We start from the raw sequence: 115,343 nt of genomic DNA on the forward strand, positions 1-115,343 counted from the left end.
GTTTTCGGTTCGGCCGGACGAAACACAGGTGCTGCATGGCTGTCGTCAGCTCGTGTCGTGAGATGTTGGGTTAAGTCCCGCAACGAGCGCAACCCTCACTTTTAGTTGCCATCATTAAGTTGGGCACTCTGAAAGAACTGCCAGTGATAAGCTGGAGGAAGGTGGGGATGACGTCAAGTCCTCATGGCCCTTACGTGTTGGGCTACACACGTGCTACAATGGTATCTACAACAGGAAGCAAGACTGCGAAGTTAAGCAAATCCCTAAAAGATACCTCAGTTCGGATTGCACTCTGCAACTCGAGTGCATGAAGCTGGAATTACTAGTAATCGTGGATCAGCGTGCCACGGTGAATGCGTTCCCGGGTCTTGTACACACCGCCCGTCACACCATGGGAGTTGGTTCTACCTTAAGGCAAGGTTTTAAACCCTTGACCACGGTATAGTCAGCGACTGGGGTGAAGTCGTAACAAGGTAGCCGTAGGGGAACCTGCGGCTGGATTACCTCCTTTCTAAGGATGAATGAAAGTAAAATTTCATTCTAAATAATATACATCGGTAATGTTGACCGTCCTCATTTCTCTTCTTAAAGTAATGTTTCCTTCTTGTAGGGCCGGTAGCTCAGTTGGTTAGAGCACACCCTTGATAAGGGTGGGGTCGAAAGTTCGAGTCTTTCTCGGCCCACCATACTTAACTGGGGGATTAGCTCAGCTGGGAGAGCGCCTGATTTGCATTCAGGAGGTCAGCGGTTCGATCCCGCTATCCTCCACCAGGAAACATTTAGTTATAAAAACTGTAAATAAATTTAATAATTAATATCAATATCTATATCCGAACATTAGTAATGTTATTAGCTAATGTTCAAAATAAAAATTTGATCACAACATAGATAAATTTTTCTGTAAAAAGAATTTTTTTCTGTGCATAAATCAAGCGTTTAAGGGCGTGTAGTGGATGCCTTGGCACTGAAAGCCGATGAAGGACGTGATATACTGCGATAAGTTTCGGGGAGCTGTATGTAAGTTTTGATCCGAAAATTTCCGAATGGGGAAACCCACCACTTTATGTGGTACTTTAAACTGAATACATAGGTTTAAAGAGACAACCTGGAGAACTGAAACATCTAAGTAACCAGAGGAAAAGAAATCAATTGAGATTCCGTTAGTAGTGGCGAGCGAACGCGGACTAGGCCAGTAGTTTTGTTAAAAAAATTTGAATAGTTTGGAAATGCTAACCATAGAGGGTGATAGTCCCGTATGAGTAATGTTTAACAAAATTCTTGAGTAAAGCGGGACACGTGAAATCCTGCTCGAATATAGGGGGACCACCCTCTAAGCCTAAATACTCTTCAGTGACCGATAGTGAACTAGTACCGTGAGGGAAAGGTGAAAAGAACCCCTATTAGGGGAGTGAAATAGAACCTGAAACTGCATGCCTACAATCAGTCGAAGCTCTTTTTAGAGTGACGGCGTACCTTTTGTATAATGGGTCAGTGACTTAATTTATTAAGCAAGCTTAAGCCATCTAGGTGTAGGCGCAGCGAAAGCAAGTCTTAATAGGGCGATTAGTTTAATGAATTAGACCCGAAAACGAATGAGCTTACCATGAGCAGGTTGAAAGTTGGGTAACACCAACCGGAGGACCGAACCAGTTGACGTTGAAAAGTCTTTGGATGACTTGTGGTAAGGGGTGAAAGGCCAACCAAATTCGTAGATAGCTGGTTTTCCGCGAAAACTATTTAGGTAGTGCGTTGAATAAATAGATGTTTAGAGGTAGAGCACTAAATGGGCTAGGGGGAAGAGATTCTTACCAAACCTAATAAAACTCCGAATGCTAGACATTGTTCTTCAACAGACAGACTGTGGGTGCTAAGGTCCATGGTCGAGAGGGAAAGAGCCCAGACCACCAGATAAGGTCCCCAAATTATGATTAAGTGTGAAAGGATGTGGAAATTCCTTAACAGCCGGGAGGTTGGCTTAGAAGCAGCCATCCTTTAAAGATAGCGTAACAGCTCACCGGTCTAATAGAGTTTCTGCGCCGAAGATGTAACGGGGCTAAAATCATATACCGAATCTGTGGGTTTATAAAACTTTCGAGTTTTATAAGCGGTAGCGGAACGTTCTGTAAGCCTGTGAAGGGATACCCGTGAGGGATCCTGGAGGTATCAGAAGTGCGAATGCTGACATAAGTAACGATAAAAGAAGTGAAAAACTTCTTCGCCGAAAATCCAAGGGTTTCTGCGCAAGGTTAATCCGCGCAGAGTTAGTCGGCACCTAAGGCGAGGGCGAAAGCCGTAGTCGATGGAAATAAGGTTAATATTCCTTAACCAGATGGTAGTGACGGATCTTGTAAGTTGTGAGTTCTTAATGGATTGAGCTTGCCGCGAAAAGGTTCCAAGAAATAGCTCCATCATTAGACCGTACCCTAAACCGACACAGGTGGATTAATAGAGTATATTTAGGCGCTTGAGAGAATGATGTTGAAGGAACTCGGCAAAATGCTTCCGTAACTTCGGGATAAGGAAGACCTGTTTTTAGGCAACTAGAGATGGGTGGCACAAGCCAGGGAGAAGCGACTGTTTATCAAAAACACAGGGCTCTGCTAACACGTAAGTGGATGTATAGGGTCTGACGCCTGCCCGGTGCTGGAAGGTTAATGCGGTTGGTGCAAGCTAACTTCTGAAGCCCCAGTAAACGGCGGCCGTAACTATAACGGTCCTAAGGTAGCGAAATTCCTTGTCGGGTAAGTTCCGACCTGCATGAATGGCGTAACGATTTCTCCGCTGTCTCCAACATCAACTCAGTGAAATTGAATTCTCCGTGAAGATGCGGAGTTCGCGTAGTTAGACGGAAAGACCCCGTGCACCTTTACTGCAACTTTACATTGGTATTAGGAAAAACATATTTAGTATAGGAGGGAGACATTGAAGCAAAGGCGTCAGCTTTTGTGGAGTCACCAGTGAAATACCTCTTTTGTTTTTCTTGGTATCTAACTGATTGCCGTCATCCGGCATCAAGACATTGTATGGTGGGTAGTTTGACTGGGGCGGTCGCCTCCCAAATAGTAACGGAGGCGTGCGAAGGTAGGCTCAGAACGGTCAGAAATCGTTCGTAGAGTGCAATGGCATAAGCCTGCCTGACTGTGAGACTGACAAGTCGAGCAGAGACGAAAGTCGGTCATAGTGATCCGGTGGTTCTGAGTGGAAGGGCCATCGCTCAACGGATAAAAGGTACGCCGGGGATAACAGGCTGATACTGCCCAAGAGCTCATATCGACGGCAGTGTTTGGCACCTCGATGTCGGCTCATCACATCCTGGGGCTGGAGCAGGTCCCAAGGGTTTGGCTGTTCGCCAATTAAAGTGGTACGTGAGCTGGGTTCAGAACGTCGTGAGACAGTTCGGTCCCTATCTGCTATGCGTGTAGAAGAATTGAGAGGAGTTGACCCTAGTACGAGAGGACCGGGTTGAACATACCACTGGTGGACCGGTTGTAGCGCCAGCTGCAGTGCCGGGTAGCTAAGTATGGAAGAGATAACTGCTGAAAGCATCTAAGCGGGAAACTCACCTCAAAACTAGTTCTTCCTATAGAGCCGTGGTAGACCACCACGTTGATAGGCTGGATGTGGAAGCGCAGTAATGCGTGCAGCTGACCAGTACTAATAGCTCAATTGGCTTGATTTATGCACTGAAAAAAATTTTATTTCAACTTAGATAAAACATGTAAGAATAAAAATTTATTAAAGCAATTATTGCTACTTACATCAATAAATTGATTATATTAATATTAAAGTTATTATTAAAAAAGTTTTGTAAATTAAATAACTTTTATGAAAAAAGCATTAATAACTGGCATCACAGGACAAGATGGCTCCTACCTTGCGGAATTTTTACTGGCTAAAAATTACGAAGTTCATGGAATTAAGAGACGTGCGTCTTTAATTAATACTGGTAGAATAGATCATTTATATCAAGAGCCTCATGAAATTAATCGAAACTTTATTTTGCATCATGGTGACCTTACAGATTCAACTTCGTTGATTAGAATAATTCAAGAAGTTCAGCCTGATGAAATTTATAATTTAGCAGCACAAAGTCATGTAGCTGTTTCTTTTGAGGAACCAGAGTATACGGCAAACTCTGATGCAATAGGAGCCCTTAGAATTTTAGAGGCTATTCGAATCCTCAAATTAGAAAAAAAAATTAGATATTATCAAGCCTCTACCTCAGAACTTTATGGCTCAACAAAAGAAACTCCACAAAATGAAAATACACCTTTTTATCCCAGAAGCCCCTATAGTGTAGCAAAACTTTATGCGTACTGGATAACTATAAACTATAGAGAAGCTTATGGTATTTATGCTTGTAATGGAATTTTATTTAATCACGAAAGTCCTGTTAGAGGAGAAACATTTGTTACAAGAAAAATTACAAGAGCTTTGGCAAGAATAAAAATAGGAACTCAAAAAATTTTACATCTTGGAAACCTTAATGCATTGAGAGATTGGGGACATGCTAAAGACTATGTTGAAGCCCAGTGGCTAATGCTTCAACAAGAAAATCCCGAAGACTTTGTCATTGCAACAGGCAAGCAATATTCAGTAAAAGATTTTATAAATTTAGCTTCAAAATATTTAGATATGAAAATTGAATGGAATGGAAAAAACTTAAAAGAAGTAGGAACATTTGAAGGAAATGAAATTATAAAAATTGACCCAAGATATTTTAGACCCACAGAGGTCGAAACTTTATTGGGTGATGGTAGTAAGGCTAAAGAAAAATTAAACTGGTCTCCTAAAATATCGTTTGATCAAATGGTTAAAGAAATGGTCGATAATGATTTGCGATTAGCGAAAAATGAAAAACTTATTAATTAAATAAAGTTTAAAAATTTATTAAATAACAATGTCTAAACAAAAAATATTTATAGCAGGCCACAATGGCATGGTTGGTTCTGCTTTAGTTCGATTGCTAAAAGATCAAGATGTTGAGGTAGTCACAAAAGATAAAAAAGAACTTGATTTATTAAACCAGGGCAATGTTGAAAATTTTTTTAAAAATGAAAAAATTGATCAAGTGTACTTAGCAGCTGCAAAAGTTGGTGGCATTCATGCAAATAATACATATCCTGCAGAATTTATTTATCAAAATTTAATGGTTCAAAGCAATGTAATCCATAGCGCTTTTTTAAATGGAGTAAAAAAATTGTTATTTTTAGGATCAAGTTGTATTTATCCAAAAAATATCGATCAACCCATGAAAGAAGAACAATTATTAACTGGTCAATTAGAAAAAACTAATGAACCTTATGCCATTGCAAAAATAGCAGGAATTAAAATGTGTGAAAGTTATAACCGTCAATATGGAAAAAGTCATAACATCGATTATAGATGTATAATGCCAACAAATCTTTATGGTCCAGGCGATAATTATCATCCTGATAATAGCCATGTAATTCCAGGTCTTATTTATCGATTTCATAAGGCAAAAATAAATAATTTAGCGAATGTTATTATATGGGGTTCGGGTAAACCTAAACGAGAGTTTTTATATGTCGACGATATGGTTGAAGCTTCAATTCATTTAATGAATATAGATAAAAAAATATATGATAAACATACCTTACCTATGCTTAACCATATCAATGTTGGAAGCAGTAAAGATTTGACCATAAAGGAACTTGCTGAAACTATAAAAAAAGTTGTAAATTTTAAAGGAAAAATTAAATTTGATCATACTAAACTTGATGGTGTTTCAAGAAAACTTTTAGACAGCCAGCGAATATACAATCTTGGTTTTAAGCCTAAAACAAGTTTGTTAGAGGGATTAGCTAAAACCTATAAAGAATTTATTTGAACAGAATGAAATCATTAAAAAAATTATTGTCTTTACTAAGTTATCAAGAAAAAAAAAATGCAATTTTTTTGCTTTTTATTGTTGTTATAATGGCATTATTGGATATGATTGGAGTAGCTTCCATCTTACCCTTTATAGCAGTTCTCACAAATCCAAGCCTTATTGAGACAAATATTTTTTTAAATTATTTGTTTAAAGCTTCAGATATTTTTGGAGTAAAAAATGATCAACAGTTTATATTTGCATTAGGAGTTCTTGTATTTATATTATTAATTGTTTCACTTACTTTTAAAGCTATTGTTGCTTATATCCAGGTTCAATTTATACAATTGCGAGAATATAGTATTGGTAAACAAATATTTGAAAGATCTTTAAATCAACCTTATAGTTGGTTTTTATCTCGTCACAGTGCTGATTTTGGAAAAACTATTTTATCAGAAGTTCAACAAATAATGAATAACGGTATAAAACCATTTATAGATTTAATTAGCAAGAGTGTGGCAGCAATAGCAATCATAACACTATTAATAATAGTTGATCCAAAACTTGCACTGATTGTCGGTCTAACGCTGACTGTTTCGTATGGACTAGTTTATATTTTTGTTCGAAAATTTCTTAAATATATTGGAGAGAAAAGTTTAAAAAATAATAAGTTAAGATTTAAAGCAGTTAGTGAAGCTTTTGGAGCCATAAAGGAAATAAAAATTGGAGGATTAGAGAATAAATACGTTGTTAATTTCTCAAACTCTGCAAAAATTTTTGCTAAAAGCCAAGCTGCTTCAATTATTACAAGTCAAATTCCTCGTTTCGTTTTAGAGGCTATTGCGTTTGGGGGTATTTTACTTATCATGCTTTATATCATATCTGCGACAGGTAATTTTAATAAAGCTTTACCAGTCATTAGCCTATATGTTTTTGCGGGATATCGCATAATGCCAGCTCTGCAACAAATTTATGGATCTTTTACTAAAATTACTTTTGTGGGACCTTCTCTTGATAAGATATATGACGATCTCAAAAATTTAAGATCTAGAAGCAAATATGAAAATCAATCAGTTATGCCTTTAAGCAAAACAATTGTTTTAAAAGATATTCATTACAATTATCCTCATTCCTCATTGTCAGCTTTAAAAGATATAAATATGAAAATTACAGCAAAAACAATTGTTGGAATAGTTGGCACTACTGGTAGTGGTAAAACTACGATTGCTGATATTATTTTGGGTCTTCTTCAAGCTCAAAAAGGTACTTTAGAGGTTGATGGAAAAATTATAACAGAAGAAAATTTAAGATCTTGGCAGCAATCAATTGGTTATGTTCCGCAACATATCTATTTATCAGATGCTAGTGTTGCTTCTAACATTGCTTTTGGAGTGTTACCAGAAAACATAGATCAAAAAAATATTATTAAAGCTGCTAAAACTGCAAATTTACATAATTTTATTGTTAATGAATTGCCTAAACAATATGAAACTAAAATTGGAGAACGTGGGGTTAGACTGTCAGGTGGACAGCGACAACGTATAGGAATTGCACGTGCTTTATATAGAAATCCAAAAATCCTAATTTTAGATGAGGCAACAAGTGCATTAGATAATGAAACTGAACAAGCAGTAATGGATGCAGTAAATAATCTGGTTGAAGATATAACTATTATAATAATTGCTCATCGTTTAAACACAGTTAAATTTTGTGATACTATTTTTAAACTTGAAAACGGTAAAGTTGTAGAACAAGGAAAATTTAGTGATATAATTAGCATACGTAATAAAGATAATCAGATAATTTAAAAATTAATAATTTATGAAAGCAATTATTCTAGCAGGTGGATATGGAACTCGGTTATCTGAAGAAACAGATCTAAAACCAAAACCGTTGGTAGAGATTGGAGGCAAACCTATTCTTTGGCATATAATGAAAATTTATTCAGCACATGGAATAAATGAGTTCATTATTTGTTGTGGTTACAAAGGTTATTTAATCAAACAATATTTTCAAAATTATTTTTTACATCAATCAAATGTTACTTTTCAATTAAAAGACAATAGATTGGATATTGATAGAAATAATGCTGAGCCTTGGAAAGTTTCTCTGGTTGATACTGGAGAAAAAACTATGACAGGTGGTCGTTTAAAGAGAGTTCGAGATTATGTTAAAGGAGACAAAGCATTTTGTTTTACATATGGTGATGGAGTTAGCGACATTAATATTTCTGATTTAATTAAATTTCATTTAAAACACGGAAAGTTAGCGACAGTTACAGCAACCCGTCCACCTGGACGATATGGTGCTATAAAGTTTGGAATTAACGATTTAGTAGACAGTTTTCAAGAAAAACCAGATGGAGACGGAAGTTGGATTAATGGAGGTTTTTTTGTTTTAAATCCTGATGTTATTGACTATATCAAAGATGATAAAACATCTTGGGAGTCTGACCCTTTGAATATTCTTGCTGAAAAAAACGAATTATGTGCATTTAAACATAATGGATTTTGGCAACCAATGGACACTTTAAGAGAAAAAAAAATACTCAATAATTTATGGGATAATGGTAAAGCTCCATGGAAAAAATGGTAACTTAATGTAACTGAAAATTTTATGAAAAATATTGATATTAAAATAAATAAAAATGTAATGAAAGTATTCATAACTGGCAACATGGGTTACGTTGGTTCAACCTTAACCAAATATTTAAAAAAAACATATCCAGAAATTCAGTTGATTGGATATGATACAGGTTTTTTTGGACACTTATTAACTGGCACTGATTTTATTCCTGAAAAGACAATTACTACTCAATACTTTGGAGATGTCAGAGATATTAGTCAATCAATGCTTAATGGGGTAGATGCGATTGTTCATCTTGCTGGGGTTTCAAATGACCCAATTGGTAAGGAATTTGAGGATGTAACTCAAGATATAAATAGACATGCCAGTATAAGATTAGCAAAATTAGCAATTAAAAATGGTGTAAAAAATTTTGTGTTTGCATCTAGTTGCTCAATGTATGGTCAAGCACAAGGTGCTGCAAAAAAAGAAAGCGACAAAACAAACCCTTTGACTGCCTATGCACACTCAAAGATAGGTACTGAAGAGGATATAAAAAATATAAAACTAGGTGATATGAATTTTACTAGTTTACGATTTGCTACAGCATGTGGATGGTCTGATAGGCTTCGTTTAGATTTAGTTCTTAATGACTTTGTAGCATGTGCAATTTCTTCAGGTAAAATTACAGTTCTAAGTGATGGAACCCCTTGGCGCCCATTAATTGATGTTGAAGATATGTCCAGAGCAATCGCTTGGGCAATAACAAGGAAAAAAAATAATGGAGGACAATATTTAGCAATTAACGCAGGAAAAAGCTCTAGCAATTATCAAGTAAAGGAGATTGCTGAAACCGTTGTTTCAATAATTCCAAAAACAAAAATTTCAATTAATAAAGATGCTTTACCAGATAAAAGATCCTATTCTGTAGATTTTTCAATGTTTGAAAAATTAGCACCAGATTTTCAACCAATTATTTCTCTTGAAAAATCAATTAATCGGTTAAAAGAGGGTTTGTTAAAATTAAATTTTAATGATAAAGAATTTCGTAATTCTTCTTTAATAAGGCTTAATATTTTGCGAAATTACTTAAAAAATAACATGGTAGACAAAAATCTACGCTGGAAAGTTTAAATTTAGTTTTTTAAAAAATATTTATGAAATTTGATTCTACAATCTTAAAAGGTAATTTTTTAATTAATTTAGAAAAGAAAGAGGATGACAGAGGATTTTTTGCTCGGTATTTTTGTGAAAAAGAATTTATGGATCAAGGATTGAATACCAAGTGGGTTCAAATTAATACTTCTGCAAGCAAACAATTAGGAACACTTAGGGGTTTGCACTATCAAAAAGAACCAAGTGCAGAAATTAAATTAGTTAGATGTTTAAAAGGAGCTATATGGGATGTTGTTGTAGACTTACGTAAAGACTCTGAGACATATGGAAAATGGTTTGGTGCAGAACTATCTGATGAAAATCGGACAATGATGTATGTTCCAAAAGGTTTTGCTCATGGTTTTGTTTCTCTTCAGTCAAATACAGAAATATTATATTTAGTATCTGAGTTTTATACACCGAATTTGGAAGGTACTTTGATGTGGAATGATGAAACCGTCGATATTAATTGGCCAATAATACCCAAAATTATTTCAGATAAAGATAAAAATGGTAATATTTTAAATAAAATCTCACCAATAAAATTAAAAGATAATGAGTAATAAATTTTTGATTACTGGTGCTACAGGATTTGTTGGAAGGCAGGTTCTCTCAAAGTTATTGGAAAAAAAAAAGGAAGTACGCATAATTGTTAGAAATGATAAAAAAAGTTTTTTAGATGATATAGATTCTAGAATAGAAATAGTTACAACTAACGATCTATTTGAAGAGAGTGTTGATTGGTGGAATGAGCAATGCAAAAATATTGATACAATTATACACCTTGCTTGGTATTCTGAGCCTGGAAAATATTTATTATCCTCAAAAAATACAGAATGTTTAAAAGGATCATTGAATTTAGCTAAAGGTGCGATTAATTCAGGTGTGAAACGTTTTGTAGGTATTGGCACTTGTTTTGAGTACGATCTTGATGTAGGTCGTTTATCCGTAGATACGCCATTAAAACCATCATCTCCATATGCAGCGGCTAAAGCTGGGTTATACACATTTTTATCTCAATTGCTTTCTACAAAATCCATAGAATTTACTTGGTGTAGACTATTTTATATTTATGGAGAAGGTGAGGATGATAGAAGACTTGTTCCTTATATTCATAAACAGCTTTCGAAAGGTTTGGTAGCGGAATTATCCAGTGGAAAACAAGTTCGAGATTTTTTAAATGTATCAATAGTTGGACAAATAATTACAGAAATAGCTCTAAGTGGAAAACAAGGCCCAATTAATATTTGTTCAGGAGTCCCCATTACAGTTAGGCAATTAGCTGAGCAAATAGCTGATGAGTATGGTCATCGTGATTTACTAAGATTTGGAGCAAGACCAGATAATTTAACCGATCCAATAGTTGTTTTAGGTGTCCCAAATTATTAGATTAAGTAAATTTTCAAAAAAAATTTTTTTACAAAAAAATTTATTGAAATTTACTAATTATATCTTTAATTGAAGCTTTTGTTTTAGATCTAAAACTATTTTGCTCTAGATTTATTATATTTTTAAACTTTTCAAATTTATTTATTTCATTAGAGTAATTATCAAGTGAACTTCTAATTGCCTCGATAGCTGTTTTTTGAAAATTAAAATTGTTAGTATTTATTTTAAAGTTTTCAGGTATTGGAAAATCAATCTCATTTATTCCAGCACCTCTTTTTCCAATTATTATAATATTGTCTAATAATACGGCCTCTCTTGGAATTCTATCTTTTCCAGGAAATCTTCCAAAATCTATATATATTTTTGATATTTTCATTAATTCAATTATCTCATTGTTACTCATATTCTTAAGCGGAATAAATTTATATTTACATTGATCTATAATTTTTTTTGTAAAACGAAACCCCTTTCTTGGATTATAAATTATTATGTTTTGTTTGTTTGAATGTTTGATGTCTACATTAAAATAATCATCTCTTGTATAATCACCAATAAAATAGCTTGAAATTCCTTTCTTCTTTAAAAATAAACTAGAATATTCACTTTGTGACAAGTGATAGCAATTATTTAGCTTATTAACTGAAAGTCTTTTTTTAAAAGTTTTTAAATATCTTAAAATTTTAAAAAAAGGATTATAATCTTTTAAACCAAGATAGTTATCAACTGAAAGCCAGTAAATAACTTTGACACCTTTAGATATCTTATCATAAAAATATTTTATAGCGGTTTCTGGTACAATATGGATTGTTTTTGGGTTATCAAAATAATCAGATTTTTTTACATTATAAATTTTAAACTTTTTAGGTATATCACAACCAGAGTCATTAAAATAACAGACATAAGTCTCAAAATCTTCACTGAGTGCGTCACACAATTGATGTAAGGCTTCACTACCACCAGTAAAAACATTCGACGGTATATGAATTAAAATTTTCATGATATAATATTAATCTTAAATTATACTAACAGTATATTATATTTAATTAAAAAAAAATAAAAATATGAGTAAAATTATTCAGTCTTACAAAGATCCAGATGGATTTGTTTTCTCTTATGAGAATAAAATTTTTAGATGCATAAAATCAAATTCTTATGACGAATATTTAAAAATATTTCAAAGCGATTTTTTTAAGAAACTTCTCTTTGAAAAAAAAATTAATAATTTTAAATTGATTAAAAATAATTTTCATAAAATTTATAAAGATATAAGTGAAAAAGATAAAATAGTTATACATAGAAAAATTGATTTTTATTCAAATCCCTTTGATTGGTCCTTTGACCAACTAAAAGATGCCGCTCAATTTCATCTAGATTTAGAAATTGATTTACTCTCAAATGGTTATTGTCTCAAAGATGCTTCTGCAAAAAATATTATTTTTTATAAAAACAGACCTGTTTTTATAGATATTTTATCTCTTAAAAAATATGAGGATGGAAATTATTGGCTTGGGCAAATGCAATTTTATCAAGAGTTTTTAAACCCCCTTATATTAAAATCATATTTATCTGTAGATTATAACAATTGGTATAAAGAAAATTTTTATGGAATTTTTACGAAAGATTTAAATAGGTTGCTCAATATTTTTCATAAATTTAAACCCTCAATATTTCTACACGTAACATTGCCCTCTTTTTTAAAAAACAAAGCAATATTAAATAAAAAATTAGCCCCCCAAAAAAATTTTTCAAAAGAAAAATATATATACATTCTTAGATCTTTAAAAAAAATTATTAAAAATTTAAGCATAAAAGAAAAACAAAAAGGTGAATGGTCTAGTTACGATGAATTTTTACCCTATGATGAAACAGATTTTATTAACAAGAAAGAAACGATAAGAACTTTTTTACAAAATCCTTTATTTAAAAACATTATTGACCTTGGATGTAATGATGGAACATTTTTATTTTTATCTTCAAATAAGAAAAATCTAATAGGGTGTGATATAGATCACGAATGTATTAATAATTGCTATAAAAAATCTTTAGGAGTTTCGTCAAATAATGTTTTTTTTGTAAAGAATTTAGCTAAAGAAATTATTAATAATAATAAACTTTTTTCAAGAAAATTAGACGCTTGTCTATCTCTAGCTATAGTTCATCATTTAAGAGTTACAGAGAACATACCACTTGAAAAAATTTTAAATTTCATTTTTTCAATTGCAGATGAAGGAATAATTGAGTTTATTGAAAAAAAAGATGAAAAATTTCAATTACTTTTAGATGGGAAAGCAGATGTGTATATTGATTATTCATTAAAAAACTTGATTTCTATTTGTAATCAAAAAAATTTCAAAATTTTATCTATTTTAGAAATAAAACAAAACAAAAGATTTTTAATACATTATAAATTAAATGGTAAAATCTATAATTAAATGATAAGAACAATAATGAAATTACTTCTACTTTTTTTTATTTTTTATCCACAAAATGCTTTTGCGTATATTGATCCAGGTACTGGTGGAATAATTATTCAAGCAATCATAGGTGCTCTTGCAACGATTTCAATATTTTTTTCAAAAATTAAAATTAAAATTAAGGAATTTTTTCTTAAATTTAAAAAAAAAATAAATAATTTGTGGTAAGATTAAATTATTTTAAAGAGTTAATTATAATTTTTGGTTTTGCATTTTTACCTATAATAATCCATCTTAATGGATTTAATTTTGGTCAATATTCAAAACAAGATTTAATTGAAATATTTCTAACTCATTCTTTTATATTAATAATTATATTTACACTTAGTTCTTTTATTTTTTTTTTTACAAAAAAAAAATTAGTTTTTACTAATTTTTTAATAACAAATTTTGTAATTTTCTTTTTTTTATTTTTTTATGAAAATTTAAAGAATAGTAAAGTAACCATAATAAGTAATATCACAAATATCCCATTAGATTATTTTGTATTGCTATTTTTTTTTATTTTATATTTATTTATTTTTTTCTTTTTAAAAAATTTTAAAAGGAAAACTAATAACTTTTTTTTATTTTTTTTGTTGATAAATTTTATTTATGGATTTTATAATTTTAATGTTTTAAGTTATTATAATAAAAATACGAAGCAAAATACTAATTCGTTTAATTTAAACGAAATAATTACTCCAGAAATCTCTAAGTCAGCAAATGTATATATGATAATACTGGATGGAATGATGAATTTAGAAAAAGCTGAAAGCGAAAATATAATTAAATCAAGTAAGCAATTTCATAATAAACTTATAGAAAATGATTATATTTATAATAAATTTTTTAAATCGAATTATAACGCAACTCAGGTCTCTATAAAATCATTACTTTATAGTGATTATATATTAACTGAAAAATCAGAGATATCTTTAGATAGAAAAAAATATTTTCCACATTTTATGAATAATGAAGAAAATAATTTTTATCAAATTGTAAATAATTTAAATCTGAATTTATTTTGGATAGGAAATGAGTGGGGATTTTGTGATCAAAAACAAACTAAATATTTTAATATATGTAAGTATCAATTTAAAGCTAATGCTAACAAACAATTGCATAAATATTTATTAAAAATAAAAAAACTCTATGAGAATCACTTATTTAAAAAATTCTTTGATAATTACTTATCAAAAAATACATCTTTTGTTAGTGCCTATAACTTTTTAAAACGCCCTGATGATTTTAAAAATAGAACTAATTTAACCTTAAAAAAAAATTTTTACTTAATACATGTCATGAAACCACATGATCCATTTAATCTTGATGAAAATTGTAATGAAATTACCAATGAAACAATTTCAGTGAATAATGGACATTTTGATAATACAAAAAAAAACTATTCTCATAATTATTCATGTGTTTTTAATACTTTCATAGATTGGGATAATAGTATTTCCTTAAATAAAGATAAAGATATAGTTATTGTACTTGGTGATCATGGGTGGAGCTTTAAAAATAAAAAAAATAATAATGAATTAAATTTATATATAAACGATCTAGTTAATAATGTTTTTTATGCTCATAAAGTTCCAAAAAGATGTAAGACGATTAAACAACCAAATTCTCATGTGAATGTCATGAGATTTATTTTCAAATGTTTAGAGGCATCTAGCCAAAATTATCTTGATGATATTCAATATTATGTAAAAACAGAAGTAGGAAAGTATTATTCAAGAGCATTTAGGATAAAAAAATAATCTCATCTTATTTAAGTAAACTTAATTGACTATCAGTTTATTAAGATTTTTTTTTAGAAACTCTTTTACCTTAGAAAGAGCAGAACCAACTGCCTGGTCCATATTCAAATATTGATATCTACCTAGCCTACCAATAGGTATAATATTCATTTTTTTAGCCTGCTCCTGATATCTTGAGTTTAATTCGCTAGTTAATTCATTGACAATTGGATAATATCTATGATTTTTGCCTAGCTTAAATTCTTCAGGATACTCAGCAATATATATTGGCTGATTAGTTTGTTTTTTAATAAGTCCGTATTTTGTTATTCTTGTAAAATCAAATTCATTAGGAAAATTGTTTGTTATAGTATTTTCATGTCGATCTAAGTTTAATTCAGGAGATATTTTTTTAAACTTAAGAGACCTATAAGATAACTCACCGTGTTCAAAATCAAAAAATTCATCAATTGGTGAAGACAAAAAAATATAATCATACTTATCATAAATATCTTTTTTTGATATATTTTTATTAAGCATCAAGTTAATATTTTTATGATTAGCAATATTTTTGAGCATATTAAGATAACCGTTTTCGGGAATTCCTTGATATTTGTCAGTAAAGTATCTACTATCATAACTTAAATTAACAGGTACTCGAGCAAGAACAGTTGGATTAATATCTTCAATAGGAATCCCCCATTGCTTTTCTGAGTAGCCCTTGAATATATTTTGGAAAATAAACTTACCTAAAAACTTTATATCAATATCTTCAGCATCTAACATTTTTGCAATGTTAATATTTTGTCCAAATCCATATAAATTAATTAATTTTTCTCGAAAAAATTTTGCTTTTTCGACTCCAAATAAAATTTCAATAGATTCAAAATTGAAAGGTATTGGCACAGATTTTCCCATCACAAAACCTCGTACATGATGAAAATATGGGGCAAATTTTGTAAAACGATTTACAAATTTCCATATCTCCTCTGAATTTGTATGAAATATATGTGGACCGTGAAGATGAACAAGAGTGCCATCAATCGTGTGTTCTAATAGATTTCCACCTATTTGATTTTCTTTTTCAAATATGTCCACACTATAGGAATTTTCTGCTAAAATTCTAGCTGTTGTTAATCCTGAAATACCAGCACCAGTGATACAAATTTTCATATTTCATAAGACATATTTTTTTTTTGGTTTATTGTCTAGAAAAAATAATATTTAATTAAAGAATGTTGCAAATAGCTGATATTTTATAAATTTTTATATAATCTAGGATAGTAAAAAGTGCTCTTAAATAAATTGAAAATATCCATAATCAATATGTCAGTAAAATTATTTACATTAATTTTACCAAAAATAGAAAGAGAAGATTTAATTAAAATTGGAAGACAAAACAATACAATTTGTATTGTTGAGGACGAATATGAAACTACAATTCAAGAGCCAGATCAATTTTTGGCAAAAAGAAGATTTAAAAATTCTTATGGTGTTAAAAAAACTGATTGTTTTTTTGGAATAAAAATTAATGATATAAGATTAATTGGCCCGTTTGGGATTCCTTTTACAAGATACGGGCAGGTTATACTAGAGCCCATTTCTAAAAGATGGCTAAGTAGAGCGCTATTAATCACAGTTCTTCAAATTGGTATACTACGTTTTTTAAAACAATATTTTTTAGCTATATTTCCAAGGTTTGATGAAAAAAAAAATTTTTTAAAAATTGCAGCACATTTAATATGTCGAGGAATGAAAAAAGATATTTTTTCTAAAAAATCTTCTGAGCCAGAACCAGTGTTTGGTCATTGGTTAGGTGAACAAATACCTCAACTTCGAGGAATTGAAGGAATATTTTCAAAATTTAATATATCGTGCCCTTTAATAATAAATCAAAATCCAAAAGAATGGCAAATAGAGTCATTAAAACTTATGGGATATAAAAAAGATGATTTATTTATTTTCAAAAAAGATGGATTAAGAGTAGGTGAAATTATAATTTCTTCGTTAAGAAACTTACATTCCAGAAATATGGAATTTGATCCAAAAGCCAGAAGGTGGGCTAGAAAAAGATTACAATCAAATTTTATCAATTTAGATTTAAATAATCATAATCATAAAAATATATGTTTGTTTCGCCAAAATGAAAAGAATAGAAGAATATCTAATTATGGTTCGGTTAAAGAAAATATTGTTAAAAATCAATATTTTGAAACACCCTTGATAAATCTTAATTTATTAGAAAGTGCAAAAAACTTTTATTTAGCAGAGAATTTCCTTGCCACTTTTGGTAGTGGAATATTACGTTTAATGTTTATTCAACGACCAAAAAAATTGATAGAAATTTTTTCTCTAAATGAAGAGGATAAAGATGTTTTTTTTTTATTGGCTAATGAATTTGATGTAAAATATGAATGCGTCCTGGCCACAACAACATCAAATAAATTTAATTTTTCTAGTAAAGATATAAAAAATAGATATGAGGTTAAAGAACCTAAAAATCCAGAATGGAATGTTTCTATTGATGAGTTGGATAAATGTCTTTCCTAGAATAGTTTTTTTTAAATTTCAAATCTTTATTTTCTTTTAATCCATATCCATTAATACTTTATTTATATTTAATCTTGTGACTATCATTTATTATTTTCCTGATATAACTAATCAACCTATAAAAAATTTAAACTGTAATAAATATTTTTTTAGATATTCGAATTGTTAATCAAAAGTTAAAAAAACAAATTTATAACATCCAAGTAAATTTAATAATTAAACTAAATTAATTTAGTAGTATATTTATATTTATTGATATAAGTTATTCGAAATGAAAAAAAAAAAATTGATTTTGAGGTTGATATTTTAGAATTTATTTTTTTTATATTAAATAGAAGATATCAAATTATTTTAGTTACACTTATTGGCACTTTTATTTTTGTAACTATAAGTTTAACTTTTTTTAAAAGTGAACTTAGAAAACAAGACAAAATAATTGTTAGAAGTCCATCATTTAAAATATATTCTGATTATGATTTTTTAGCTATCTACAAACATAATGATTTAAAATTAGTAAAATTTCATCAGTCTCTACTTGATGATAAAATTACGACACTTCATTTTTTAGAAGATTTTATAAATGATTTAACTAAAAATAAAGAATACAAAAAATTTTTATTTGATAAAAATTTAGATCCCAAAACTTATCGGCCCGAAGTATTTATAACTGCTGGTAAAACTAAATATATCGAAAAACATTCATTTATCATAGATTATCCAATTTATTTTAACGGTAAAAAGTTTTTAATAGATTATTATAACTATGTAAAATTAGAAACCTCAAAAGAAATGGAGAGTATAATTAGACATTACATAGAAAAAACAATTTATGATTTGAATTTTGAATTCGACGTTTTAGATGAAACAATTAAAAAATATCTAAAAAAAGATGATTCCCCAAAAATTGAAAAGCTTTATTATAATGAATATTATAATGCTTTATACTCAATAACAAAAGTTGAACAAAAAATAAAATTAGCTATGGAGTTGCTTGATGAAATTAATAATGAGAAATTTAATTATGACTCTTTTATTTCATCTATAAATTTAAAAAACGATATTCAAATCATAGAAGAAAATAAAATAAATAAAAGAATTTTTTTACTTAAAATGATAGCTTTTGGCCTAATTTTAAGTGTATTAATTTATATTTTTTATATGTTAATTGTGTATTTGATCCAAATTCAAAATTATAAAAGTAATTTATTTAAATAAAAATTGTCTAATTTATACATAAAAAGTAAATACTTTAATTAAGCCTTAAATTACTATAATTAATCATTACATAATAAATTCAAATTAAAAAATCAATAATATGAATTTTTACTCAAAAAAACCAAAATTGCTTGATTGTACTTTACGTGACGGAGGTTATTACAATTCTTGGGACTTTTCACATTCATTAATTAATAAATATTTAAGTGCAATGAGGGCTGCAAAAATTGATATAGTTGAGATTGGTTTTAGGTTTTTAAAAAATGAGGGATTTAAGGGTCCTTGTGCATTTACAACAGATGAGTATATTGAAGATTTAGTTATTCCAGAGTCTCTAACTATTGGTGTTATGATAAATGGCTCTGATCTTTATACCGATTTAGGTTGGAAAGACGCGATTAATAAACTTTTTCCAAGAGATTCAAAAGACTCACCCGTTAGCTTAGTTCGTTTAGCTTGTCACTTTCATGAAATACCCAACGCAATTAATGCATCAAATTTATTAAAAAAAAAAGGATACATAGTAGGCATAAATTTAATGCAGATTGCTGATAAAAGTATTAAGGAATTAGAGAAACTTACTAAAGCAATAAATAAATCTCAAATAGATGTTTTGTATTTTGCAGATAGTATGGGCAGCATGAATAAAGATGATACATCTCGTGTAATTAAATCAATTAAAAAAAACTGGAATGGTAATATAGGAATACACACTCATGACAATATGGGACAAGCTCTTACAAATACACTTCACGCACATTCCATGGGTGTTAATTGGCTAGACTCTACTATAACAGGAATGGGCCGAGGTCCTGGTAATGCAAGAACTGAGGAGCTAGTTATTGAATTAGAATCAATTTATGATACCAAAATAAATTTTGTACCCCTCATGTCTATAATAGAAAATTATTTTGCACCATTAAAAATAAAATTAGGCTGGGGAACAAATCCATATTATTACTTATCAGGAAAATATGGTATTCATCCTACTTACATCCAAGTCATGTTAAGTGATAAACGTTATGATGAAGAAGATATTATTGGAGTAATAAATTATCTTCGTAAAGAGGGAGGTAAAAAATTTGATTTAAACAATCTTGATTTAGCTTCACAGTTTTATTATGGAAAACCTGGAGGTAATTGGGCACCTATTTCAATGATTAATGGTCGCGATGTTTTAATTTTAGGAGCAGGGCAAGGTATAGCTTCACATCGTAAATCACTTGAGAGTTATATAAAACAAAAAAAACCTTTGGTTATTGCTTTAAATGTTAATAACACAATAGACCTAAATTTAATTGATCTAAATATTGCATGCCATCCTGTTAGACTATTGGCAGATGCTGAGACTCACTCAATTTTACCTCAACCTTTAATTACTCCAGCATCAATGCTTCCAGAAAAGTTGAAAAAAGAGCTTGGTAAAAAAAAACTTCTAGATTTTGGAATTAAAATTTCCTCTGATTTATTTGAATTTTTCGACAAAAGCTGTGTAATTCCTAATTCTCTTGTTCTTTCCTATGCATTAGCTGTTTGTGTAAGTGGTAAAATGAAAAGAATTTTATTGGCAGGTTTTGATGGTTATCCGAATGGTGACCCAAGAAATGATGAGGTAGAAAAAATATTACGTGATTTTTCTAAAACTGGATATAAAAATTCACTTATTTCAATTACACCAACTCGTTTTAAAGGTTTATCTAGTCAAAGTTTGTATGCTCTCTAAATATATGCGCTCTTGTATTATAATTCCTGCACGATATTCATCCTCTAGATTTCCCGGCAAGCCATTAGTGCCACTTAACGGAAAATCGATGATTTTATGGGTTGCAGAACTTTCTGCTAGAGCAGTTGGAAAACCAAATGTTTATGTGGCAACTGAAGATAGTCGTATAGCTGATGAAGTTAAAAAAGCTGAATTTCAAGCATTAATTACAAGTAAGGATGCATTGACAGGAACTGATCGACTAGCAGAAGCAGCACAACAAATTGATTATGATATTTATTTAAATGTACAAGGAGATGAACCTTTAGTTGATCCAAAAGATATAATTAAAATCAGAGATACTAAAATATCTCGAATGGATCAAGTAATAAATGGTTTTTGCTGGATTTCGGACTCAGAAGACCCGCACAATCTAAACATCCCTAAAGTTATTACAAATGAAAAAAACGAGCTTATTTATATTTCAAGATTAGCATTACCTGGTTTTAAAGAAAAAAAATTTTCTCCTAATTCATATAAAAAACAAGTTTGCATTTATGCTTTTACGAAAAATGAGTTAGACTTGTTTAGAAAATTCGGTCGCAAAAGTATAATAGAACAATCTGAAGATATTGAAATATTAAGATTTTTAGAATTAGACAAAACTGTATTTATGGTAGAAACCAAACCTGGTAGTCTAGCAATAGATGTTACAGAGGATATTCAAAAAGTTGAAGAGAAATTAAAATGTATAAAATGAAATAAATAATTTAAACATTAATATCAGCTTTGAAAGTGAAAGAGTTATTTTACATAATAGGTTAAAAATAATACTTATAAGTTTTGATTAAACTATAATAATAATTTATAAAGAATTTTTAAAAAAAGAAAATTAACAGTCATTTGAGATTGAATTGAACACAAAAAAAATTAAATTAGCCGTTATAGGCTTAGGATATGTTGGATTGCCTTTAGCAGTAGAATTTGCAAAAAAACGATCAGTCATTGGTTTTGATATAAAATTAGAGAGAATAAAAGAATTAAAGAATGGTATTGATAAAACTTTAGAGCTAGAAAGGAAAGAAATAACACAAGCCAAAAAATTATTTTTAACTAATGACGAAAGGGATTTAAAATCTGCTAATTGCTACATAGTTACCGTTCCCACACCTATAAATAAAAAAAAAAAACCAGATCTAACACCTTTAATTAATGCAAGTAAAATTATTGGAAAAGTATTGAAAAAAAAAGATATTGTTATTTATGAGTCGACTGTTTTTCCAGGATGCACTGAGGATAAATGTGTTCCAATTTTAGAAAGATATTCAAAATTAAGATATAATAAAGATTTTTATTGTGGGTATAGTCCAGAAAGAAACAACCCAGGAGATAAAAAAAATAAAATCTATAATATTAAAAAAATTACCTCAGGATCAAACAAAAATGCTGCATCAATAGTAGATAATTTGTATAGAGAAATAATTAAAGTTGGCACCTACAAATCTCCTAGTATTAAAATAGCAGAAGCAGCAAAAGTGATAGAAAATACTCAACGTGATATAAATATAGCTTTTATGAATGAACTTTCGATCATTTTTGATAAAATGAATATAGATTTTAATGAAGTGCTTAATGCTGCGAAAAGTAAGTGGAATTTTCTTCCTTTTCGTCCAGGTTTGGTTGGAGGTCATTGTATTGGAATTGATCCTTATTACTTAATACATAGAGCACAAACAGTAGGTCAAAACCCTAAGCTTATTTCTAGCGCAAGAAGAATTAATGATAAAATGGGAGATTATATTGCATCAAAATTTCTTAAAAAATTGAATGAAAAGTCTATATTAGTAAAAAATTCCAAAATTTTGATCTTAGGACTCACTTTTAAAGAAAATTGTACTGATTTGAGAAATTCTGGAATTAAAAATGTTATAATCAATTTAATTGCACACAAATGTAAACTGGATCTTTATGATCCGTGGGTTTCAAAAATTGAAGTACAAAAAATCTATGGAGTAAAGCCAGTGAAAAGATTTGTTTTAGGAAAGTACGATGGGATTATAATTGGTGTTGCACACGATTATTTTAAAAAAATGGGAATTAAATATATAAAAAGTTTAGGTAAGAAAAATAGTCTTGTTTTTGATGTTAAGTCTATATTTCCAAAAAATTTATCAGATTTAACATTATAAATATGCTAAATATTATTTAATGAAAATAAATTTTACTTTTTAATTTGTTAAATTTCTAAATGAAAAAAATTAAAATTGGTTTTTTATTGAATAATTTAAATGTTGATTTTTATACCTTAGAATTAATTCGACATGTGAAAAAAAGTAAGTTTTATTTTGATCCAGTAATAATTCATGGTTACAAAAAAAAAAATCTTTTTTTGATAAGATAAAATGGATAAGTAAATTTGGATTAATAAAAAGTATAGACAGAGTAATTATTATTTTAATTTTAAGATTAATAAAATTATTAGAAATTTTTAATACAAAAAAAAAATATCCAAATTATACAAAACAATTTAACCTTAAGACTAAACTAGATTTTAGAGAAATTATTATTGATGGAAAATGGTCAAAAAGTAGACTTTATTTAGAATTCGATAAAAAAGATATCGATATCTTATCTAAAGAAAATTTTGATTGCATTATCAGGTGTGGAAGCGGAATTTTAAAAGGTAAAATTTTAAATTTACCAAAATTTGGAATTATATCTTTTCATCATGGTGACAATAGAGTTAATAGAGGCGGCCCCAGTGGTTTTTGGGAAGTAATTAAAAATGAACCAACCTCTGGTTTTATAATACAAAGATTGACCAATAAGCTCGATGGTGGCGATGTATTATTTAGAGGAAATATAATGACAGCAAGCAATTTTACTTTGAATCATGCGCAATTGTTAGAAAAATCTAATTTTTTTTTTATTAAAGTTCTTGATAAAATTGCTTTAAAAGGCAAATTAGAATTTGAAAAAAAATCAACTAATTATAGCAAAGTTATACTTAAAATTGATAACAGTTTAATTTTAATTAAGTATTTATTTAAAGTTCTTTTTCCAATAATTACAAAAAAATTTATCAAAAAATTTTTCAAAAATACCACTATGGTATGGAGCGTGGCTTATAAAAAAAATATGAAAAATGAAAATATTTTAATAAATTCTAAGCAAATACAAAAATTTAAAGAAATAGCTAATCCAAATAATAGATTTTTAGCCGACCCTTTTATATTTAATTTTGAAAAAAAGGATATTATTTTTGTTGAGGATTATTCATTTAAAAAAAATAAGGGAAGTATTTCAGCAATTGAAATAACAGGAGATAAAGAGAAATTCTTTAATGATATACTTGAAGAAAATTTTCACTTATCTTTTCCATTCATATTTCAAAACAATAATGATGTTTATATGATACCTGAGACTTCAATGATTAATGAGATAAGAATTTATAAATGTGTAAAATTTCCTACTAATTGGAAATTGGAAAAGATTTTGATGAAAAATGTTTCTGCTGCTGACACAATTCTAATAAAAAAAAATTCGACTTGGTATATGCTAACTAATATTTGTAGCTCTAATATAGGTGACCATCAGTCAGAATTACACATTTTTTACTCTGATAATTTTTTATCACAAAATTGGAAACCAATACAACAAGGTAATCCAGTTATATTTGATTCAGATAAAGCAAGAAATGGAGGCATATTTTATATTAATGATAAGTTGTATCGTGTAAACCAAATTCATGGAAAAGCTCAGTATGGAAAGTCTTTTGGTATAAATGAAATAATTAATTTAACTAAAAATAGTTTTATTGAAAAAAGAGTAAAAAATATTAACCCTAATTTTAAAAAAAAAATTATTGGCACACATCATTTCAGCTCTAATTTAGCTTATTCGGTGATTGACTATGCAAAAAAAATATAAATATAAAATGAATTTTAATTATCAATTAGTTCATTCAAAAAAACAAAATTTAATCTTGTTAATTTCTGAATTTTTTTTATTGATATATGAACTAATTGTATGCTTACCATTATCAATAAAGCTAAAATTTAAATTAAAAAATATTAAAGAAAAAAGATTATTTATATTAGGAAATGGTCCCAGCCTTACTAAAGATTTAAATAAAATTAAAAATAATTCTCAAATATTTGCAGTAAATACTTATTTATCAAAAAAATATTTTAAAACTCACAAACCTGATTTTTTATGTTGTATTGACTCTATGTTTTGGGCAAACTATGACAGGTTAAGCTCGACTGTAAAAATACCTGTTAAAAAAACCTTTAAAGAATTAAATAAAGTTGATTGGAAAATGAAAGTCTTTATTCCAAATAGAGCAGAAAAAACATTTAAGTATAGGATTAAAAATAAAAAAATTGAAATAATAGTTATTCCATCTTTATCATATGATTTTGAATGCTCATATTATCTTAAATTATTAAGTTATCTTGAATTACCACCTCCAAAAATCAACGTTGTAGTTACTGCTATATATATTGGAATAATTACTCAAATAAAGAATATTCAACTATTAGGGACCGATATGGATAGGATTTATTCTTTTAAAGTAGATAAATTCACAAATAAAAGTTACATGGATTATGTTCATTTTTCAAAAAAAAAACAAGGAATAATAAAGTTTAAAAATAAATTTAAAGATAGAAAACAAACTTCAATTTATATTAAACTTAAAAGAGAGGCATCAGCTTTTAAATGGTTTGGATATGTTTCAATGTTAAGTAAAAAAAAAAAATTTTTTTAAGAAATAAAAGCTCAAATTCTTTAGTAGACTCTATCGATAGATAAAATGATTATAGTCAATATTGAATGTTAATTTTACTTATGGTAATTTAAATTTTATTCTTTTAAAAACCATTGTAAAAAAATATTAACTGGTAACAATACTTTGATTATTAAAAACTTTTTCTTTGATATTCTTAAAAATCTACTCAGTAGATATGATTTAATTATTGTTAAAAAAAATATTATTGATTTTAACAAGAACTTTAATTTGTCAAAATTAAAGTTGAGTAATCAAAATATTGTTAAAAATTTTAAAATTAGCAATTTAATTACTACAGCAGGTAAGCGATTAGGTTCATTTGAAGACCCATACTATTTTGCTTTAAAAAAATCATTACCAATTAAAAATAAAAAAAGTTTTACTATTTCATTTGTAAAAAAAATAAAATTTATAGTAAAATCACCAAGGACTGCAAGTGAGGCCATAAAGTTAATTAAGTCAAAAAAATTATCGTTATACCCTGAATGGGCTCTTGTTTTACCATGGGAAGATATATCAATTGAAGAAAATTATAACACTTACATGAATATTTTTTTTTCAAAAAGAAAAAAGTTAAAAAAGCTTGGCAAATATATTAGAAAAAAAGAAAGAGACAAAATAATTTACCACAATTTAGCTTGGGAGTCTCATGCAGAACAGTATTATAATTTATATAATAAAATGATTAAAAAAGGATTTAAGAAAATAAATTATATACCTGCATATCTGTTCAGATACAAAAATCAATTTCGTTTTTCACTAGCAGATGATGGAAATCATAGAATTAGAACGGCATATGTACTCGGATTTAAAAGCATACCTTTAAAAATATTAAAAATTGTTGATTTAGAAAATCTAAATAATTGGTTAAATGTAAAGAATGGACTCTATACTCGAAAAGAGGCAAAAAAAATTTTTATTAATTATTTTAACTACAAAGGTAGTGGTTCGTATGTTTAATTCTTTAATAAGTTTTATTAACGAAAAATTTATTATTTTTTTAAGATCTGTTTTAGGAAAATTCGGTATTATTATAGGTTTTTCTTCTGATGGTGAAGATAGTATTTTGCACAAGTGGCTTGGTGAAATTAAGGATGGATTTTATATTGATATGGGATCTTATAAACCTCTTTATTTGTCAAACACATATGGATTTTATTTGAAAGGCTGGAGTGGCATATGTATAGACCCAACACCAGGATTAGAATTTAAATATTCATTACTAAGATCAAGAGATTTGTTCATAAATTTAGCTGTACATAACGATGATAGGTTAGAAAATATCTCATTTTTTACGTATAAAAAAAATCCAGACTTAAATACTTTTTCCAAAGAAAGAGTTGATATTCAAAAAAAATTGTATGGCAAATATCCTACAGATATTATTAAAGTTGACCGTTTAAAGATTCAAAACTTAAAAAAACTAATTAAAAATAAAAAAATACATTATTTAAACGTTGATATTGAAGGAGAAGATTTTCATGCAATTCAATCAATATTGAACGAAAAAATTTACCCATGGTGCATTAGTATAGAGGAATTGGGATACTCATTAGAAAATTTAGACAAAAGTAAAGTAAAAAAATATTTAAGTAAAAAAGGCTATATTTTAGTCTCAAGAACATTCTATACGTCAATTTATTTAAGGAAAAGTATTCTTAAAAAATTACCTTCTAAGTATGTTAAAGAAATCAAACACGCTAAAAATATATGAAAGTAATTCATCTGAGTACCTCAGATAGTGGTGGGGCAGGTCGAGCAGCTTTAAGAATTCACAATTCTTTACTTAAAAACAATATAGACTCAGAAATGTGGGTTAATATTTCTAATTCTAATGAAAAAAATATAAAATCTCCAAAAGGAAAATTTAGAAAAACGTTAGCTTTTTCAAGACGCTATGCTGGAAAATTATTTAAATTAATTTATAATACAAAAAATCCAATTCTACACTCTCCAGCCATTCTTTCTTCGTCATGGGTAAAAAAAATTAATAATAGTAACGCTAATATTGTAAATTTACATTGGGTGCAACATGAGATGTTGTCAATTGCAGATATTTCAAAAATTAAAAAACCTTTAGTATGGACTTTGCATGATATGTGGGCTTTTTGTGGAGCTGAACATGTTTCATGGGATAATAGATGGCAGGATGGATATTTGAAAAATAATAGACCATCTCATGAAAAAGGTTTTGATATTAATAGATGGAGCTGGAGAAGAAAGGTACAATATTGGAAAAACTCATTTCAAATAATAACTCCAAGTAATTGGTTAACCGAATGCGTAAAAAAAAGTAAATTAATGAGTGATTGGCCATCTTCAACAATACCAAATTCTATAAATTTAGATTTTTGGTGCACTAAAAATAAAGTTTTAGCAAGAAATGAATTAAATTTATCAAAAAATGACATAGCTATAGCTTTTGGTACATCAAGAGCAAGTCAAGAATATCACAAGGGTTTTGATTTATTTTATCAAGCTTTAAAAAAAATTAAATTACAAAAGAAAATAAATTTAAAATTGATTGTATTTGGAGATACAAAAGTAGGTAAAAATATATTGGGTTTTCCAACTAAATTTTTAGGATATCTGAATGATTTTGAATTAAAAAATTTATATAATGCAGTAGATGCTGTAGTTGTGCCTTCAAGACAAGAGTCGTTTGGACAAATTGCATGTGAAGCTAGTGCTTGCGAAACACCTGTAATTGCCTTTGACACAAGTGGATTGAGAGATATAATTCAACATCTTGAAACAGGTTATCTTGCAAAAAAATTTGATACAGATGACTTAGCTGATGGAATAGAATGGGTTTTAAAAAATAAAGATATTAAAAATTTTGGTAAAAAAGCAAGACAGCATATAAAGAATAATTTTGAAAGTAGCATAGTTGTAAAAAAGTATTTAGATATTTATGAAAGTTATTTATTAACCAGATATAAAATATAAAATTCTTTAAGATGATAAATGTTATTATTCCAGTCTATAATAGAATTAACTCCACACTTGAATGTATAAGTTCTTTGAAGAAGCAAGATTGTGTGAATGACTTAAAATTATTTGTTATTAACGATGGATCTACTGATGATACAAATAATATAATTAATAAAAATTATCCAGACATAAATATATATAATGGATCGGGATCTCTATTTTGGGGAGGTGGCGTAAATTTTGGAATTTCAAAAGTTTTACAAATTTGCACTAAAGGAGATTGGATATTATTAGTAAATAATGATGTGGTGTTAAAATCTGATGCAATATCGAAACTTGTTAATGAGTCGAATAAATATAACCGGAAATGCATATCAGGAGCCATATCTGTTTCGAATGAAGATAAAGAAACAGTTGTAAAATCTGGTTCAATAGTTAAAAGTTGGTTTTTTAATGTTACGTCTCACAAATTTATTAATAAAAATATAAGAAATATTAAAAATATAATACCTGTTGAAGTAGATTTTTTGACAGGTAGATGTTTGCTTCATCCTGTCGAATTATTTGAGTTAGCTGGAAATTATGACTCAAAAAATTTTTTGCATTATGGTGCAGATGATGAATTTTCTATGAGAATTAAAAAATATGGATATTCATCAATACTTTGTCCATCAAGCATTGTTTATTTGAAAGAAAATCAACCAATTAAATTTAAAAAAGAATCTTATTATAGAAAATTATTATTTTATCTTTTTGATATAAAATCTAGCGCTAATATAATTAATAAATTTAATTTAACTTTAAAAGTAGTACCTTTATATGCAAAAGTAACTTTTTTTCTTGTTGGTGTATTAAAATCTTTAATAATTTGTTTAAAAAAAAATGTCTAATAAAAAATTTTTTTTGTCAAGATCTCTAATTATTATATTTTTAATTTCTTTCATACTAGCTTTTTTAAAAGGTAGCGGTTTATACGGATTTGGTAATGATTTTTATGTTATTTATCACGAAAGTAATTTAAACTTTGGAAGTTTATTTAATAGATTAGGGTGGATTATATCAACATTTACAATAAATAATTTTCATTTAGGGGTACATTTAACTTCATTTATTTTGGCCATAAGTTTTGGGTTTTTAATGAGGTCAATTTTTATATTACAAAAATTAGACAACTTATATTTTTTTATTTTTATATTTATTGTTGGATTTCATACTTGGCCAATTATTATGTCAACCTCAAATGCTATGAGACAAGGGCTTTGCATGTCTATGATTTTTTTAGGTATTGCATTTTATTTAGATAAAAAAATATTTTTTTCCTTTATTTTCTTTTTTATATCATTATTCATGCATAAAAGTGGCCCTTTTATATTTGTTATCTTTATTTTTTCTCATTTCGTTAGGCTTTTTATGATGAGTCAAAAAAAATATAATAATTTATTTTTTATTTTTTTTGGTATTCTAATTTTTTTAGTATGTTTATTTTTAATATATAAATTTGAAGATGGCGGAAGAAATAGTAGAATTATTTTTAAAGATTATAGATTTCATTTTTTAACATTAGGTTTTTTATATATTGTAATATTTCACTATAAAAACTTTTTTTTCAAACAGAATATGATGAATTTGTTTGTTTATTACTATTTTTTTGGCACTTTAGCTGTGATTGTATCAACTTTAAACTATGAATACGAAAGATTACAAATGATGATTTTGATACCATTAATTTTTTCTTATGGTTTACTTTTTAATATAAGATCATCTTATATTTATTATGTTGTTACATTCTCAATTTTGTTAACACTAACTATTTATAATGGAATGTATGAGTCATTTTATTAATAAATATTGATCTTAAAAAAGCATGATTATTTTTATTATCAAAATATTTTATGGCATTTATTAAATTATGGTTTTTAATCGTTTAATTCTTTTAACTCCATATCACGGTACAAGAGAAGTTTTAGAAAAAACTATAGAGTCTGTTATTTCACAGCTAGACAAAAAAGATATATGGATAATAGTGTTAGATAATCAAAATTTTAGTAAACTTATAAATAAAAAAAAATATGATCAATTAATTTTTTTAAAAAATTCTGGTCTAAGAGGTGCTGGGAATTGCAGAAATCTAGGATTGGATTATATTGCTGAAAATTTAGATGGAAATTTTTTACTTTTACCTTTTGATGGTGATGATATTATTGAGGATAACGGAGTTAATTTAATCAAACAAACAATGATTAATTCTAGTCATGATGTAATTTCATTTGCACACAAAAAATTATGGCCAAATGGAACTAGTAGAGTCATTGGTTATGATGGGGTTTTTAATATTAAAGATCTATTAAAAAGATACCTTACTCCTTGTGGATCAACGGTAGTCAAAATAAATGACCCAAAAATTCTTAAATCTTTTAGATTTGGATCCCGTTTTAGAGTAAATGATGCATTATTTTTTTATCAAGTTGTAAAATATTTTGGGAAATTTAAATGTTCACCTAAAGTTGTCTTAAATTATAAAGTAGGTAATACAAAATCATTGTCCGGAAAAAAATTATTTATGATTTATTATAAATATTTGTCTTTACGAGATTTTGGATTAAGTAGCTATCAAACTATTTATTATACTTTATGTCATATAATTAATGGTATTAGAAGATATTATTTCAAACAATCTATTTAGCAAAAGAACAATTAATATAAATTATCTATTTTCATCAGAATCCTCAACTTATGGACACGCTCACACAGTATATTTCTTTAATGATTTTAAAAAGTTTAGTGTCGAAAGTTTGTTTATACCAGTTTAAGTAATAGATTAAATGAATCTAAAAAAATACAATATATTTAGATTTAAATGATTAAATTTTTAATAGCTAATTGAATATCAAGCTCTTTCAAAATTTAATAGAAAGTTATGAAAAAGGATATAAGTCAAGATATTTTATTTCTAAATAAGTATTTTCTTAAAAACAAAAACATTAAAAATGAAAATATTAAAATTATTAAAGAAAAAAATGGACTTATATAGTAGAACGCAATGTATCCAATTATAAATAAAAAAATATTTAATATAAATATAATTAAATCTGTTGATAAAGGTGATTTTACAAATCTTAATAACTTATAATGAAGATGATCTAAGCCTGCTTTAAATAAATTTGTTTTTTTTTCAAATCTCATTATATTTATTGATAAGAATTCAAATACAAAAATTGAAACAGACCAGGCTAGTAAAATTGGATGAATATTTGTGTTATTTGCTAAAAATATTAATAAAAAAGACAAAATAAAACCCAACATAAGACTACCACTATCCCCAAAAAATAATTTTGGTAGTTTTAAGAAAGAGAAATTAAAAAATAAAAAAATTATTATAGGAAGAGCTATTACTATTAAGAATTGTTTTATTTTTTGATCTGGGACAATAAAGTATAAGATACAAAGTGTAGATAAAGTTGAAAATCCTAAACACCCATCGATACCATCAAAATAATTGAATGAATTAATCAAAAATAAAACACATAAAAGAGTAAACACTTTAGAAAATGAATGTAAATCTAGAGTAAAAGAATTATATTCACCAATATTATTTAAAGTTAAATTTTCTATGAATATTAGATAAAAAACAGGTAAGATTTGTAAGCTTAATTTACCACCAGTATTTAAATGGTATTTATCATCAATAAATCCCACAATAGAAATTATAATTGAGGTGGATATTAATAAGTTTAGTTGAAGATTAAACGTTGAAAATATTTTGAGAGAAATTAAATAAATTATAGCAACCAATAATCCACCAGTGTATACAGTTGGTTTACTGTGAATTTTTCTTTTATTTGGAATATCTAATAATTTTAAATAATATGAAAGTTTTGTTCCAGCGTATAAAACAAAAAAAATGATTAATAAGTAAATTATAAAAATGTTATTCATAAATTATTTTTTTCATTTTTTTAAAATATTTCACAAAATTGGATAAATTATAATATAATTTAACAATGATATTTAATTCCATACAAGAAAGATATTTTTTTTACAATATACCTTCTATTTGTTTCTGTTTTTTGCCATTTTTTCTAATCACTGGCCCTTTTTTAAGTGATTTGGCTGTTTCTATTATAACTTTGTCATATTTAGCATACTGTTTAAAAAAAAAAAATTTTTCCGAATTTAAAAAAAAATACTTTTATTTTTTTTTGTTATTTTGGAGTTATTTGATTTTAAATAGTTTGGTAGTTAATATAAATTATGACTCAATAAAGATTTCATTATTTTTTTTTAGATATGGGGTTTTTGTAATTGCAATTACTGCATATCTAAATTTTGATGACTCATTCTTAGAATATTTTTTTTATTGTCTATTTTTTTGTTTTTTAATTTTGATTATAGATGGTTATTTTCAGTACTTTGATGCAGGAGGTGAAAATATTTTTGGATTTTCATCAGGCAGCCATGGACGAGTGAGTAGCTTTTTTGGGAAAGAGCTAATTTTAGGAAGCTATTTAACAAGGTTGTGGCCATTATTTTTTGCTCTTTCTATTATTTTTCTCAAAAAAAGAGATATCCAATTTTTTATTATGGTTGCAATATTTATTTTGTCTGAAGCGTTGATATTTTTATCTGGTGAAAGAGTTGCATTTTTTTTTATTAATTTTACAGCAGTTTTTATAATTTTTTTTTCAAATAAATTGTATAAGATAAGATTTATTACTTTAGCTATAAGTATGGTAATAATTATTTCTATAAGTTATTTTTCCCCTACAGCGAAAGAAAGAATAGTAGATAAAACTTTAAGTCAATTGAATTTAAGTAGTGTTAATTTCAATAATCAGGAAAATATAAAAAAAAAAAATAATAAAATTTATATTTTTTCGGATGAACATAATCAACATTACATATCTGCATATAAAATGTTTTTAGATAATAAAGTTATGGGAGTAGGAGTAAAAAATTTTAGAAATTTTTGTGGAATAGAAAAATATAAAAGTGATAAATCATGCTCAACTCATCCTCACAATATTTATTTACAAATACTAACTGAAACAGGCATTATAGGCTTTTTATTTATAATGTTTGTGTTTTTTTATTTTATCTATTTTATTATTAAGCATTTGATTTATAAAATAAATAACAAATTTCTTTTTACAGATTTTCAGATCTGTTTGTTATCTGGAATTCTAATATTTATTTGGCCTTTAGTGCCAACAGGGAATGTATTTAATAATTGGTTAACTATAATTATGATTATATATATGCCATTACTAATTTGGAGTAAAACAAAGTTCAATATAGATTAACCAAATAGAAATATTAATGAAGATTTGTGAAATCAAGTTTTAAAAAAATTGACAAAAATTTTTGGAAATAATCATTTAAAAGATTGATAGTAAAATAATTTTCTTGTTATTTTAATATTTTCAAAATTTATCCAATAGATTTAAGGGTAATTTATCTGTTTTGTGCTAATTTATATTAAATGATAAAAGATTTTAATACTTTACACTAAATTTTTATTAAGTATAAGTCTTTTGCCTGGTAATTATTGCGAAAGTGTAATACCCGATCCCATTCCGAACTCGGAAGTCAAGCCTTTCAGCGCCAATGGTACTTTGTCTTAAGACATGGAAGAGTAGGACATTGCCAGGCTAATCTAAAATGAAAAATCTTATAATTGTAACTGGTGGTGCAGGATTTGTTGGATCTAGATTAATCAAATCACTTTTAAAAAAATCAAATAAAAAAATTATTAGTCTTGATAATTACTCTTCCGGAAATAAAAGAAATCATATCGTAGATAAACGAGTTAAGTATTTAAAAGGCGAAACAATTGATATCTCCAAACATTTAGAAAATTTAAAAAAACAAATTCATTCAGTTTTTCACTTTGGAGAATTTGCAAGAATTTATCAAAGTTTCAAAAAATTTGAAGAATGCTTTAAGTCTAATTCTCTAGGCTCTAATGCTGTTTTTAAGTTTTGTCTTGATCACAATATAAAACTTATTTATTCAGCTACTTCAGCATCACTTGGGAATAAGGGGAATGATAAAAACTTATCTCCTTATGCTTTTACCAAATCAAAAAATTTAGAACTATTAGAAAATTTTAGAAAATGGTTTAATTTTAAATTTGAGGTTATTTATTTTTATAATGTGTATGGGCCTGGTCAAATTAAACAAGGTGACATGGCAACAGTTGTTGGAATTTTTGAAGATCAATATGAAAAAAATAAACCATTAACAATTGTAAGACCTGGAACCCAAACGAGAAGATTTACTCATATTGATGACACTGTAAATATCTGTATTGAGGCTTGGAAAAAAAATAAATGTTTTCACTATAGCATAAGTCACAAAAAAGCTTATTCTATCAAAGATCTTGCCAAGATGTTTAGAACTAAAACAATTTATTTAAAACCTAGATTAGGTGAGCGATATGCTTCAACATTAACAAAAATATCTAATAATCGTAAAATAATTAATAAATATGGAAAAATAGATTTGAAAGATTATGTAACTTCGTTTATTAAAGGTGTAATTTATGAAAATTAAAAGTTCATTAAAATCTATTAAAAAAAGAGATCTTAATTCTAAGTTAGTTAGAAGAAGAGGTCGTGTGTACGTTATCAATAAAACTAATCCAAAATTTAAAGCAAGACAGAAGTAATTTTTATGGATAATGAAAACCATAAAAATACCTGGAACAATTTTACCAAATTTGTGTTGTGGGGAACTGTCGCGGTTATTGGTGTTTTAGTTTTAATGGCAATATTCTTACTGTAAGATCAATGTATGAAAATTGCTTCTATTTTAGAAAATCAAAAAATTGAAAAAAGAATAGCAATTACTCCTGAGATTGCAAAAAAATATATATCTCTTGGCTTTGAAGTTTTATTAGCTAAAAATTATGGAAGTCATCTTGGGATTAAAGATGAAGAGTATAAAGAATTAGGCGTATCAATTTCACAAGATGAAAAAGAAATCATATCTAGTACAGATATTATTGTTCAGTTAGGTTTATTAAGTGATGATAAAAATTCTTTATTAAAAGAAAACCAAACGTTTATTGGAGTTCTAAACCCATATGATAATAAAGATAAAATAGATTATTTAGTTAAAAAAAAAATCAATACTTTTTCACTTGAATTACTTCCAAGAATAACAAGAGCTCAGTCTATGGATATATTATCCTCCCAAGCAAACCTTGCAGGTTATAAAGCAGTTGTGGAGTCTTTTGCTCATTTTGAAAAAGCAATACCAATGATGATGACTGCAGCAGGAACAATACCAGCTGCAAAAGTATTAGTTGTTGGAGCAGGAGTTGCTGGATTACAAGCAATTGCAACTGCAAAACGAATGGGTGCAATTGTTTTTGCAACAGATGTTAGAATGGCCTCAAAAGAACAGGTTGAAAGTTTAGGGGGAAAATTTTTAACAGTTGAAGGAGCTGAAAATTTAGAAACCGAAGGTGGCTATGCAAAAGAGGCATCAGAAGATTTTAAAAAGAAACAAGAAGAATTATTATCAGAGACATTAAAAAAAATTGATATTGTAATTTGTACAGCTTTAATTCCAGGAAAAAAAGCACCAGTAATCATTAAAGAAAGTATGATTCATAATATGAGCTCAGGTTCGATAATTTATGATCTAGCTGCTATTCAAGGTGGAAATACAGCACACACTAAAGTTGATGAAATTGTAGATACTAATGGTGTTAAAATAATGGGAGAAAGTAATATATTAAATAAACTTCCAACTTCTGCATCAAATTTATATGCAAAAAATGTATTTAATTTTGTGTCAAATTTATATGATAAAGAAAATAAGAAAATTAATATAAATTTAGAAGATGAGATAATTGAAAAAACTTTAATAAAATAAAATTATGGAAATAGATCCTTTTATATTCAGGTTAAGCATTTTTATCCTTTCAATTTTCATTGGATATTACGTGGTTTGGAGCGTTACTCCATCACTTCACACACCTTTAATGTCAGTTACAAATGCGATTTCATCAGTAATTATTGTTGGTGCAATTATTGCAGCTTTATCAGGTAATGAAGGAGTAGTTTTCACATCTTCAAGTATTTATGGTTTTTTAGCAATTGTTCTTGCAGCAGTTAATATCTTTGGTGGATTTTTGGTTACTCAAAGAATGCTCGCAATGTACAAAAAAAAGAAAAAGGATAGATAATTGATGTCTGCGAATCTTTCAGCAACTTTATATTTAGTATCAGGTGTATTATTTATCTTAGCCTTAAGAGGGCTGTCTTCTCCTGAAACATCAAGACAAGGAAATTTATTTGGAATAATTGGAATGTTGATAGCTGTGACTGTAACATTTCTATCTGTTGGCAATTTTAGTTCTGGATTTATTTATGTGCTTATATTTTTAGCAATCGGTGGAAGCATTGGTGCATTTATAGCTTACCGTATACCAATGACTGCAATGCCTGAATTGGTTGCTGGATTTCATAGTTTGGTTGGTCTAGCAGCAGTGTTTGTTGCAATTTCAGCTTTCATAAATCCTGAAGCTTTTGGACTGGGCACTCCTGAAAATATAAAACTTGCAAGTTTAATTGAGATGGCAATAGGAGCAGCAGTTGGTGCAATTACTTTTTCGGGTTCAGTAATTGCTTTTTTAAAACTTCAAGGGATAATGTCGGGTGCGCCTATTACTTTTAAAGGTCAGCATGCATTAAATGCTTTACTCTTTGTTTCAATTATAGTTTTAACATTTTATCTTTGCTCAACCCAGTCGGCTAATTTATTTTGGATTTTAATTGCAGTTTCGTTTCTAATAGGTTTTTTAATCATTATTCCAATCGGTGGTGCAGATATGCCAGTAGTAATTTCAATGCTAAACTCTTATTCTGGTTGGGCAGCAGTGGGAATTGGTTTTACTCTAGAAAACACTGCACTAATAATTACAGGAGCATTGGTTGGATCATCTGGTGCAATTTTATCTTATATAATGTGCAAAGGAATGAACAGATCATTCTTCAATGTTATCTTAGGAGGATTTGGTGCAACAGTACAATCAAGTTCATCACAAAGTAAAGAACAAAGACCAGTTAAAAGTGGAAATGCAGATGATGCAGCTTTTTTAATGAAAAATGCTTCATCAGTAATTATTGTTCCAGGTTATGGTATGGCTGTTGCTCAAGCACAGCATGCTTTAAGAGAAATGGTTGATACGCTAAAAAAAAATGACATTAAAGTTTCTTACGCCATTCATCCTGTTGCAGGGCGAATGCCAGGACATATGAACGTATTATTAGCTGAGGCTAATGTTCCTTATGATGAGGTATTTGAATTAGAAGAGATTAATAATGATTTTGCAAATGCTGATGTTGCTTTTGTAATAGGTGCCAACGATGTAACAAATCCTGTTGCAAAAACAGACCCTCAAAGCCCGATCTATGGCATGCCAGTTCTTGATGTTGAAAAATGTAAGTCAGTTTTATTTGTAAAAAGAAGTTTATCTCCTGGTTATGCTGGAATTGATAATGATTTATTTTATAAAGAAAATACTTTGATGTTATTTGCAGATGCAAAAAAAATGACAGAGGATATTACTAAGAATTTATAGGTATAAATTTGAATACTAAAATATTTTGTGACATTGCTGAATTAGATCAAATTAAAAAATTTAATAAAAAAAAAATTGTTAAAGGATTTACAACTAATCCAAGCTTGATGAGAAAAGCTGGAGCAAAAGATTATAAATCTTATTCAAAAAAAATTCTTAAAATTTGTAGCAATAAACCAGTTTCCCTTGAAGTATTTGCTGATGATTACAAACAAATGAAAATTCAAGCAATGAAAATTAATACTTGGGGGGAAAATGTGTATGTGAAAGTGCCAGTTTCTAATTCTAAAGGTAGATTCATGGGTCAAATAATTAATGAGTTAAATAATCAAAATATAAAACTCAACATAACAGCTGTTTATAATGCTAAACAAACTGAAAAGATTTTAAAGCAAATTAATAAAAAGACAAAAGTAATTATTTCTATTTTCGCAGGAAGAGCAGGGGACACTGGTAAAGATCCAGTTCCCGAATTTATTAAGAGTATTAAGTTAGCAAAGAGATTTAAAAATGTTGAAATATTATGGGCAAGTGTTCGTGAGCCTTATAATTATTTACAGGCAAAACAACTTGGATGTCATATTATAACAATTCCACCAGCGATTATTGAAAAAATAGAAAATTTTGGTAAATCATATAATCAACTAACTATAGAGACAGTAAAAGCTTTTTTACAGGATAGTAAAAAATCTAAGTTTAAAATTTAAAAATTCATTATGAATGATTTTGTAAAAAAAGTTCAATCACAGGGTATTGTAAACAAAAATAATTGGTTAAGTCCCGATGATATACAAATAATTGAAAATTTAATTAAAAAATTAAAACCACTCAAAGGGGACGAAAAAAGTACTTATGCTATAAATATAAAAATGGTGATTAAAAAAATTTTTAAAATGAACTTTTCTAATATATTCAAATCACTTTACTTTATACGATTATCAAAAAAATTAAGATTAAAAGATATAGCCCAAGAAATTCTTAAATCAAAAGCCAGACTTATAAGAATCGATCATTTTTGGAGTCCTCAATCTGACGATCCTGTAATTCAGTGGCATGTAGATAATGCTTATTCTGGAAGGAAAGATGTTAAAGTATTTAATGAGCCGGATAAACAGGCGATAAAATTTTTTTTTTATTTAACTGATGTTTCCTCAGATAATGGATGTTTGTCCTATATACCCTATAGTCATAAAATAGCTTATGCTCTTAAAGAAGGCATATATAAAGGGGATATTCAATATCAAACTTATTGGACACTTTCTGATTTTAGAAAGATAATTTTAAAGGAGAAAAATTATAACTATATAAAAAAAAAAGTTGATAACAAAATTTTAAAAGAATTTTTAAATACTTCGGAAAATATTTTATATGGAAAAATAGATGAACACTTATTTGATCATCATATTAAAAGAGGTGGTGCTGTAATATTTGATGAAGCAGGCGTTCACAAAGGTTCTAAAACAAAATTGAATGATAGAATGGTTTTAAGATTTTTTTATCAAAGAGTTTGATTTTAAATTTTAAAATAATTTGTTATTAAAATCATTGAAATTTCACCTGTAATTTTTAAAAAAAATCATAAAATTTATAAAGTCTTGTGATGGTTAAACATAGAAACTATTAGAGTATTTATAGCTAATAGGAACTAATTTATATCTATAATTATTTAAGGCAAGAGAATTTCTTTTCCCAATTAATTGCACTTTTTATTATCTTATTGATATTATTATATTTAGGTTTCCAATTAAATAGTTTTTTAATTTTTTTGGTATTGGCAAAAACTTGAGCAATATCACCATGTCTTCTTTTTTTATATTTTATAGATAAATTCTTTTTATTTTTTTTGAAAATATTTACCAATTCCAGTACAGAGTAACCTTTTCCATATCCACAATTTACAATAAATGATTTCTGAATTTTTTTTAAATAATTCATTCCAATTATGTGAATATTGGCAATATCATTCACGTGCATATAGTCTCTTATACATGTACCATCTTTAGTAGAATAATCTTTTCCATAAATACTTATAACTGGATTTTTTTTTAATGATTGAATAGCTAAATTTTTTATAAGGTGTCCATGAGATTTTTCAATTTCTCCAATTTTTCCTGAGTCACTTGCTCCAGCAACGTTAAAATATCTGAGTATACCATACACATAATTAAATTTTTTTGAGTATTTCTTAACTAATTTCTCGCCCTCACATTTTGTGTAAGCGTAGTAGCCTTGGGGTCTTAATTTTCTAGACTCACTGACACTTCCTTCTACATTTCCATAAACTGAACAGGACGATGAAAAGATAAAATTTTTAACTGATGAATTTTTACAGGCAAGTAATAAATTTTTAGTACCTTGAATGTTATTCTTTTTATATTTTAATTTATATTTTTCAGCTTCACTTACATTTAAATATGCCGCTAAGTGAAAAATTGTTATTATTTTGTATTTATCTAAAATTAATCTTAAATTTTTTTTATTTTTAATATCACTTTTTATAAAAATAGCTTTTTTGTTAATTAATTTTTTATGACCTGTCTCTAGATTATCAACAATTATTACATCATTTTTTTTTTTAATTAATTGTTCAGCTATATGGCTTCCGATATAGCCAGCACCACCTGTGATTAAAATACTCATTTTAAAATTATTATATTAAACATGTATAAAAAGCAAAAAGTAAGCTATTTAAGATTTTAAACAATCAGGATCAGATTAATTTGGTTGCGGGGGACGGATTTGAACCGCCGACCTTCAGGTTATGAGCCTGACGAGCTACCAGACTGCTCCACCCCGCGGTATACTTAAATTCTGTTTTTGAGTTTGTTTAACTTTTTAACTCTTTTTATGTTTTCTTGTAAAATTCTTTTTTTCTTCTCAGAGGGTTTTTCGTAAGTATTTTTTAGTTTAATAACTTTAAAAAAACCATCACGTTGTAGTTTTCTTTTAAGAACTCTGAGTGCTTGTTCAATATTATTGTCTTTAACTTCTATTTTCATAAATTTTTTTAATTGTGTGTAATTATCACTATAAATTTTTGATGTCTATTAAATTTAGTCAATGTTTGAAATTTCTTTTGCTTGTTTTGCTTTTTCTTTTTCTTTTTTTTCTCTTTTTATTCTTCTCTCAGCTTTTTCTAGTGCCTCTATCAGATCTTTTTGGCTAAATAAGTTTAATGCAACAGGGTCTTTAGGATTTAAATTATTATAGTTCCAGTAGCTTTTGTTTCTTATGGAGGTTACTGAATTTTTGGTTACACCAACCAATTTTGCTATTTGTGAGTCTTTAAGCATATTATGTTGTCTAATCAACCATAAAGCTGAGTCGGGCTTATCTTGTCTCTTAGATAGAGGTACATATTTTTTAGTTTTCTTTTCAGAGTTAGATATTTCAATATCAGTACTCTTAATAAGTAGAGGTCTATTTTCATCTTTTGATGATAATTCAATTTCATCTCTAGAAAGTTGACCTGAAATTATTGGATTATAAGCTTTAATTCCTTTTGCAACCTCGCCATCAGCAATTCCTTGTATCTCAACTTCATGCAAGTTACAAAAGTTTGCAATCTGTTTAAAAGTAAGCGTTGTATTTTCGACCAACCACACAGCTGTCGCCATCGGCATCAAAGGTGCATTTGACATTTAATTCTTTTTTTCTGATTTAAAGTTTTGAAATTTTTTATTAAATTTACTTATTCTACCTTTATCCATTAACTTTTGTTTTCCACCTGTCCATGCAGAATGAGATTTTGGATCAATTTCTAATTTAAGTAAATCACCTTCAGCACCCCAAGTTGATTTTGTTTCAAATTGAGTTCCATCAGTCATTTCGACTTTAATTGTGTGGTAGTTTGGGTGTATATCTTTTTTCATATCGAGACTTATAGCAAAAGAATTTTATAACACAATTAAAAGTTAACAAGATTTTCCAACATTTTGTCATTAATTGCTGCACTTGAAGCCTTGATATCAATCTTATTTACATCAAATTTGTCAATATCGTTCACTATGCCGCCTGCTTCATTTATCATCAAAGTTCCTGCAGCCACATCCCATAGATTAATCTTGTTCTGAAAGTATCCATCAAGCCTACCAGAAGCTACGTAAGCTAAATCTAATGCAGCAGACCCGCTACATCTCATATTTAAATTACTAAATTTTACACCTTCATTATTGCTTGAAAACAAACATTCTTCCAAAGAATTTTTGTTTGAAACTCTTAATCTCTGATTATTTAAAAAAGCACCTTTATTTTTTTCAGCAAAAAACATCTCATCTTTAATTGGATCAAATATTAAACCACTTAATAATTCTTCTTTTGACTTAAGAGCAATAGAAATTGCAAAGTGAGGTATACCATGAAGAAAATTAGTCGTTCCATCAATTGGGTCAATTATCCAAGTATTTTCTTTGTCTTTATTTTTAATAGCACCAGTTTCTTCAGTTAAAAAAGAATAATTTTTTTTTGTTTTCGACAACTCTTCAATTAATATTTTTTCAACATGTTTGTCTGTTTTGGTTACAAAATCACGAGGTCCTTTTTTTGATACTTGTAACTTTTCAATTTCTCCAAAATCTCTTATTATTGATTTAGACGCTTTTTCAGCAGCTTTAATCATAATGTTGAGATTTGCAGATATAGAGATCATAGAATTATATTTTTTTGATGTATTCGAGTGTTCTAGTATCAATAATTACTTCATCACCCGACTCTATAAATGGGGGTACTTGAATATTCAAACTATTATCAAGAGTAGCAGGTTTATAAGATGAAGAAACTGTTTGTCCTTTAAGAGCAACATCTGTCGTTTCAATTTTACAATTTACTTGATTTGGAAGTTCAACTGAAATTGGACTATCATTATAAAAACTTACTGAGACTTCAAGGTTTTCAGTCATTAACTTTCCTTTTTCTCCAACAATTTCTTTTTTAATTTCAATTTGGTCAAATGTTTTAGGGTTCATAAAAATATAATTCGCCTCATCATCATATAAATAGTTAAAATCTGTTTCCTCTAGAGATGCTTTTTCAACAGTTTCGCTAGATCTAAATCTCTCATTTAATTTTGTATTTTTGCCCACACTTTTCATTTCTACTTGGGCAAATGCTCCACCTTTACCTGGTTTCACATGTTGAGTTTTTAGGACTTGCCATAAATCATTTTTGTACTCTAAAAGCATTCCTACTCTTATTTCTCCTGCATTAATTTTCATTTCAGTTTTTTTATACTTTCTATGGGTTTATAATTTTTATTATTCCAAACGTAGCCTGAGATAGCTAATAAATTAGCATTGTTCAATAACAGTTTTTTATAATTATTAAAATTTATTCCACCAATAGCAACTATTGGTACTTTGGTTAACTTTTTTGCTTTATTTAAAATTTTAGTAGTAGCCTTAAATTTTACTTTTTTTGTTGTAGTAGAAAAAAAAGCCCCAAAGGCAATATAGTTTGCTTTTTCTTTGATGGCAGTTTTAGCCAATTTGATAGAGTTGTGACAGGTAACTCCAATAATTTTATTTCCTATAATTTTTCTTGCATTTTTTATATCCATATCCTTTTGACCCAAATGACAACCATCAGAATTTAGCTTTTTTGAAAGTATTGGGTCATCATTTACTAAAAATTTAGTACTATTTTTTTTACAAATTTGTTGAATTTTTTTTCCAATTAAAACTTTTTCCTTAAAGGAGTATTTTTTAAGTCTCATTTGAAAGAACTCAACTTTTCCAGTTTCAAGAATTTCTTCTAAATCTTTGTAGAATTGAGGGTATATTTTATTCGGCGAAATAAGATAAATAAATTTTTTTTTACTTATTTTCAAGTTCACTTGACCATTTTCCTTGAGCTGCCATAGTATTCATTCTTGCTCTATGATTAAAAACATTTTGGGTTCCTTCAATATTCTTAATATCTTTTGACCAGAATTTTAAAGCGCTTTGCTGAAGAGCTCTTCCATATGAATAGGTCATTATAAAATCAGTATCATTACTTTTATTAATTAGGTTTAAATTGTCTGTTGCTTCGATTTCTGATTGGCCACCTGATAAAAAAGCAATTCCAGGAACTTCTTTTGGAACAGATTTTTTTAAGCATTCAAGTGTTTTAGAAGCAACTTCTTCATTGGCGATTTTGTTTTTTGACTTATTACCAGCTAGAATCATATTTGGTTTTAAGATTATTCCTGTCAGGTCAATTTTGTGAACAATAAGTTCCTCAAAACATTTTTGAATTACTTCAGATGTTTTAATTAAACAGTCTTCTGCCGAGTGTTCGCCATCCATTAAGACTTCAGGCTCAACAATTGGAACCATCTCACACTCTTGGACTAGTGCAGAATATCTTGCAAGTGCATGAGCATTTGAATTGATTGCAAGTTTACTTGGATATTTTTCACCAATACTGTAAACACCTCTCCACTTTGTAAATCTTGCTCCAAGCTCATAATATTTTTTTAGTCTTTCTCTTAGTCCATCTAAGCCCTCAGTAACTTTTTCATCTGATGAATTTGCTAGATCTTTTGCACCTGTATCTACTTTAATTCCTGGAACAGCTCCCATTTTTGAAATCAAAGTAGGGATTGCTTTTCCACCACTTGATCTTTGATTGATTGTTTCATCATACAAAATAACACCACCAATACAATCTCTCATACTGTCCGCTGTAAGAAGTGTTTCTCTAAAAAGAAGTCTATTTTCTGGTGATGACTGAATATTTACTGACTCTAATCTTTTAGTCATAGTTCCATTGCTCTCGTCTGCAGCAAGTATACCTTTGCCGTTTGAAAGAATTTTTAAAGCAATTTTATTAAGTTCTGACATTTAATTTAGAGCTCTTATACCAGGAAGCTCTTTACCTTCAAGATATTCCAAGAAGGCTCCACCAGCAGTTGAAATAAAATTAAAATCATTTAATGCATTTAAATTATTTAATAATGAAACTGTATCTCCACCTCCGGCAACAGAATAAATTTTATTAGATTTATTATTTTCAATTATTTTCTTAGCAATTTCAACACTACCATTAGCAAAACTTGGATTTTCAAAATATCCTGCAGGCCCATTCCATAAAATTGTATTACTTTCATCAATAATATTATTAATCATGTTTATAGTTTTTGGACCAATATCTAAAATCATTTCATCTGATAAAATCTCATTCAACTCTTTTATTTGAGGCTTTCCATTTAAATCTTTCCCAACAACAATATCTTTAGGATATGTTATTTTACAATTATTTGTTTCTGAAAGTGAAAAAATTTCTTTAATAATTAGGTCAGAGTTTTCTTCTTGTATTGATTTTCCAATATTGTTACCCAAATATTTAATAATATTATTAGCCATTCCACCTACAATTATAATGTTGTCAAATTTAGGAATTAAATTTTTAATTATATTAATTTTAGTAGAGGCTTTTGAGCCTCCTATTATACAGGTTATAGGTTTTTTAATTTCGGAAGTAATTTTCTTTAAAGCGTTAACTTCCAAATCAAGTTGTAATCCAGAAAAAGAAGGTAAAAATTTTGTTATCTCATGAATTGATGCATGTGCTCTGTGAGAGCAAGAAAAAGCATCGTTAACATAAATGTCAGCTAAGGTTGCAAGTTGTTTAGCAAATTTTGGATTATTTTTTTCTTCCTCAGGATAAAATCTTATATTTTCTAACATGACTATTTTTTCATTGTTATCGTTAAATAAATCTTCTGAATTTATCTTGTTAACTTCTTTAGAAATGAGTTTTATATTATGACTTAATTTTACCTCTAAATCTTTACATATTGGCCTAAGTGAAAGTTCATTTACAACTTTTCCTTTTGGTCTTCCAACGTGAGAAATAATTATAATTTTTGCGTTTTGAGAAATTAAAAAATTTAAAGTGGGTAAAATTTTATCAATCCTTGTTGTGTCGGTTATCTTACCATCAAGCAAAGGAACGTTTAAATCTAATCTTAATAATATTTTTTTATTATTAAGATTCTCTTCATCTTTTATACTTTTCATTAAGAGATGTTGTGGACATATTCTGCTATGTCACACATTCTATTTGAAAATCCCCATTCATTGTCATACCAAGCTGAAATTTTTCCCATATTTTTACCTACCACGCTGGTGAGTGATGAATCAACAATTGCTGATGATGAATTATGATTAAAATCAACAGATACCAATTTTTCAAATGTAATTTCTAATATTTTTTTAGACTGGTTTTTTGAAACTTCTTTAAAGGCATCGTTAATTTTTTCTATACTTATTTCTTTTTTAGTACAAAAAACTAATTCAATGAGTGATACATTGGGAGTTGGAACTCTCATCGCAACACCTTCTAATTTACCTTTTAAAGATGGAATTATTTCTCCAATAGTTTTTGAAGCTCCTGTTGATGTAGGGACAATTGATTGGCTTGCCGATCTTGCTCTTCTTGGATCTTTATGAGAATTATCTAAAATCCTTTGATCACTTGTAAAAGCATGAATTGTGGTCATAAAACCTTTTTCAATTTCAAAATTCTTATGAAGTACGTTTGCAACTGGCGCTAAACAATTTGTAGTACAAGATGCAGCGGAAATTATTTGATCATTTTTTGTTAGCTTTTCTTCATTAACACCAAAAACAATAGTTTTATCTGCATTTTTACATGGAGCAGAGACTATAACTTTTTTTGCACCATTATTAATATGTGCCAATAATTTTTCTTTCGAATTAAATTTTCCAGTACATTCGAAAATGTAATCAACACCAAATTTTTTCCAATTGATATCTTCAATTTTTGATTCTTGAGAGAAAGTAATTTTATCTTTATTTATAATTAAATGGTTTTCGTCGTAATCAAGATCTGCATCAAATTTTCCATGAACAGAGTCGTATTTAATTAACGTACAACTTGCTTCAGAATTAGATCTATTATTAATATGTTTTATTTTAATATCTTTATTTTGGCTTTCTATAATTGACCTGATAACCATTCGGCCAATTCTTCCCATACCGTTGATTCCAACATTTATAGTCATATTTTTTTTCTAACTTTTTTTTTGATTTGCTAGCAATATTTGCTGCTGTTAAACCAAAGTGTTTATAAATTTCTTTATAAGGTGCACTTTTTCCAAATGTATCAATTCCAAAAGACAGCCCATCTTTGCCTATATATTTTTTCCAACAATCTGTTGATGCTGCTTCTATAGAAATTATTTCTTTTGTCTCATTAATTATTTTTTGTTTGTATGAATTTGATTGGGAGTCAAAAAGATCTTGGCAAGGCATAGATACTACTTTTGAATATATCTTATCTTTGGCTAATTTATGACTAGTCTCTATTGCTAAATTAACCTCCGAACCACTTGCAAGTATTGTTAAATGAATTTTTTTATTCGTTCTTAAAACCTCATATGCTCCAAGAGAACATTTGTTAACGTTTGAAATTCGTTTTCTTATTGGATCAAGATTTTGTCTGGTCAAAGACAAAACACTTGGTGTCTTTGAGCTTTTTAATGCATGTTCCCAGCATTCTATAGTTTCCATTCTATCTGCAGGTCTAAAAACATTTAGATTTGGAATAGAACGCAAGCCTGACAATTGTTCTATTGGTTGATGGGTTGGACCATCTTCTCCAAGACCAATAGAGTCATGTGTCATGACATAAATAACCCTTTGCTCCATTAAAGCAGATAATCTTATTGATGGTTTGCAATAATCTGAAAATATTAAAAATGTTCCTCCGTATGGAATAAAACTACTATGAAGAGCAAGTCCATTCATTATCCCACTCATTGCATGCTCTCTAACCCCATAATGAATGTAATTTCCATTAAATTCACCAGTCTTAACTATTTTATGATGTTTGGTTTTAGTGTTATTCGATCCTGCTAAATCTGCGGAGCCTCCAATTAAATTATTAGCAACACTTGTCAACGAATTCAAAGTAAGTTCTGAGGATTTTCTGGTTGCTAAACTTTTAAGCTCTTTAATTGCCTTTTGTTTTTCAGTTTGTAAAGTTTTTGTAAAATTATTTTTTAGTAAATTATTTATTATGACTTTTTTCTTTTTATAAATTTTGCTCCAATTATTCTCAAGTTTTTGACCTTTTTTACCAATTTTTTTCCATTCATTTAAAATTTTATTTGGAATTTCAAAAGGTTTATGTCCCCAATTTAACGCTTTTCTTACTAGTTCAATTTCATCTAAACCCAAGGGACTTCCATGAGACGACGATTTGCCTGATTTGTTTGGAGATCCATAACCAATTTTAGTTTTACAAGAAATAACGGTTGGTTTTTTTGCATTTTGAACTTTTTTTAAAGCCCTTAAAATTTCTTGCTCGTTATGACCATTTATAAGAATATAATCCCATCCATAACTTTCAAATCTTTTTTTAAAGTTATCTGAAACAGCTAAACTTGTTGGCCCATCAATTGATATTGAGTTGTTATCAAAAAGCATCACTAAATTTTTAAGTTTTAAATGTCCAGCTAAACTCATTGCTTCATGACTTATCCCTTCCATTAAGCATCCGTCTCCTGCAAGAACATAAGTTTTGTGATTTATAATTTCTTTACCTAATTTTTTTTTTAAAATTTCTTCTGCAATTGCAAAACCAACAGCGTTTGCAATTCCTTGACCAAGAGGCCCTGTTGTGGTTTCAATTCCAGTTTTAGGATGATACTCTGGGTGACCTGCACAAATTGAATTGAGTTGTCTAAATTTTTTTATACTATTAAGTGAAATACTCTTATATCCAGTAAGATATAATAGAGAGTAAAGTAACATTGAACCATGGCCTGCAGAAAGAACAAATCTATCTCTATTTAGCCAATCTGGATTGTTTGGGTTAAATTTTAAAAAATTCTTAAATAGAACGGTAGCAACATCTGCCATACCCATTGGCATACCAGGGTGACCAGAATTCGCTTTTTGCACAGCATCAATTGAAAGAAATCTGATGCAATTTGCCAAATCATTATGTAGTTTGCTCAAAATTATCCTGACTAGACTAAGAAGATTCTATTTAATAATATAAATATATATATATGAATTCTATGATCGAAAAAGAAAAAAAATTAAATGAAGCTTTATCAGAGCTAAAAAATTTAGATTTAAGCAACCCTGATTTAAAAAATAATATCAATAATTTAAATTCTCAAAAAACTCAATTAGAAATTGAAAAATCTGAATTAGAGGATAAATACAAATCTCTTTTAGAGGTACACACAAATCTAACAAAAAAACTTGAAGAAATTCAAAATAAAGAAAAATTGGAGCAAAAAAAACAAATAGAGTTTTCTGAAAAAATTGATGAATTAAATCAAGAAACAGATACTTTATTAGAAGAAATAGATAAATGGCAAATGTAAGTATCAAATTTAATAATAAAGAGTTTTTGCTATCATGTGAAGACGGTCAAGAGGAGCATCTTGAAGAATTATTAATCCAAATTAATCAAAAATTTAATGATCTTAAAAATAATCTTGGAAATTTAGGGGAAAATAAACTTCTTTTGATTACAGCAGTTAAGATTATGGATGAGTACTATGAGACTAAAAAAAAAGTTGATCAAAAGAAAAATGAATTAAAGGATCTTTCAAATAAATTTAGAGAATTAAAATCACTTATTTATGATTACAGAGATAAAAAAGAGGAAGAAATTCAAGAGATAAATATTAATCATTTAAATTTTAAAAATGAAATCGAGACTAATCATAAAAAATATGAAAAATTAATTGATGATGCTGCAGATGAAATATCTAATTTTATTGAAAAAGCTAAATTAGATAATGTTTCTCAATAAATTTCTGTGAGTAAATCCCAAATAAGAAATAAAACTTTTAAAATCAGAAAAAAACTATTTGATAAAGATTTAAAAATTGATTCAGATAAATTTATTTCTTTTTTAAAAAAAAATAGATTAAATCTAAAAAATTTTGGTGGTTATTATCCATCAAATTATGAAATAGATGATTTAGCTATTTTAGATTTGTTAGAAAAAAAAAATTTTAATGTATCACTACCAATTATAAAAAAAGATAATCAAATGAACTTTTACAGATGGTCAAGAAGCGATCCATTAAGAGTGAATAAATTTGGCATACCCGAACCCGTCTCATCGAAAATTTTTTATCCAGATATTTTATTAGTTCCATTGGTAGCCTATGATAATAATTTAAATAGATTGGGTTATGGAGGTGGTTATTATGATCGGTATATTGAAAAACTCGAAAAAACTAAAAAAATTATAAAAATTGGTCTAGCATTTTCTTTTCAAAAAATCTTATCTATACCAATTGATCAATATGATAAAAGATTAGATTTTATAATTACAGAAAAAAAAATTTTAAGATGAGAATATTATTTTTAGGTGATGTTGTTGGAATTTCAGGTTGTTCAAAATTAATGAACAATCTTTTGAATGAAATAAAATTAAAAAAAATAGATTTTGTAATTGTTAATGGTGAAAATGCAGCTGCTCAGGGTGTGGGTTTAACTAAAGAAATATGTAATGATTTTTTTAATTGTGGTGTCGATGTTATTACCACTGGTAATCATGTGTGGGACCAAAAAGAAATAATGGAGTTCATAGATAAAGAGGAAAAATTATTACGTCCCAAAAACCTTTTTGAGCCAGCGCCAGGTAAGGGATTCAATATTTATGAAACTAAAGACAAAATTAAAATTGGAGTATTAAATTTAATGGGCAATGTCTTTATGAAAAAATGTGATGATGTTTTTGAGATTGCAGAAAAATTTATGAAACAATATAAGTTAAAGCAAGATTATGATTTATTAGTAGTTGATTTTCATGGAGAAATAACAAGTGAAAAAAATGCAATAGGGCATTTTTTTGATGGTAAAGCTTCGTTAGTAGTCGGAACACATACGCATATCCCAACTAATGATGCAAGGATTTTAGCAGGTGGCACAGGCTATCAAACAGATGCTGGTATGTGTGGAGATTATAATTCTATTATTGGTATGAACACAGAAAATTCACTGAATAGATTTTTAAAAAAGAATTCAGTAAAACATTTTCCTGCAATTGGTGATGCTACTTTGTGTGGTGTTATTGTTGATTGTGATATAGAAACTGGATTAGCAAATAGTATTGAAAGTTATATTCGTGGAGGTCAGTTAAAAAATACTTAAAAAAGATTATGTCAGGTCATTCAAAGTGGGCAAGTATTAAGCACTCAAAGGGAAAAGCAGATAAGCAGAGATCTAAAATTTTTTCAAAATTATCTAAGGAGATAAGTGTAGCTGCAAAACTTGGCGATAAAGACCCAGCAATGAACCCAAGATTGAGGTCTGCTATTCAGGCAGCAAGATCCGCTAATATGCCTAAAGACAATATAGAAAGAGCAATAGATAAATCTTCTGCTGCAACAGGTGTTAATTTTGAAAATCTTAGATACGAAGGATTTGGCCCAGATAAAATCGCAGTAATTGTTGAAACCTTGACAGATAATAAAAATAGAACTGCATCAAATATAAGAACTATATTTCAAAAAAGTGGTGGTAGCTTAGGAACCCAAGGATCTGCATCACATAATTTTAATCAATTAGGTATTATTAAAATTGGTAAACAAGAAATTTCTGATGAAAAAATTTTTGAACTTGCAATTGAATCTGGTGCTGATGAATGTATTTCTCATGATGAATTTCATGAAGTCCAATGTCCTATGAGCGATATATACATCGTAAAAAAAAAATTAGAGTCAATTGTAGCAAATTTTATTTCAACCGAGATAGAATGGGTTGCACTTAATAGTGCCAATGTTAATAAAGATAGGCATGAAACTGTAATTGAATTTTTAGAGACATTGGAAGATGATGATGATGTACAGAATGTTTTTTCAAACGCAAACTTTGAAAATAATTAATGCTTATAATTGGAATTGACCCAGGTATTTCAGGATCAATATGTTTTTTTCAAAATGGAAAAATTATGGATGTGGTGGAAATGCCAACCATGGCTGAAGGTAAAAAAAATAAAAAACAAGTTAATGGTTCGCAAATTTTTAATGAAATATCGCTTAGAATTAAAAAATTAGATAAAAATGACATAAAAGTAGTTATAGAACAGGTATCAGCGATGCCAGGTCAGGGTGTAACTAGTATGTTTAACTTTGGTCAATCATTCGGAATTTTAAAAGGGATATGTTCCGCAATGCAACTACCCATGTACTTTGTAAGACCTGCAAAATGGAAAAAATATTTTAATCTTATAAATTCAGAGAAAGATGCAAGTAGAACTAAGGCAATTGAGATTTTTCCTTATTTTTCAGGTCATTTATCACGAAAAAAAGACTCTAATAAAGCTGACGCTATTTTAATAGCGAGTTTTTATTATGAAACTTATAAAATTGAAGAATAGAAAAAAAATACAAGACAAATTCATGACACATTTAAGTGTGAAATGTTAAATATGGAAGCTGATATCGCATCACAAGCAGTAGGATTGGGTACTAATACTGACTTTTCATTAATGAGCTTATTTTTAAGAGCAGACATAATAGTTAAATCAGTAATTATTATTTTGATAGTTTGCTCAATTTATTCATGGGCAGTAATTATTGATAAGTTTAGATTATTTAAGAAAATAAACAAATCATCAGATGATTTTGAGCAAAAATTTTGGGACTCTAAATCAGCAGAAACATTTTATAATAGTTTACCAGCAAAAGTTGATGATCCCATGGCAATTGTGTTTAAAGATACAATGGAAACTTTACTCAAAAAAAAATTCAAAAGTAATTTAAGTGAAAAAATGAGTACTTTTCTGGAGGTTGGAATTGAAAAACAGATGTCTAAAATTGAAAAAGGTTTCACTTTTTTAGCAACAGTTGGTTCTACAGCACCTTTTATTGGTTTATTCGGAACAGTTTGGGGCATAATGAACTCATTCCAATCTATTGCAATTTCAAGAAACACAAGTCTAGCAATCGTTGCCCCAGGGATAGCTGAAGCACTATTTGCTACTGCATTAGGATTGTTAGCTGCAATTCCAGCGGTAGTTGCTTACAATAAATTTAACACAGACTCTCAAAAGTATTCTCAAAAGTTAGAAAATTTTTCAAAAAGATTCTTAACTATAATTTAAATGGCATTTAAATTAAACCGTTTATCAAAAGAACCTATGAGCGAGATTAATGTTACCCCGTTTGTTGATGTAATGTTAGTTTTGTTAATTATTTTTATGGTAACAGCACCATTACTAACAGTAGGTGTACAAGTTGATCTTCCAGAAACGTCTGCTGATTCTCTTCCAGAAGAAGCTGAACCATTAACACTTTCAATTAATGCAAAAGGTGAAATTTTTATTCAAGAAGCAAAAGTAGAGTATGACAACATTATTGCTAAAGTTTTAGCAGTTTCTAAAAATAGAACAGATACAAGAATTTATGTAAGAGGTGACAAAACAATAAACTATGGAAGAGTATTAGAAATAATGGGGTTATTATCTGGATCAGGTTTTACTAAAGTTGCATTAATATCCGAGCCTTACAAACAAAGGTAACTTTTATGAATAGAAGTATAATCATATCTTCTGTTTTTCATGTGGGTTTAATTTTTATAACTGCAATGAGTTTGCCATTTTTAGCTAAAAAACCATTAGAAATACCACCTATTGTATCTGTAGAATTAATTCAAATTACTGAAAAGACAAATATTCCATTTGCTCCTAAAGCAAAAAAAATAATTGAGAAAGTAAAAGAAAAAGAGAAAAAATTAGTATCAGAACAAGCGCCACCGAAGAAAGTAAAAAAAAACAAAACAAAAACTGTCGTTTCAGTTGATAAAAATGAAAAAATTGACAGTAAAACACCAGAAGCAATTCCATTACCTGAAAAAACTGTAAAAAAAATTGAAACAAAAAAAGAAAGTAAACAAAATCCTGATAAATTGGATGAAGAAGTTAAACAAGTTTCGGAATTTGAAAAAAAAGAATTTGTTGATTTAGATAATATTGCTAAATTAATTGATAAGGCAAAAGAAGATACAGCAGAAGTAATTAAAAAAAATAACGACATCACTCAAAATCAAGATAAGAGTATTGTAACTTCTGGACTGACTTTAAGTGAAGAAGATGCTTTAAAAGCTCAAATTTTTGGGTGCTGGAGTATTCCTCTTGGACTACCCTATAATGAAGATTTATTGGTAAGAATTAAACTAATGCTTGAACCAGATGGGTCAGTATCAAAAACTGAAATTTTAGATCACGCTAGAATGAATAAGCCTGGTCAAAGCTTTTACAAAGTGTTAGCCGAAAGTGCATTGAGAGCTGTAAAATTATGCCAACCTTTAAGAGTCCCAACAACAGGCTATGAAAGATGGAAAGAATTACAATTAAATTTTGATGCAAGAGAGATGTTAGAAGGTTAAGATGAGCAAATGAAAAAAAAATTAATACTTTTATTTTTAATGAGTTTACTACCACTTAAAGCTTTTGCTTTAATAGAGGTTGATATTACTAGAGGAAATTTAAATCCACTTCCATTAGCAGTTTCACCTTTGTCAATTGATGATAAATCAAAAAAAAGTTTTGAAAAAATTCTTAAAAAAGAAAATATTGGATCTGAAATTTCTACTATAGTTGAAAATAATTTAAGGACATCTGGTCTGTTTAATCCACTGAGTAAAGAAGCATTTTTACAAGCTCCAGATATTGCAAATTTAAAACCTAGATTTGAAGATTGGAATTTAATTAAAGCCCAAGCACTCATAACTGGCAAAGTGACATATGTTGATGAAAAGTTAAGAGTTGAGTTTAGGTTATGGGATGTTTTGGCAGCTAAAGAGATGATGGCATTAGCATTTACTACGGTGCCAAGTAACTGGAGAAGAGTAGGGCATATTATATCAGATAAAGTTTATGAGAGACTGTCAGGAGAAAAAGGATACTTTGATACAAGGATAATTTATATTGCAGAAGAAGGTCCAAAAACACAAAGAAAGAAAAGATTAGCAATCATGGATCAGGATGGTGCAAATAATAAATTTCTTACACTTGGAAACGAACTTGTACTAACCCCAAGATTTAATCCCACTAGTCAAATGGTTACATATTTGTCGTATTTTAAAAATTTACCAAGAGTTTATTTATTAGATATTGAAACTGGAACCCAAGAAGTTGTTGGTGATTTTCCTGGAATGACCTTTGCCCCAAGATTTTCTCCTGATGGTAAAAAAATAATAATGAGTTTTGCTAGAGATGGAAAATCAGACATATATACCATGGATTTAGAAAATCGATTGGTAGAAAAAATTACAAATCATCCATCCATTGATACCTCACCATCTTATTCTCCAAATGGAAGATTCATTGCGTTTAATTCTGATAGAAGTGGGTACCAGCAAATATATATAATGAAAAGTGATGGTAGCAATGTCAAAAGAATTTCATTTGGAAATGGTATTTACGGAACACCAGTATGGTCACCTAGAGGTGATTTAATAGCTTTTACCAAATTACATAAAGGAAAATTTTACATTGGGGTGATGAGGACAGATGGCAAAGGTGAAAGATTGTTGACAGAAAACTACTACCAGGAAGCACCATCTTGGTCTCCTAATGGAAGGGTTTTAATTTTTTATAGAGAAACAAAAACTAACGCAAAAGGCGAAGGGTTTTCTGCTAAGTTATGGTCAATAGATTTAACTGGCTATAATGAACGATTAGTTGAAACTCAGACTGATGCATCTGACCCATCATGGTCATCTTTATTGAGTAATTAGTCAAAAAAACTTGATTTTTTAACTTGAAACCTCTAATTAGTTGTGAATAATTTAGAAATTGAAATTAGCAGCAAGGAGCAATTTAATGATATTGAGTAAAATTTATAAAAACACACTTTTAATATTAGCAGCATGCCTGGTGTTAACTGCATGTGCAACAAAAAAAGAAGTCGCTGATATGCAAGGTCAGATGCAAAGTGATGTTTACACAGGAACTGATACGGTTGAATATTTAGCGGACGGTGTTCCAGATAGAGTTTTCTTTGCGACAAATGAAACTGTTTTAACAACAGCTTCTAGAGAGACATTAAGAGCTCAAGCAGCTTGGTTGAGAAAAAACTCTAGCATAAATGTTGTTCTTGAAGGACACGCAGATGAAAGAGGTACTAGAGAGTATAACTTAGCGCTTGGAGAGAGAAGAGCAAATTCAGCTAAAGATTACTTGATGACATATGGAATATCTTCAGACAGGATTTCAGTATTAAGTTATGGAAAAGAAAGACCAGTTGATGCAGGTTCGAACCCATTAGCTTGGTCAAAAAATAGAAGATCTGTAACTGTCAAAGCAAATTAAAGATTTTAATTTAAAGACCCTAAAACGTAAAAGTTTTAGGGTCTTTTTTTTGCCATTTTTATAATCATAAATCAAAATAATAATGAGACTTACATTTAAATTAGTAATAATAATTTTATTTAATTTAAGTTTTTCACAATATGCCTTCTCTGATAATCACAATATTTATGAAACTTTAGAAATTATTAAGAACGATCTTAAAACTCTTGAAAGAGCAGTTTATTCAGGCTCAATTGAAATTAGTTCATCATCAAATGAACAGCCAACTAATGAGCTAGATAATAATTCAGAGGACGTTCTTACAAGACATTTATTAAAATTATCTGAAGTTGAAGATCAATTTCGAGAGTTAACCAATAAATTTGAAGAAATTAATTTTAAGTTAGACAAATTATCAAATAGGCTATCAAAAATTCAAGCTGATAATCAGATAAGGTTTCAAGATATAGAGTCTGCAATAAGTTCAGGTGAAATTACAACACAACTATCCTCAAAACCAAAAACAGATACAAAAACTGAAATATTACCTGGAAGCTCTCAGCCACAAGATCTTGGCTCAATATCATACAAAGATACAGAGACATCTGAAACAACACAACAAATTCAATCTGTAGATACAACAGCGACTGTTGTGACAGAAACTTTTCAAGCTGAGGAAAAAATATTGCCACAAGACCTATCACCAAAAAAACAGTATGAATTTGCAACAAGTTTTTTAAAAGTTGGTGATTATAGTACAGCTGAAAGAGCTTTTAGAGAGTTTGTGCTTTCTAATAGTGAACATGAATTGGCAGGTAGCGCTCAATATTGGTATGCTGAAACATTTAGAATAAGACAACTTTATACTGATGCTGCATCAGCTTATCTAGAAGGATATCAAAAATATCCAAAAGGTAATAAGGCTCCAATAAATCTATTAAAACTTGGTGTGTCAATGGTCCAAATTGGAGAAAAAGACCAAGGGTGTAAGATGATAAATGGAGTAGAGTTACAATATCCCAAAGCTAACCAATCAGTAATTCAAAAAGCAAAATATGAGTCTAAAAAATTTGAATGTAACAAAGAAGACTCATAAGTTTTTATTAAATAAATTAAAAGATAAACGAACTCTTCAAATTTATAAAAAATTTAAAAATAATTTACTTATTAAAAAAAACTTTATTGTAGCTGTTTCGGGTGGTCCAGATAGCCTTGCATTATCTTTTTTAGCAAAAATTTATGCAATTCATAATTCTATTGATATTAAATACTTCATTGTTGATCATAAATTACGAAAAAATTCAACATGGGAGGCAAAATATGTTCAAAAAAAATTAAAAAATTTTTACATAAAATTAAATATTCTAACTTGGAAGGGAATAAAACCTAAAAAAAATATCCAATCAATTGCTAGAGATAAAAGATACAAGCTACTAACAGATGCAGCAAAAAAATCTAAAATTCAGAATATTTTACTTGGTCATCACTTAGATGATTTATTTGAAAATTTCTTTATAAGAATTCTAAGAGGTAGTGGTTTGCAAGGGTTAGTCTCGCTGGATAAAGAAACACAAAATAATAATATCAATTTAATCAGACCTTTAATAAGTATTGAAAAAGATGATTTGGTTTATATTAGTAAAATTGTTTTTAGATCATACATTGAAGATCCATCAAATGAAGATGATAAGTTTAAGAGAGTTAAAGTTAGAAATTTATTAAAAGAATTAAGTTTAGAGGGATTAGATAAAAATAAATTTTTTTTAACGATAAAAAATTTAAAATTTGCTAATGAAAATATAAGATTTTATACAAAAAAAAATTTAGAAGAAAATGTAACTATTTTTCAAAAAAAACAGAATGCTATTTTGAAAGAAAACTTTTTTTCTCAATCAGAAGAAGTTGTGTTTAGATCTTTTGGTGAAGTAATAAAAATTATAGGAAAAAAATATTACACTGTCAGAGGAAAAAAAATTGATAAAATCATTGATTTAGTAAAATCTAAATCCTCATTTAAAGTTACTTTAGGAGGATGTTTGATTAAAAAGGTTAATGGAACCCTTATATTGTCAAAAGAGTAATAAAATATAAATATTTAATGATATTTTGTCACTTGTTAATCTTGTAATAATTCTTATCTTAACATTATGAATTTAAAAAATCTTGCTATGTGGGGAATTATAGTCTTCTTGACTATCGGTCTATATAACATGTTTAAGAATCCACAATCTAACGTAAGAGGTGGAAATCAAATTATATTTTCAGAATTTTTAACTTCAGTAGAAAATGGAGAGGTTTTAAAAGTTGATATCCAGGGTAACAATATCAAAGGAGTTTTTTCTAATGGTAACTCTTTTTCCACATATTCTCCTAATGACCCAAACTTAATTGAAAAGCTATCAGACAAAGGAGTTAGTATTTCTGCTGCACCCCTAGATGAAAAAATGCCGTCATTGTTTGGAGTTCTATTATCTTGGTTCCCAATGTTACTATTAATTGCAGTCTGGATTTTCTTTATGAGACAAATGCAAGGTGGCAAGGGAGGTGCGATGGGATTTGGAAAGTCTAAAGCTAAGATGATGAACGAACTTAAAGGTAAAGTTACATTTAATGATGTTGCTGGTGTAGAGGAGGCAAAAGAAGAAGTAGAAGAAATTGTAGAATTTTTAAAAGATCCAAAGAAATTTAGTAGACTCGGGGGAAAAATACCAAGAGGAGCATTGTTAGTTGGGCCACCAGGTACAGGAAAAACTTTATTAGCAAGAGCAATAGCAGGTGAAGCTGGTGTTCCTTTTTTTACAATTTCAGGTTCAGATTTTGTGGAAATGTTTGTCGGAGTGGGAGCTTCAAGAGTAAGAGACATGTTTGAGCAAGGTAAAAAAAATTCACCATGCATTATTTTTATAGACGAAATAGATGCTGTCGGCAGAAGCAGGGGGGCTGGATTAGGGGGTGGAAATGATGAAAGAGAACAGACTTTAAACCAATTGTTAGTTGAGATGGATGGGTTCGAAACTAATGAAGGTGTTATCATAATTGCTGCAACTAACAGACCTGACGTTCTTGATCCAGCTTTATTAAGACCCGGTAGATTTGATAGACAGGTGGTTGTTTCAAATCCAGACATTATAGGAAGAGAAAAAATTTTAAAGGTCCATGTAAAAAAAATTAAAATGGCACCAGATGTAAATTTAAGAACTATAGCAAGAGGAACGCCTGGTTTTTCTGGTGCTGATTTAGCCAATCTAGTTAATGAATCAGCTTTATTGGCTGCAAGGAAAAATAAAAGAATCGTTACATTAATTGAGTTTGAAGAAGCTAAAGATAAGGTAATGATGGGATCTGAGAGACGTTCAATGGTGATGACTGAGGACGAAAAAAAATTAACAGCATATCATGAAGGTGGACATGCCTTAGTTTCATTTAATATGCCGAGCTACGATCCAATACACAAAGCAACAATAATTCCAAGAGGTAGAGCTTTAGGTATGGTTATGAATTTACCTGAAAGAGATAAACATGGATATTCAATAAAATACTTAAAAGCACGAATGGCAGTGTGTTTTGGTGGTAGAGTCGCAGAAGAATTAATTTTTGGAAAAGATAATATTTCTACAGGAGCGGGAGGTGGAAGTGGATCAGATATTAATCAAGCTACACAGCTTGCAAGGGCCATGGTTACAAAATATGGAATGAGTGAAGAAATGGGACCGATAGAATATGGTGAAAACCAAGAAGAAGTATTTTTAGGAAGATCAGTTACACAAACTCAATCAGTTTCTGAAGAAGTAGCTCAAAAAATTGATAAAGAAATAAGAAAATTAGTTGATGAGGGCTACAATCAGGCTACAAAAATATTAACTGAAAAAATTGACGATTTACACAAAATTGCTAAAGCTCTGATTACTTACGAAACTTTATCAGGTGAAGAAATCGAAAATATAATTAATAAAAATTTATATCCAAAAGATAAAATAGTCGAAAAACCAGAAGAAAATGATGATCAAAGCACAGCCTTAGGTGCGATGGGTTTAAAACCAAAAATAGTTCACTAAAAAAAGAAATGAGAAGATATTACACTAGAGTGTGTAATTTCTATTATGGTAATGAATCTAAATTGTTAGTTGATAGCAATAAATCTATCCCTTTAAATGGAAATAAAAATATTTCATTTGATCATATTGAAATAATATCAAGAACTTCAAAAAAAAAAATTTCTGTAAAAAAAATAAATAATTTAGCAAAATCATTTAAAAGATTAATTAAAACAGATTTAAAAAAAATTAGATCAAAGAAAAAAAATTTTTCTAATTTAAATTTTCAAAAAATTCCAAATATAATGGGTGTGTTAAATCTTACACCAGATAGTTTTTCTGATGGTGGAAAATTTAATACAAGCAATAAAGGCATAAAACATGCTTTAGAGATGTTTTATTCAGGAGCAAATATAATCGATATTGGGGGCGAGTCTACTCGCCCTGGATCAAAAGCAGTAGTTAACAAAACAGAATGGAAAAGAATAGAAAAAATAATTAAATTTATAAGTAAAAAAATTCCTATTTCATTAGATACTAGAAAATCAGAAATTATGAAAAAAGGAATTAAACATGGTATAAAAATTATTAATGATGTTTCTGGATTAGAATATGACCCAGAAACTATTAATGTTCTTAAAAAATATAAAATTCCTTTTATTTTACAGCATTCGCAAGGAACACCTGAGAATATGCAAAATAAACCAAAATATAAAAATGAATTATTAGACATTTATGATTTTTTTGAGGAGAAGATCAATTTTTTAAAAAAAATTGGTATTAAACATAACAATATTATCATTGATCCGGGCATAGGTTTTGGAAAAAATTTGAAACATAATATCAATCTTATTAGTAATATTTCTATTTTTCATTCCCTAGGTTTTCCTGTACTTGTAGGAAATTCAAAAAAAAGATTTATAAAAGAAATTTCAGGAAACAATGATACCAAAGACAGAATTGGAGGAACTGTAGCATCTTCGATTTATCTAATGATGCAAGGTATACAAATTTTACGAATTCATGATGTAAATGAATTGCTTCAGGGTATAAAAGTCTTTAAAGAAATAACAAAACATAAATGACAAAAAAATATTTTGGAACTGATGGAATAAGAGGGGCTATTAATAGCAACAACATTAATGGAAATATGTTTTTTAAGTTTGGGTTAGCATCAGGAACATATTTCAAATCACAAAAAAAAAGAAAACAAATAGCAATTATAGCAAAAGATACTAGATTATCTGGATATACACTCGAACCAGCACTTGTTTCAGGATTAGCTTCAGCTGGAATGCATGTTTATACATTTGGTCCTATGCCAACAAATGGTTTGGCCATGTTAACTAAAACAATGAAAGCTAATATGGGTATTATGATAACTGCTTCTCATAATCCTCATAATGATAACGGTTTAAAATTATTTGGCCCGGATGGAATGAAATTATCTGACAGAATTGAAAAAAAAATTGAAAAATTAATAGATAAAAAAATTTCAAAAAATCTTTCTAGTCCTGAAAAATTAGGTAGAGTAAAAAGACTAGAAAGTGGGACAAAAGAATATTTAAAAATAATAAAAAAAAATTTTCCAAAAGAATTTAATTTAAGAGGATTAAGAATAGTTATCGATTGTGCAAATGGTGCAGGCTACAAAGCTGGACCAGAATTGTTGAAATCTTTAGGAGCAAAAGTGATCGCAATAGGCGTGAATCCAAATGGAATAAATATTAATAAAAACTGTGGCTCGACATATCCCAATAAGATTAAATTTGCGGTTAAAAAATACAAAGCTCATCTTGGTATTTCTCTAGATGGTGATGCTGATAGAATTATTATGGTTGATGAAGTGGGAAATATAATTGATGGAGATCAGATAATTGCGGCAATAGCCACAAGATGGAAAACCAAAAAGATGTTAAAAGGCGGAGTTGTAGGAACATTAATGTCTAATTATAGTTTGGAAAAATTTTTTGAAACTAATAATATAAAATTTATTAGAGCAAATGTTGGAGACAGATATGTAAAAGAAAAAATGCAAAAAAATAATTTTAACCTAGGTGGTGAACAATCTGGTCATATTATTTTAGGTAAATTTTCAACAACAGGAGACGGATTGTTGGTTGCATTAGAGGTTTTATTTGCATTAAGAAAAGGTAAAAAAGCTAGTTCTTTTTTCAATAATTTTAAAAAAACTCCTCAAATTTTAGAAAATATCTCTATTAAAGATAGATCAATAATTAAAACCCCAGATGTAAAAAAATCTATCAAAAAAGCTGAAAAATTAATGAATGGTCATGGAAGAATATTAGTGAGAGCGTCAGGCACAGAGTCAAAAATAAGAGTTATGGGTGAAAGTGAAAATAAAAAACTCTTAAACACATGTTTAAATATTATTTTAACTAAAATAAAGTGAAACCTAATTCTAAAGTATTGATTATTGCAGGATCTGACTCATCAGGTGGAGCTGGAATTCAAGCTGATATCAAAACTATTACTGCTCTCGGATCTTATGCAATGACCGCAATTACTGCTATCACGGCTCAAAATACAACTGGAGTTAAATCAATTGTTCCAATTCCAGCAAAAGAAATTTTAAATCAGATCTTATTTACAGCTAAAGATATTAAGCCTGATGCAATAAAGATTGGCATGTTACATTCTAGTAAAGTAATAGATGCAGTCATCAAATCACTTGAAAGTATTAACGTAAATAAATTAGTTATTGATCCAGTAATGGTTGCAAAGGGAGGCGCTAAATTAATAGATAATAAAGCTATTAATCTATTAAAAAAAAAATTGATAAAAAAAGCATCATTAATTACACCAAATATTCCTGAGGCTGAAATATTAACTAATACGACTATAAGACGTAATGAGGATATGATTTTTGCAGCTCACAAATTAATTGAAATTGGAGCAAACAATGTATTAATTAAAGGAGGACACCTTGCCTCAAGTACCGTCCAAGATATATTTGTTTCAAAATCAGATATAAAAATTTTTAACAGTAAGAGATATGATACTAAAAACACCCATGGAACAGGTTGTACTTTATCTAGCGCTATAACCACATTTTTATCATGTGGAAAACCCATAAATAAATCTTGTGAGCTTGGGATTAAATATGTAAATTCTGGTATCAAAACTAATCCTAAATATGGTAAAGGTCATGGCCCAATTAATCATCTACATACAATTAATTTAGAAAAAAAATTTAGGTAATGAAAAATATAGTTGTAGTTGGATCTCAGTGGGGCGACGAAGGAAAAGGTAAAATTGTAGACTGGCTTTCAGAACAAGCAGATGTAGTAATCAGATTTCAAGGAGGTCATAATGCGGGTCACACTCTAGTAATTGATGGTGTTACTTATAAATTAAGATTATTGCCATCTGGAATCGTAAGAAAAAATAAAATTTCTATTATTGGAAATGGAGTTGTAGTTGATCCATGGGCATTATTAGAAGAGATTGAAGAGATTAAATCAAAAGGGGTTGATGTAAATATCAATAATTTTATTATCTCTGAGGCTGCAAATTTAATTTTACCATTCCATAGAGAAATGGATGAAATAAGAGAAGATGCAGCGGGAAAAGGTAAAATTGGAACAACAAGAAGAGGTATTGGTCCAGCATATGAAGACAAAGTTGGAAGAAGATCTATTCGAGTAATGGATCTTAGGTCTGAAAAAAATTTAGATCAAAGATTAGAATCTGTCCTAGTTCATCATAATGCAATTAGAAAAGGACTTGGGAAAAAAATTTTTGAAAAAGAACAATTAAAATCAGACCTATTGAAAATTGCCCCTCAAATATTGCAGTTTTCGCAGCCCGTTTGGCTTAAAATTGATGAGTTTAAAAAACAACAAAAAAAAATATTATTTGAAGGTGCTCAGGGAATTTTATTAGATGTGGACCATGGTACTTATCCTTATGTAACATCTTCTAATACAGTTGCTTCTAGTGCTGCGACAGGCACAGGATGTGGTCCAAACTCAATTAATTATGTTTTGGGGATTACAAAAGCTTACACAACAAGAGTTGGAGAAGGTCCTTTTCCCACTGAATTAACAGACAATGTTGGAGAATTATTAGGTACTCGAGGAAAAGAGTTTGGAACTGTCACAAGTAGGAAAAGAAGATGTGGTTGGTTCGATGGAGTATTGGTTAGGCAAACAATAAAAATTTCAGGTATCGACGGTATCGCACTTACCAAACTTGATGTTCTCGATGAATTGGATGAAATCAAGATGTGCATTGAATATGAGCTTGATGGAAAAAAAATAGATTATTTACCCGCAGCAGTCGAAGATCAATTAAAAATAAAACCAATCTATAAAACTTTTCCTGGATGGAAAACATCTACCAATGGTATTAAAGATATGGTTGCTTTACCTGAAAATGCAAAAAAATATATTTCTGCAGTAGAAGAGTTTATAGGTGCAAAAGTTTCCAGCGTATCTACTAGTCCCGAAAGAGATGATACTATTTTAGTTGAAAATCCTTTTGATATTTAATTTACTGGTAGTAGATTTTTAGATTTTGCCATTAGTAGCATTTGCTTTTGTAATTTTTCGAACGCTTTATTCTCGATTTGTCTTACTCTTTCTCTACTAATCTTATGTTTTTTACTTAAATCTTCTAAAGTTGTTGGATTATCATTTAGTCTTCTGGAGTATAAAATTTCTTTTTCTCTTTCATTTAAAACTTTGATTGAATTTTTTAATAGATCTTTTCTCTGTTCCATTTCTTCCTGGTGTGCAAATTTTAAATCATGATCTAGTTCTTTATCAACTAACCAATCTTGCCATTCATCTCCATCTTCACCTACTTGGGCATTTAATGAAAACTCTTTACCAGAAAGTCTTCTATTCATTGAAACAACTTCATCTTTACTTACATCTAATTTATTAGCAATTTCATTTACATGCTCATCCCTTAAATCACCTTCTGATTGAGGTGCAATTTGGTTTTTTATTTTTTTAAGATTGAAAAATAATTTCTTTTGAGCTGTAGTTGTTCCTATTTTTACTAAACTCCAAGATCTTAAAATGTATTCTTGTATAGAAGCTTTGATCCACCACATAGCATATGTAGCTAATCTAAAACCTTTTTCAGGTTCGAATTTTTTAACAGCCTGCATAAGACCAACATTACCTTCAGAAATCATTTCATTTACAGGAAGTCCATATCCTTTGTAACCCATTGCAATTTTAGCCACTAACCTTAAGTGACTCGTTACTAATTTTTCAGCTGCTTTGATATTTCCTGTAGTTTTCCAATTTTTTGCCAACATATACTCTTCTTCCGCAGCTAACATTGGAAATTTTTTTATTTGTTCTAGATATGCTGATAGACCTCCTTCATTCGAAAGAGCTGGTACATTGCTATTAAAAGTTGCGTTCACAGCCATGATTATTTAATTAACTATACTAAATTTTCAATGATTTATTCGCTAGTATTTCTAAGCATTTTTAATAAATTATTCAGTTCTAGAGGCAAAATTGAGGAAAATATCATTTCCTCATTAGTTTTTGGATGAATAAATCCTAAAGTTTTTGCATGTAAGAATTGTCTATCTAATTTAGAGATTAAACTTTCTAGCCCCATATCAATATTTTTTATCTTCTTATATTTTTTTTTGTATTTATCGTCCCCAACTATACTGTTTCCCATATGAGTCATGTGAACACGAATTTGATGGGTTCTTCCAGTTTCCAATTTACACTCTACCAAACTTAATGTTGGTGTTTTATCATTTTCATAAACTTCTATAGTTTTATAATTTGTTATTGCTCGTTTTCCTTTTGAACTACTAACCTCCATAAGTTGTCTATTTTTAGAACTGCGTGTTATAAAAGTATCAATTTTTCCTTTAGAAGGTCGAAGCTTTCCCCATATTAAAAGTTGATAAACTCTTGTGATTGTGTGATCGCTGAATTGCTTAGATAAATTTTCATGAGACTCATTGTTTTTTGCAATAACCACTAAACCTGAGGTGTTTTTATCAATTCTATGAACTATTCCTGGTCTTAATTCATCTCCAATGTTTGATAGAGAATCTTTATCATAATGCATTAATGCATTAACAATTGTTTTGTCATAATTTCCAGCCCCTGGATGCATAATTATTCTAGCTGGTTTGTTGATTACTAATAGGTCTTCATCTTCATGAATTATTTCCAGTTTAAAGTCATAAGGTTTTAATGAGGCTTTGTCAGGTTTTGGGATATTAAGGCTTAATTTATCACCAGTTAAAACTTTTTTTGAAGGACTTTTAATAATTTCATCATTTAGTTTTAGTTTTTCTTTAAGGATTAAGTTTTTAATTCTAGTTCTGCTAATCAATTCTTCTCTTTTATTGATTAATACATCAACTCTTAGATTATTTTCATTTTCTTCAACTATAAAATTAATGTTTTTTTCCATAAAATGTAATATTAATACTATATGCGCTTGTAGCTCAACTGGATAGAGCGCCTGACTTCGGATCAGGAGGTTCTGGGTTCGACTCCTAGCAGGCGCGCCAACTTATTCGCCAATATTTATTAAAGTTCCTTTCTCTCTAGCTTTATCAAAAGAATAATAAAATACTGATACTGCCGCAATTAGATATGCAGCGTTCAAATAAAGAGCTTGTATAATATTTTTATAATCTACAGATTGATTAACTAAAATATTTCGTGTTTCCTCAAAAATATAAACTAATGGAAGAGCATAAGCTATTGATTGAAAAATTTCTGGTAAAGTTTCAACTGGGTAATATATACACCCAAATGGTGCTAGTAAGAACATAGTAGACCATGCAATATTTTCAAAAGATGGACCAAATCTCAACAATCCTGCAGAAACAAATAAACCTAGGGTAATTCCAAAAATATATAAACTTAAAAAAAGAAACGCTAGAGGTAAGCCTAAATCTAATAAAGAAATTCCAAACAAAGGGGAGGTCAATAGTATTGCTGGAACCAAACCGATCAAAGCTCTAATTAAAGCAGTAAAAACTAGTGATACAATAATCTCACTAATTTTCATTGGAGCAATAAATAAGTTAGTAAAATTTCTACTCCATATTTCCTCTAAAAATAGCATATTGAAACCAATGCTAGTTCTAAACAAAAAATCATATAAAATTGCACAAGAGAGAATTACTCCAACAGCACCATTATAGTAGGTGCTATGATCTGCAAAAAAGTTTGAAATAAAACCCCATAGTGTGATTTGAATAGATGGCCAATAAATTAAGTCTAAAATTCTTGGAAATGATCTTGTTATTAAATAAAAGTGTCTTAAAAAAAGACCATAAATTCTAGTTAAATTCATTTTTATTTCTTGCTAGTTCTAAAAAAACTTCTTCTAAATTTTTTCTTCCATGTTTTGCAATTAAATTGTCTGGGGTACCACTATCTACTATTGTCCCACCTTTCATCATTAAAATAGAGTTACATAGTCTCTTAACTTCGTCCATATTATGTGAAGCAAGTAATACTGATATTTTTTTTTCTTTTTTATAATTTTCTAAAAAGGTTCTAACAAAATCACCTGTTTCAGGATCCAAAGACGCAGTAGGTTCATCAAGTAAAAGCACAGAAGGATTATTAATCAATGCTTTTGCTAAACTTACTCTATTTTTTTGCCCAGAAGAAAGTTCTCCTGTAATATTGTCTAATAGTTTATTTAATCGTAATTTATTTGATAAATAGTCAATTTGTTCATTAAGGTTATTTACATTATATAATTTTCCATAGACTACCAAATTTTGCCTAACTGTAAGTTTTTTTGGCAACTCTATATATGGAGAAATAAAATTCATTTTATGAAGAAGAGAAATTTTATTTTTCTCAATGTCCATTCCATTAATTAAGACCTTGCCACTGGTCGGCTTTAATAGGCCGAGCATCATACCAATTGTAGTTGTTTTTCCACACCCATTTGGCCCTAGTAAGCCAACTATTTCATTTTCATTAATTTTAAAGTTAATATTATTTACAGCTTGTTTTGACTTATAACTTTTTGATAAATTAATAACTTCAATTGAATTTGTCATTTAATATTTTGAGGCTCTGCTTAATCTATCATTTATTGTTTTACCAATACCTTTATTTTGAATTTTTTCCACTGCAATCTTTTTATAACCATCCTTTTTAATTTTTCTTAATATTGAGTATAGATTTTTAGCAGATTGCTGAAGATTATTATTTTTACTTAAATAGTAGTAGTTTTTAAATGTAGTGTTTCTTTTTTTTATTAATACGAAAGCTTCATTTTTTTTTGGTTTTTTAGCATTTATTCTTAGTGGAATACCTGGGGAGTAATGTAAAGGAAATTGTCCAGGTGCAATTTTCTTTTTTGAATTAGTTTTAATTAAAACTTTTTTTTTTAATATATTTTCTATTTTTGAAATATCCAATCCTCCAAATCTAAGTATTGTTGGTTTACTTAAAAGATTGATAATTGTAGACTCCACACCAATTTGGCATCTACCTCCATCTAACACATACTTAATTTTTAATCCAAACTCCTCAATAACGTCAGATGCTTTAACAGAGCTTAATCTGGTTGATATATTTGCACTTGGTGCAGCTAATGGATAATCTAAAACTTTAAGTAGTTTTCTAAATAAAGGATGTTTAGGAAAACGAACAGCAAGGCTTGTTTGTTTATTAGTTACAAATTTAGAAATTTTACTGTCTTTTTTTAACTTCAGAATAAATGTTATCGGGCCAGGAGAGAAGTGATTATAAAGCTTAATAAAATTATCATCAATATGACAATCATCCTTAAGCTTACTAATATCCAAATAATGAACAATTAAAGGGTTGTTCTTAGGTCTTTTTTTTAAATTAAATATCTTTTTTACAGACATGTTTGAATAAGCGTTTCCAGCTAATCCATAGACAGTTTCAGTTGGCACAGCTACACAATGATTTTTATCTAAATAATCTTTAGCTTTTTTGATATTTGATTGAATAGATTTCATGTATTAATAATTATTATTATATGAAAGATAAAAATTTACTACCTGATAATAATACAAGTACACTTGAGGAGCTAACAGATCAGGCAAATCGAATAATAGAATCTTTAGAAAATGAAAAAGATCTAAATAATTCAGTAGAAAGCTATCAACAATTATTAAAGCTAAACAATATTATTGAAAAAAAATTTTATAAAAATTTTAGATCTATTGGTGAAGAAACAAATAAAAAAGTTAAAGAAATCATTAAAAAAAAATGAAAACTGAACTTGATAGGATTGCAAAAGATACAAACGTTTTTCTGAAGAAATTTCTTAATCAACAGAATAATTCTAAATTAATTCCAGCCATGAATTATGGCTTATTTCCTGGTGGAAAAAAAATTAGATCTAAAGTTTTAATTGATATTGGCTCATTACTATCAATAGATTATAAAACATTAATTGCTATCGGTGCTGCAGTAGAATGTATTCATGCTTATTCTCTTATTCATGATGATTTACCATGCATGGATAATGATAAAATCAGAAGAGGAAAACCATCTACACATATTAAGTTTGGTGAGTCCACAGCAGTACTTGCTGGAAATTCATTACTTACAATGGCATTTGAAATTTTAGCAAGTCCTACTTTAAAAATAAGTGAAAAAATTAGAATTAATCTGATTAAGAAATTATCTGAATGTTCAGGTCACTTAGGTATAGCGGGTGGTCAATATCTAGATTTAAGTTATGAAAAAAAAAAGATATCCAAAAACAAGATCATAGAAATGGAAATTAAAAAAACAGGAAAACTATTTAGTTTTTGCTGTGCTGTACCAGCAATTATTAAGAAAAAAAATACTAGAGAAATTAAATTTTTTGAAAATATGGGATCTGATATTGGTTTATTATTTCAAATAGCTGACGATTTAATTGATTTCAAAGGTAGCTCCAAAATAGCTGGAAAAAAAACAGGAAAAGATCAAAAAAAAGGCAAAGCTACACTAATAAGCTTACTAGGATATATGAATGCAATTAAATATTGTGATAGAATTATTTTAAAAATAAATAAGAATTTAAAAAAATATGGTTCAAATTCTAAAAATATAGAAGAGACATTGAATTATATTTTACATAGAGATAAGTAATGCAAAATCATAAATTTTTAAACAATATCAATTTTCCATCTGATTTAAGAAAACTATCAGAACATGATTTGCAAAAAGTTTCTGATGAAGTTAGAGAAGAGATGATTAGCGCAGTTTCTGAAACTGGGGGACATTTAGGTGCGGGCTTAGGAGTGGTTGAGCTAACAGTTGCTCTACATTATGTTTTTGACACTCCTAATGATAAACTAATTTGGGATGTAGGGCATCAATCTTATCCACATAAAATTTTAACTGGAAGAAAAAATAAGATTAGATCTTTAAGGCAAGGAAATGGATTATCAGGATTTACAAAAAGATCAGAAAGTGAGTACGATCCTTTTGGAGCTGCTCACAGTTCAACATCTATATCCTCAGCACTAGGAATTGCTGAAGCAAATAAATTAGCAAATAAATCCTCAAATGTAATTGCTGTAATTGGTGATGGTGCAATAAGTGCAGGCATGGCTTATGAGGCCATGAATAATGCAGGAGCATCAAAAACTAAAATGATTGTTATTTTGAATGATAACGATATGTCGATCGCAAAACCAGTAGGTGCTATGAGAACTTATCTAACAAAGTTATTTACTGGAAAAATTTATTTTAGTCTAAGAGAAACAATTAAATTGATAATGTCTTCATTCTCAAAACGGTTTAGTGACAAAGCTGGAAAGGCTGAAGATTTTTTAAGATCTGCAGTTATAGGAGGTACATTATTTAACTCTTTAGGTTTTTATTATGCAGGTCCAATAGATGGTCATGATCTAACAAGTCTTATTCCGATTCTTAAAAATGCAAGGGACCTGAAACATGAAGGTCCAATTATGATTCATATTAAAACACAAAAAGGAAAAGGCTATTCTTATGCTGAAAAAGCATCCGATCATTACCATGGTGTGTCAAAATTTAATGTAAAGACAGGTGAACAAGCTAAAAGTGGAAGTAATCTTCCAGCTTATACAAAAGTATTTGCTAATACCTTGGTTAAACATGCTCAAAAAGATAGTAAAATAGTTGGAATAACAGCTGCGATGCCTGGTGGAACAGGTATGGATATTTTTGGGAAGGAATTTCCAAAAAGAATGTTTGATGTAGGTATAGCTGAACAACACGCTGTAACTTTTTCAGCTGGTCTAGCAACAGAGGGTTATAAACCTTATGCTGCAATTTATTCTACTTTTTTACAAAGAGCTTATGACCAGGTTGTTCATGACGTGGCTATTCAAAGTTTACCTGTAAGATTTGCAATAGATAGAGCTGGCTTAGTTGGGGCAGATGGATCTACACATGCTGGTTCATTTGACATTACTTATTTATCAGCACTACCTAATTTTATTGTTATGGCTGCAAGCGATGAAGTTGAGTTAGTAAAAATGATAAACACTTCAGTTGATATTAACGACAAACCAAGTGCAATTAGATACCCACGTGGAACAGGTGTGGGTCTTGATTTGCCTTCAATCGATGAAAAAATTGAAATTGGAAAAGGAAGAATCGTTCAAGAAGGAAACCAAGTTTGTATTTTAAGTTTGGGAACAAGACTTGAAGAATGCAAATTAGCTGCAGAAGAATTAAAAAATAAAGGTGTGTCTGTAACAATTGTTGATGCAAGATTTGCAAAACCCTTAGATCAAGAACTTATCTTAAAATGTGCTAGAGAACATGAGGTTGTGATTACTATAGAAGAGGGGTCGATTGGTGGTTTTGGCTCACATGTCAAAAACTTGCTAGCTGAAAAAGGTATATTTGATAAAGGATTAAAGTTTAGAGCAATGACATTGCCAGATACATTTATTGAACAAGATAATCCAAAAAAAATGTATGATGTAGCTGGACTGAACGCATCTCAAATTTCAAAAAAAATCTTAGATGTTTTATTCACAAGGGATTCTATTAAAGTAGTAAAAAAATAAAAATAGATCTAACTACACTGAGCTTTGTTCATTAAATAATGATCTAATAAAACACAGTTCATCATAGCTTCACCGACAGGGACCGCTCTTATACCTACACATGGATCGTGTCTTCCTTTAACTGATATAGTGGTATTTTTTCCAAATTTATTAATTGTTTTTCTTGTTGTTAAAATTGATGATGTAGGTTTTACAGCAAAGGAAGCAATAATTTCTTGACCACTTGATATGCCACCCAAGATTCCTCCAGCATTATTGGAGTTAAATTTTAACTTTTTACCCTTTTGAGAAATTTCATCTGAGTTTTGTTCTCCACTTAATTGCGCTGAGTTCATGCCAGACCCAATATTAACTCCTTTAACAGCATTGATACTCATTAAACCAGAAGCAATATCAGAGTCTAACTTTGAATATATTGGAGCACCTAATCCTGGAGGTATACCTCTTGCTCTTATTTCAATTACAGCTCCACAAGAAGATCCTGATTTTCTAACATTCAATAAATATTTTTCCCAAAGTTTAATCATTGATTTATCTGGACAAAAAAATGGATTTTTAGTTATTACTTTATCGTTCCATTGATTTACATCACATCCTAATATTCCTAGTTGGGTCACAGCCCCAATAACTTTGAACTTTTTTCCTAATTTATTATGTAAAACTAATTTAGCTATTGCTCCAGCAGCAACACGAGCTGCAGTTTCCCTTGCTGAGGATCTTCCTCCACCCCTATAATCCCTAATTCCATATTTTTTAAAATAAGTTAAATCAGCATGTCCTGGTCTAAATTTATCTTTAATGTTTCCATAATCTTTTGACCTCATATCTTTGTTGTAAATTATTAGTGATATTGGAGTTCCAGTTGTCTTTCCTTCAAACACACCAGATAAAATTTGAACTTTATCGTCTTCTTTACGCTGAGTTGTAAATTTTGATTGTCCAGGTTTTCTTTTATCTAGTTCAATTTGTATATCTTGTTCTTTAAGGCTTATGTTTGGTGGACAACCATCTACTATACAGCCTATAGCAGGACCATGGGATTCACCCCATGTTGAGAAACGAAATAGCTTTCCAAAAGTATTAAATGACATTATTTATATTGTATAGATTATTTTGTTTAAATTATGAATCAAAAAAATTCACTTGGCCTAAATAACTGTTTTTTAGATTTAGATGATCCAATTCAATTGTTTAAAGCATGGATGGATGAGGCAAATAAATCAGAACCTAATGATCCCAATGCTCTTTCTTTAGCAACTTCAGATAAAAATAATTTTCCATCAGTGAGAATGGTTTTATTAAAGGAATTTAATCAAAATGGATTTGTTTTTTATACTAATTTAAATAGTCAAAAGGGAAATGAACTTAAAGAAAATCCCAATGCCGCAATGTGTTTTCATTGGAAAAGTCTATTAAGACAAATAAGAATTAATGGCTCAGTAACTCAGGTAGAAGATAAAGTGGCTGATCAATATTATAATTCAAGAGGCTATGAAAGTAGAATTGGAGCTTGGGCATCAAAACAAAGTAAAGAGATAGAAAATAGAGAGGTGCTTATAAAATCAATTAAAGAATTTAAACAAAAATATAACGATGAAAAAAATGTTCCAAGGCCTAGTCACTGGTCAGGATGGAATTTGACTCCCACAAGTATTGAATTCTGGTTAGATGGAGACAATAGAATTCACGAAAGACTTAAATATACAATTGACGATAATGGAAATTGGATTAAATCTTTATTAAGTCCTTAAAAATTTCTAGCTAAGCTAAATGAGGTAAGGCTTTTTAAAATAGTTTTTTCTTTTGAGTCTTTAAATACTGCAAGAGAATTTGAGGCAAGATTAATGTAATGTTGAGCTTTTTGGTAACATTTATTTATAATTTTATATTTTTTTATCAAAGCAATAATTTGATTAAAATCATTTTTATCTCTTAAATCTTTTTTAAAAAGTTCGATTAATAATTTTTTTTCATTAATGTCTATATTTTGAAATAGTAAAATAATAGGTAAAGTAATCTTGCCTTCATAAAAATCTTGACCTATTTTTTTTCCAAAAAATTTTAAATCAGAATTATAGTCAAGTGTATCATCGGCAATTTGAAAAGTTAACCCAAGATTTCTCCCATAAAACTCAAGTGCAACTTTTTCTTTATTACCCACATTTGATAAAATTGCACCAACTTTTGTTGCAGCCGCAAAAAGCTCAGCTGTTTTTGCTGAAATGATCTTTAGATAAGTTTCCTCAAGCATATCAACTTCCCCTTTATGTTGAAGTTGTAAAACTTCTCCCTGAGCAATCTTTGAAGAGGTTGATGACAATAATTTTAAAACCTCTAAGTTGCCATCTTCTACCATCATTTCAAAACATCTACTTAATAAATAGTCTCCGATTAAAACTGATGAATGATTGTCCCAAACTTTATTCAAAGTTTCTTTGCCTCTTCTAATAACACCTTCATCAATTACATCATCATGCATTAGTGTTGCGCTATGAATTAATTCAACACAAGCTGCTAAATTGATATCTCTTGAACCTTTAGAGTAGCCACATAATTTTGCTGATCCTAGAGTTAAAAGAGCACGCAATCTTTTTCCACCAGTTTGAATATGATACTCAGTCATTTTTTGAACTAATTCAACTTCACTGGCTAACTTTGATTTTATCTTTTCTTCAGTAAGAACTAACTTATCTTCAACAGAATCCTTTAGTTGAAAATATGAGTCGTTTATCTGATTTTTAAGCTGAACTACAGTTCCCATAATTAAATTAAATTAATATATTTGAGTTATATATATTACTTATCAATTGACGCACCTATTTCTTCATTTATAAGTAATTAGAATATTCAATAAATAATTCTATAAGGATAAAAAATGTTCTCTTTTTTTAAAAAGAAAAAGACTGTAGCCCATATAAAACTAAATGGTGTTATAGGAAACGCTGGTAAATTTAAACAAGGAATAGATTTTGCTGGTCAAGAAGAAATTATAAAAAAGGCTTTTTCTCTTAAAAAAGCATCTTGTGTTGCAATAACAATTAATTCACCTGGAGGATCGCCAGTTCAATCACATTTAATTTATAGCTTTATAAGACGGGAAGCAAAAAACAGTAAAAAAAAAGTAATTGTGTTTGCTGAAGATGTTGCTGCATCAGGCGGATACCTAATCTCATGTGCTGGAGATGAAATTTATGCAAATTCAAGCTCAATTATTGGCTCTATAGGAGTGATCTATTCTTCATTTGGATTTACAGAATTAATTAAAAAAATTGGTGTTGAAAGAAGAGTTCACACAGCTGGTAAAAACAAAAGCACCTTAGATCCATTTTTAGAAGAAAAAAACGAAGATATAGAAAGATTAAAAAAGATTCAGCTAGATTTACATAAAGATTTTATAGATGTGGTGGAGAAAAGTAGAGGAACTAAATTAAATAAATCTGAAGTAGAACTTTTTTCTGGAGAATTTTGGTCAGGTAGTAAAGCTAAAGAACTAGGATTAATAGATGGGCTAGGTGATGCTCATCAAATTTTAAAAGAAAAATTTGGAAATGATGTTATTATTAAAAAATTTGAAAAAACTAAAGGGTGGTTAAGTCAAAAACTTTCTTCTTCTAATAATCAAGTTGATCAATTAGCCAACATTTTAGACGAAAGGTCAATCTGGCAAAGATATGGTTTCTAAAATAAAAAAACCAAAACAAAAATTTCAATCATTTCAAGATACAATTCTTAATCTTCAAAAATTCTGGAGTAAACATGGTTGCGTTATTCTACAGCCTTATGATATGGAAGTTGGGGCTGGCACTTTCCATCCAGCAACTACGCTTAGATCTTTAGGTCCAAAGCATTGGAAAGCAGCTTATGTTCAGCCATCAAGAAGACCTACGGACGGAAGGTATGGAGATAATCCAAATAGGCTGCAACACTATTATCAGTTTCAAGTTTTGATTAAACCTTCGCCAAATAATATAAAAAAATTGTATCTAAATAGTTTGTCAGTCATTGGAATTGATCATAATGAACATGATATTAGGTTTGTTGAAGACGATTGGGAAAGCCCGACACTTGGTGCTGCGGGTTTAGGTTGGGAAGTTTGGTGTGATGGTATGGAGATTACACAATTTACATACTTTCAACAAATGGCAGGATTTGAATGTAAACCTGTATCCGTTGAAATTACATACGGATTAGAAAGAATATGTATGTTTACCCAACAACAAAAGAATGTTTATGATCTTATATGGAATAATGAAGGGGTAAAATATCATGATATTTTTCATCAAGCAGAAAAAGAATTTTCTGCATATAATTTTGAACATGCAAATGTTGATAGTTTATTTAAAATGTTTGATATGATCGAACTTGAAGCTAAATCTCTTGTAGAAAAAAATATATCATTACCAGCGTACGACCAATGCCTGAAGGCAAGTCACATATTTAATATTTTAGATGCTAGAGGAGCAATTAGTGTTGCTCAAAGGGCCGGATATATTGGCAGAATTAGAGATATTACTAAAGCTGCAGCAGGTATTTGGTTAGATATTCAAAGCTAAATGTCAGAATTTTTTTTAGAATTATTTAGTGAAGAGATACCATCATCTCTTCAAAAGAGTTTAAGAGAAGATCTTTTAAATAGTTTTATTAAGGTGTTTGATGAAAAATCTATTTCATTTAAAAAAAGCTCATCATTCTCAACTCCAAATAGATTAGTCGTTTTTTTTGAGGGTTTACAAAAACAAATAACTTTGAAATCAGAGGAAATAAAAGGTCCAAGTGTAAAAGCTCCAGAAATTGCATTAGAGGGCTTTATTAGGTCAAATGACATTTCTAAAAAAGATCTTATTAAAAAAGTGATAGATAAAGGTGAATTTTATTTTTTTAAAACAAAATTAAAAAAACTCAATACTCATGATTTATTAGAAGAGTTAGTTCCATCAATATTACATAAAATTCAATGGAAAAAATCTATGAGATGGAATGATTTTAGTTTAAATTGGGGGAGACCCTTAAAATCTATTCTGGCAATTTTTGATAAAAAAAAATTAAATTTCAATTTTCATCATTTAACTTCTTCCAATTCAACATTTGTAGATAAAGAGTTTGAAGAAAAGAAAAAAATATTTATTGATTATCACGATTATAATATTTTTTTCAAAAAATTGAATATTACTATTGATCATAATCAAAGAAAAAATTTTATAGAAAAAAAGCTAAATGAGATTTCAAGTATTAAAAATATATTAATTGAAAATAACCCCAAGTTACTTGATGAAGTTGTTGATCTAACAGACCAACCAAATGTTATATTGTGTGAATTTGATAGAAAATTTCTAAACATTCCTAAAGAAATATTAATAATTACTATGCAGCATCATCAAAAATACTTCCCAACTTTTGATAAAAAAGGAAATATAACAAATGAGTTTTTAGTTGTAACTAATAAGCAGGATATCAATGGATTAATTAAACTTGGAAATGAAAGAGTTGTAGAAGCCAGGCTAAATGATGCTGAATTTTTTTGGAATAAAGATAAATCACAAAATTTGGTCAAAAGAGTTTCAATGCTTAAATCTATGAATTATTTCAAAGGACTTGGAACTTATTTTGATAAAGTTCAAAGAATGAGGAAATTAGGTGGAATGCTTTCTGATGAATTGTTAATTAGTAAAGATAAAGTTGAATTATCTGCATCCATTTGTAAAGTTGATCTAGTTTCAGAACTTGTGGGAGAATTTCCAGAACTTCAAGGTATTATGGGAGGTTATTTTGCAGAGTCGCAGGGGTTCGAAAAAGATGTTTGTAAAGCCATCAGTGAACAATACTTACCTGCTGGACTAAATTCAAAAGTACCTAAAAAACCATATAGTGTAGCTCTGTCTCTAGCTGATAAAATTGACACATTGGTAGGTTTTTTTGGAATAAATCAAAAGCCAACAAGCTCAAAAGATCCATTTGCCTTAAGAAGATTAGCCTCAGGAATAATCAAAACAATAGTTGAAAATAAAAAAGATTTTAAAATAAAAGATTTAATTAGTTATTCAGCTGGTTTGTATTTGGATCAAGGTTTTAAATTTGAAAATAAATCTCTACAAAGCGAATTAATAAATTTTTTAATGGATAGATTAAAATTTTATATGAAAGAAGAGAAAATTCGTAGTGATATTGTTCAAGCCTCTACAAGCTTTCTCAACTTAGATCAATCAGTAATTATTTTTGGTAAGGCTAAAAGTTTAAATAAGTTTATTGCTAAACCTAATGGAATAGATGTCGTTTCAAGCTTCAAGAGAGCTTCAAGTATATTGGAAAGTGAGTTAAAAGATAAAAACCTAGAATTATCAAATACAACTGATCCTGGTATTTTTAAAACTGAATTCGAGAAAAATTTATATAAAAAAATCAATGAATTAAGAAAGTACTTTCAAAATATTAATAAAGACGAGGATTTTGATCAATCCCTCAATAATTTAGCTGAGTCAAAAAAAGTAATTTTTGATTTTTTTGATAATGTCATTGTTAATGAGGAGGATGTCACAATAAAAAAAAACAGACTGGAACTAATCCAAATGTTATGTAAAACGTTCGATTATTATGTTAATTTTTCTTTAATCGATTCCCATCAATGAAAAAACTAATTTTAAATTTCAAATCTAAAGATAGTAAAAAAATTAAAAACCCTAAAAATTTTTTAGGAGGTAAGGGTGCTAATTTATCTGAAATGGGAAGAATGGGTTTGCCAGTTCCACCAGGATTTACAATTTCAACGAAAGTATGTGAACTTTTTTATAAAGATAAAAAAAAATTGAATAAAAATTTAGTTATTCAAATAAAAAAAGAATTAAAGATTATAGAAAAAGATGTAGATAAAAAATTTGGAGATTTAAAAAACCCTTTACTTCTCTCGGTAAGATCTGGAGCAAGAGTATCTATGCCAGGAATGATGGATACAATTTTAAACTTAGGTTTAAATGATAAGACCGTAAATGCCTTAGCTTTAAAAACTTCAAATGGCAGATTTGCTAAAGATAGTTATAGAAGATTTATACAAATGTACGGTAACGTGGTAATGGGAGTTGAAGGATATCATTTTGAGGAACTTATTGAAAATTATAAGCTTACAAAAGGAGTTCTCTTAGATACCGATCTAGATGAAAATGATTGGGATGGTTTGATAGTTGATTTTAAAAGAACTGTTAAAGAAAAAACAAAAAAAGATTTTCCACAAGATGTTTACCAACAATTACTCGGAGCAATAAGTGCGGTATTTTTATCGTGGGAAAGCAACAGGGCAAAAGTTTACAGAAAATTAAATCTAATCCCTGCTGAATGGGGTACAGCAGTAAATGTGCAATCAATGGTTTTTGGTAATATGGGCGAAGATTGTGCAACGGGTGTGGTGTTTACAAGAAACCCTTCAGATGGATTAAAAGAAATTTATGGTGAGTATTTAATTAATGCTCAAGGCGAAGATGTTGTGGCTGGAACTAGAACACCACAATACATAACAAAAAAAGCAAGACAACAAGCTAAAGTAAAAGCTCCATCGATGGAAGAGGTTATGCCAAATGTTTACAGACAGCTTTACAAAATTTTAAAAAAATTAGAAAAGCATTATCAAGATATGCAGGATGTCGAATTCACTGTTGAAAATAAAAAATTATGGATGCTTCAAACTAGATCTGGAAAAAGAACGGCTAAATCGGCAGTAAAGATTGCAGTTGATATGGTTAAAGAAAAATTAATTTCAAAAAAAGAAGCTGTCTTAAGAATTGACCCTAATTCATTAGACACTTTGCTTCATCCAACTTTGGATGAGCAAAGTTCAATAAATGTTATAGCAAATGGTTTGCCAGCTTCCCCGGGTGCAGCAAGTGGTAAAGTTGTTTTTACATCCGAAGAGGCTGAAAGATTGGCTGGGATGATGCAAGATACAATTTTAGTCAGAGTGGAGACGTCACCAGAAGATATTCAGGGAATGCATGCAGCTAAAGGAATTTTGACAGCAAGAGGAGGTATGACAAGTCACGCAGCTGTTGTTGCAAGAGGAATGGGAAGACCTTGTGTTTCAGGTTCTAGTGAGATTGATATTAATTACGAAGATAAATCGTTCAAAACTGCATCTTTAAAAATAAGAGAAGGTGAAGTTATAACGATTGATGGATCAACAGGCCGAATTATATCAGGAAGAGTATCAACGGTAAAACCTGAAATTTCAGGCGATTTTTCAAAATTAATGTCATGGGCAGATAGTTTTAGAAAACTAAATATTAGAACTAATTCAGAAACACCTAAAGATACAAAAACAGCTAAAGATTTTGGTGCCGAAGGTGTTGGTCTTTGTAGAACGGAGCATATGTTTTTTGATGAAGAGAGAATTTTGTCTATGCGTGAAATGATTTTATCTAAAACTAAAGAGGATAGAGCAACAGCACTCGAAAAACTTTTACCTCATCAAAAAAAAGATTTTGTAGAAATTTTTAAAATTATGAATGGCCTACCAGTTACAGTCAGGTTGTTAGACCCTCCTCTTCATGAGTTTTTACCTAGAACAAGTAAAGAAATTAATGAGGTTGCAAATGCAGTGGGACTTTCGACTAAAGAAGTTGAAACTAGAATAGACGAACTACATGAACAAAACCCAATGTTGGGACATAGAGGTTGTAGATTAGGTATTTCATTCCCAGAGATTTATGAAATGCAATGTAGAGCTATTTTTGAAGCATTAGCCGAACTTAAAAAGAAAAAGATAAAATCAGCTTTCCCAGAGATTATGATCCCTCTAGTTTCTACTGAGGTAGAAATTAAAATAATGAAAGATTTAGTGATAAATATTGCAAGTGAGGTTCAAAAACAGAATAAAATTAAAGTAGAATTTATGGTTGGAACAATGATTGAGTTACCTAGAGCGGCAATAAAAGCCAAAGAAATTGCTAAACATGCAGAGTTTTTTAGTTTTGGAACTAACGATTTAACACAAACAACATTTGGAATTAGCAGAGATGATAGTGGTAAATTTTTAAACGACTATTTAGATAATAAAATATTTTCAATTGATCCATTTGTATCTATAGACGAGGGAGTTGCAGACTTAATTGAAATTGCTGTTGAAAAGGGAAAAAATCAAAATAAAAAATTGAAACTTGGTATTTGTGGTGAGCATGGTGGAGACCCTAAGAGTATTGAGTTTTGCTCTAAAGTAGGTTTAAATTATGTTTCTTGCTCACCTTATAGAGTTCCAATTGCAAGATTAGCAGCTGCTCAGGCAGAATTAAAATATAGATAGATTTAATTTATAACTTTAAATAATTTATTTATTTATTTTTGTAAATTTTGATAAAATCAAGTTAGCTCTTTTTACAAAGAAAAGATCTTGTCCTTTGTAAATATCAAAACATGTTCTTTTATCATTTTTATTAAAACTTGCTCTATTAGTCATAATTATAAAATCAGCCTCATTAGGATGTGTTATGTTGAATTTTTTGTATTTTTTTGACAAATAATAGCGTGCAATATCAATATCACCTCCACATATAGATATATTAAATTTATTGAGTTTTTTTCCATTAATTTCTTTTGGCAATTTGTTTATTAATTCCTTCCAAGATGTATTCCAGTAATCATTCTCAAATTTATTTTTAGCTTTATCTAAGTTGATAAAATTATAATTTAAATAAGTATACTGATATGGCGAAAGATTAATAAATCTACTCAAAGATAAAGCTAATAAAAATATAAATAAGCCAGATGATATAAAGTTTATGTAACTTTTTTTGAAGTTAAGAAAAAAATAAATAATGCTGAATGCACAAATAGTGCAGAAAAAAGGAATTAAGAATAAAAACAATCTAATTCCATCATAAATTTTGACGTTCATTACAATTGTAAGAAAAACTATGAATAAGATGATAAATAAATTTAAAAATATAAATTTATAAAATTCATTTACGTAGTTTTTAAAAAAATCTTTTTTTAAAAAAATAAGAATTATTGAAATAAAAAAAAGTAATGATTGATAAATTGGCATTTTAAATAATAAAAAACTTAAAAAATAGTTTTTAGGAGTATTAGATGTCTCGTGGAAAATGCCATTTATCAAAACTAATTTTGGCCCAGCTTCCCAAAAAATTGAATTTTTTAGTGTTTCAAAAAGAATAATAAAGTTACCCTGATGCAAATGAGGCCAAGTAAGCAATATTAGAGATAAGATAATTATTAAACTAATAGCTATATCTAGGATTTTTTTTTTAAAAAATCTCCCGAACTATATTTGAATATTTTTACATAATAAAAAATTCCAAATAATATTATTGGAAATATTATTGCTAAAAAAGATATTCTGATACCACAGCCAAAACCAACAAAAAAAGAAAAAAGAATTAAATTTTTTAAATCTTTTTCTTTTGAAATATATTTATAAAAAAAATATAAAAACCATATTAGAGAAAAAAATATTATTGTATCTTTTGGGTTAATCCCCATGTGCCCAAAAAAGAACGGATTTAAGACTGTAAGTAATGAACTAAATAAGGCCAAAAGTTCATTTTTTGAAAATAATTTAACGAAACTATAAAGACCATATACGGAAAGTGCTGAAAAAATAAAATTGATAAAATGCTTAATACTGAAAAAAAAGTTCTGAAAAAAATTTGGATAAATTTTATATAATAAATAGCTTATTGAGCTACTAAGAGTGTCATATAAACCTGGATAAAATTGATTATTAGCATATTGATAATTTTGATATTCTCCAAAAGAGATCAAATAACGTAATCGACGTATTCCATTAGCGGCATGAAAAGGTTCATCCCAAGAACCTCCAATAACTAGGGAATTCCATAATCCAAAAAAAATTAAAATTGTTATTATGATTTTTAATAAAATTATAAGCTTATTTTGAAAATTTATATTCATTATAGTTTTTTAATTTCTATATTTATTGATTAGCTTTTTTGAACATTCCCTAATTTACCATAATTTATATCAGATATTACAATCATTATAGAGGGGGCGTTCTGTTGCCAGGTGCCCCAAACCCCGTCTACTTAATTAACAAAGTTAATTAGGCAGCAAGTGCGTAACTTTCGTTAGCAATTATAAATTAGCCCGTCACGGTGGAACAATCCCGAACGAAAGAATAGCCTTTAGTCATCCGTCGAATCTAGTTCACCCCCATAAGTTGTAATGGTGGAGGTGGTGGGTACTGCCCCCACGTCCGCAATGGTTATTACGAAATTCGTTTATCGTCGTAGTTGGAAAACCAACATTATTAATATAAAAGGAATTACAATAGATTCAATAACAATCATGAAATTAACAAAAGAACAGTCAGACGAAATAAAAAATCAACAAAGTCAGAGCAATCCAACAAAAAGAGTTACTGCTCCAGAGCTTGAAAAGATTCTATATGAAGCAATTCCAGCTTTAGACCATGGTTTTGTAAGAGTAATTGATTACATGGGTGATGACACATCTATAGTTCAATCAGCAAGAGTTTCTTATGGTAAAGGAACAAAACAAGTTTCAACTGATAAAGGTCTAATTAAATATTTAATGAGACATTGGCATAGCACACCATTTGAAATGTGCGAGGTAAAATATCATATCAAACTTCCTATATTTATCGCACGACAATGGATCAGACATAGAACAGCTAATGTGAATGAGTATTCTGCAAGGTATTCAATTTTAGATAAAGAGTTTTATTTACCCTCACAAGATAATTTAGCCGCTCAATCTACTAGTAACAGGCAAGGTAGAGGTGATGTTTTAGAGGGTGATCAAGCAAAAGAAGTTTTAGAACTTCTAAAAAATGATGCTGAGAGAACCTATGATAATTATGAGACAATGTTGAATGAAAGATTTGATGGTTCAACTATTGATGAAAATAAAAAAGGATTAGCAAGAGAACTTGCTAGAATGAATTTAACACTAAATACTTATACCCAGTGGTATTGGAAAACTGATTTATTAAACTTGATGAATTTTTTAAGATTAAGAGCCGATAGTCATGCCCAATATGAAATAAGAGTTTATGCAGATATCATGTTAGATACTGTTAAGAAATGGGTTCCAATAACCTATGATGCGTTCATGGATTACAGGGTTGGAGGCACTGAAGTTTCAGCAAAAGGAAAAGCAATTATACAAAAACTTATCAAAGGTGGAAACGTTGATGTAGAGAGCTCAGGACTTTCAAAGAGAGAGTGGAATGAGTTAATGATTGCTTTTGATCTTAAAGATAAGTTGATTTAATTTTATTCGCAAAATCTAAATAAATTTTAGAAATTTCGTGCTCAGGATTTGCTTCAACGATAGGTTTACCTTCATCTCCATTTTTTCCAACTTCAGGATTGATAGGAATTTCTCCTAAAAATTCTTTGTCAAATTCTTCTGCAGTTTTTCTAACACCACCCTCACCAAAAATTTTATATTTTTTGCCATCATCTCCAGTAAAATAGCTCATATTGTCTACTAAACCTAAAATTTTAACTCCAAGTTTATCAAACATTTTAATCCCTCTTTTAACATCTAATAAAGCCACTTCTTGAGGAGTGGATACAATTATTGCTCCATCCATTTTAATTTCTTGTGAAAAAGTTAATTGAGTGTCCCCAGTTCCTGGAGGCATATCAACAATAATAAAATCCAAATCTTTCCAATTAACTTTTTGAGTAAAAGTTTTGATAGCACTTGTAACCATAGGGCCACGCCAAATCATTGGAGTTTGTTGATCAGCTAAAAAACCAATGGACATGCATTGGATATCATATTTTGTAATAGGATCTAATTTTTGACCATCACTTTTTGGTTTTTCATTTATATCAAACATCTTTGGAATTGATGGACCGTAAATATCAGCATCCAATAAACCAACTTTACAACCAACTTGTTTTAAAGCTAACGCAAGATTCGTTGCAAATGTCGATTTTCCAACTCCTCCCTTCGCACTTGAAATTGCGATCGTAAATTTTGTTCCTAAGATAGGATTTTTTGTAAATTTTCTAGGCTCCAGCTTCTTTTTCATTGCGTCACTTAGTTCTGGCTTTTTGTCAGTCATATTTTCATCATTACTTGTTTTTTGTAATAAAGACACTATATACTTTGTCATATGTCAGACGATTTTAAAGGTAGAGGTGGAAGTCCATGGGGAACACCCCCAGGTGGAGGAGGAAATGGTTCAGGAAGAGGACCAACACCGCCAGACATAGATGCAATAATTAGAGATATTCAAAAAAAAATTAACAAATTTTTACCTGGTGGAAGCAAATCAGGTGGCAAACCAATTGGTTTAATTTTAATTGTTTTACTTTTTGTATGGTTAGCAAGTGGGCTATATAGAGTATTACCTGATGAACAGGGTGTAGTTTTAAGATTTGGTAAATTTATAAAAACAACTCAACCTGGTCTTAACTATCATATTCCTTTCCCAGTAGAGAGTGCTGAAACACCTAAGGTTACTAAAGTGAATAGAATGGATATTGGTTTTAGATCTGAGAGAGATAGTGGATTTTCTTCAGGCGGAAGTGTAGCAGATGTTCCTCAAGAAAGTTTAATGTTAACCGGGGATGAAAATATTGTGAACATAGATTTTTCAGTATTTTGGGTTATTAAAGATGCTGGCAAATTTTTATTTGAAATTCAAGATCCTGAAGGAACTGTAAAAGCTGCAGCAGAAACTGCAATGAGAGAAGTAATTGCTAAAAGTGATATTCAACCAATTTTAACTGAGGGAAGAGCAAAAATTGAAATTGAAACTCAAGAAATTATTCAATCAATATTAGACGAGTACAATAGTGGTATTCAAATCACCCAGGTACAAACTCAAAAAGCAGATCCACCTGATCAAGTAATTGATGCATTTAGAGATGTGCAAGCTGCAAGAGCAGATATGGAAAGATCTAAAAACGAAGCTGAAGCATATGCAAATGATGTTATCCCAAGAGCAAGAGGGGAAGCTGCAAAAATTTTACAAGCAGCAGAAGCATATAAACAAAAAGTTGTAGCATCAGCAGAAGGTGAAGCAAGTAGGTTCGTTTCAATTTTTAATGAGTACGATAAAGCAAAAGAAGTTACTCAAGAGAGAATGTATTTAGAGACAATGGAAAAAGTTTTAGCTGATATTGAAAAGGTAATTATTGAGAAAAATGCAGGATCAGGAGTAGTTCCTTATCTTCCATTACCAGAATTAGGTAAATCGAAAGCGAGCAATTAAATGAAAGTACAAAAAATATTATTACCAATAGTAGCGATATTAGGTGCTTTAGTATTCTTTTCAGTCTTTATTGTAAAAGAAGTTAATCAAGCAATTGTTCTACAGTTTGGTGATCCTAAAAAAATTATTATTGAACCAGGTATAAACTTTAAATTACCTTTTATTCAAAACGTTGTGTTTTTAGATAGTAGAATTTTAAATTTAGATACTCCACCTGCAGAGGTTATTGCATCTGACCAAAAAAGATTAATCGTAGATGCTTTTGCAAGATTTCAGATTACTGATCCTTTAAAATTTTATATTTCTGTTGGAAATGAAAGAGTTGCAAGATCAAGATTAGCAACCATCATAAACTCAAGAATTAGAAATGTATTAGGTCAACAAGAATTACAAACTTTATTATCAAAAGATAGATCTAAGCAAATGGCTTTAATTCAAGAAGGTGTGAATACAGAAGCTCAAAAGTTTGGTATTAAAATCGTTGATGTAAGAATTAAAAGAGCAGACCTTCCTCAAGCAAACAGTGATGCAATTTATAGAAGAATGCAAACTGAGAGAGAAAGAGAAGCCAAGGAATTTAGAGCACGAGGTGCTGAGATGGCAGTAACTATCACATCAACTGCAGATAAAGAAGTTTCAGTAATTTTAGCAAATGCTAATAAGGACTCAGAGATCATGAAGGGTGAAGGTGATGGTCAAAGAAATAAAATTTTTGCAGAAGCCTTTGGAAGAGATCCTGAATTCTTTGCATTTTATAGAGCAATGCAAGCATATGAAACGGCTTTAATTGGTGGAGATACATCATTAATATTGTCTCCTGATAGTCAATTTTTTAAGTTTTTTGGAAATATAAAACCTAAATCAGAATAACCTATTTTTATGAAGGAATTGATCATAGCATTTGGTCTCTTTCTTTTTATTGAAGGAATTTTGTATGCCATATTTCCATCAAAAATGAAAAGTATGTTAAAGAAATTAGAACTTGTAAATGATAGTCAATTAAGATTCGGTGGGCTAATTTTTGCAATTATAGGATTTGTAATTATTTATTATGTTAAAAGTTAGTATGAAAAAAATTAAGCTCGTAGTTTTAACATTTATTTTAGCTTTTAGTTTTTCAATTCAATCAAACTCAAAAACTGTACCAGCATCATTTGCAGATCTTGCAGAAAAACTAATGCCATCTGTAGTTAATATTTCAACTACGCAAACAGTAACTACAACTTCAAATCCATTTCCATTCACATTTCCACCAGGATCACCATTTGAAGATATGTTTAGAGAGTTTGGAACTCCTCAAGAGAGAAAATCATCAGCTCTTGGTTCAGGGTTTATCATTGATGAAAAGGGGATTGTTGTTACAAATAATCATGTTATCCAGGATGCAGAAGATATCATTGTAAGAGTGAATGGAGTTGAAGAATATAAAGCAAAAGTAATAGGTGCTGACCCTCTGTCAGATATTGCGGTGCTTCAGTTAGAAACAGACAATAAATTTACCCCAGTTCAATTTGGAGATTCTGATAAAGCTAGAATAGGAGATTGGGTGATTGCAATTGGAAATCCTTTCGGTTTAGGAGGAACAGTTACATCAGGAATTATTTCAGCAAGAAATAGATCAATTGGATTATCAAGATATGAAGATTATATACAAACTGATGCATCGATTAATTCAGGAAATTCTGGTGGCCCACTATTCGATATGAACGGTGATGTTATAGGAATTAACACAGCTATTCTTGGAAGAAATGGATCAATTGGAATTGGTTTTTCAATTCCAGCAAACAGCGCAAAAGTAGTAATTGATCAACTAATAGAATTTGGTGAAACCAAGAGAGGTTGGTTAGGAGTTAGAATTCAAGATGTTACACAAGAAATTGCAGATGTTGAAAGACTAGGAGAGCCAAGAGGAGCTTTAGTTGCAAGTGTTGCGGAAAATAGTCCGTCAGACAAAGGTGGCATAAAAGCAGGGGATATTATTCTTGAATTTAATGGAGTTAAAATAAATCAAATGAAAGAGTTGCCAGCAATTGTTGCAAAAACAAAAGTTGGAACAACAGTTAAAGTTAAAGTTTGGAGAAATAAAAAAGAATTAGTAAAAATTATTTTATTGGGAAGACTAGAGACTTCAGATGACTTTAAAGTAAGCGATAAAAAATCAAAACCTCCAAAAGATGTAATTATTGAAGATTTAAAGATTACAGTTAGAAAATTATCAAAAGAAGAAATTAAGAGCAGAAAATTACCCAATCAAACTTCAGGATTAGTAATCACCAAAGTAGGAAATACCAGTCCATTACTAAAATCAGTTGAAGCTAATAGCATCATCATTGAGGCGCAAAAAATAAAGATTAAAAATGCAAAAGATTTACAAAAAATAGTGAAGGATGTTTTAAAATCAAATCAAAAAACAATTTTACTTGCTATATATAATAATCAAAATCAAAGAAGATATATTGGTGTTAAGCTAGATTAATCATGGATTTAAAATCCAAGATTATTTTAGTTTCTGGACCAACTGCCTCAGGAAAATCAAACTTCTCAATTAAGTTAGCTAAGAAAGTAAATGGCGAGATTGTTAATGCAGATAGCATGCAGGTTTACAAAGAATTGAAAATTTTATCTGCTAGACCTAGTCCTAAAGAGTATCAAAAAATTAAACACCATCTGTATGGTTTTCATAGTGTCAAAAAAAATTTTTCGACTGGAGATTGGCTGAAAATTGCGATTAAAAAAGTTAAGGAAATAAACAAAAGAAAAAAAATACCAATTTTTGTTGGAGGAACTGGATTATATTTTAAAGCTTTAACAGATGGATTGGTAAATATTCCAAATATTCCAATTAGATATAGAAACAATATAAGAGATTTGCAAAAAAAGTTGGGACAGCAAAAATTTTATCAAAAATTGATTAAGCTTGATCCAGGCTCAAAAGAAAATATCAACCCAACAGATACCCAAAGATCAATTAGAGCTTATGAGGTAATGCATTTTACAAAAAAACCTCTTCATGATTGGTTTCAAAATACAAAATCATATTTTAATAAAGATGATTTTTTAAAAATTTATATTGATTATCCTCGTGATGAACTCATCCAAAGAATTGGTAAAAGGGTAGAAAAAATGATTAAGCTTGGAGCAGTTCAAGAAGTTAGAAAATTTGTTAAATTAAAAGTAAGAAAAGATAAGAGCGTCAATAAAGCCATCGGTATCAATGAGATAAAAGAATATCTGAAGGACAAAAAAGATATGTCGGATGTTATTGAAAAAATATCAATAAAAACTAGACAATACGCTAAAAAACAAAGCACTTGGGCACGAGGTAACATGAAGAGTTGGCTAAAATTTCACCCTCAAGACTTAAATAAATATTTAAAAAAAATTAAATAATTCATACTAAAACTTGACCAATCAGTGCAACTTCAGCTAGATTGCACAATGCCAAAATTATATACAGGAGCAGAGATAGTATTTAAATGCCTTGAAGAGCAAAAGGTAAGCCATATTTTTGGTTATCCTGGTGGAGCAGTTCTACCTATTTATGATGAACTTAAAAATCATTCTTCAGTAAAACATATTTTAGTAAGACACGAACAAGGAGCAGGTCACGCAGCAGAAGGTTACGCAAGATCTTCCGGTAAGCCTGGAGTTGTTTTGGTTACCTCAGGACCTGGTGCAACAAATGTTGTTACTGCATTAACAGATGCATACATGGACTCGGTACCATTAGTTTGTATTTCGGGACAAGTACCAACTCATTTAATTGGAACCGATGCTTTTCAAGAATGTGACACAACAGGAATTACAAGACCATGCACAAAACATAATTGGTTAGTAAAAGATATAAAAGACCTTCAAAGAATAATGCATGAAGCATTTGAAGTTGCAACTACTGGAAGACCTGGACCAGTTTTAGTTGATATTCCAAAAGATATCCAATTTGCAAAAACAAAATATGTTTCACTTAAAAAAGAAAAAAAAATAGAAACTAAAAACAAAAATAGATTTAACCAAAAAGAAATTGATCAATTAATTGAGTTAATGAACAAAGCCTCTAAACCAATTTTTTATACTGGTGGTGGTGTTGTAAATTCTGGGCCAAAAGCAAGTGAACTTTTAAGAGAATTAGTTGCTCTCACTGGTTTTCCAGTTACATCAACTCTTCAAGGATTAGGCTCTTACCCTGGTGAGGATAGTCAATTTTTAGGTATGCTTGGAATGCATGGAACTTATGAAGCTAACAATGCAATGCATGATTGTGATTTACTAATTAATATTGGTGCAAGATTTGACGATCGTATTACAGGTAAAATTGATGAGTTTTCACCTAAATCAAAAAAAGTCCATATTGATATTGACCCTTCATCTATTAATAAAATTATAAAAGTAGATTTAGCAATTGTTGGAGATGTAGCTGATGTTATTAAATCAACAACTAAAACTTTAAAGAAGAAAAATTTAAATTTAGAAAAATCAAATAAACAAAAAATTTCAAAATGGTGGCAACAAATTCAAAAGTGGAGAACTAAACAATCTTTAAACTTTGTTAATAGTGATAAAATAATTAAACCACAACATGCAGTCCAAAGACTTTATGAGTTAACAAAAAACCAAGATACTTTTATTACAACGGAGGTTGGTCAGCACCAAATGTGGGCTGCTCAACACTATAAATTTAACAAACCTAATAGATGGATGACCTCAGGAGGTCTGGGTACTATGGGTTATGGTTTGCCAGCTGCAATTGGTGTTCAGGTAGCAAATCCAAATAAATTAGTAGTTGATATTGCAGGAGAAGCTTCAATTTTAATGACTATGCAAGAGATCTCAACGGCAATTCAATACAACCTTCCAATAAAAATTTTCATTTTAAACAACCAATATATGGGGATGGTTAGACAGTGGCAGGAGTTACTTCATGAAAAAAATTATTCAGAAAGTTATTCTGAGGCCTTACCTGATTTTGTAAAATTAGCAGAAGCATATGGGTGCATTGGTATAAGAGCTGAACATCCTGATGAATTAGATGAAAAAATTGAGGAAATGATCCATGTTGATAAGCCAGTTATCTTCGATTGTCATGTTGATCAAGCAGAAAACTGTTTTCCAATGATCCCATCAGGAAAACCACATAATCAAATGTTGTTAGGTCCAAAAGACCAAGAAGAAAATAAAATTACAGGTAAGGGAAAAGCGTTAGTTTAAATGCCAAAATCTAAATCAGCATACAGCACCCCAACTAAAGTTAGTAAATTAGAAACCCACATAATTGTGGTTTGGGTTGATAATGAAGCAAGTGTTTTATCAAGAGTGGTAGGCCTTTTTTCTGGAAGAGGTTATAACATCGAGTCTCTAGCAGTAGCAGAAGTTGATCAAAAAAATAACCTTTCAAGAATCACTATCGTTACAACAGGAACCCCTGAAGTAATTGAACAAATTGTTCTTCAATTAAAAAAATTAGTGCCTGTTCATAAAGTGGGGAATTTTAAAAGAGAAGATAAAAATGTAATATTTAAAGAAATGGCACTATTTAAAGTAGTTGGAAATTCAGCTAAAATAAATAAAGTTTTAAATGCTTGTAAAAAATTCAATCCAGTTATATTAGATCAAACAAAGAAATCTGCTGTAATTCAAATTACAGCACTTAGAAGAGAAATTGATAAAATGGCAAAAAATTTAAAATCGCACGGTCTTATAAGTGTCTCAAGAACCGGAGCGGTTGCAATGACCAGAGGCGCTGAAATATTTAACTAATTAATTAAGGAGATAAAAAATGAAAATGTTTTATGAAAAAGATGCAGATGTTGAACTTATTAAAGGAAAAAAAATTGCAATTTTTGGTTATGGTAGTCAAGGACATGCCCATGCTTTAAACTTAAAAGATAGTGGAGTTAAAGAAATAGTTGTTGCTTTAAGAGAAGGATCTTCAAGCGTAGCCAAAGCTGAGTCTAAAGGTTTAAAAGTTATGAATTTATCTGATGCAGCTGCTTGGGCAGATGTAGTAATGATTTTAACTCCAGATGAATTGCAAGCTGAGATTTACAAAAACCATATTGAACAAAGAGTAAGAGAAGGAACAAGTATTGCATTTGCTCACGGACTAAATGTTCATTATGACTTAATTAAAGCAAGAAAAGATTTAGATGTATTTATGGTTGCTCCAAAAGGACCTGGTCACTTAGTTAGAAGTGAATATGAAAAAGGAGGTGGAGTTCCATGTTTGTTTGCTGTCCATCAAGATGGCTCAGGTAAAGCAAGAGATTTAGCTTTATCATATGCATCAGCAGTAGGTGGTGGAAGATCTGGAATAATTGAGACTACATTTAAAGATGAAGTTGAAACAGACTTATTTGGAGAACAAACTGTTTTATGTGGTGGCTTAGTTGAGTTGATTAAAAACGGATACGAAACTTTAACTGAAGCAGGTTACGAACCAGAGATGGCATATTTTGAAACTGTTCATGAAGTTAAATTGATTGTTGATTTAATTTATGAAGGTGGAATTGCAAATATGAACTATTCTATTTCTAATACTGCGGAGTATGGTGAATATGTTTCAGGTCCTAGAATTGTCAATAAAGAGGAAACTAAAAAAAGAATGAAAGAAGTTTTGACAGACATCCAATCAGGGAAATTTACTAAAGAGTGGATGGATGAATGTAAAAATGGTCAAAAAAACTTTCTTGCAACTAGAGCAAAATTAGCTGAGCATTCAGTGGAAAAAGTGGGTGCAGAACTTAGAGCTATGATGCCATGGATTGGTAAGAAAAAATTAGTAGATAGTGATAAAAGCTAATTTTTAATCAAAGACCCAAAACGGTAGATAATTATAACTAAAATTTAACATTTATTTTGCAATCTCTCCCATAGATTGTATTATAAATTTTTCTATTAATTATAGTTATGAGCAATAAAGATAAAGTTTTTATATTCGATACAACCATGCGCGACGGTGAGCAATCACCAGGAGCGTCTATGAGTTTGGAAGAAAAAATTCAAATTGCAAGAGTATTTGATGAATTAGGTATTGATATTATTGAAGCTGGTTTTCCAATTGCATCTCCTGGAGATTTTGAAGCTGTTTCAGAAGTAAGTAAAATTTTAAAAAATTCTATTCCAGCAGGTCTTTCTAGACACTCAGTAAAAGATATTGATAGAGCATATGAAGCATTAAAACATGCCCCAAGATTTAGAATTCATACTTTTATTTCAACAAGTCCTTTACACATGAAGCACAAACTTAATATGTCACCAGAGGATGTTTACGAGTCGATTGGAAAGCATGTTTCTTATGCAAGAAAATTTACTGATGATGTTGAGTGGTCTTGCGAAGATGGAACAAGAACAGATATGGATTATATGTGCAAAACAGTTGAGCTTGCTATTAAAAGTGGGGCAACTACAATAAATATTCCAGATACAGTTGGCTATACGATACCATCTGAGTTTACAAATATAATAGAAACATTATTTAATAAAGTTCCAAATATTGACAAAGCAATTCTATCTACACATTGTCATAATGATTTAGGACTAGCAGTTGCAAACTCATTAGCTGGTGTTCAGGCAGGTGCTAGACAAATTGAATGTACAATAAATGGTTTAGGGGAAAGAGCAGGTAATGCTGCATTAGAAGAAGTTGTAATGGCAATTAAAACAAGACCAGATTTAATGCCTTATGACACAGGAATTAATACAACACTGTTAAACAAAGCATCAAAAATTGTATCTAATGCAACTGGTTTTCCTGTTCAATATAATAAAGCAATTGTGGGTAAAAATGCTTTTGCTCACGAGGCAGGAATTCATCAAGATGGAATGTTAAAAAATCGACAAACCTATGAAATCATGACACCTGAGAGTGTTGGAGTTAAACAAACTTCTTTAGTCATGGGTAAACATTCTGGAAGACATGCATTTAAAGATAAGATGAATAGTTTAGGTTATCCTAATCTTACCGATGATGTTGTCAGTAATGCATTTGCAAAGTTTAAAGTTTTAGCAGATAAGAAAAAACATGTTTATGATGAAGACATTATAGCGTTAGTAGATGATAGCTTAATTGTTGATAATAAAGTTAATGCAATCAATTTAAAATCATTAAAGGTTTTTGCAGGTACAGGTGAACCACAAAAAGCAGAAATGACTTTAGATGTATATGGGGATATAAAACAAGCTTCAGAAACAGGTGATGGACCAGTTGATGCTATATTTAAATGTATTAAAGCTCTTTATCCACATGACGTTAATTTACAACTTTATCAAGTTCACGCGGTCACAGAGGGAACAGACGCACAGGCAACAGTGAGTGTTAAAATTGAGGAAAAAGGAAAAACAACAGTAGGTCAAGCAGCTGATACCGATACATTAGTTGCGTCAGCTAATGCTTATATTAATGCATTAAATAAAATGATTATTAAACGTGATAAAACAGCTCCAATGGAGCAAGAAAATCAAAAAGTGAGAGGTATATAAATGGGTTTATTTAGTAGAATTAAAAAAATTTGGAGTCAAGACATGGCAATTGATCTTGGAACCGCTAACACACTAGTTGTTTTAAAAGGTCAAGGAGTAGTTTTAAATGAACCCTCTGTTGTTGCAATAGTTGATCAAAACGGAAAAAAAAATGTTTTAGCTGTTGGTGATGAAGCAAAAACTATGCTGGGAAGAACTCCTGGAAACATAAGTGCAATTAGACCATTGAGAGATGGTGTGATAGCAGATTTTATTGTTACAGAAGAAATGATTAAACATTTCATTAGAAAAGTTCATAAAGGAAGTACATTTGCAAATCCTAGAATTTTGATCTGTGTTCCAACAGGTTCAACACCAGTAGAGAGAAAAGCAATTCAAGATAGTGCATTAGCTGCTGGTGCAAGAAGAGTTCAATTAATTGAAGAACCAATCGCTGCTGCTATTGGAGCAGGACTCCCAATTTCTGAAGCAACAGGTTCTATGATTATTGATATTGGAGGTGGTACTAGCGAGATTGCTGTGATGTCATTAGGAGGATTAGTTTACTCTAAATCTTTAAGAGTAGCGGGTGATGCAATGGATGAAGCAATAGTTAATTATATGCGAAAAGAATATAATTTATTAATAGGTGACAGTACTGCAGAAAAAATTAAAAAAGAAATGGGTACTGCGTTAGCAACTGGAAAAAATACTTATCCTGTTAAAGGTAGAGATCTTAGATCAGGTACTCCAAAAGAAGTAAATATTACAGAGGAAGATACTGCAGAGGCATTAAACGATATCATGAAAGAAATGATTAATGCTATTAAACAAGCTTTAGAAAACACTCCACCAGAATTATCAGCTGACTTAGTTGATATGGGATTAACCTTAACCGGTGGTGGAGCTTTATTAAAGAATATTGATAAAAGATTTTCAAAAGAAACAGGACTACCAGTTCATGTTGCGGAAGATCCATTATCTTGTGTTGCTATTGGAACTGGAAAAGCATTAGATCAAGATGAAACATTCTCTGCTATGTTATCTGAATACTAAGATCAATGGCTGTAATCAGAGATGATTTTGTAATTGCAATTAGATCAGCTTTTTTAAAAAAAAGTTATCAACAAAAATTTTCATTATTAACTCTATTATTTTTATCAGTTGTTATAATAGTATTAGGAAGCTTTAATTTTAAACCTATTCAATATGTCAAAATAGGTATTAAAGAAATTGTTTATCGTTCATCATTTATAATTTCAATTCCAGAGAATTATTTTAAAAATTTGAGTATTAAACTAAATGAACATTTAAGTCTTTATGATCAATTTAAAAAAAATGAGACTGAATTAAAAAATTTAAAAGAAAAAAAATTAAATAATGACTTTTTAATTTTAGAAAATAAAAAATTAAGAAAGCTGATTAATGAAACACTTCAGTCAGAGGATTTGTATGCAAAGGTTTTAGTTGATAAAAATAGTCCTTATTTAAAATCGATCATCTTAAACAAAGGCTCAAAAGATAATGTTAAAATTGGTATGGCAATAGTAGATAGTAGCTACTTAGTAGGTAAGATAATTGAAGTAAATTATACCAATTCAAGAGCATTATTACTGTCTGATTTAAATAGTAAAATTCCAGTTCTATTAGAACCTGTAGATATTCATGCTGTGGTGTCTGGCACTGGAAGTAATCATGGAGTGATTGAGTATACAAAAGATGATTATGATCAAAAAATAAAAAACAAACAAATTATTGTTTATACCTCTGGTTATGGAGGTTTATTTAAACCTGGTTTACCCGTGGGTAAATTGATTAATGATAATAAAACTAATAAAAATATTGTAAGTTTTTATTCTGATTTTAGACAACTAGATTATGTAAAAATTGTTTCTTATGATATTGGGAGTGGAAATTAATGTCGTCACTCAATAAAAATGATCTTATAAAATCACTATTGTTTTATCTCCCTATATTTTTTTTATTTGTATCTGTATTAAATGAAATTGATTTAAATTATCTGGAAATTGAATTTTTTTCTTTTAACTTTGTTCATATTTTAATTTTTTACTGGACATTAAAAAATCCAAGGTATTTGAGCTATGGTTCAATATTTTTAGCAGGTATAGTCAATGATGTGGTAGTTGGTTTGCCTATGGGTGTTAGTAGTTTTTGTTATCTGCTAATCTGTGCTGTTACTGCATATTTAAGAAATATAACAATTACACCAAATTTTATAAATGATTGGATATCATTATTATTTACAATTTTATTAATTAATTCAATTCAAGTTATAGGTTTAGATTTTATATTCTCAATTGAAGTTGATTATATGCAATATTTGGTAAATTCAGGGTTCACTTTTATTTTTTATCCAATATTTTTATTTCTATTTAATATCATTGAAAAAAAAATCAAAATTCAAAAAAATGATTAAAGGAAATTTTACAATAAGAAAATCAGACATCATAAACAGACGAATGTTCATCATTGGTACTGCAAAATTAATTATTTTTGGCGGATTAATTGCTCGTTTATTTTCACTTCAAATAAATGAAAATAAAAGATACTTAACATTATCTGACAAAAATAGAATAAGGGAGTGGAAACTACCTCCTACAAGAGGCAACATTACAGATTATTTTGGAAATATAATTGCAGGAAATTTAAAAGTATATCAATTACATATTATTCCCGAGCAAGTAGAAAGCTTCAATTATCTACTCTCAAGATTAAAAGTTATTTTAAATCTAAGTATAAAAAGAATTGAAAAGATTAAAAAAGAAAGAAAACAATTAAAACCTTGGGAAAGTTTAATTGTATCAGAAAATTTAACTTGGGATCAATTTTCTAAAATTAATAATTATTTATATGAATTAGCAGGGGTCAAACCTGTTATGACTATTTCCAGAGATTATCCGTTTAGTGATATTTATACTCATGTACTAGGATATGTCAGTCAACCCAATGAAGACGACATTTTGTCTAATAAAGTTATTCAAGACAAATTTGTTCCAGGAATAAAAGTTGGAAAGTTAGGACTGGAGAAAACCTTAGAAAATGACTTAATTGGTGTAAATGATATCCAAAGATATGAAGTAAACGCTTATGGCAAAAGAATTAACCAACTTGAATATCAAAAAGGTAAACAAGGTTCAAAAATAAGGATAACACTTGATACAGAAGTTCAAAAATTATCTGCTGAACTACTTGAAGGAAAAGCTGGATCAATAAGTGTGATGGATATTTATTCAGGTGAGGTGATTGCTATGTATTCTTCTCCATCCTATAACCCAAATTCATTTTTATTTGGTATAAGTAAAGATGAGTGGCAATTAATTAGAAATAATCCATTAAAGCCGTTAATTAATAAAACCCTATCTGGACTTTATTCTCCTGGATCAACCATTAAACCAATTGTTGCTTTGTCAGCTTTAGAAAATGAAATTATCGATTCTAAATTCAAAGTTCATTGCAAAGGTAAAATGGAACTATATGGCCAAACATTTCACTGCTGGAAAGAAAAAGGACATGGATATGTCAGTTTAAATAATGCTATGAAACAATCTTGTGACACTTATTTTTACGAAGTTGCAAGAAAACTTGGTGTAGATCGACTTAAAATTACTGCTGATAAATTTGGTTTAGGAAAAAAAGTTCTTGGTGAGTATTTTGAAAATGAAAAAGCAGGACAGTTTCCAGATACTAAATGGAAAATAAATAAGCTTGGTAAAGGTTGGGTGTTAGGTGAAACTTTAATTACTGGTATTGGACAAGGGTATACTCAAACAACTCCTATTCAACTTTGTTTAATGACAGCACAAATCGCAAATGGTGGTTATAAAATTCAACCTAAAATTTTAACAGACGATAATCAATTAACATCTGAACAAGTTAAAAAGGCTATGCAAGATAGTAAATCAAATGATTTTTACCAGCCATTATATGATGATCAAAAAAATATTAGAATAGTTCAAGAAGCAATGTTTAGTTCAACTAATGAATTAATGGGGACTTCTTATAGGTCCAGAATAGATGATCCAAAATATCAGTTTGCAGGCAAAACTGGAACTGCTCAAGTGAAACGTATTAGTAAAAGAGAGAGAGAACTTGATCTTAAAACTTTTCAAATACCTTACGAGGAAAGAGATCATGCTTTATATGTAGCATATGGCCCATATAGAAATCCGAGATATGCGGTAAGTATAATAGTTGAACATGGGGGCTCAGGTAGTACTGCAGCAGCACCAATGGCAACAGAATTATTTAAGCTAATAGTAGATCGACACCAATATAGAAAAAAATTACCAGATTTTAAAGAATTTAGTATTTAGATGTATCATTATAGCAGATTAAATTCAGATCAAAGTTTTTTTCAAAAAATTAAAAATTTAGATTATATTTTATTATTTTGTATCCTTGCATTATCGACATTAAGTTTTTTTATAATGTATTCTACTGATGGAGGTGAATTTCTTTATCATTCTAAAAGTCATTTAACTAAATTAGTTACTTTTTTTATTTTGATGCTAGTAATTTCTTTCTTTAATATAAAATTTTGGCATTTGTGCTCTTATTTTTTATATATAGCAATTATTCTATTACTTATTTGGGTTTCCGTTTATGGATTAAAAATATCTGGGTCACAACGATGGATTGATTTGTATTTTTTAGTTTTACAACCATCTGAATTGATGAAAATAGGAATTATTTTATGTCTGGCTAAATACTATCATCGAGTAAGCATCGAAAAAGTAAATTCATTTTTAAGTATTTCCATTGCATTATCTATAATTTTGATCCCAATATTTTTTGTACTATCTCAGCCTGATCTTGGAACGTCCATTTTAATAGTCACAAGTGGATTAATCGTATTGTGGCTGGGAGGTGTAAAAATCAAGTATTTTTTTATCTCATTTATAACTTTTTTAATTTCATTGCCTTTTATAATTACTTCTTTAGAACCTTATCAAAAGTTAAGAATTTTAACATTTTTAAACCCCGATCGAGATCCTCTAGGAGCTGGTTATCAAATTATTCAGTCTAAAATTGCAATAGGATCGGGTGGATTTTCAGGCAAAGGTTTTTTACAAGGAACGCAAAGCTATCTAGATTTTCTACCGGAAAAACATACTGATTTTATTTTTACTTTATTTTCAGAAGAGTTTGGATTTGTTGGTTCAGTTGGACTTTTATTATTATATACAATTATAATTTTAAGAATTATTCAAATAGGGTCTATCTCTAGAAGTAATTTTGCAAGACTTTTTTGTTTTGGTTTTGCATTTGCAATTTTTATCTACATTACTGTTAATTTATCTATGGTATTAGGATTACTACCAATAGTTGGCTCGCCACTTCCAATAATGTCTTATGGAGGATCCTCAATGCTTGCGACAATGATTGGTTTTGGCATTGTAATGAGTGCTAAAGTTCACAATCAACAAACTATAGCTTAAAATAATTCTAATATAAATTGTGTATAATATGTCACTTCTAAATGTCATAATTTAATCTATATAAGTTCGATATGAATAAAAATATCAAGGTTGGAATTGTTGGTGCTGGAATACAAGGGGTATCGAATGCTTTGTTTTTACAAAAAAAAGGATTTAATGTAACAATATTTGATAGAGATAATCCTGGTGCACAAGCTGCCTCTTATGGAAATGCAGGCCACTTTTCACCTTATGCCTCAGTTCCTCTAAACCGTCCTGATGTTTTAGCGGATGTACCCTCAATGTTAATGAACTCTTCAGGACCTTTAGCATTAAAATGGAATTACGTTCCAAAAATGATCCCATGGTTTTTAAAATTTATCATGAACTCAACAACAAAAAAAATGATGCACACTGCAAAAAATATGCATCAAATTTTAGATTTAGCATTGCCAGCTTATGATGAATTATTTGATGAAATTGATTTAGAAGGTTTAGTTGAAAATAAAGGAATTCTTTATATTTGGAATGATCAAGATTTAAAGAGCAGGGAGCTAGAAATTAAAATTAGAGAAGAGCTAGGTGTTGAGCAACAGTTAGTTAATAAAGCAGAAATTCATGACCTTGAACCACATATTCAACCTTTTTATCATGCAGGTGTTTATTATCCTTATGCAAGACATGCAAGAAATCCAAAAAAAATTCTTTTAAAACTTTTTGATTTATTTTTAAAAAAAGGTGGAAAATTTAACAAATTAAATATTAAAAATATTAATTTTGATGAAGAAAAACCAGTTTTTAAAACTGAAAGTCAAAGTTTCATCTTTGATAAAGCAGTAATTGCCTGCGGTGCTTTTTCAAAAAAATTAACTGATAATCTTGATGAGAGAATACCCCTTGATACCGAAAGAGGTTATCATGTTCATTTTAAAGGATGCGATCATATGTTAAATAGACCAGTAATTTTTTCTAACAGAGGCTTTGGAATAACGCCCATGGAACAGGGTTTAAGAGTAGTTGGAACTGTTGAATTTGGGGGTTTAGATAATCCACTGTCAAAGTCTAGAGTTAAAAACTTAATAAATAATGCAAAATATATGTTGGGAGATTTACCAGAGCATGAAGATGAATGGTTAGGATTTAGGCCATCTTTACCTGATTTTCTTCCAGTAATGGGTCCTTCTAAAAACCACAAAAATATTTTTTATTGTTTTGGTCACCACCACTTAGGTTGGACCTTAGGGCCTATCTCAGGAAAAATAATTTCTGGAATGATTGCTAATGAAAATACTAATCTTAATTTAAAACCTTACAGCTCACTTAGATTTTCTTAATTTTTAGAATCTAAAACTACAATAGTTAAATCATCTTTTTGTTTATATTTAGCACTCATTACATTATCGATGATTAATTTAAGTCTTTCATTGTTAGGTTTATCTTTAAATTTATTGATATAATTTTGGAAACCCTCTGAACCTAGCTCTTCACCTTGAGGATTCTTAATTTCAGTAATTCCATCTGTAAAAATGTACATCGAAGAATTTTCAAACTTTACTTTATATTCTTGATATTTTGTTTTTTTGATAATTCCTAGAGGAGGTCCGGCTTCATTAAAATTTGAAAACTCATTTTTATCATTTAAAATTATTGGTGGTTCATGGCCAGCATTTGCAAGTAATAATTCTTTAGTATTGCTATCGTAGATTCCAATTAACATTGTAACAAACATTCCTCTTGAAATTGTCTCACATATTTCATCGTTAAGTTGTATTAATAGATCTGCAGGAGAAAAATTAGTTTTGCTAAGACAACTGTATAAACTTGAAGCTTTAGACATTAATAAAGATGACTTAATTCCTTTACCTGATACATCTGCTACGCCAAATCCATATTTACCATCACCCAGGTCACTAAAATTATAAAAATCTCCTGAGATTACTTTTGCAGGAATATTTATCCCAGCTAACGGAAAAGGCTCTTTCTTATTAGAGGATAAAAGAGATTTTTGAATTTCACCTACAATCTCTACTTCTTTTTGCATTTTATTTTGCTCAATCATTTCCTGAGCCATTTTTGCATTTCTAATTGCAAGTGCGGCAGGTGTTGATAGTAACTCTAAAAGCTTTCTATCATCTTCTTTAAATAATTTATCATTAGTTTTTTTATTTAAACAATGAATAACTCCAATACAATTATTGGCCGCAATGAGAGGAGAGCATAAAACTGAAAAAGTTGTAAAATTTGTTTTATTATCAAGATCAAAATAAAACTCAGCTATTTCTCGTACATCTTTTCTAACATCCCCAACTCTAATGCATTTCTTTTGTTCTACAGCTTTTCCCATTACTCCATCTTTTAAATCGAGTTGATATTCATCTAAATGGTCTTGATTTTGTGATGCGATACATTCAAACTTTTTTGTTTTATTGTTGATTAAAAAAATATTTGCAGCTTGAGCATTCAATCTATCAATAATTAGCTTTAAAGCTGTGTTTAAGGTTTCATCTAAATCAAGAGACATTGCAAACTCTTGGTTCATTTTATTAATTATTTGCAAATCAATATTATCTTGAGACACCTCGCTGTCTTTTGATGGCTCTGGTTTATTTGTTTTAAAAAAAAGCATTTTATTAGCTAGTATTTTAACCTCTTTTTGATAAATTTATCAAACATGGAAATTATATTTTATACACCAAACTTATATATTCATTTGCATGACGCAGTAGTGATTGTTCAATTTCTAATAGATGGTTTTGTTGAATTATCAAGTCAATTTAAAATATAATTAAAAAAATTTCAGTGGATCTCATATTTATTATTGTAATTGGAGCTCTTTGGGGCAGTTTTGCTAATGTTTGTATTTATAGATTGCCTCTTGAAAAAGGAGTGGTATCTGGCAGATCTTTTTGCCCTAAATGTAAAAAACAAATTAATTGGTACGATAATATCCCAGTTTTATCTTATTTATTAATTCAAGGAAAATGCAGGAAATGTAAGAAAAAAATTTCATTTCAATATCCACTTGTAGAGACAATAAGTGCTTTTATTTTTTTGATAATTTATACCTTATATGGAATATCTTTAACCACACCGTTGTTAATTATTTTAGGCTTATCATTTCTTATAATTTTTTTTATAGATTTAAAACATTTTATAATTCCTGATAGTTTAACTTTTCCAATGATGTTTTTAGGATTTGTTAAATCATTTGATCCAAATTTAAACGACTTATTTCCTAATTATATTCATTCTCTGATTGGAGGAATTTTTGGATATGGAATTATTTGGTCAATTATATTTTTATACAAAGTAATAAGAAATAGAGAAGGAATGGGTTTAGGGGATGCGAAATTATTAGCAGTTATTGGTTTTTGGTTTGGCTGGATTTCAATACCATTTGTAATATTTATTTCTTCCGTAGTTGCACTTATAACAGTTACACCAAGTTTGATGAATAAAAGTAAAAAACTTACCTCAGAAATTCCCTTTGGTCCTTTTATTATTATAGGATGTATTGTGTATATTATTTTTATTGAACAGTTTAAGATTATGTTTTTTTAACTAGCTATAATAACTTTGGTTAAAAGTTTTCTCTCCAACTACTTCTATATTTATTAACTCCACTGCTTAACGACTCTATGACTACAAGGTCATCTTTATTTGGATTTTCTGATTTTTCTGTAATATTTGCATAAATTTTTGATCCATGAATAACTAATTTAGATAAAACACCCGTTCCAACAAAATAACATTCCTCTCCTTTATGTTTGTTTGGATTACCTGGAAACCTGCTCGAAATATTTGTTCCACATTCTGCATCAGCTGCACAAATAAATGCATCACCCGAACCACAAGATAAATTATTTTTACTACTTGGTTTATAAATTGGATAGTAGACAGTACCATCTGCAAGTGATGGTTCAGCTACAACCTTTTTTTGATCTGTTAATTTTATATACCAACCAAGATCTGCATTTTCAGGACAGTTTGCACCTGTACTATCAGATGTGGTATCTTTGCAGTTTGTTAATTTATCTGCTGTTGCTACATCATTAACATGACCAAAGAAAGGAAAGTGCGCATCTTTAATTCCAAACATTAAGTTGTCAACAGATGCGGGATTAACCATTACATCATTAAGATTTAAATAGTCTCCTGTTCCTCCATACAGCCAAAGTTTTTTATATTTTGTGCCAATTCCAGCCTCTAAAGAATGATACATGAATCTATTATTGAATAATCTACTGGCTTCAAGGTTAATTAAAGTAGTTTGATCATATAAATCAATTGGTAGAGATTTAGATGATAATGAGTCACTTGTTGGATCATAAGCATGCTCATATTCCATATTAGTTAAATTAATTTTAGTAATCTTGCCCTCTAAATCCGATAAATAGACTAAAGCACCTGTATATTCAGCTTCACCTGAATTTCTTGCGTTAATTACTACTGGTGTTGATGGTAAGGAGTTTACAATATCATTTGGAGTATCTTCTATATCTATTCTCTTTTTTACTTTTCCTGTCAACCAGTCAATTATATAAACATTAGATCCAATTTTTGGATATGGATAACCATAACCACCAGACATAACTGCAACGTACTCATCATCTAGAATATCATTATCCCCTCTGCCTTTATTTGGTATCCTAATTACTCTAGGGGATGACCATGTTTCACCTAAATATCGGTAATCAAAATCTCCTCCTCCTGCAGCTATATCACCAATTTGGATTATACTGATAGTAGAATTTGGAATTGGACTTATTTTAGATTCTCCAAGTGTATCAAAAAGATAATCTTTAGAAAAAGTAAAAATTGTATTTCCATCTAAGTTTTGTAGATTTGTACTTGCTGTAACATCTATTCCATCTGCTAGGATTGTTAGATTTGTTTTGTTAATTGTATCTCCAACTAAAGTCCATTTTTTTCCTTTGTAACAAGAAGTTGTACCTGTGCTATCACAAATATTCGTAGTACCACTTTCTTTATTGGTAATTGCATTATAAGTTTCTTTAAAATCAGCAATGGAAACTCTTTTTGAACTATATGAAAATTCAGAAATCTCTCCATTTTCTGAAGCATGAAAAATTTTTTGTGCTGCTGGATCGTTTAATACTGAATAAATATGATAAGGTTTAAATGGATTAGTGACATCCAATAAGGTAAATCCTGAACCACCTCTTCCATAAGTTACCATTAATAATGTAAACCAATCAGTTCTTTTTAAAACTGGATGATAAAAATAAGTATCATGGACGGTAATTGAACCATCGAGTAAGAATAATGGGTTTGATCCTCCACCATCATCCTGATTATAATTTGGATTTATCATCTTTGGCATTTTAGGAATTACAAGTGGTGGAACAAATCCCCACAACTCTTCTCCTGTGTCTGTTGTAAAAGCGTGCAAAATCCCATTATTAGCTGCTGCATAAATTACCTCTCTTCTTGGCGTATTATTATCAGCCCAAGCTGAATAATTATTCTTAGCTCTAAAATATGCTTCTTCATTTTTTTTTTCAGAAGATCTTCTTGCTGAAGGAACTCCAACAGTTACAAGTTGTGAATTATAAATATCTGCAATATAGGCTTTGAAGTTTCCACCACTTTTTATTTTATCTTCTACAGTTCTATACTCATCTAAATTACAATCTCCATCGTAATCAAAATAGTCTTCCCCTCTAATAAAGTTTATTAAGCCTTTATCTTCATCATTGTTTGTTCCATCTCTTACTAAAGAATTATTTTTACATCTTAATAAATTTTCACGACCAGCTGATACACTAAGCTTGCTATGATATTCTTGTATTTGATTGCCAGTTTTTTCAAATAATCCTCTAATTTCAGAAACATTGTTAACATTAAAATTATTCCAATCAGACGTATAATCCGCACCAGGTAATGCAGTCCAAATTTTTCGACTGTCTGGGTTTTTCATTTGTTTGGCTGCATTCCATTTAAAACCATCTCCGGTAGTTAATGACCCACTATACGCCTCGCCATCAGATGTTAATTCTGTCTTTATAATGGTTCCCCACCATTCTTTTGTATTTCTGTTTTGGAATTTTGCTTGATACAACTCACCTTCTGATAAGACTTCTGCTGATATAGAAGGGGCCGAAATAGCAACTGTTTGTGATATAATTTCTCTAACAATTGAATTGGTAACTGTTTTTAGATCTTCTGGTGTTTGAGCGACAAAAAATCCTTTTTCACCTCCTATTTCCGTACCACCTGCTATTGCAATTTCCTTAAATCTTTTTTCTACAGAGGCTTTACCGACAACTTCACTTCCATATCCAACTGAATAAGTCTTGATTTTTTTTGTTCTAAAAAGACTTGAAATTTTTGATTTAGCATACCTATGAGTATCATCCTTCCACTCTCCATCTCCAATAAGAATAATAGCAGTAGTTTGGCAATCCAGTTCAGAATTATGTGGATTAATTGTTGGATCAAAATAATTAAAATATTTATTTGCTAAATCAGCAAATCCTCTAGCATGTGTACCATAATGAAGAGCAAAATCTGTACTTAAAAAATTTAATATTTGCTCAGATCCCAGTGGATTAATTCCTACGGCCATATAAGCATCCTCGCTTGGATTAACTGGAGCATTAAAAATAGGCTGCCCTCGTTTATAAAAACCATTAAAACTTACTGATCCACCATTCCATAGCCCTAGTCCAAAGTTTGCTTGAGTTAAAATAGAAGAATCACTTAAGACAGATTTAATTGCATCTTTTGCACCCGTAATTCTTGAAACTCCTTTATTTCCAAAGCTTCTAACAAAACTTAAGTCATCTTTTTTAAGAACAGTTATTTCTAGTCTTTCAGAGTTAGCAACATAAATTAAATTTTGATCTGCCGCATTTCCATTTCCAATATCAATACCTCTTGGATAGTATAAATAAGGATCTTCATTTCCATTGGTATCGGTTTTATAACCTTCAGCTACACCTACAGATTTAATAAGTTTTACGGTTGAGCCGTTATCTTGATGCTTACAAATTTTATGCCTATTAAAACCTGATGTATAAATGAAACCATTACTATAAACGATGCTGTCACCTTTTCCTCTTCCACACTCAGTATCTTTCTGAGCTGAATATAAGCTAGATCCAACTGGGCAACCTGAGCTATTTAATTCATATTTATATAAGTTTCCGTTTACACCATCTTTACTAAAAAGATAATCTTTAGTTCCAATTCTAGCCACATCAATTGCGTCATCCAAACGATCCAGTGTTGATAAGGCCACACTACATTTCATCCAATTATTTGATGAAAGGTGTCCATTGAGCGTGATTACAGTCCATGATTTCTTTGTTATATATAAAAGTTTACCAGTATTTTGATTGATGCTCATTGCTCCAACACCAGTAAACATAGTGGCTGCACCTTTATTTCTCATATCTTTTGGTGCACTGGAGTCTTTAAAAGTTCCGTTTGAAGAATTTGCTTTTGCTGTAAAAAATCTATTTTCGTTTTTTTCATTTTTATTGATAGACATCAAAGCAGATGAAGAACCTGTCTTTGTATGAGATCTATCGACAACTGCATAAATGTAACCCCCATATATATCAATTGATTTAGTGTAATCTAAATTTCCTTTTTTATCATTTAAGACAATCCCATTTCTTTTTCCAAAAATACTATCAGCAGTTACCCATTTGTCCGTATAAGGATTCCAATAGTTAATTCCCATATTTGCAGTCATTGCAGAAAAATAATTACCATTAAAATTTCCAACAACATCAACAGGCGCGCCTTTCATGCTGTCACCATTTTTTGCATCTAGTCCATCCGCTGGTTCAAACATACTATTAGATTTATCGACTAAAAATAAAATATTTGCTGGAATTGAATTTCCTGATCCTGGAGGAAGTGATTTTGCTAATGCTGAATTAGTAAGTGCTAAAATTAAAAAAATAAATAATAATCGTAAATAAATCATGGTGAATTTATAAAGAATATTTATTACTTATAATCAAAAAAATTTCTAAAGAACCCAATATGATCAAATTATCTTAATTGTTAAGTTTAAATGTTTAAATTGAATTTATTTGGTTTTGAATTGTATCAACTAATTTTTTAGAATTTTTTTCATTATAATACCCGAAATATCAACCCTTCTAGTATAGTAATATAAAATTTTAATATGTAATTCTGAGTACAATTTTACTCGTATATTATTACTTGAAATTTATTATATTTGATTTTACTAAACATAAATCGAATCTATATTCTAATAGTATTAAACAATGCTCAATAATTTAATTAAACAAGTTTCAAAAATAGTTGTTGGAAATGAAAATAAAATCAAACTTACATTAGCTGCTATATTATCTGAGGGCAGTGTGCTCATTGAAGACAACCCAGGGTCAGGTAAAACTACATTTGCAAAAACAATTACATTAAATTTAGGACTAAACTTTAAGAGAATTCAATTTACTTCAGATTTATTGCCAAGTGATATTTTAGGATTTAATATTTTTAAAAATGAAGAGCTTAATTTTCAACAAGGACCAATATTTACAAATATTGTTTTAGCTGATGAATTAAACAGAGGAAGCCCAAAATCTCAAAGTGCGTTTTTAGAGGCGATGGAAGAAAAGAATATTTCAATAGATGGGCAGACTTATAAATTACCAGATCCTTTTTTTGTAATTGCTACTCAAAATCCAATGGATAGCTCAGGAACAAGCACTCTTCCAGATAGTCAGTTAGATCGATTTATGATCTCATTTTCACTTTCTGAATTAAACGATCAAGATAAGATACTAATGTTAAAAAATAATATTGATTTGGATAATATTAATTGTGAAAAGATAAATTGGAGAGAAATAAAAGATAAAAAAAATCAAGTTAATGTAAGTGATGAAATTTATAATTATGTCTTAGAAATTGAACAGACAATTCGTTCTTTAGATCAACAAATTTATATTTCCCCACGTTGTCTTAAACAAATTATTGATCTTGGAAGAGGGTGGGCAATGATTCATTCAAAAAATTATGTAACACATCAGGATATAAAAGACTTGTTACCTTACGTTCTAAAACATCGAATTAAGTTTCTAAAACAAGAAGAAAAGAAGAATTTTGTCATCAACGAAATACTTAACAAAATCAATATTAAGAAATGATAGCTTCAGCTATTAAAGGAATTTTTAATCACCAAATATTTGAAAATATCTTAAATAAAAATAGATCTAAAATTATTATTTATCCAAATTTAAATGGTCTTAGTGTTGGGGTACTAGTTTTTTTTTGTTTTTTAATATCTGTATTTTATGAAAATAACTTTGCTTTACTGTTGTCAATTATTATTTTTTTTATATTCTTTATTTCAATTTTTATCTCTAATCAAAATTTAAATCATTTGGATATTCAATGGAAAGATGAATATTTTTTAGAACAAAATAAATATGAAAAAATTTACTTACAAATTTTAAATGATACTAATGAAAAGAAATTAAATATTGATTTAGTTTATCAGGATAAAACTATTGGAAACTTTAATTTTTTAAAAAGATTTAATAAAATTTTTATACCATTTTTTAATGAAAAAAGAGGTGCATTTAAAATTCAAAGATTAAGATTAAAATCGACTTATCCATTTGGCATTATAAGAACAAAAAGATTTTTTGATAGCGAAAGTAAATTAATTGTTTTTCCTAGAATGTTAAAACCCAATCAAGATTTATTGAATGAATTTAATATAAATTTAAATGGACACACATTGGATGAGTTTGATGGAATTGAAGATTATAAAAATGGTGATGATTTTTCAAAAATCGCCTGGAAAAAATCAACTTTCAAAAATAAAAAATATATTAAAAAATTTGAGCAACCAGAGAAAGAAAAGAAATCAGTTTTAAATTTAGATTTATACCAAAGTATAGAATTTGAAACTTTATTGGGATATGTAACTTTTATTGTTCAGCACTATTATAAAAATAAGATCAATTTAACTGTTAAACACTTAGATCAAACTTTTTATCTTAATCAAAATGAAAATTCTTTAAAACAGATTTTAAAATATTTAGCAAATGTCCAGAACTAAGATTTTAGATTTAAAATATTTATCCTTTTCAATTTTATTATTATGCTTGGTATCAATTTCTGAGAATTTATCTTTAACTAATAAAATATTCTGGGCTGCATTAATAGTCATTAGTATATTTTTGTTTAATTTAAAATTTAAATATAAAAATGTTCTCACAGGTCTCTATGCATTAGGACTATTGTATCTACAATTCACTTTTGATCGGTATATTTTTTCTGAAGAATTCTTTATTCACTGCCTTGGCGTTTTACTTATCGTTAAGTATGCTGAAATAAATACTAAGAATAATGAATTATCATTTTGTCTAATTTGTATGATCATCAGTATTACAAGTCTGATTAATGGACAGGATATTTTAAGTTCGGTAATTGCACTATCTATAATTATTCTATCTGTAGTTAACTTGTATCTCATTCAACAAAAAGAAGTGATGGATTTTAATTTTAAAAATGTATTAAAATATCTAAGTTTTGGATTAACTATTTTTCCAGTTATTATCATTTTCTATTTAATCTTCCCTCGTGCAGAAATAAATTTTAGATTATTTAATCCATCAGGAAGCTCTTTAGGGATACCCGATACTATTCAATTAGGATCATTTGAAGAGTTTTCTAATTCTGATGAAAAAGTTTTCACTTTAGTTAATCAAGATTTTAAAAAGGAAGATTTATATTTTAGAGTTAAAATATTTGATTTTATGGAACCAGATAAATCATGGAGACCAACATCTGGGCTTTATTTTTATAATCAATTTAAAAATTCACTTAAAATAAAAAACTTGAATAAAATAAGTGATGCCTATGAGATAATTTTAGAACCTTATAAAAGAAGATGGATCCCATCCCTAAATAATTCTGAACCCATCTCAGATACAATCAATATATCTAACGATTTTTATAATCAAACTTTTATAAGTAAAAAGCCTATTGATCGAAAACAACAAATAAAATTTCAAAAATACAATATAAAATATGAACTCAGCGATGAGATTAAAAATTATTATATTGATCTACCTGATACCATTTCAAAAGATCTAGTTGATTGGGTCAATATAAATAAAAAAAATAAATCGAATATCCAATTTTTAGATCATATTTTAAATACTTTTGCAGATGGCACTTATTTTTATAACTTAAATCCCGAAGTAGATGCTGGTAACAACTACGCTGACTTTTTTTTAAAGTTAAAAGAGGGATATTGTGAATATTATGCAGGGACTTTTGTGCTACTTTCAAGACTTGCAAATATTCCAAGTCGAATTGTATCTGGGTATTATGGGGGAGATCTTAATACAGTTGGTGATTTTTATGAGTTTAAACAGAAAAACACTCATGCTTGGGCAGAAGTTTGGTTAGATGACAGAGGGTGGGTTAGAGTTGATCCCACTTCAGTTATACCAGCTTTAAATGTAAGAAATTCTCTAAATGATGTCTTTAATGATGAAAAAATTGAAGGTGGTTCATTATTTCCATCTAAAATTTTTAAATTAATGAGCTATTATATTGGGTATGCTGATTTTGTTTGGACAAGACACTTATTGTCCTATGATAATAATAAACGAATTTCATTTATTGAAGAAATATTTAATTTAAAATTTTCAAAAATATTTATTTGGATTTTTGCCCCTGTCTTCATATTTTTAGCCCTTAAAATTATATTTAAAATTAATAGAACAGCTATCATTAATTTATTATTTAATTTTATAGTTTGGAAAAGTAAAAAAGAAAAAAAGGTATTAAATTCAGATACTCATCAACAAATTATTAATAAATTAAAATTACATACCCAAAATAAATATGGATCATTTTTCAATTTGTATGAAAGTTTTAGATATTCAGATCAAAATATTGAATTGACAAAAATATTTAGAACTTTTATGTCATCAAAGTAAATATGAAAAAAATAATCTCAGTTTTAGTTATATTAATTCTTGCTGTTTATGTTTTGGTTGAATTTGTAGGTGATAGTATAATTAAAGGATCTCTTGAAAGTAATATTACAAATACCTTAGATAGAAAAACAACTATAGGAGATTTAAATATTAGCTATCTAAGTGGAAGTGCTGAGATAGAAGACTTAAAAATTCAAAATAAAGATTTTCCTGGTCATTTAATTTTATTAAAGAAGGCATCTGCAAAATTAAACACTTCTTCTATATTTAGCGATAAAATTGAAATTGATGAAATTTTAATTAACGGAGTAAATTTAAGTTATTATTTTATTGTTAATAATAAAATGAAAATAAATGATAATGTTAAATCTTTACAAAAAACATTAAATAAAGAAAGCTCAGCTTCTTCAAGTTCTAAAAAGTTTGTAATTAAAAATTTAAAGCTAAATAATATTATTATTTCAGCAAAATCAGAAAAATTAAATCTTGATAAAAGTATTAATTTTGAAAATTTAGAGTTTAAAAATATTGGAAACACTAAAGATAGCAAAGATTATAAAACTGTTCTTAAAGAAACTATCAATAAAGCCATGAAAGACATGAAAAATAAGGTTTTAAGAGGTAATGTGGGCAATGCATTAAATAAGGTAAAAAATATTGATCAGGATAAAATTAAAGAAAAGATCAAAAAAGAACTATTTCAAAACAAAGATAAAGTAAAAAATAAGCTTAAAAAATTACTTAATAAAAATTAAAAGTTTCCTTCTCTCCAAGAAGATCTCATTGCCTCAACATCTTCTTGAATACTATTTAATTGAACAAGGTCCGTTTTATCTTGAGTAGATTTACCTGCTATATTTGCAAATAATCTATTTCCAAAAGCAACTAATTTAGATAAGACACCACTTCCAACATATAAACATTGCTGATTTCTATTTGCGGCATCATTTGTTCCAAGACGACTTGAGTAATTGGTTCCACATTCATCATCAACAGCACACACAAAAGCTTTACCAGGATCACACTGGTTTAGTGAGGTTGTAGGTTCATAAATTGGAAAATAAGCAACACCTCTTGTAACAGTTGGTTCTGCTACAACCTTTTGACTATTTTCTAATTTGATAAACCAACCTACATCTTTTGTGACTGGACCAAATCCTCTTATTACTACCTCTTCGTTGCTATCTAACGGGCATTTAATTCCAGTACCATCATCAGTAGTATCTTGGCAGGCGAATAATGAAAGTGGAGAGTATATTTCATTTACATCTTCATAATAAGGGAAATCTTTGTCTCTAAAACCAATGAGTAAATTATCAATATTATTATTTTTAGTGGTTACTCTTTCATAATCACCTGTTCCTGCATATAGCCAAAGATTTTTAGAGGTTGTGCCTATAGCTGAGTCCATGCTATGGAACATATAACGTCCATTTGTTGAGGTTGACAAAGTTTCAAATATAACAGTACTATCATATAATTCAGTTCTTAAACCTGCTTTAGTTTCAGTCATATCGGTTAAGTTTATTTTAGTAACTTTGCCTTCAAGATCATTTACATAAACCAAAGCACCCTTATAGTTTATACCTGTTGTTTGATCAGCAGTTATCACAACTGGATTTGCTAATACAGAATTTATAATTTCATGACTCACATTCGTACCATTAACATTATCTGAAACACTTATCGCTTTATCAATACTTCCTGGTCGATCAATAAAATCATCTAAATCAACAACAAAAACCCCAGAGCCAACTGTTTTTGAAGTAGCTCCATAACCAGCACCCATGACCGCAACATATTTATCTTTATTACTTGTAACTGGCATTCTAAAAATTCTTGGGGATGACCATGTTTCACCTAATTTACTATAATCGTAATCTGCTGGTAAATTCGTACTTAGTCTTGCTATAGCATCTGAATTTATACTTATAGATAAATTTTTGTTATTTGGGTTTAGGGATGCTCCACTTGTATCTCCATTATAAGTTTGGGCAGAGCTAAATGAAATTGTAGTGCTACTTCCATTTTGAGAAACTTGGTAAGCAGTTGTGATTATTCCATCAAAAAATATTGTCATATCAGTTTTTGTTAACCCTGTAACTGGTAGTGTAAAATTTCTTCCAGTATAACAAGAAGTTGTAAGTGTGGTGTTACAAGTACTGTCCACATTATTATCTGCTTGATAATTTGCAATAATGGTATCCGCTTCATCTAAATCTAGCCAGCTATAGGTCTCATCTATGTAATCAAAGCGAGAAACAATACCTAAATGGTTCATTCTTAATACTTCATTTTGAACACTATCATTATAAATTGAATATAAATGTAAAGGTTTCTCTGGATTGGTAACATCTAAAACAGAAAATCCAGCCCCACCTCGTCCAAAAGGAACCATCATAATTGTATACCAGTTGGTACCTCCAAAATATGGGTGTTTAATATACATATCATGTACAACTGGTGATCCATCTACACCATAAATTGCACTGGAACCTCCTTTGTCTCCTAAGGCATTGTTATCGTTTAGACTTGGATTGACAATTAAAGGTAATTTTCCAATTATAAACGGAGGTATAAAGCCCCATAATTCTTGTCCAGTATTTCCATTAAATGCGTGAAGCACTCCATCGTTCGCACCTACATAAATTGTCTTAGCTCTATTCTCATTTGCATTTTTAAAAGCCTGATAATTATTTGTAGATCTAAAATATGCTTCTTCATTTTTTTTAATAAAATTAGTATTGGCACTTGGTGGCCCAACAACAACTAATTCAGAGTGATAAATATCTCCTAAATATCCATGTCTACCATTATCATCCAACCTTGGTTCGTCTAGAAAACAATCACTATCATAATCAAAATAATCTTCTCCTCTTACAAAACTAATTAATCCTTTAATATCATCTTCATTACCATCTTGAATAGATGTTCTGCTATCTCCAGAGTTACTACACCTTGCGGTCCCAACGTTTGTTGAACTGGTTGGTGCATCACTATGATAATCTCCTACCTCTATTCCTAAACTTTC

The 115,343-nt window shown here is 29.1% G+C and carries 107 protein-coding genes, 4 tRNA genes, 3 rRNA genes and 1 other RNA gene (2 of these 115 cut by a window edge); 86 read left to right on the top strand and 29 right to left on the bottom strand.

Going from position 1 to position 115,343, the window contains the following annotated elements; all coding sequences use genetic code 11:
- From AC5SLZ_RS00590 to AC5SLZ_RS00640, 11 genes are all read left to right on the top strand, one after another.
- A 16S ribosomal RNA gene (locus tag AC5SLZ_RS00590) occupies positions 1-511 on the top strand (it extends 964 nt beyond the left edge of the window).
- Between the two features lie 98 nt (positions 512-609).
- A tRNA-Ile gene (locus AC5SLZ_RS00595) sits at positions 610-686 on the top strand.
- 9 nt (positions 687-695) lie between these two features.
- Positions 696-771: transfer RNA gene (locus AC5SLZ_RS00600), tRNA-Ala, on the top strand.
- Positions 772-926: 155 nt separating this feature from the next.
- Positions 927-3,679: ribosomal RNA gene (locus tag AC5SLZ_RS00605) — 23S ribosomal RNA — on the top strand.
- Together the 16S and 23S rRNA genes with 2 tRNA genes alongside form the textbook arrangement of a ribosomal RNA operon.
- A 146-nt stretch (positions 3,680-3,825) precedes the next feature.
- Positions 3,826-4,872, top strand: a complete 1,047-nt coding sequence (gene gmd / locus AC5SLZ_RS00610) for a GDP-mannose 4,6-dehydratase (RefSeq protein ID WP_494615698.1) — start codon at positions 3,826-3,828, stop codon at positions 4,870-4,872.
- 28 nt (positions 4,873-4,900) lie between these two features.
- Complete coding sequence (locus tag AC5SLZ_RS00615; RefSeq protein ID WP_494615699.1) at positions 4,901-5,851, top strand: GDP-L-fucose synthase family protein; 951 nt, start codon at positions 4,901-4,903, stop codon at positions 5,849-5,851.
- Between the two features lie 5 nt (positions 5,852-5,856).
- Complete coding sequence (locus AC5SLZ_RS00620) at positions 5,857-7,641, top strand: ABC transporter ATP-binding protein (RefSeq protein ID WP_494615700.1); 1,785 nt, start codon at positions 5,857-5,859, stop codon at positions 7,639-7,641.
- 13 nt (positions 7,642-7,654) lie between these two features.
- Positions 7,655-8,428 (top strand): glucose-1-phosphate cytidylyltransferase, encoded by a 774-nt coding sequence (gene rfbF, locus AC5SLZ_RS00625; RefSeq protein WP_494615702.1) that lies wholly within the window; start codon positions 7,655-7,657, stop codon positions 8,426-8,428.
- A gap of 21 nt (positions 8,429-8,449) precedes the next feature.
- A complete protein-coding gene (locus AC5SLZ_RS00630) occupies positions 8,450-9,532 on the top strand; it encodes an NAD-dependent epimerase/dehydratase family protein (protein WP_494615703.1) in 1,083 nt (360 codons plus the stop codon).
- Between the two features lie 23 nt (positions 9,533-9,555).
- Positions 9,556-10,116 carry a dTDP-4-dehydrorhamnose 3,5-epimerase gene (gene rfbC / locus AC5SLZ_RS00635; protein WP_494615704.1) on the top strand — a complete coding sequence of 187 codons (561 nt, stop codon included), beginning with the start codon at positions 9,556-9,558 and terminating at the stop codon, positions 10,114-10,116.
- Positions 10,109-10,942 (top strand): NAD-dependent epimerase/dehydratase family protein, encoded by an 834-nt coding sequence (locus AC5SLZ_RS00640; protein WP_494615706.1) that lies wholly within the window; start codon positions 10,109-10,111, stop codon positions 10,940-10,942. Before rfbC ends, AC5SLZ_RS00640 begins: the two co-directional genes overlap by 8 nt.
- Positions 10,943-10,982: 40 nt before the next feature.
- Here the strand turns inward: AC5SLZ_RS00640 and AC5SLZ_RS00645 are convergent, their stop codons facing one another.
- Entirely contained in the window at positions 10,983-11,939 is a 957-nt protein-coding gene (locus tag AC5SLZ_RS00645) for a hypothetical protein (RefSeq protein WP_494615707.1), read from the bottom strand.
- A gap of 64 nt (positions 11,940-12,003) precedes the next feature.
- On the opposite strand from AC5SLZ_RS00645, the gene AC5SLZ_RS00650 reads away from it, so the two are divergent.
- The 3 genes from AC5SLZ_RS00650 to AC5SLZ_RS00660 all read left to right on the top strand — a co-directional run bounded on the left by AC5SLZ_RS00650 (position 12,004) and on the right by AC5SLZ_RS00660 (position 15,161).
- Positions 12,004-13,374, top strand: coding sequence for a hypothetical protein (locus AC5SLZ_RS00650; protein ID WP_494615709.1), 1,371 nt, complete (start codon positions 12,004-12,006; stop codon positions 13,372-13,374).
- Positions 13,375-13,389: 15 nt separating this feature from the next.
- On the top strand, positions 13,390-13,584 hold the full coding sequence (locus AC5SLZ_RS00655; protein ID WP_494615710.1) for a hypothetical protein: 195 nt from the start codon (positions 13,390-13,392) through the stop codon (positions 13,582-13,584).
- A gap of 545 nt (positions 13,585-14,129) precedes the next feature.
- The gene (locus AC5SLZ_RS00660) at positions 14,130-15,161 is read left to right on the top strand and encodes a hypothetical protein (protein WP_494615712.1); all 1,032 of its coding nucleotides are present in this window, start codon (positions 14,130-14,132) and stop codon (positions 15,159-15,161) included.
- A 21-nt stretch (positions 15,162-15,182) separates the two neighbouring features.
- On the opposite strand, the gene glf is transcribed toward AC5SLZ_RS00660, so the two are convergent.
- Positions 15,183-16,313, bottom strand: coding sequence for a UDP-galactopyranose mutase (gene glf / locus AC5SLZ_RS00665; RefSeq protein ID WP_494615713.1), 1,131 nt, complete (start codon positions 16,311-16,313; stop codon positions 15,183-15,185).
- A 153-nt stretch (positions 16,314-16,466) separates the two neighbouring features.
- Here glf and AC5SLZ_RS00670 point away from each other — a divergent pair, with 153 nt between their 5' ends.
- From AC5SLZ_RS00670 to AC5SLZ_RS00735, 14 genes are all read left to right on the top strand, one after another.
- Positions 16,467-17,690: a glycosyltransferase 61 family protein gene (locus tag AC5SLZ_RS00670; protein WP_494615715.1), complete on the top strand. Its 1,224-nt coding sequence runs from the start codon at positions 16,467-16,469 to the stop codon at positions 17,688-17,690.
- Positions 17,691-18,479: 789 nt separating this feature from the next.
- Positions 18,480-18,905 carry a hypothetical protein gene (locus AC5SLZ_RS00675; RefSeq protein ID WP_494615717.1) on the top strand — a complete coding sequence of 142 codons (426 nt, stop codon included), beginning with the start codon at positions 18,480-18,482 and terminating at the stop codon, positions 18,903-18,905.
- A 100-nt stretch (positions 18,906-19,005) separates the two neighbouring features.
- The gene (locus tag AC5SLZ_RS00680) at positions 19,006-20,628 is read left to right on the top strand and encodes an aldolase catalytic domain-containing protein (RefSeq protein WP_494615719.1); all 1,623 of its coding nucleotides are present in this window, start codon (positions 19,006-19,008) and stop codon (positions 20,626-20,628) included.
- Positions 20,629-20,632: 4 nt separating this feature from the next.
- Entirely contained in the window at positions 20,633-21,367 is a 735-nt protein-coding gene (locus AC5SLZ_RS00685) for a 3-deoxy-manno-octulosonate cytidylyltransferase (RefSeq protein ID WP_494616214.1), read from the top strand.
- A gap of 154 nt (positions 21,368-21,521) precedes the next feature.
- On the top strand, positions 21,522-22,796 hold the full coding sequence (locus AC5SLZ_RS00690) for a nucleotide sugar dehydrogenase (protein WP_494615721.1): 1,275 nt from the start codon (positions 21,522-21,524) through the stop codon (positions 22,794-22,796).
- 59 nt (positions 22,797-22,855) lie between these two features.
- Entirely contained in the window at positions 22,856-23,008 is a 153-nt protein-coding gene (locus AC5SLZ_RS00695) for a hypothetical protein (protein ID WP_494615722.1), read from the top strand.
- A gap of 464 nt (positions 23,009-23,472) precedes the next feature.
- Complete coding sequence (locus tag AC5SLZ_RS00700; protein ID WP_494615723.1) at positions 23,473-24,537, top strand: glucosamine inositolphosphorylceramide transferase family protein; 1,065 nt, start codon at positions 23,473-23,475, stop codon at positions 24,535-24,537.
- Positions 24,538-24,544: 7 nt separating this feature from the next.
- The gene (locus AC5SLZ_RS00705) at positions 24,545-25,378 is read left to right on the top strand and encodes a 6-hydroxymethylpterin diphosphokinase MptE-like protein (RefSeq protein WP_494615724.1); all 834 of its coding nucleotides are present in this window, start codon (positions 24,545-24,547) and stop codon (positions 25,376-25,378) included.
- A 144-nt stretch (positions 25,379-25,522) separates the two neighbouring features.
- Entirely contained in the window at positions 25,523-26,359 is an 837-nt protein-coding gene (locus AC5SLZ_RS00710) for a hypothetical protein (protein ID WP_494615726.1), read from the top strand.
- Positions 26,352-27,113: an FkbM family methyltransferase gene (locus AC5SLZ_RS00715; RefSeq protein ID WP_494615727.1), complete on the top strand. Its 762-nt coding sequence runs from the start codon at positions 26,352-26,354 to the stop codon at positions 27,111-27,113. Before AC5SLZ_RS00710 ends, AC5SLZ_RS00715 begins: the two co-directional genes overlap by 8 nt.
- Positions 27,110-28,348, top strand: coding sequence for a glycosyltransferase (locus AC5SLZ_RS00720; RefSeq protein ID WP_494615728.1), 1,239 nt, complete (start codon positions 27,110-27,112; stop codon positions 28,346-28,348). The genes AC5SLZ_RS00715 and AC5SLZ_RS00720 overlap by 4 nt, the downstream gene beginning before the upstream one ends.
- Before the next feature lie 11 nt (positions 28,349-28,359).
- A complete protein-coding gene (locus AC5SLZ_RS00725; protein WP_494615729.1) occupies positions 28,360-29,223 on the top strand; it encodes a glycosyltransferase family 2 protein in 864 nt (287 codons plus the stop codon).
- A complete protein-coding gene (locus tag AC5SLZ_RS00730) occupies positions 29,216-30,175 on the top strand; it encodes an EpsG family protein (protein ID WP_494615730.1) in 960 nt (319 codons plus the stop codon). Before AC5SLZ_RS00725 ends, AC5SLZ_RS00730 begins: the two co-directional genes overlap by 8 nt.
- Before the next feature lie 67 nt (positions 30,176-30,242).
- Positions 30,243-31,016: a glycosyltransferase gene (locus AC5SLZ_RS00735; protein WP_494615732.1), complete on the top strand. Its 774-nt coding sequence runs from the start codon at positions 30,243-30,245 to the stop codon at positions 31,014-31,016.
- Positions 31,017-31,267: 251 nt separating this feature from the next.
- On the opposite strand, the gene AC5SLZ_RS00740 is transcribed toward AC5SLZ_RS00735, so the two are convergent.
- Entirely contained in the window at positions 31,268-32,269 is a 1,002-nt protein-coding gene (locus AC5SLZ_RS00740) for an MraY family glycosyltransferase (RefSeq protein ID WP_494615734.1), read from the bottom strand.
- 281 nt (positions 32,270-32,550) lie between these two features.
- Here AC5SLZ_RS00740 and AC5SLZ_RS00745 point away from each other — a divergent pair, with 281 nt between their 5' ends.
- From AC5SLZ_RS00745 to AC5SLZ_RS00790, 10 genes are all read left to right on the top strand, one after another.
- A complete protein-coding gene (locus AC5SLZ_RS00745; protein ID WP_494615735.1) occupies positions 32,551-33,633 on the top strand; it encodes an O-antigen ligase family protein in 1,083 nt (360 codons plus the stop codon).
- A gap of 234 nt (positions 33,634-33,867) precedes the next feature.
- Positions 33,868-33,982: ribosomal RNA gene (rrf, locus tag AC5SLZ_RS00750) — 5S ribosomal RNA — on the top strand.
- A gap of 9 nt (positions 33,983-33,991) precedes the next feature.
- Positions 33,992-34,885, top strand: coding sequence for an NAD-dependent epimerase/dehydratase family protein (locus tag AC5SLZ_RS00755; RefSeq protein ID WP_494615736.1), 894 nt, complete (start codon positions 33,992-33,994; stop codon positions 34,883-34,885).
- Positions 34,875-35,000: a type B 50S ribosomal protein L36 gene (gene ykgO / locus AC5SLZ_RS00760; protein ID WP_008545413.1), complete on the top strand. Its 126-nt coding sequence runs from the start codon at positions 34,875-34,877 to the stop codon at positions 34,998-35,000. The genes AC5SLZ_RS00755 and ykgO overlap by 11 nt, the downstream gene beginning before the upstream one ends.
- Positions 35,001-35,005: 5 nt before the next feature.
- Entirely contained in the window at positions 35,006-35,116 is a 111-nt protein-coding gene (locus AC5SLZ_RS00765) for an aa3-type cytochrome c oxidase subunit IV (RefSeq protein WP_297681801.1), read from the top strand.
- Positions 35,117-35,125: 9 nt separating this feature from the next.
- Positions 35,126-36,214: an NAD(P) transhydrogenase subunit alpha gene (locus AC5SLZ_RS00770; RefSeq protein WP_494615738.1), complete on the top strand. Its 1,089-nt coding sequence runs from the start codon at positions 35,126-35,128 to the stop codon at positions 36,212-36,214.
- Between the two features lie 4 nt (positions 36,215-36,218).
- Positions 36,219-36,527, top strand: a complete 309-nt coding sequence (locus tag AC5SLZ_RS00775; protein WP_494615740.1) for a proton-translocating transhydrogenase family protein — start codon at positions 36,219-36,221, stop codon at positions 36,525-36,527.
- 3 nt (positions 36,528-36,530) lie between these two features.
- Positions 36,531-37,925 (top strand): NAD(P)(+) transhydrogenase (Re/Si-specific) subunit beta, encoded by a 1,395-nt coding sequence (locus AC5SLZ_RS00780; protein ID WP_494615741.1) that lies wholly within the window; start codon positions 36,531-36,533, stop codon positions 37,923-37,925.
- Positions 37,926-37,933: 8 nt separating this feature from the next.
- Positions 37,934-38,632, top strand: coding sequence for a transaldolase family protein (locus tag AC5SLZ_RS00785; protein WP_494615742.1), 699 nt, complete (start codon positions 37,934-37,936; stop codon positions 38,630-38,632).
- Between the two features lie 9 nt (positions 38,633-38,641).
- Entirely contained in the window at positions 38,642-39,436 is a 795-nt protein-coding gene (locus AC5SLZ_RS00790) for a phytanoyl-CoA dioxygenase family protein (RefSeq protein ID WP_494615744.1), read from the top strand.
- A gap of 151 nt (positions 39,437-39,587) precedes the next feature.
- On the opposite strand, the gene galE is transcribed toward AC5SLZ_RS00790, so the two are convergent.
- From galE to tkt, 12 genes are all read right to left on the bottom strand, one after another.
- Positions 39,588-40,565 carry a UDP-glucose 4-epimerase GalE gene (gene galE, locus AC5SLZ_RS00795; protein WP_494615745.1) on the bottom strand — a complete coding sequence of 326 codons (978 nt, stop codon included), beginning with the start codon at positions 40,563-40,565 and terminating at the stop codon, positions 39,588-39,590.
- 81 nt (positions 40,566-40,646) lie between these two features.
- Positions 40,647-40,723, bottom strand: a tRNA-Met gene (locus tag AC5SLZ_RS00800).
- Positions 40,724-40,729: 6 nt separating this feature from the next.
- Complete coding sequence (gene rpsU / locus AC5SLZ_RS00805) at positions 40,730-40,924, bottom strand: 30S ribosomal protein S21 (protein WP_008544401.1); 195 nt, start codon at positions 40,922-40,924, stop codon at positions 40,730-40,732.
- 54 nt (positions 40,925-40,978) lie between these two features.
- On the bottom strand, positions 40,979-41,566 hold the full coding sequence (locus tag AC5SLZ_RS00810; protein ID WP_028036305.1) for a cell cycle transcriptional regulator TrcR: 588 nt from the start codon (positions 41,564-41,566) through the stop codon (positions 40,979-40,981).
- Positions 41,567-41,797 (bottom strand): 50S ribosomal protein L31, encoded by a 231-nt coding sequence (rpmE, locus tag AC5SLZ_RS00815; RefSeq protein ID WP_028036306.1) that lies wholly within the window; start codon positions 41,795-41,797, stop codon positions 41,567-41,569.
- A 35-nt stretch (positions 41,798-41,832) separates the two neighbouring features.
- Positions 41,833-42,573: an inositol monophosphatase family protein gene (locus AC5SLZ_RS00820; RefSeq protein ID WP_494616215.1), complete on the bottom strand. Its 741-nt coding sequence runs from the start codon at positions 42,571-42,573 to the stop codon at positions 41,833-41,835.
- A 4-nt stretch (positions 42,574-42,577) separates the two neighbouring features.
- Positions 42,578-43,138, bottom strand: coding sequence for an elongation factor P (gene efp / locus AC5SLZ_RS00825; protein ID WP_494615748.1), 561 nt, complete (start codon positions 43,136-43,138; stop codon positions 42,578-42,580).
- On the bottom strand, positions 43,135-43,749 hold the full coding sequence (gene thiE, locus AC5SLZ_RS00830; protein ID WP_494616217.1) for a thiamine phosphate synthase: 615 nt from the start codon (positions 43,747-43,749) through the stop codon (positions 43,135-43,137). The genes efp and thiE overlap by 4 nt, the downstream gene beginning before the upstream one ends.
- Positions 43,736-44,746, bottom strand: a complete 1,011-nt coding sequence (locus AC5SLZ_RS00835; protein ID WP_494615749.1) for a class I fructose-bisphosphate aldolase — start codon at positions 44,744-44,746, stop codon at positions 43,736-43,738. The genes thiE and AC5SLZ_RS00835 overlap by 14 nt, the downstream gene beginning before the upstream one ends.
- Complete coding sequence (locus AC5SLZ_RS00840; protein ID WP_494615751.1) at positions 44,747-45,925, bottom strand: phosphoglycerate kinase; 1,179 nt, start codon at positions 45,923-45,925, stop codon at positions 44,747-44,749.
- Complete coding sequence (gene gap, locus AC5SLZ_RS00845; RefSeq protein ID WP_494615753.1) at positions 45,925-46,932, bottom strand: type I glyceraldehyde-3-phosphate dehydrogenase; 1,008 nt, start codon at positions 46,930-46,932, stop codon at positions 45,925-45,927. The genes AC5SLZ_RS00840 and gap overlap by 1 nt, the downstream gene beginning before the upstream one ends.
- Positions 46,853-48,892 (bottom strand): transketolase, encoded by a 2,040-nt coding sequence (gene tkt, locus AC5SLZ_RS00850; protein WP_494615755.1) that lies wholly within the window; start codon positions 48,890-48,892, stop codon positions 46,853-46,855. Before tkt ends, gap begins: the two co-directional genes overlap by 80 nt.
- Positions 48,893-48,954: 62 nt before the next feature.
- Between tkt and AC5SLZ_RS00855 the strand changes: the two genes are divergently transcribed.
- The 18 genes from AC5SLZ_RS00855 (at position 48,955) to AC5SLZ_RS00940 (ending at position 64,746) form a co-directional block, all read left to right on the top strand.
- Positions 48,955-49,269 (top strand): 5-formyltetrahydrofolate cyclo-ligase, encoded by a 315-nt coding sequence (locus tag AC5SLZ_RS00855; RefSeq protein WP_494615757.1) that lies wholly within the window; start codon positions 48,955-48,957, stop codon positions 49,267-49,269.
- The gene (locus AC5SLZ_RS00860) at positions 49,257-49,703 is read left to right on the top strand and encodes a cell division protein ZapA (protein WP_494615759.1); all 447 of its coding nucleotides are present in this window, start codon (positions 49,257-49,259) and stop codon (positions 49,701-49,703) included. Before AC5SLZ_RS00855 ends, AC5SLZ_RS00860 begins: the two co-directional genes overlap by 13 nt.
- Before the next feature lie 6 nt (positions 49,704-49,709).
- The gene (locus AC5SLZ_RS00865; RefSeq protein WP_494615760.1) at positions 49,710-50,255 is read left to right on the top strand and encodes a 5-formyltetrahydrofolate cyclo-ligase; all 546 of its coding nucleotides are present in this window, start codon (positions 49,710-49,712) and stop codon (positions 50,253-50,255) included.
- A complete protein-coding gene (locus AC5SLZ_RS00870; protein ID WP_494615762.1) occupies positions 50,252-51,055 on the top strand; it encodes a TIGR00282 family metallophosphoesterase in 804 nt (267 codons plus the stop codon). Before AC5SLZ_RS00865 ends, AC5SLZ_RS00870 begins: the two co-directional genes overlap by 4 nt.
- Positions 51,056-51,063: 8 nt before the next feature.
- Positions 51,064-51,789 carry a YebC/PmpR family DNA-binding transcriptional regulator gene (locus AC5SLZ_RS00875; protein ID WP_494615763.1) on the top strand — a complete coding sequence of 242 codons (726 nt, stop codon included), beginning with the start codon at positions 51,064-51,066 and terminating at the stop codon, positions 51,787-51,789.
- Positions 51,789-52,283 (top strand): hypothetical protein, encoded by a 495-nt coding sequence (locus AC5SLZ_RS00880; RefSeq protein ID WP_028036319.1) that lies wholly within the window; start codon positions 51,789-51,791, stop codon positions 52,281-52,283. Before AC5SLZ_RS00875 ends, AC5SLZ_RS00880 begins: the two co-directional genes overlap by 1 nt.
- 51 nt (positions 52,284-52,334) lie before the next feature.
- Positions 52,335-53,009: a protein TolQ gene (gene tolQ / locus AC5SLZ_RS00885; RefSeq protein WP_494615765.1), complete on the top strand. Its 675-nt coding sequence runs from the start codon at positions 52,335-52,337 to the stop codon at positions 53,007-53,009.
- Entirely contained in the window at positions 53,010-53,426 is a 417-nt protein-coding gene (tolR, locus tag AC5SLZ_RS00890; protein WP_494615766.1) for a protein TolR, read from the top strand.
- Between the two features lie 5 nt (positions 53,427-53,431).
- The gene (gene tolA / locus AC5SLZ_RS00895) at positions 53,432-54,292 is read left to right on the top strand and encodes a cell envelope integrity protein TolA (protein WP_494615767.1); all 861 of its coding nucleotides are present in this window, start codon (positions 53,432-53,434) and stop codon (positions 54,290-54,292) included.
- A gap of 9 nt (positions 54,293-54,301) precedes the next feature.
- On the top strand, positions 54,302-55,645 hold the full coding sequence (gene tolB, locus AC5SLZ_RS00900) for a Tol-Pal system beta propeller repeat protein TolB (protein WP_494615768.1): 1,344 nt from the start codon (positions 54,302-54,304) through the stop codon (positions 55,643-55,645).
- 85 nt (positions 55,646-55,730) lie between these two features.
- A complete protein-coding gene (gene pal / locus AC5SLZ_RS00905) occupies positions 55,731-56,219 on the top strand; it encodes a peptidoglycan-associated lipoprotein Pal (protein WP_028036324.1) in 489 nt (162 codons plus the stop codon).
- A gap of 82 nt (positions 56,220-56,301) precedes the next feature.
- On the top strand, positions 56,302-57,294 hold the full coding sequence (gene ybgF / locus AC5SLZ_RS00910; RefSeq protein WP_494615769.1) for a tol-pal system protein YbgF: 993 nt from the start codon (positions 56,302-56,304) through the stop codon (positions 57,292-57,294).
- Complete coding sequence (tilS, locus tag AC5SLZ_RS00915) at positions 57,254-58,279, top strand: tRNA lysidine(34) synthetase TilS (RefSeq protein ID WP_494615770.1); 1,026 nt, start codon at positions 57,254-57,256, stop codon at positions 58,277-58,279. The genes ybgF and tilS overlap by 41 nt, the downstream gene beginning before the upstream one ends.
- A gap of 66 nt (positions 58,280-58,345) precedes the next feature.
- Entirely contained in the window at positions 58,346-60,253 is a 1,908-nt protein-coding gene (ftsH, locus tag AC5SLZ_RS00920; RefSeq protein ID WP_494615772.1) for an ATP-dependent zinc metalloprotease FtsH, read from the top strand.
- Between the two features lie 8 nt (positions 60,254-60,261).
- Positions 60,262-61,317, top strand: a complete 1,056-nt coding sequence (gene folP / locus AC5SLZ_RS00925; RefSeq protein WP_494615773.1) for a dihydropteroate synthase — start codon at positions 60,262-60,264, stop codon at positions 61,315-61,317.
- Positions 61,314-62,645, top strand: a complete 1,332-nt coding sequence (glmM, locus tag AC5SLZ_RS00930) for a phosphoglucosamine mutase (protein ID WP_494615774.1) — start codon at positions 61,314-61,316, stop codon at positions 62,643-62,645. Before folP ends, glmM begins: the two co-directional genes overlap by 4 nt.
- Positions 62,642-63,454 carry a bifunctional hydroxymethylpyrimidine kinase/phosphomethylpyrimidine kinase gene (thiD, locus tag AC5SLZ_RS00935; protein ID WP_494615775.1) on the top strand — a complete coding sequence of 271 codons (813 nt, stop codon included), beginning with the start codon at positions 62,642-62,644 and terminating at the stop codon, positions 63,452-63,454. The genes glmM and thiD overlap by 4 nt, the downstream gene beginning before the upstream one ends.
- Complete coding sequence (locus AC5SLZ_RS00940) at positions 63,454-64,746, top strand: adenylosuccinate synthase (protein WP_494615776.1); 1,293 nt, start codon at positions 63,454-63,456, stop codon at positions 64,744-64,746. Before thiD ends, AC5SLZ_RS00940 begins: the two co-directional genes overlap by 1 nt.
- Here AC5SLZ_RS00940 and rpoH read toward each other — a convergent pair.
- Together rpoH and AC5SLZ_RS00950 are read right to left on the bottom strand one after the other, a co-directional pair.
- Positions 64,743-65,642 carry an RNA polymerase sigma factor RpoH gene (rpoH, locus tag AC5SLZ_RS00945; protein WP_494615778.1) on the bottom strand — a complete coding sequence of 300 codons (900 nt, stop codon included), beginning with the start codon at positions 65,640-65,642 and terminating at the stop codon, positions 64,743-64,745. The two genes, AC5SLZ_RS00940 and rpoH, sit on opposite strands and share 4 nt — an antisense overlap.
- Positions 65,643-65,677: 35 nt before the next feature.
- Positions 65,678-66,658, bottom strand: coding sequence for an RluA family pseudouridine synthase (locus tag AC5SLZ_RS00950; RefSeq protein ID WP_494615779.1), 981 nt, complete (start codon positions 66,656-66,658; stop codon positions 65,678-65,680).
- Positions 66,659-66,681: 23 nt separating this feature from the next.
- Here AC5SLZ_RS00950 and AC5SLZ_RS00955 point away from each other — a divergent pair.
- Positions 66,682-66,758: transfer RNA gene (locus AC5SLZ_RS00955), tRNA-Arg, on the top strand.
- A gap of 2 nt (positions 66,759-66,760) precedes the next feature.
- Here the strand turns inward: AC5SLZ_RS00955 and AC5SLZ_RS00960 are convergent.
- The 3 genes from AC5SLZ_RS00960 to AC5SLZ_RS00970 are packed head-to-tail and all read right to left on the bottom strand — an operon-like array spanning position 66,761 to position 69,209.
- The gene (locus AC5SLZ_RS00960) at positions 66,761-67,552 is read right to left on the bottom strand and encodes an ABC transporter permease (protein WP_028036334.1); all 792 of its coding nucleotides are present in this window, start codon (positions 67,550-67,552) and stop codon (positions 66,761-66,763) included.
- Positions 67,539-68,276 carry an ABC transporter ATP-binding protein gene (locus tag AC5SLZ_RS00965; protein WP_297681768.1) on the bottom strand — a complete coding sequence of 246 codons (738 nt, stop codon included), beginning with the start codon at positions 68,274-68,276 and terminating at the stop codon, positions 67,539-67,541. The genes AC5SLZ_RS00960 and AC5SLZ_RS00965 overlap by 14 nt, the downstream gene beginning before the upstream one ends.
- Positions 68,277-69,209, bottom strand: coding sequence for an L-threonylcarbamoyladenylate synthase (locus AC5SLZ_RS00970; protein ID WP_494615780.1), 933 nt, complete (start codon positions 69,207-69,209; stop codon positions 68,277-68,279).
- A gap of 20 nt (positions 69,210-69,229) precedes the next feature.
- Here AC5SLZ_RS00970 and AC5SLZ_RS00975 point away from each other — a divergent pair, with 20 nt between their 5' ends.
- Genes AC5SLZ_RS00975 through dxs form a run of 3 tightly spaced genes read left to right on the top strand, consistent with a single transcriptional unit; the run spans position 69,230 to position 72,248 of the window.
- Positions 69,230-69,466: an exonuclease VII small subunit gene (locus AC5SLZ_RS00975; RefSeq protein WP_494615782.1), complete on the top strand. Its 237-nt coding sequence runs from the start codon at positions 69,230-69,232 to the stop codon at positions 69,464-69,466.
- Positions 69,463-70,335, top strand: coding sequence for a polyprenyl synthetase family protein (locus AC5SLZ_RS00980; RefSeq protein ID WP_494615783.1), 873 nt, complete (start codon positions 69,463-69,465; stop codon positions 70,333-70,335). Before AC5SLZ_RS00975 ends, AC5SLZ_RS00980 begins: the two co-directional genes overlap by 4 nt.
- Positions 70,335-72,248 carry a 1-deoxy-D-xylulose-5-phosphate synthase gene (dxs, locus tag AC5SLZ_RS00985; RefSeq protein ID WP_494615785.1) on the top strand — a complete coding sequence of 638 codons (1,914 nt, stop codon included), beginning with the start codon at positions 70,335-70,337 and terminating at the stop codon, positions 72,246-72,248. The genes AC5SLZ_RS00980 and dxs overlap by 1 nt, the downstream gene beginning before the upstream one ends.
- 8 nt (positions 72,249-72,256) lie before the next feature.
- Here dxs and aroC read toward each other — a convergent pair whose 3' ends face one another.
- Positions 72,257-73,339 (bottom strand): chorismate synthase, encoded by a 1,083-nt coding sequence (gene aroC / locus AC5SLZ_RS00990; protein WP_028036340.1) that lies wholly within the window; start codon positions 73,337-73,339, stop codon positions 72,257-72,259.
- 33 nt (positions 73,340-73,372) lie between these two features.
- Between aroC and pdxH the strand changes: the two genes are divergently transcribed.
- A complete protein-coding gene (pdxH, locus tag AC5SLZ_RS00995; protein ID WP_494615786.1) occupies positions 73,373-73,999 on the top strand; it encodes a pyridoxamine 5'-phosphate oxidase in 627 nt (208 codons plus the stop codon).
- On the opposite strand, the gene AC5SLZ_RS01000 is transcribed toward pdxH, so the two are convergent.
- Positions 73,996-75,009 carry a polyprenyl synthetase family protein gene (locus AC5SLZ_RS01000; protein ID WP_494615788.1) on the bottom strand — a complete coding sequence of 338 codons (1,014 nt, stop codon included), beginning with the start codon at positions 75,007-75,009 and terminating at the stop codon, positions 73,996-73,998. The genes pdxH and AC5SLZ_RS01000 overlap by 4 nt on opposite strands.
- Positions 75,010-75,123: 114 nt before the next feature.
- On the opposite strand from AC5SLZ_RS01000, the gene AC5SLZ_RS01005 reads away from it, so the two are divergent.
- The 4 genes from AC5SLZ_RS01005 to ppdK are packed head-to-tail and all read left to right on the top strand — an operon-like array spanning position 75,124 to position 81,528.
- On the top strand, positions 75,124-75,930 hold the full coding sequence (locus AC5SLZ_RS01005; RefSeq protein ID WP_494615790.1) for a S49 family peptidase: 807 nt from the start codon (positions 75,124-75,126) through the stop codon (positions 75,928-75,930).
- A complete protein-coding gene (locus AC5SLZ_RS01010) occupies positions 75,920-76,801 on the top strand; it encodes a glycine--tRNA ligase subunit alpha (RefSeq protein WP_494615791.1) in 882 nt (293 codons plus the stop codon). The genes AC5SLZ_RS01005 and AC5SLZ_RS01010 overlap by 11 nt, the downstream gene beginning before the upstream one ends.
- Positions 76,802-78,871 carry a glycine--tRNA ligase subunit beta gene (gene glyS, locus AC5SLZ_RS01015; protein WP_494615793.1) on the top strand — a complete coding sequence of 690 codons (2,070 nt, stop codon included), beginning with the start codon at positions 76,802-76,804 and terminating at the stop codon, positions 78,869-78,871. It begins immediately after the preceding gene.
- On the top strand, positions 78,868-81,528 hold the full coding sequence (gene ppdK / locus AC5SLZ_RS01020) for a pyruvate, phosphate dikinase (RefSeq protein WP_494615795.1): 2,661 nt from the start codon (positions 78,868-78,870) through the stop codon (positions 81,526-81,528). The genes glyS and ppdK overlap by 4 nt, the downstream gene beginning before the upstream one ends.
- 24 nt (positions 81,529-81,552) lie before the next feature.
- Here ppdK and AC5SLZ_RS01025 read toward each other — a convergent pair whose 3' ends face one another.
- The 3 genes from AC5SLZ_RS01025 to ssrA all read right to left on the bottom strand — a co-directional run bounded on the left by AC5SLZ_RS01025 (position 81,553) and on the right by ssrA (position 83,545).
- Positions 81,553-82,119 (bottom strand): hypothetical protein, encoded by a 567-nt coding sequence (locus tag AC5SLZ_RS01025; RefSeq protein WP_494615796.1) that lies wholly within the window; start codon positions 82,117-82,119, stop codon positions 81,553-81,555.
- 356 nt (positions 82,120-82,475) lie between these two features.
- The gene (locus AC5SLZ_RS01030) at positions 82,476-83,156 is read right to left on the bottom strand and encodes a glycosyltransferase family 39 protein (protein WP_494615797.1); all 681 of its coding nucleotides are present in this window, start codon (positions 83,154-83,156) and stop codon (positions 82,476-82,478) included.
- 89 nt (positions 83,157-83,245) lie between these two features.
- Positions 83,246-83,545: a transfer-messenger RNA gene (ssrA, locus tag AC5SLZ_RS01035) on the bottom strand.
- Positions 83,546-83,549: 4 nt separating this feature from the next.
- On the opposite strand from ssrA, the gene thyX reads away from it, so the two are divergent.
- Positions 83,550-84,497, top strand: a complete 948-nt coding sequence (gene thyX / locus AC5SLZ_RS01040; RefSeq protein ID WP_494615798.1) for an FAD-dependent thymidylate synthase — start codon at positions 83,550-83,552, stop codon at positions 84,495-84,497.
- Here thyX and AC5SLZ_RS01045 read toward each other — a convergent pair.
- Positions 84,478-85,353: an Mrp/NBP35 family ATP-binding protein gene (locus tag AC5SLZ_RS01045; protein ID WP_494615799.1), complete on the bottom strand. Its 876-nt coding sequence runs from the start codon at positions 85,351-85,353 to the stop codon at positions 84,478-84,480. The genes thyX and AC5SLZ_RS01045 overlap by 20 nt on opposite strands.
- On the opposite strand from AC5SLZ_RS01045, the gene hflK reads away from it, so the two are divergent.
- The 15 genes from hflK (at position 85,354) to AC5SLZ_RS01120 (ending at position 101,683) form a co-directional block, all read left to right on the top strand.
- On the top strand, positions 85,354-86,457 hold the full coding sequence (gene hflK, locus AC5SLZ_RS01050; protein ID WP_494615801.1) for an FtsH protease activity modulator HflK: 1,104 nt from the start codon (positions 85,354-85,356) through the stop codon (positions 86,455-86,457). It begins immediately after the preceding gene.
- Complete coding sequence (gene hflC / locus AC5SLZ_RS01055; RefSeq protein ID WP_494615802.1) at positions 86,458-87,327, top strand: protease modulator HflC; 870 nt, start codon at positions 86,458-86,460, stop codon at positions 87,325-87,327.
- Between the two features lie 9 nt (positions 87,328-87,336).
- Positions 87,337-87,522, top strand: a complete 186-nt coding sequence (locus tag AC5SLZ_RS01060; protein ID WP_494615803.1) for a DUF2065 domain-containing protein — start codon at positions 87,337-87,339, stop codon at positions 87,520-87,522.
- A 1-nt stretch (position 87,523) separates the two neighbouring features.
- Positions 87,524-88,933 carry a Do family serine endopeptidase gene (locus tag AC5SLZ_RS01065; protein ID WP_494615804.1) on the top strand — a complete coding sequence of 470 codons (1,410 nt, stop codon included), beginning with the start codon at positions 87,524-87,526 and terminating at the stop codon, positions 88,931-88,933.
- A gap of 2 nt (positions 88,934-88,935) precedes the next feature.
- A complete protein-coding gene (gene miaA, locus AC5SLZ_RS01070) occupies positions 88,936-89,847 on the top strand; it encodes a tRNA (adenosine(37)-N6)-dimethylallyltransferase MiaA (RefSeq protein ID WP_028036352.1) in 912 nt (303 codons plus the stop codon).
- 48 nt (positions 89,848-89,895) lie between these two features.
- Positions 89,896-91,662: an acetolactate synthase 3 large subunit gene (locus tag AC5SLZ_RS01075; RefSeq protein ID WP_494615806.1), complete on the top strand. Its 1,767-nt coding sequence runs from the start codon at positions 89,896-89,898 to the stop codon at positions 91,660-91,662.
- A complete protein-coding gene (gene ilvN / locus AC5SLZ_RS01080) occupies positions 91,663-92,211 on the top strand; it encodes an acetolactate synthase small subunit (protein WP_494615807.1) in 549 nt (182 codons plus the stop codon).
- A 19-nt stretch (positions 92,212-92,230) separates the two neighbouring features.
- Complete coding sequence (gene ilvC / locus AC5SLZ_RS01085; protein WP_297681748.1) at positions 92,231-93,253, top strand: ketol-acid reductoisomerase; 1,023 nt, start codon at positions 92,231-92,233, stop codon at positions 93,251-93,253.
- A gap of 107 nt (positions 93,254-93,360) precedes the next feature.
- Positions 93,361-94,932 (top strand): 2-isopropylmalate synthase, encoded by a 1,572-nt coding sequence (locus AC5SLZ_RS01090; RefSeq protein WP_028036356.1) that lies wholly within the window; start codon positions 93,361-93,363, stop codon positions 94,930-94,932.
- Entirely contained in the window at positions 94,933-95,967 is a 1,035-nt protein-coding gene (locus tag AC5SLZ_RS01095; protein WP_494615809.1) for a rod shape-determining protein, read from the top strand. It begins immediately after the preceding gene.
- 5 nt (positions 95,968-95,972) lie between these two features.
- Positions 95,973-96,830 carry a rod shape-determining protein MreC gene (mreC, locus tag AC5SLZ_RS01100; protein ID WP_494615810.1) on the top strand — a complete coding sequence of 286 codons (858 nt, stop codon included), beginning with the start codon at positions 95,973-95,975 and terminating at the stop codon, positions 96,828-96,830.
- A complete protein-coding gene (mreD, locus tag AC5SLZ_RS01105; RefSeq protein ID WP_494615811.1) occupies positions 96,830-97,348 on the top strand; it encodes a rod shape-determining protein MreD in 519 nt (172 codons plus the stop codon). Before mreC ends, mreD begins: the two co-directional genes overlap by 1 nt.
- Positions 97,341-99,245 (top strand): penicillin-binding protein 2, encoded by a 1,905-nt coding sequence (gene mrdA, locus AC5SLZ_RS01110; protein ID WP_494615813.1) that lies wholly within the window; start codon positions 97,341-97,343, stop codon positions 99,243-99,245. Before mreD ends, mrdA begins: the two co-directional genes overlap by 8 nt.
- Positions 99,246-100,370: a rod shape-determining protein RodA gene (rodA, locus tag AC5SLZ_RS01115; protein ID WP_028036360.1), complete on the top strand. Its 1,125-nt coding sequence runs from the start codon at positions 99,246-99,248 to the stop codon at positions 100,368-100,370.
- Positions 100,371-100,441: 71 nt separating this feature from the next.
- Positions 100,442-101,683 carry an NAD(P)/FAD-dependent oxidoreductase gene (locus tag AC5SLZ_RS01120; RefSeq protein ID WP_494615814.1) on the top strand — a complete coding sequence of 414 codons (1,242 nt, stop codon included), beginning with the start codon at positions 100,442-100,444 and terminating at the stop codon, positions 101,681-101,683.
- Here the strand turns inward: AC5SLZ_RS01120 and AC5SLZ_RS01125 are convergent.
- A complete protein-coding gene (locus tag AC5SLZ_RS01125) occupies positions 101,680-102,975 on the bottom strand; it encodes a GAF domain-containing SpoIIE family protein phosphatase (protein ID WP_494615815.1) in 1,296 nt (431 codons plus the stop codon). The genes AC5SLZ_RS01120 and AC5SLZ_RS01125 overlap by 4 nt on opposite strands.
- A 173-nt stretch (positions 102,976-103,148) precedes the next feature.
- Here AC5SLZ_RS01125 and AC5SLZ_RS01130 point away from each other — a divergent pair, with 173 nt between their 5' ends.
- On the top strand, positions 103,149-103,910 hold the full coding sequence (locus tag AC5SLZ_RS01130) for a prepilin peptidase (protein WP_494615816.1): 762 nt from the start codon (positions 103,149-103,151) through the stop codon (positions 103,908-103,910).
- Positions 103,911-103,929: 19 nt separating this feature from the next.
- Here AC5SLZ_RS01130 and AC5SLZ_RS01135 read toward each other — a convergent pair whose 3' ends face one another.
- On the bottom strand, positions 103,930-108,309 hold the full coding sequence (locus AC5SLZ_RS01135; protein WP_028036364.1) for a PilC/PilY family type IV pilus protein: 4,380 nt from the start codon (positions 108,307-108,309) through the stop codon (positions 103,930-103,932).
- Between the two features lie 307 nt (positions 108,310-108,616).
- Between AC5SLZ_RS01135 and AC5SLZ_RS01140 the strand changes: the two genes are divergently transcribed.
- Genes AC5SLZ_RS01140 through AC5SLZ_RS01155 form a run of 4 tightly spaced genes read left to right on the top strand, consistent with a single transcriptional unit; the run spans position 108,617 to position 113,067 of the window.
- Positions 108,617-109,498: an AAA family ATPase gene (locus tag AC5SLZ_RS01140; RefSeq protein ID WP_028036365.1), complete on the top strand. Its 882-nt coding sequence runs from the start codon at positions 108,617-108,619 to the stop codon at positions 109,496-109,498.
- Positions 109,495-110,418, top strand: coding sequence for a DUF58 domain-containing protein (locus AC5SLZ_RS01145; protein WP_028036366.1), 924 nt, complete (start codon positions 109,495-109,497; stop codon positions 110,416-110,418). Before AC5SLZ_RS01140 ends, AC5SLZ_RS01145 begins: the two co-directional genes overlap by 4 nt.
- Positions 110,405-112,312 (top strand): transglutaminase TgpA family protein, encoded by a 1,908-nt coding sequence (locus AC5SLZ_RS01150; protein ID WP_494615818.1) that lies wholly within the window; start codon positions 110,405-110,407, stop codon positions 112,310-112,312. Before AC5SLZ_RS01145 ends, AC5SLZ_RS01150 begins: the two co-directional genes overlap by 14 nt.
- Before the next feature lie 2 nt (positions 112,313-112,314).
- A complete protein-coding gene (locus tag AC5SLZ_RS01155; protein WP_028036368.1) occupies positions 112,315-113,067 on the top strand; it encodes a DUF748 domain-containing protein in 753 nt (250 codons plus the stop codon).
- Here AC5SLZ_RS01155 and AC5SLZ_RS01160 read toward each other — a convergent pair.
- A protein-coding gene (locus AC5SLZ_RS01160; RefSeq protein WP_494615820.1) for a PilC/PilY family type IV pilus protein crosses the window boundary here: on the bottom strand, positions 113,064-115,343 show its 3' portion. It continues 2,166 nt past the right edge of the window; only the last 2,280 of its 4,446 coding nucleotides appear in the window; the start codon falls outside the window, past its right edge — the gene reads right to left on this strand; its stop codon occupies positions 113,064-113,066. The two genes, AC5SLZ_RS01155 and AC5SLZ_RS01160, sit on opposite strands and share 4 nt — an antisense overlap.

The organism is Candidatus Pelagibacter sp. PS_06 (assembly GCF_059418045.1).

What these genes read in the sequence shown, in the direction of transcription:
- gmd (WP_494615698.1), top strand. Translation starts at nt 3,826, where the DNA reads ATGAAAAAAGCATTAATAACTGGCATCACAGGACAAGATGGCTCCTAC.
- AC5SLZ_RS00615 (WP_494615699.1), top strand. Translation starts at nt 4,901, where the DNA reads ATGTCTAAACAAAAAATATTTATAGCAGGCCACAATGGCATGGTTGGT.
- AC5SLZ_RS00620 (WP_494615700.1), top strand. Translation starts at nt 5,857, where the DNA reads ATGAAATCATTAAAAAAATTATTGTCTTTACTAAGTTATCAAGAAAAA.
- rfbF (WP_494615702.1), top strand. Translation starts at nt 7,655, where the DNA reads ATGAAAGCAATTATTCTAGCAGGTGGATATGGAACTCGGTTATCTGAA.
- AC5SLZ_RS00630 (WP_494615703.1), top strand. Translation starts at nt 8,450, where the DNA reads ATGAAAAATATTGATATTAAAATAAATAAAAATGTAATGAAAGTATTC.
- rfbC (WP_494615704.1), top strand. Translation starts at nt 9,556, where the DNA reads ATGAAATTTGATTCTACAATCTTAAAAGGTAATTTTTTAATTAATTTA.
- AC5SLZ_RS00640 (WP_494615706.1), top strand. Translation starts at nt 10,109, where the DNA reads ATGAGTAATAAATTTTTGATTACTGGTGCTACAGGATTTGTTGGAAGG.
- AC5SLZ_RS00645 (WP_494615707.1), bottom strand. Translation starts at nt 11,939, where the DNA reads ATGAAAATTTTAATTCATATACCGTCGAATGTTTTTACTGGTGGTAGT.
- AC5SLZ_RS00650 (WP_494615709.1), top strand. Translation starts at nt 12,004, where the DNA reads ATGAGTAAAATTATTCAGTCTTACAAAGATCCAGATGGATTTGTTTTC.
- AC5SLZ_RS00655 (WP_494615710.1), top strand. Translation starts at nt 13,390, where the DNA reads ATGAAATTACTTCTACTTTTTTTTATTTTTTATCCACAAAATGCTTTT.
- AC5SLZ_RS00660 (WP_494615712.1), top strand. Translation starts at nt 14,130, where the DNA reads ATGATAATACTGGATGGAATGATGAATTTAGAAAAAGCTGAAAGCGAA.
- glf (WP_494615713.1), bottom strand. Translation starts at nt 16,313, where the DNA reads ATGAAAATTTGTATCACTGGTGCTGGTATTTCAGGATTAACAACAGCT.
- AC5SLZ_RS00670 (WP_494615715.1), top strand. Translation starts at nt 16,467, where the DNA reads ATGTCAGTAAAATTATTTACATTAATTTTACCAAAAATAGAAAGAGAA.
- AC5SLZ_RS00675 (WP_494615717.1), top strand. Translation starts at nt 18,480, where the DNA reads ATGGAGAGTATAATTAGACATTACATAGAAAAAACAATTTATGATTTG.
- AC5SLZ_RS00680 (WP_494615719.1), top strand. Translation starts at nt 19,006, where the DNA reads ATGAATTTTTACTCAAAAAAACCAAAATTGCTTGATTGTACTTTACGT.
- AC5SLZ_RS00685 (WP_494616214.1), top strand. Translation starts at nt 20,633, where the DNA reads ATGCGCTCTTGTATTATAATTCCTGCACGATATTCATCCTCTAGATTT.
- AC5SLZ_RS00695 (WP_494615722.1), top strand. Translation starts at nt 22,856, where the DNA reads ATGAAAAAAATTAAAATTGGTTTTTTATTGAATAATTTAAATGTTGAT.
- AC5SLZ_RS00700 (WP_494615723.1), top strand. Translation starts at nt 23,473, where the DNA reads ATGACAGCAAGCAATTTTACTTTGAATCATGCGCAATTGTTAGAAAAA.
- AC5SLZ_RS00705 (WP_494615724.1), top strand. Translation starts at nt 24,545, where the DNA reads ATGAATTTTAATTATCAATTAGTTCATTCAAAAAAACAAAATTTAATC.
- AC5SLZ_RS00715 (WP_494615727.1), top strand. Translation starts at nt 26,352, where the DNA reads ATGTTTAATTCTTTAATAAGTTTTATTAACGAAAAATTTATTATTTTT.
- AC5SLZ_RS00720 (WP_494615728.1), top strand. Translation starts at nt 27,110, where the DNA reads ATGAAAGTAATTCATCTGAGTACCTCAGATAGTGGTGGGGCAGGTCGA.
- AC5SLZ_RS00725 (WP_494615729.1), top strand. Translation starts at nt 28,360, where the DNA reads ATGATAAATGTTATTATTCCAGTCTATAATAGAATTAACTCCACACTT.
- AC5SLZ_RS00730 (WP_494615730.1), top strand. Translation starts at nt 29,216, where the DNA reads ATGTCTAATAAAAAATTTTTTTTGTCAAGATCTCTAATTATTATATTT.
- AC5SLZ_RS00735 (WP_494615732.1), top strand. Translation starts at nt 30,243, where the DNA reads ATGGTTTTTAATCGTTTAATTCTTTTAACTCCATATCACGGTACAAGA.
- AC5SLZ_RS00740 (WP_494615734.1), bottom strand. Translation starts at nt 32,269, where the DNA reads ATGAATAACATTTTTATAATTTACTTATTAATCATTTTTTTTGTTTTA.
- AC5SLZ_RS00755 (WP_494615736.1), top strand. Translation starts at nt 33,992, where the DNA reads ATGAAAAATCTTATAATTGTAACTGGTGGTGCAGGATTTGTTGGATCT.
- ykgO (WP_008545413.1), top strand. Translation starts at nt 34,875, where the DNA reads ATGAAAATTAAAAGTTCATTAAAATCTATTAAAAAAAGAGATCTTAAT.
- AC5SLZ_RS00765 (WP_297681801.1), top strand. Translation starts at nt 35,006, where the DNA reads ATGGATAATGAAAACCATAAAAATACCTGGAACAATTTTACCAAATTT.
- AC5SLZ_RS00770 (WP_494615738.1), top strand. Translation starts at nt 35,126, where the DNA reads ATGAAAATTGCTTCTATTTTAGAAAATCAAAAAATTGAAAAAAGAATA.
- AC5SLZ_RS00775 (WP_494615740.1), top strand. Translation starts at nt 36,219, where the DNA reads ATGGAAATAGATCCTTTTATATTCAGGTTAAGCATTTTTATCCTTTCA.
- AC5SLZ_RS00780 (WP_494615741.1), top strand. Translation starts at nt 36,531, where the DNA reads ATGTCTGCGAATCTTTCAGCAACTTTATATTTAGTATCAGGTGTATTA.
- AC5SLZ_RS00790 (WP_494615744.1), top strand. Translation starts at nt 38,642, where the DNA reads ATGAATGATTTTGTAAAAAAAGTTCAATCACAGGGTATTGTAAACAAA.
- galE (WP_494615745.1), bottom strand. Translation starts at nt 40,565, where the DNA reads ATGAGTATTTTAATCACAGGTGGTGCTGGCTATATCGGAAGCCATATA.
- rpsU (WP_008544401.1), bottom strand. Translation starts at nt 40,924, where the DNA reads ATGAAAATAGAAGTTAAAGACAATAATATTGAACAAGCACTCAGAGTT.
- AC5SLZ_RS00810 (WP_028036305.1), bottom strand. Translation starts at nt 41,566, where the DNA reads ATGTCAAATGCACCTTTGATGCCGATGGCGACAGCTGTGTGGTTGGTC.
- rpmE (WP_028036306.1), bottom strand. Translation starts at nt 41,797, where the DNA reads ATGAAAAAAGATATACACCCAAACTACCACACAATTAAAGTCGAAATG.
- AC5SLZ_RS00820 (WP_494616215.1), bottom strand. Translation starts at nt 42,573, where the DNA reads ATGATCTCTATATCTGCAAATCTCAACATTATGATTAAAGCTGCTGAA.
- efp (WP_494615748.1), bottom strand. Translation starts at nt 43,138, where the DNA reads ATGAAAATTAATGCAGGAGAAATAAGAGTAGGAATGCTTTTAGAGTAC.
- AC5SLZ_RS00835 (WP_494615749.1), bottom strand. Translation starts at nt 44,746, where the DNA reads ATGTCAGAACTTAATAAAATTGCTTTAAAAATTCTTTCAAACGGCAAA.
- AC5SLZ_RS00840 (WP_494615751.1), bottom strand. Translation starts at nt 45,925, where the DNA reads ATGAAAAGTATAAAAGATGAAGAGAATCTTAATAATAAAAAAATATTA.
- gap (WP_494615753.1), bottom strand. Translation starts at nt 46,932, where the DNA reads ATGACTATAAATGTTGGAATCAACGGTATGGGAAGAATTGGCCGAATG.
- AC5SLZ_RS00855 (WP_494615757.1), top strand. Translation starts at nt 48,955, where the DNA reads ATGATCGAAAAAGAAAAAAAATTAAATGAAGCTTTATCAGAGCTAAAA.
- AC5SLZ_RS00860 (WP_494615759.1), top strand. Translation starts at nt 49,257, where the DNA reads ATGGCAAATGTAAGTATCAAATTTAATAATAAAGAGTTTTTGCTATCA.
- AC5SLZ_RS00870 (WP_494615762.1), top strand. Translation starts at nt 50,252, where the DNA reads ATGAGAATATTATTTTTAGGTGATGTTGTTGGAATTTCAGGTTGTTCA.
- AC5SLZ_RS00875 (WP_494615763.1), top strand. Translation starts at nt 51,064, where the DNA reads ATGTCAGGTCATTCAAAGTGGGCAAGTATTAAGCACTCAAAGGGAAAA.
- AC5SLZ_RS00880 (WP_028036319.1), top strand. Translation starts at nt 51,789, where the DNA reads ATGCTTATAATTGGAATTGACCCAGGTATTTCAGGATCAATATGTTTT.
- tolQ (WP_494615765.1), top strand. Translation starts at nt 52,335, where the DNA reads ATGGAAGCTGATATCGCATCACAAGCAGTAGGATTGGGTACTAATACT.
- tolR (WP_494615766.1), top strand. Translation starts at nt 53,010, where the DNA reads ATGGCATTTAAATTAAACCGTTTATCAAAAGAACCTATGAGCGAGATT.
- tolA (WP_494615767.1), top strand. Translation starts at nt 53,432, where the DNA reads ATGAATAGAAGTATAATCATATCTTCTGTTTTTCATGTGGGTTTAATT.
- tolB (WP_494615768.1), top strand. Translation starts at nt 54,302, where the DNA reads ATGAAAAAAAAATTAATACTTTTATTTTTAATGAGTTTACTACCACTT.
- pal (WP_028036324.1), top strand. Translation starts at nt 55,731, where the DNA reads ATGATATTGAGTAAAATTTATAAAAACACACTTTTAATATTAGCAGCA.
- ybgF (WP_494615769.1), top strand. Translation starts at nt 56,302, where the DNA reads ATGAGACTTACATTTAAATTAGTAATAATAATTTTATTTAATTTAAGT.
- tilS (WP_494615770.1), top strand. Translation starts at nt 57,254, where the DNA reads ATGAGTCTAAAAAATTTGAATGTAACAAAGAAGACTCATAAGTTTTTA.
- ftsH (WP_494615772.1), top strand. Translation starts at nt 58,346, where the DNA reads ATGAATTTAAAAAATCTTGCTATGTGGGGAATTATAGTCTTCTTGACT.
- folP (WP_494615773.1), top strand. Translation starts at nt 60,262, where the DNA reads ATGAGAAGATATTACACTAGAGTGTGTAATTTCTATTATGGTAATGAA.
- glmM (WP_494615774.1), top strand. Translation starts at nt 61,314, where the DNA reads ATGACAAAAAAATATTTTGGAACTGATGGAATAAGAGGGGCTATTAAT.
- AC5SLZ_RS00940 (WP_494615776.1), top strand. Translation starts at nt 63,454, where the DNA reads ATGAAAAATATAGTTGTAGTTGGATCTCAGTGGGGCGACGAAGGAAAA.
- rpoH (WP_494615778.1), bottom strand. Translation starts at nt 65,642, where the DNA reads ATGGCTGTGAACGCAACTTTTAATAGCAATGTACCAGCTCTTTCGAAT.
- AC5SLZ_RS00950 (WP_494615779.1), bottom strand. Translation starts at nt 66,658, where the DNA reads ATGGAAAAAAACATTAATTTTATAGTTGAAGAAAATGAAAATAATCTA.
- AC5SLZ_RS00960 (WP_028036334.1), bottom strand. Translation starts at nt 67,552, where the DNA reads ATGAATTTAACTAGAATTTATGGTCTTTTTTTAAGACACTTTTATTTA.
- AC5SLZ_RS00965 (WP_297681768.1), bottom strand. Translation starts at nt 68,276, where the DNA reads ATGACAAATTCAATTGAAGTTATTAATTTATCAAAAAGTTATAAGTCA.
- AC5SLZ_RS00970 (WP_494615780.1), bottom strand. Translation starts at nt 69,209, where the DNA reads ATGAAATCTATTCAATCAAATATCAAAAAAGCTAAAGATTATTTAGAT.
- AC5SLZ_RS00975 (WP_494615782.1), top strand. Translation starts at nt 69,230, where the DNA reads ATGAAAGATAAAAATTTACTACCTGATAATAATACAAGTACACTTGAG.
- AC5SLZ_RS00980 (WP_494615783.1), top strand. Translation starts at nt 69,463, where the DNA reads ATGAAAACTGAACTTGATAGGATTGCAAAAGATACAAACGTTTTTCTG.
- dxs (WP_494615785.1), top strand. Translation starts at nt 70,335, where the DNA reads ATGCAAAATCATAAATTTTTAAACAATATCAATTTTCCATCTGATTTA.
- aroC (WP_028036340.1), bottom strand. Translation starts at nt 73,339, where the DNA reads ATGTCATTTAATACTTTTGGAAAGCTATTTCGTTTCTCAACATGGGGT.
- pdxH (WP_494615786.1), top strand. Translation starts at nt 73,373, where the DNA reads ATGAATCAAAAAAATTCACTTGGCCTAAATAACTGTTTTTTAGATTTA.
- AC5SLZ_RS01000 (WP_494615788.1), bottom strand. Translation starts at nt 75,009, where the DNA reads ATGGGAACTGTAGTTCAGCTTAAAAATCAGATAAACGACTCATATTTT.
- AC5SLZ_RS01005 (WP_494615790.1), top strand. Translation starts at nt 75,124, where the DNA reads ATGTTCTCTTTTTTTAAAAAGAAAAAGACTGTAGCCCATATAAAACTA.
- AC5SLZ_RS01010 (WP_494615791.1), top strand. Translation starts at nt 75,920, where the DNA reads ATGGTTTCTAAAATAAAAAAACCAAAACAAAAATTTCAATCATTTCAA.
- glyS (WP_494615793.1), top strand. Translation starts at nt 76,802, where the DNA reads ATGTCAGAATTTTTTTTAGAATTATTTAGTGAAGAGATACCATCATCT.
- ppdK (WP_494615795.1), top strand. Translation starts at nt 78,868, where the DNA reads ATGAAAAAACTAATTTTAAATTTCAAATCTAAAGATAGTAAAAAAATT.
- AC5SLZ_RS01025 (WP_494615796.1), bottom strand. Translation starts at nt 82,119, where the DNA reads ATGAACGTCAAAATTTATGATGGAATTAGATTGTTTTTATTCTTAATT.
- AC5SLZ_RS01030 (WP_494615797.1), bottom strand. Translation starts at nt 83,156, where the DNA reads ATGAATATAAATTTTCAAAATAAGCTTATAATTTTATTAAAAATCATA.
- thyX (WP_494615798.1), top strand. Translation starts at nt 83,550, where the DNA reads ATGAAATTAACAAAAGAACAGTCAGACGAAATAAAAAATCAACAAAGT.
- AC5SLZ_RS01045 (WP_494615799.1), bottom strand. Translation starts at nt 85,353, where the DNA reads ATGACAAAGTATATAGTGTCTTTATTACAAAAAACAAGTAATGATGAA.
- hflK (WP_494615801.1), top strand. Translation starts at nt 85,354, where the DNA reads ATGTCAGACGATTTTAAAGGTAGAGGTGGAAGTCCATGGGGAACACCC.
- hflC (WP_494615802.1), top strand. Translation starts at nt 86,458, where the DNA reads ATGAAAGTACAAAAAATATTATTACCAATAGTAGCGATATTAGGTGCT.
- AC5SLZ_RS01060 (WP_494615803.1), top strand. Translation starts at nt 87,337, where the DNA reads ATGAAGGAATTGATCATAGCATTTGGTCTCTTTCTTTTTATTGAAGGA.
- AC5SLZ_RS01065 (WP_494615804.1), top strand. Translation starts at nt 87,524, where the DNA reads ATGAAAAAAATTAAGCTCGTAGTTTTAACATTTATTTTAGCTTTTAGT.
- miaA (WP_028036352.1), top strand. Translation starts at nt 88,936, where the DNA reads ATGGATTTAAAATCCAAGATTATTTTAGTTTCTGGACCAACTGCCTCA.
- AC5SLZ_RS01075 (WP_494615806.1), top strand. Translation starts at nt 89,896, where the DNA reads ATGCCAAAATTATATACAGGAGCAGAGATAGTATTTAAATGCCTTGAA.
- ilvN (WP_494615807.1), top strand. Translation starts at nt 91,663, where the DNA reads ATGCCAAAATCTAAATCAGCATACAGCACCCCAACTAAAGTTAGTAAA.
- ilvC (WP_297681748.1), top strand. Translation starts at nt 92,231, where the DNA reads ATGAAAATGTTTTATGAAAAAGATGCAGATGTTGAACTTATTAAAGGA.
- AC5SLZ_RS01090 (WP_028036356.1), top strand. Translation starts at nt 93,361, where the DNA reads ATGAGCAATAAAGATAAAGTTTTTATATTCGATACAACCATGCGCGAC.
- AC5SLZ_RS01095 (WP_494615809.1), top strand. Translation starts at nt 94,933, where the DNA reads ATGGGTTTATTTAGTAGAATTAAAAAAATTTGGAGTCAAGACATGGCA.
- mreC (WP_494615810.1), top strand. Translation starts at nt 95,973, where the DNA reads ATGGCTGTAATCAGAGATGATTTTGTAATTGCAATTAGATCAGCTTTT.
- mreD (WP_494615811.1), top strand. Translation starts at nt 96,830, where the DNA reads ATGTCGTCACTCAATAAAAATGATCTTATAAAATCACTATTGTTTTAT.
- mrdA (WP_494615813.1), top strand. Translation starts at nt 97,341, where the DNA reads ATGATTAAAGGAAATTTTACAATAAGAAAATCAGACATCATAAACAGA.
- rodA (WP_028036360.1), top strand. Translation starts at nt 99,246, where the DNA reads ATGTATCATTATAGCAGATTAAATTCAGATCAAAGTTTTTTTCAAAAA.
- AC5SLZ_RS01120 (WP_494615814.1), top strand. Translation starts at nt 100,442, where the DNA reads ATGAATAAAAATATCAAGGTTGGAATTGTTGGTGCTGGAATACAAGGG.
- AC5SLZ_RS01125 (WP_494615815.1), bottom strand. Translation starts at nt 102,975, where the DNA reads ATGCTTTTTTTTAAAACAAATAAACCAGAGCCATCAAAAGACAGCGAG.
- AC5SLZ_RS01135 (WP_028036364.1), bottom strand. Translation starts at nt 108,309, where the DNA reads ATGATTTATTTACGATTATTATTTATTTTTTTAATTTTAGCACTTACT.
- AC5SLZ_RS01140 (WP_028036365.1), top strand. Translation starts at nt 108,617, where the DNA reads ATGCTCAATAATTTAATTAAACAAGTTTCAAAAATAGTTGTTGGAAAT.
- AC5SLZ_RS01145 (WP_028036366.1), top strand. Translation starts at nt 109,495, where the DNA reads ATGATAGCTTCAGCTATTAAAGGAATTTTTAATCACCAAATATTTGAA.
- AC5SLZ_RS01150 (WP_494615818.1), top strand. Translation starts at nt 110,405, where the DNA reads ATGTCCAGAACTAAGATTTTAGATTTAAAATATTTATCCTTTTCAATT.
- AC5SLZ_RS01155 (WP_028036368.1), top strand. Translation starts at nt 112,315, where the DNA reads ATGAAAAAAATAATCTCAGTTTTAGTTATATTAATTCTTGCTGTTTAT.